Origin of the sequence: Cryobacterium shii, assembly GCF_004402595.1 — a bacterium.
GTDB lineage: Bacteria > Actinomycetota > Actinomycetes > Actinomycetales > Microbacteriaceae > Cryobacterium > Cryobacterium shii.
Genome location: NZ_SOFY01000064.1, coordinates 1 through 112,429, shown reverse-complemented (window position 1 = coordinate 112,429; position 112,429 = coordinate 1). Strand labels below are relative to the sequence as shown.

Here is a 112,429-nt window from a genome sequence, read left to right as displayed (position 1 = left end):
TCGCCATGCTCAGCCTCGGCGGCCACAAACCAGTGCTCCCCGGCCGGGTTTAACCCACGGTTACGACAGGAGAGCCAAAATCTCCGTCGAATTGGTTCGCGAGGGGGGTGGGAGCGGGGTGGTCAGGTCGGCGGGCGCAGCCAGCGGAGGTTCTCGGCGTCGCCGAGCAGTTCCAGCCGGCGCCACAACACGCTTCCGGGCACGGCCTGGCTGGCGTGAGCCTGGATCGCGGCGTGCTGCCTCTCCCGGTCGACGCTGATCCGCAGATCGATCTCGGCGTCGGGGTGCCCCGTGAAGGCGGCTCCGTATTCCCGGTTCAGGTCCAGCGCCACGCTGCCCGGAAGGGTCCAGCCCAGGACCGGGAGGTTCAGGGTCTCTGCCGCGGCCAGGGCGACCGCCGTGGCCGCAACGTGGTCGGGGTGACCGGTCACGCCGGAGTCGTCGAAGACCAGAAGCCCGTCGGGACGCGCGGATTCGGCCGCGGCGACCACCTCCGCCGCCAGAGTGTCCAGATTCACGGCGTCGAGCGCACCGTCCGCGTAGTCGCGGAGCGTGGTCCGCTGCACGCCCAGGGCCGACGCCGCGGCATCCAGCTCGGCCTTGCGCACCTGGGCGAGGTCCCCGGGGACTCCGTGCAGCGTGGACGCCTCCCCCTGGGTGAAGCAGAGCAGGTCGACTCCGGCTCCGGCACCGGAGAAGGCGTTGAGGATCGCGCCCAGCCCGAATGACTCGTCATCGGGGTGCGCGACGACCACGAGCACGGAGGACCAGGTGGGGAGAGAGCTGGCAGTGGGATGCGGCATGGTCTCGACAGTACCGCCCACCCTGGCCCAGTGCGTGAGCCAGTGCGTGAGCCAGTGCGTGAGCCAGTGCGTGAGTCAGTGCGTGAGGGGCACGACCGTCGGGAAGCCCAGGGCCGCCCACTCGAGCATGCCGCCGGCCATCGTATACGCGTCGAACCCCACCTGGGACAGCTGATCGGCCGCGCTGGCACTCCGGCGGCCGCTGCGGCAGACCACGATGACCGGCCGGGCCCTGTCCAACTCGCCGTGGCGTTCGGGAACGGTACTGAGCGGGATGTGGATGGCGCCGTCGATCATGCCGTCGGCGAGCTCCGCCGTTTCCCGAACGTCGACGATCTGGGCGTCGGCGAGTGGGGTGTCGGCCAGCCGGGCGAAGACCTGCTGCGGGGTGATTTCCATCATGGGTGCCTTTCGGGTGAAGGGGCGGAGCGGAATCTCCACCACAGGGTCGCGGAGAGCCAGGCCAGCGCGAAGGCGCCGATCAGGATCACGCCGAAGAATTCAAGGTCGACCGCCGCGAACAGGTCCGCGGTTCCGCCGCCGATTCCGAGGTCCGCGAGCATGGACATCAGGCCCATCCCGCCGACGAAAAAGGCGACGAACACGGACACGCCGGTCACGATCAGGTTGTAGTACACCTTCCGCAGCGGGTCGACGGATGCCCACTGGTAGACGTGGTTCATCAGGATTCCGTCCGCGCTGTCGAACAGGGTCATCCCGGCCATGAACACGACCGGGAGGACCACGGCCGCATACCAGGGCAGCTCCGGCGTGAGGGCGCCGGCGAAGACGAACAGGCTGACGGATGCCGCCGTGTCCAGGCCGAGGCCGAAAAGCACCCCGATCGGGAACATCTTCCAGGGGGCATCCACGAGCCGTGACATCGGTCGGAGCAGCCGGTTGACCAGGCCGCGGTTGTCCAGGTGCCTGTCGAGTTCGCTCGGCACGAACCGCCCGGCGCGGATGTCCCGCAGCACCTGTCGCAGACCTTTCAGGGAAGACAGGTTGAGGGCCCCCATCAGGATGAGGAACCCGCCGGAGACGGCGGCGCCCCACACGCCGGTGACCTGGCGGAGCGCGGAACCCTCGTCCGCGAGGCTGCCGGCGAAGGCGTTGATGCCGACGACCAGCAGCACCACGGAGACCAGGACGACGGTGGAGTGCCCCAGCGCGAACCAGAACCCCACCGAGACGGGACGGCGCCCGGCGGCGACCAGCCGGCGGGTGGTGTTGTCGATCGCGACGATGTGGTCGGCGTCGAAGGCGTGCCGAACCCCCAGCAGGTAGGCGCTGACCGCCAGCCCGAGCAGGACGGCGGTGTTGCCGCCGGACCGCGCCAGGTGCGGCAGCACCAACAGGAACAGGGTGCCCCAGCCGATGACGTGGAGGGCCAGAACGGCCGCCCCCATGCCGAGGAGGCTTCGCTTCTCGGCCGGGAGGGCGGCCGTTCGGAGCACCGTCACGGGATCAGGCGGCCTGCGCGGCCATCGTGACTCCGGCAGCCTCGGCGTCGCCGAAGTTCGCGTCGACGTGGACGACGTCCCGTCCGGCGCGCTGCAACAGGCTGGCAGCGACGCCAGCCCGGTAGCCGGAACCGCAGTGCACCCAGACCTTGCCCGCGGGGATCTCGTCCATCCGGGACAGGATCTCGTGCAGGGGAACATTAACGGCGCCGAGCAGGTGGGACGCGGCGAACTCGTCGATTCGACGCGTGTCCAGGAGCACGTCTTCGGCCGCACGGCCCTGCAGCATCCCGTCCCAGCCCACGCGGTCGTAGGAGGCGAGCGGGGCGTCCGGGGCCAGGGCGTGCGGGTCGGTGCCGATGGCGGCATCCGGGGAATCGATGCCGATCCTGGACAGGTCACGGATCGCGTCTTCGACGTCGGCGTGGGCGCCGACGAGGGTGAGCTGCTCGTTCCAGGGCAGAACCCAGCCGAGATAGGTGGTGAAGTTGGATCCGTTGCCGTATTCGAAGCTCACGGCGCCCTGCAGGTGGTTGCTGGAGAACGCGACCCGGTTGCGCAGGTCGATCACCCATTCCCCGTCGGCGAGCCGGCGGGTGAGTTCGGCGGCGTCCAGGGACTCGGGCACCTGCAGGTTCGCCGGGCCCGGACCCTGGGTGTTGGCGGGCGCCATGTGCGCGTAGTACGACGGGTAGGCGGTGAGGTTGGCGATGAGGTCGCGCACGAAGTGCTCCTCATCGGCATCGGTCAGGGCGTGGTTGGCCGTGAGCTGTTCTCCGATGGTGGAGGAGCCTGCGCCGGTCGCCGGGCCGCTGGAGCAGAACGAGCCGAACCCGTGGGTCGGGAAGAGGGCGGCGTCATGCTCGGCCTCGTGCACGAGCTTGCGCACCGAGGCGTACTGGTCGTGGGTGAGTCCGACCGTGTCGGTGGCCGCGACCAGGTCGGTGCGCCCGACGGATCCGAACAGCAGGCTGCCGCCGGAGAACACGGCCTCGGTGGTGCCGTCGCTGACGATGTAGGAGACGTGCGTGTGGGTGTGACCCGGGGTGGCGACAACGGTGACCGTCAGGTTTCCGACCGCGATGACCTGGCCGTCCGTCACGGGCTCCCGCTCGAACTTCACCGGGTCGGCGGCGTTGACCAGGTACTTCGCATCGTGCGAGCGAGCCAGCTCGAAACCCCCGGTCACGTAGTCGTTGTGCAAGTGAGTCTCGGCGACGTGGGTGATGCTGACTCCGGCTTCACGGGCCGCGTTCTCCACGCGGTCGGTGTCCCGCTGGGGGTCGATGACCAGCGCGACAGCGCCGTCATGGACCAGATAGCTGCGGTCCCCCAACTGCGGGGTTTCGATAACGATGACGTCCATGGTTCGAAGTCCTCCAGGTCTGAATGCGGATCGGGTTTCAGGCCAACATACCCCCCGGGGTATCTGGAAGCAAGTCCTTGCACAAAATACCCCAGGGGGTATATTCTGGATGCATGGCAACCATTGACATCACCGAGAAGACGTTCGACGAGACCATCACGACCAACAGCATTGTGCTGGTGGATTTCTGGGCCGGCTGGTGCGGCCCGTGCCGCATGTTCGCGCCCACCTTCACCGCGGCATCCGAGAAGCACCCGGACATCGCCTTCGCCAAGGTCGACACCGAGGCAGAGCAGAGCCTGGCCGCCGCCGCCGGCATCCGCTCGATTCCAACCCTGATGGCCTTCCGTGACAAGGTGCTCGTGTTCTCCCAGCCCGGCGCGCTGAATGCGTCTTCCCTGGACGAGCTCATCGCGGGTGTGCGGAACCTGGACATGGACGAGGTGCGCACCACCATCGCCGCCCAGCAGGCCGCCGCCCAGGCCCAACCGGCCTCCGCCTAACCGGCAGTCTCGGCAGCCGACCGCCGTGAGCGCCCGCAATACCCCCGCGACGGAACGAGTACCGATGCTGGGAACAGTCGCGCTCGGCCTGCGGCAGAACCTGCCCCAATTCATGCTGCTGGTGGCCGTCAACGCCCTCGTCGGCGGCACCCTCGGCCAGGAACGCACGGTCCTGCCGCTCCTGGCGGACCAGGTCTTCCACCTCGACCGCTACACGAGCGCGCTGACCTACATCGTCGCGTTCGGCCTGGCCAAGGCCGGCACCAACTACTTCGCCGGCACCCTCTCCGACCGGTTCGGGCGCAAGCCCGTGCTCGTCGCCGGCTGGTTGATTGCGCTGCCCGTGCCGTTGCTGCTGATCTTCGGCCCGACCTGGGGCTGGATCGTGGCCGCCAACGTCATCCTCGGCATCAGCCAGGGACTGACCTGGTCCACCACGGTGATGATGAAGATGGACCTCGTCGGCCCGAACCGGCGAGGCCTGGCCATGGGGTTCAACGAGGCGGCCGGCTACCTGGGCCTGGCCAGCACGGCCCTGGCCACCGGGTACATCGCCGCCGAGTACGGGCTGCGTCCCGGCCCCTTCCTGCTCGGCGCCGTCTACATCGCCCTGGGCACCGGGCTCTCGGTGGTCTTCGTGCGCGAAACACACCAGCACGCGAAAGCGGAGGCGGCCGGCCATGTGTCCGTGCACGCCCATGCCGGCGGCGACCTGAGCAACCGGCAGGTGTTCACCCTCACCAGTTTCCGGGACCGGTCGCTGTCCTCGGTCAGCCAGGCCGGCCTGGTCAACAATCTCAACGACGGCCTGGCCTGGGGGTTGTTCCCGATCCTGTTCGCCGCAGGCGGCCTGAGCATCGCGCGCATCGGCATCCTGGCGGCCGTCTACCCGGCCGTCTGGGGAGCCGGCCAGCTCATCACCGGCGGCCTGTCCGACCGGATCGGCCGCAAGTGGTTGATCGTCGGCGGGATGATCGTGCAGGCACTCGCCCTCGGCCTGGTCGCCGGCGGCCACAGCTTCGACATCTGGCTGGTCGCCGCCGTGCTGCTCGGCGCCGGAACGGCCATGGTCTACCCGACCCTGCTGGCCGCGATCGGGGACGTCGCCCACCCGGAGTGGCGAGCCCGATCCGTGGGCATCTACCGCCTGTGGCGTGACGGCGGATTCGCCGTGGGCGCGCTGCTCTCCGGCCTGCTGGCCGACGCCTTCGGAATCCCCGCCGCGGTCGCCGTCGTCGCGGTCCTCACCGCCGCCTCTGGGCTGATCGTCGCCGTCCGAATGCGCGGCAGCGACCACGTCCCACGGACCGCCTGAATAGGTGACCGTATACCCCATGGGGTATCTTGGTTTTAACGAGTTCAACGAACAGGAGAAACATATGTGCCGAGCGGTTACGTGCAAGAAGTGCGGGAAAACGACATGGGCGGGGTGCGGTCAGCACGTCGACCAGGTGATGCGCGGCGTCCCCGGCGCCGAGCGGTGCCGCGGACACGAGAATGACGCCCCGACCAAGGGCTTCTTCGCCCGGCTGTTCTCCGGCAGCTGATCAGTTCAAAGAAAGACAGAAGTCGCCCCTGAGTATCTTCAGGGGCGATTTTTTTGATTGCCCTGTCGCCGACCCCGGGCAACACTGGGGAACGCGGTCTGTTGCTCTTCACTTCCGACAAGGAGGCCGGTTATGGGCAAGAAGAAGAAGAAAAATTCCGACCGCAGGACGGGGCGAAGCTCCGCCGCAAGCAGTACGAGGCAGAACTGGCCCCGCTGCAGGGCGAGTTGGTCGCCATGCAGGAGTGGGTGAAATCCACCGGGGCCAAGATCTGCATCGTCTTCGAGGGACGCGACACGGCCGGCAAGGGCGGCACGATCAAGCGCATCGTCGAGCGGGTCAGCCCCCGGGTGTTCCGGGTGGTGGCGCTCCCCACCCCGACCGAGCGGGAAAAGTCCCAGATGCACATCCAGCGCTACATGGAGCACTTCCCGGCCGCGGGCGAGGTGGTCATCTTCGACCGCAGCTGGTACAACCGCGCGGGCGTCGAGCCCGTGATGGGCTTCTGCACGCCGGAACAGACCGAGCATTTCCTGAGCATGACGCCGCTGGTCGAGAAGGCGATGGAAGACTCCGGGATCATCCTGCTCACGTACTGGCTGGAGGTCAGCGCGGACGAGCAGACCCGGCGACTCGAGAGCCGCATCAACGATCCCCGCAAGACCTGGAAACTCTCGCCGATGGACCTCAAGTCCTACGGCCGCTGGTACGACTACTCGCGCGCCAGGGACGCCATGTTCGAGGCGACCGACACCGCCTGGGCGCCCTGGTACGTCGCACACACCGACGACAAGAAGCGCGGCCGGCCCAATATTATCAGCCACCTGCTCAGCCAGGTGCCGTACGAACCGTTCCCCGGGCTCGACGTCGAGCTGCCGAAACGGCAGAAGGCCGGCCACTACCGCGAACCGACACTGATGATGCGGCAGATCCCAACCCCGTACTGAGCGATGCCCCGCGTTGGACAGCGGTGCCCGAAGAAGTCACTGCTGGGAGAAAACACGGGGGAACAGGTGATCAGGAGAAGCTCATGAAGCACAGTTACGAAGTCCCCGCAGGGCCCGCGGCTGCCGCCTCGGCGGCGAGCTGGTACGCACTCACACCCGAGGAGGTGGCGAGCCGGCTGGGGGTGGACCCGGCCACGGGGCTGAGCGCCGACACGGCCCGGCAGCGGATGCAGGAGAAGGGCCCGAACGCGCTGGTCGCCGCCAAGCCGGAGCCGGTCTGGAAGCGGTTCTTCAAGCACTATCGCGACTACATGCAGATCGTGCTCGTCGCCGCCGTGCTGGTCAGCCTGCTGATCAATGAGTACGGGACCGCTGTGGGGCTGGCCGTGCTGACGCTGTTCAACGCCTGGCTGGGATACCACCAGGAGGGCAAGGCTGAAGCGGCCGCGGCCTCCCTGGGGAAGATGATGAAGTCGGTGGCCAAGGTGCGCCGCGACGGCGACATCGCCGAGATCCCCGCCGACCAGATCGTGCCGGGCGACATCGTGGTCGTCGATGCGGGCGACCGCGTGCCCGCCGACGGCCGCGTGATCCTGGCGGCGACCCTGCAGGTGGAGGAAGGCGCCCTGACCGGCGAGAGCGTGGCGGTCGAGAAGAACACCGAGGCCATCGGGCGTTCCGACGTGCCGCTCGGCGACCGCCTCAACATGGCGTTCATGAACACCAACGTGACCCGCGGCCACGGTGAAATCCTCGTCACCACGACGGGCATGGGCTCAGAGGTCGGCCACATCGCCAACATGCTGGCCAGCCAGAAGGTGGAGAAGAGCCCGCTCACCAGGCAGGTGGACCGGCTCACCATCTTCATCATCATCGCGGCACTCTTCGCCTTCGTGGCGATCGTGGTGATGGGCCTGATCCAGGGCGAATCCTTCACGGTGCTCTTCGGCATCGGCGTGGCCCTGGCCGTCGGCTCCATCCCCGACGCGCTGCCTGCCGTCGTGACGACGATCCTGTCCGTGGGCTCGGTCAACATGGCCCGGAAGAACGCCATCATGAAGGTCCTGCCCGCGGCCCCGACGCTGGGCTCCACGTCGGCCATCAACTCCGACAAGGCCGGAACCCTGACCCTGAACCAGATGACGGCGCGAGAGATCACAACCGTGCAGCACCACTACACCGTGAGTGGGGAGGGCTACAGCTTCGACGGTCAGGTGCAGCGCACGACCGGCGACGCCGAGCGCAACCTGGACTACGTGATGTTCTCGTGCGCACTGTGCAACGACTCCGACATCTAGGACGGCCAGGTGGTCGGTGACCCCACCGAGGGTGCCCTGTACGTGCTCGCCCAGAAGGGCGGCATGGACGTGCGGGAGTTCCGCCGGAGTCATCCGCGCGTGGCGTCGGTGCCGTTCGACTCCGACTACAAGTTCATGGCCACCTTCCACCTGATGACCGGGGCCGACGGCCGGCCGGTGATCCGGGCCTATGTAAAGGGCGCCCCCGACGTGCTCCTCTCCCGGTCTTCGTCGGGACGGATGCCGGGCGGCCGAGCGGAACCCCTCAGCGCGGAGACGCGCAAGAAGGTGCTGGCCGAGAACGACCGGATCGCGGCCAGGGCCGACGGGTGCTCGCCCTGGTCCAGCGCGAGTTCGACCCGTCGACGTTCGACCCGGCCGGCGGCCTGATGGCGTTGATGCAGGATCTGGAACTGTCGGCGCTGATCGGCGAGGTCGACCCGCCGCGCGCCGAGGCGGTGGCCGCGATCGCCACGGCGAAGCGGGCCGGCATCCGGGTGCGGATGATCACCGGCGACCAAGCCGTCACCGCGGCCGCGATTGCGGCGGAGCTGGGCATCGAGGGCCGCGCGGTGACCGGTGCGGAGTTCGCAGCCATGAGCGACGCGGAGGCCGACAGCCAGGTGGACGAGATCGGCGTGATCGCCCGGGTAGCCCCGGAGCACAAGGTCAGGCTCGTGCAGGTGCTCAAACGCAAGGGCCACATCGTCGCGATGACCGGCGACGGCGTGAACGACGCGCCGGCCATCGCTGCGGCCGACATCGGGATCGCGATGGGCATCACGGGCACCGACGTCGCCAAGCAAGCGGCCAAGATGATCCTGGCCGACGACAACTTCGCCACCATCGTGGCCGCGGTCGAGCAGGGCCGGCTGGTCTATGACAACCTGCAGAAGTTCATTCGCGTCCAGGTTGCCAACCTGTTCATGTTCATCCTGGCGTTCCTCGGCTCGTCGGCCTTCGCCATCGCGGGGACGGCGCTGCTCGACCCGGCCCAGGTGCTCTGGATCCACATGGCGATCGTCGCACCCATCGGCGCCGTGATGGGCCTGGACCTGTCGACGCCGGGCATCATGGACCGAAGGCCCCGGCCGTTCAACGAACCGATCATCGTGCGCGCGATGATGATCCGGCTGCTCCTGGTGGGGCTGTTCATGGCCGCCGCGACGCTGGTCCTCGTGCAGATCGGCAAGACCAGCTATGACTCGCTCGAGGTCGAACAGACCATGGCCATCGTCGGCCTCGGGTTGATGAACATCAGCGTCGCGCTCAACCTGCGCTACCCCACCGAGAGCGCCTTCGGGCCGTCCACGTTGTCCAACTCGAGACTGCTCTGGGCCTTCGCCCGGGCCGTCATCGGCTCGATGCTGATCACGCAGATCCGGCTGCTGCAGGACGTGTTCGGCACCGTTCCCCTCACCGGCGCCCAGTGGGCGATCTGCCTGGTGCCGGCCGTGGCACTGCTGCTGCTCGGCGAACTGGGCAAGTTCTTCATCCGGGCCCGGACCCGGACCCGATACGCCGAGCCGGCCACGGCCCAGGTGGCTCTGCCCGTGGCCGCCGACCGGGTGGACTTGTAGTCAGAACAGACCGCGGCGTTCAGGGGCGCGGAGGCCGCGCCCCGGTCGTGTCGGCGGGATCGCGCTGTCGTCGGCTGGCGAACAGAATCGGGATCCCGATGAGTTCCACGAGGCCGCCGATCACCAGCGAGGTCCCGTATCCCCAGAGGTCGGCGGAGCGACCGAGGCCCGGCTGGATGAATACCCCACCGAAGCTTCCGAACAGCGAGTCAAAGGACAGCACGGTCGCGCGCTGCTTCGACGGGATCATGTCGTTGAGGTAACCCTGCCGCACCGGTGCGGCGACGGCGACCACGAACCCCCAGACCGCCAGGAATACGACCGCGAGGGAGAACAGACTGTTCAGGCCGAGCACGACGAGCGCGGCGACGCTGGTGAGGGAAGCCCCGATCACCATGGTGGTGCGCCGGGCGAACAGGCCGCGGATCCGGGGCGCAAGAATGCCGCCGGCCACCTGCGCCACGGAGAGGATCGCAGCGGCCAGCCCGGCGATGGAATACGCCGACGGGTCGCCGTAGAGGTCGAGCAGGTAGGGCTGCAGCGCATAGAAGGCATAGATCCCGACTCCGGAGGCGAACGGCGCGGACAGAATCACGTAGCGCACGGAGCGCTTCCCGAGCCCGTGCTCGATCGACTGGGTCAGCACGTTCCGGGTCGCCTTGAGCGGACCCGTCCCGCGATCAGGGGTGAAACCGAGGTCCTTCATCACGACGGACGCGAACAGGAACATCAGGATCAGCACCCCGGCGCGCAGCAGGAACGGAACCCCGAGATCGGTCGCCTGCGCGATCACGCCGCCGAGCACCGAGCCGGCGAACATCGCGATGCCCGTCACTGCGAGCCCGCGGCCGAACACGGCCTCCCAGCTGCCGGTGTACCCGGTCCACGTCAGCGCGTCGAACAGCCAGGCGTCCACCGCGCCGGAAAAGAAGGTGAAGCCGAGCCCCAGCAACACGGACACGACCGCCCACCAGACGAACGAAGCATGCCAGAGCCACAGCATCCAGTACAGCCCGGTGGTGACGGACAGGGTGACCGTCCCGAGCAGATAGGAGACCTTCCTCCCCGCCGTATCGGCGACCACCCCGGTCGGGATCTCGAAAATCACCATGCCCACGGTGAAGAACGCGTTCGCGGCGAAGGCTTCGAAGTTCGACAGCCCCGCGTCGAGCAGGAACAGGGTGTTGATGCCCCAGATGAACGACGCCGCCAGCGTGTTGCCGAGCAGCAGGACCAGGTAGATTCGCTGCACCCGCAGCGCCGCGGGGTTCACACCCCACGACCCATCGGCACGCTCCAGCCCGTCACACCTGCAATCATCGACCCGGTCGGCGTGGATGGCTACGCCTCGGAAGCCACGAAGAGCGGATGATCGCGGCCGGACGGCGACGATGACCGGCGGTCACGTCGCCGCCCGAGCGGCGCCCCGGGTAACCCCCGGCGTTACTTCAGGATGCGGATGAGCTTCTTGTTGGCGAACTCCGCGATGCCGAAGCGGCCCAGTTCCCGTCCGAAGCCGGACCGCTTCACTCCGCCGAAGGGAAGTTCCGGACCGTCGAGGAGCGAGCCGTTGATGAAGACCATCCCGGCGTCGATCTGATCGGCGATGCGCAGGGCCTGCTCCGGATCCGTCGTGAAGAGGTAGGACCCCAGGCCGTAGGGGATGTCGTTGGCCACCTGCACGGCCTCGGCCTCGTCCTGCACGCGGTAGACGGCCGCGACCGGGCCGAAGAACTCTTCCCGGTAGGCGTCGCTCTGCGGGGAGACTCCGGTGAGTACCGTGGGCGAGAAGAAGGCGCCGTCGCGGCGCCCGCGGGCGTGAACGGTGGCGCCCTGGGTCTCGGCGCGCTGGAGCTGCTCCTCGAGGCCCTCGGCGGCACCGAGGGACGAGAGCGGGCCCAGCGTCGTGTCCGGAGACAGGGGGTCTGCAGGGATCTTGCCGGTCATCTTCGCCGTGAAGCTCTCCACGAAGGCGTCGTACAGGCCGTCGATCACGATGAACCGCTTGGCCGCGTTGCAGGACTGGCCGGAGTTGTCCATGCGAGCCTCGACGGCGGCGTCGACGGCTTCCTCGAGGTCGTCCGTGCTGAGCAGAATGAACGGGTCGGATCCGCCGAGTTCGAGCACGACCTTCTTGAGGTTGCGGCCTGCGACCTCGGCGACGGCGGCTCCCGCCCCCTCAGAACCGGTCAGGGACACGCCGCAGACGCGGGGATCCGGGATGATGATGTCGGCGATCTGGGCGCTGGACGCGTAGAGGTTGCGGTACGCGCCCTCCGGGAAGCCGGCATCCGTGAATATCTGCTCGATGGCGGCGGCCGATTCGGGGCACTGCGAGGCGTGCTTGAGCAGGATCGTGTTGCCGAGCACCAGGTTCGGGCCGGCGAAGCGGGCGACCTGGTAGTAGGGGAAGTTCCACGGCATGATCCCGAGGAGCACGCCGAGGGAGGCGTTGCGGATGAAGGCGGAGCCTTCCCCGCCGAGGAGCTCGATCGGTTCGTCGGCGAGGAACGCCTCGCCGTGGGTCGCGTAGTAGGAGTAGATGTCGGCGGAGAAGTCGACCTCGCCGAGCGCCTGCTCGACGGGCTTGCCCATCTCGCGCACGATGAGTTCGGCGAGGTGCTCGCGGCGCTCGGTGTGCAAGTCGGCGACGCGCTGCATCAGGGCGGCACGCTCGGCCACCGACGTGCGGCGGGAGAAGTCGCTGTGGGCACGGTCCGCGGTGCCGACGGCGTCGGTCACCTCCGTGTCCGTTGCCAGGGCAAAGCTGGTTCCGCTGGCCCCGGTGGCGGGGTTCGTGACTACGTATTTGTTCATGTTTTCTCCACAGGTTTCTTCGCTGACGCCGATTGAGAATGGGCCCGTTGCTGCCGGAGCAGGCCGGGTTCGTGTCGTTACAGTCTGCCGCAATCAGAGCTTTTAGGGAGCATTTGCGCCGACCGATCTCGGGCCCGCCGGCTCTCACACCCGGCCCCGGCGCTCAACGGAGGTTGTAGTACTCCCGGTGCACGTTCGCCGCCCTGACGCCTGACCGCTGCAGGCCCTTCTGGAAGGCGTTCACCATCACCTCGGGCCCGCAGATGAACGCTGACAGTTCCCGGGGCGGGCACTCGGCCGCCCCGAGGACGCCCGCCAGGCTCAGCCGCGGCTCGGTTGAGGTGTCGATCAGGTGCAGGTGGATGGAATCGTGGCGGGCCGCCAGCTCGCGGATCTCCGCGCCGTACGGTGCGGGCCCTCGGGAACTGAAGTAGAGGTCGACGCGGGTGGGCAGAGTGCCGGGTGTGGCGTCCCGGAGCCAGCTGAGGATCGGCGCGACGCCGATGCCGCCGGCGATCCACACCTGCCGCTCGGTGCCCCGACGGTAGTCGAAGTGACCGTGCGGGCTGTTGATCACCGCCGGCATGCCCGGGGCGACCAGGTTCGCGATGTCGGAGGTGAAGTCCCCGAGCGCCCCGACCGCGACCCGCACGTTGGCGTCCGCGGGTGCGCTGGCGATGCTGAACGGATGCCGGTGCCAGCCGTCCCTGGCCTCGAGGTGCAGGATGGCGAACTGGCCGGCCCGGTACTCGAAGCGTCGGCCCAGCGGCTTCAGCGCAATCTCGACCAGCTTGTCGGAGATCGGCTGCACGGACTCCACCTGGTAGTCGTAGGTGCGGGCGAAGCGACGGGCGAGCAGTTCCCGGTAGAGGTAGAAGGCCAGCCCCGTGCCGCCGATGACGAGGTAGGTCCACCGGAGCACGGCCGAGCCGAACATGCTTCCGTCGAGCAGGCCGTGCACGAAGCCGAAGGCGACGAACACCCCGGTGAAGCGGTGGACGAAGCGCCAGAGGGCGTAACTGCGGAACGGGATGCCGGCCAGGCGCACCACTCTCGAGCCCGTCACTCTGGGGAGACTCCCCAGCACCTGCAGCCGCAGCCGTTTCGGCACGAACGAGAGCCAGCGCGGCGCGATCGCCCAGACGGTGAGCAGGGCGAGGCCGATGAGCCCGATCTGGCCGAGCTTCGGGCCGATGTCCGTTGCCTGCACGTCCGCGGTCACCAGGGCGTGCAGGGAGATCGCGACCATCCCGGCGATGTTGACCCTGCGGTGCCACAGCGCGGCGTGGTCGATCCCGTTGAACCATTGCTCGACCGAGCGGAGGGTGCTGATCAGAACCAGGCCGATGGAGAGCAGGAGCACGCCCTCGGCGCCGAGGAATTCCCCGAGAAGCTGGGGAAGACCTTCGCCGGCCGGCCGGAACACGACCCACAGCACGGCGAGGGCGCCCACGAGCGCGGCGATGCTGAGCGGCCCGATCAGCTTGGCGTCGAGCCAGGCCCTGCGATAGTGCGGTCTCTGCGGGGCAAGCTCGGTATCCGGGGTCATCGGCATACGTTACCCCGGAGCAGAGCACTTCTCCCCCGATTTCCGTTCAGCTGTCGGGTTCGACGACCCGGTCGCGGTCCCACGGCGTCGCCCAGCGGAGCTCTTCGAACATGCGCGAGAGGACGATGGCGGTGAACCCCCAAACCAGTTTGCCGTCGACGGTGAACGCCGGGGCGCGGTAGCTGCGGTTGCCGTAGGTGTGCGTCGTGCTCACCCGGTTGGCCGGGTCGAGCAGGTCCGCCACGGGCATCCGGAACACGTCGACGGTTTCGTCGTGGTCGATCGCGGCCACCTGGGACGGGCGCGTCCACCACGCCGGCACGGGCGTGACGAGATGGTTGCTCACGGGCACCGCCAGCGCCGGAAGGGTGCCGAGCGGTTCGAGCCCGTGCGGGTCGAGTCCCGTCTCCTCGACGGCCTCCCGCAGCGCCGCCGCGATCGGGCCGGCGTCGGCGGCCTCGAGTCGGCCGCCCGGGAAGGCGATCTGCCCCGGGTGACTCCCGAGGGTGGCCGCCCGCCGCAGCAGGAGCACATCCAGATCTCGTCCGACGTGCCCGTTCCCCTGCCCCGGCGTCCGCGCCGGCCCACTGGCGGGCGCACTCGCGGGCGCGGAGTCGAGAACACCGAACAGCACGAGCACGGCGGCGTGGCGGGCGCGGGACGAGTCCGGCAGCACCCGCGACAGGTCGGTGCGCCAGTCGAGACCGCGCTCGCAGAGCGCCGCCAGCTCGGCACTGGGGTGGTCGGCACTGGGGTGGTCGGCACTGGGGTGGTCGGCGCGCGGGTGGTCAGGCACGTCGGGTGGTCAGGCACGTCGGGTGGTCAGGCACGACGGGCATGCTACCAGCCATCCTGCAGCACCTCGTCGAGCCGGTCCACGAAGAAGTCGGCGCTCTCCCGGCTCAGGCACAGGGGCGGTTTGATCTTGAGCACGTTCTGCCGCTCCGAGGTGGGCTGCACGATCACGCCGAGCTCCAGCATCCGTTCGCAGATCGCTGTCGTCTCACTGGTCGCCGGTTCCAGGGAGTCCCGATCGCGCACGAGCTCCACTCCCAGATACAGGCCCATGCCGTGCACCATCCCGATCAGAGGATGCCGCTCCGCGAGGAGCGCGAGCCGGCCCGCCAGGTGCCGGCCGACGGCATCCGCATTCTCCTGCAGGGATTCGTCCCGGATGACGTCGAGCACGGCCAGGCCCGCGACGCAGCTGACCGGGCTGCCGCCGGCCGAGGAAAAGAAGTTGCCCTCGCGGGCCAGGGATTCGGCGATGTCGCGGCGGGTGAGCACCGCGCCGAGCGGATAGCCGTTGCCCATGGCCTTGGCCACGGTGATGATGTCCGGGACGACGCCCTGCTGCGCCGAGCCCCAGAAGTGGCTGCCGAGGCGGCCGTAGCCGACCTGCACCTCGTCGGCGATGCACAGCCCGCCGTGGGCACGGATCTGTTCGTAGACGAGGCCGAGGTAGCCCTCCGGGGGCACGACGCCGCCGGCGTTGCCCAGCACGGGCTCGGAGATGAAGGCGGCCAGGTCGCCTCCGGGGCCGTCCGGGTCGGCCAGGAGGTGCGCCAGATCGGCCGCGTAGTCCGCCGCCGCCGCGGCGCCTCGGTGCCGACCCCGATAGGAGTTCGGTGCATCGATGATGTGCACCCAGTCGGGCCGCGAGGCCACGGCGTGCGGGTTGTCGAAGGCGGAGGTCGACACGGCGTCGGACGCCATCGTCCAGCCGTGGTAGCCCTCCCGGAGGGCGACGACGCCGCCCCGGCCGGTGTGGATCCGGGCCAGGCGCAGGGCCAGGTCTACGGCCTCGCTCCCGCTGTTGACCAGCAGCACGGTGTCGAGGCCGGGGTCGGGCGATTTGGCCACGATCCGCTCGCAGAGGTCGGCCAGCGCCGAGTAGAGGAACCGGGAATTCGTGTTCAGCAGCCGCAGCTGGTCGCCCACGGCCCGGCTGAACCGGGGGTGGCTGTGTCCGATCACGGCGACGTTGTTGACCATGTCGACGTAGGAGCGGCCCCGGGTGTCGATGAGCAGTTCGCGCCACCCCCGTTCGATCTGCGGCGGCTGCTCGTAGTACTTCTCCTGCGCGGCGGCCATGACGGCGGCGCGCCGGGCCAGCTCCCCCGCGGGGTCGACGACGGATGCCTGCGGCGCCATCCCGAGCCACCGCGCCGGGTCCGGGGCGAGTCGGGCCCAGGCGGCGGCGCGGGAGGGCTGCGCGAAGTGCGGGGCCGGCAGGCCCGGGCGGGTGAGCTCCTGCACGGTCACCCGGCCGGCCGGGCTCGAAACGCCCAGGGTCTCCCCCGCGGCGACCGCTGCCCCGGGTGTGAGACCCGACGTGACGCCGCCGATGCGCAGCTCGATCCCGGCCAGGGCCAGGACCAGGCTGTCCCCGTCACCCTCCTCTGTGACCTCGACGGCGGTGACCACGGCGTCCGCGGGCGCGATGAGCTCCGATCCGGCGGGCAGGAAGACCTCGGTGAACAGGGCGAACGTGTGCGGTTCCCGCCGCGACAGCGACTGGGTCCGGGTGAGCCGGAACTGGCCGTAGGGGGCGACGGCGACGCGGCGACGGGTGAGGGCTGCGCGCGCGAGCTGCCCCTCGGCATCCGTTTGCTGCCAGAGGCCGTCGGCCAGGGCCGGGCTGGTCACCGTGAAGTCGAGCAGTTCGCAGTCGCCACCGGCGAGCGCGGGGATCAGCGGCACGATCCTGTCGGGGGCGATCGTTTCGGGCTCGGCACCGGCCCGGGACGGCCGGCCCAGCGCCTGCCGGATGGCCGCCTCCGCCTCCTCCCAGCCGATCGCGCTGGCCGCGGCGAACACGTGCCATTCCGCGTCCATCCGGTGGCGGGCGTAGTCGTTGTCCTCGTCGATGCGCACCTGCTGCTCGCCGCTGGCCACCAGCACCGCCCCGCGGAGCACGATCAGCGGCCAGAGCGCTACGATCTCGTCGTCGGTCAGGGGAACCACCTCGTCGAAGGCGACGATCGCCTCGAGGGCCGCGAACGGATTGTCCGGAACGTGGTGCAGCACGGATGCGGTGGTGACCGCGAGCTCCGCGACCAGCCACCCGGTTCCGAGGTCGCCGAAGTCGATGACCCCCTCGGGCAGGTGGTGGCCGTTCGGCAGCACCCGGCAGATCACGTTGTCATCGGTGATGTCCCCGTGGATGGTCTGCAGCCGGAGGCCGGACACCACCCCCGCGAGGCGCGCGGCGGCGCTGTCGGCGATGGCGCTCAGCCGCGCCCGGGTCTCCTCCTCGGGCACCCAGTGCACCAGCAGGTCGATCACGGCTTTCGCGTTGCGCAGGTCCCACTGCAACGTGCGGTCGAGCCCGTCCGCCGCGAAGTCCCGCAGGTGCATTGCCGTCGTGCCCGAGAGCCGGCCCAGCGCCCTGACCACCGGCGGGGCCAGATAGCCCTGCGCCTCGAGCGAGGGCCCTTCGATGAACGTCAGCAGCCGCACGGGGAGGGTGGCCTCCGCGGCCGGCCAGTGCTGACGGATGCTGCCGTTCAGTCCGTGCACCGGCCGCGGCACCCGCATCCCGCGTGCGGACAGGTACTCCATCACCGCGTCCTGCGCGGCCAGCTCCGTGGCGGAGAAGGCGGGGTTGTCGACCTTGAGCACGTACCGCTGGGCGCCTGGAGCCGCGTCATGGCGCGTGATCAGGAAGTTGCGGTCCTGCTGGCTGCCGAGTTCGCGGGCCGTGCCCAGGACCCCGAAAAGCGACGCCGCCATGGACTCGGCGTCCGTCGTGGTGATGTCCGGGCGGACGAGTCCCTCGCCACTGAAGAAATCAAAATCGGACACGTCGACGCTCCTCGCAGTTCGCGCACTGAATCCCGGCCGCCTGCCTGCGCGACCACGGAATGCGGATTCCGTACTTTTTGGACTTGTTTTGGTTGTTTACGTCCGTTATTTTGGGTGACAATGACGGATAGCCTAATATAGCTTCAGAGAATGAAAATTCTTCTAGTTGGAGCCGGCGGCGTCGGCGACGCTTTCGCCAAGATCATCGTTCGCCGTTCCTTCTATGAACTGATCGTGGTCAGCGACTACGACCTCCGCCGCGCGGAGCGCACCGTCGCTTCGATCTCAGCCAAGCACGGAGAAGACGTCTCCGCCCGGTTCAAGGCCGTGCAGATCGACGCATCAGACCCCGAGCGGGTGGCAGCAGTTGCCCTCGAGCACGGGGCCACCCACGTGATGAATGCCGTCGAACCGAAGTTCGTTTCCAGCATATTCGCGGGATCCCTCGCTGCCGGTGCCGACTACGTCGACATGGCGATGAGCATGTCAAAGCCGCATCCCACCGACCCGCTCGCCCAGACCGGGGTCAAACTCGGCGACGAGCAGTTCGCGCAGGCCGCCGATTGGGAGAACACCGGACGCCTGGCCCTGGTCGGGATGGGCGTGGAGCCGGGGCTCTCTGACGTGTTCGCGCGGTACGCTTCCGACCACCTGTTCAGCGAGATCGACGAACTCGGCACCCGTGATGGCGCGAACCTGATCGTCCGGGACGAGAACGGCAATGAGATCTTCGCACCGTCGTTCAGCATCTGGACCACAATCGAAGAGTGCCTCAACCCTCCGGTGATCTTCGAAAGGGACCGCGGCTGGTTCACGACGGCCCCGTTCAGCGAGCCCGAGATGTTCGACTTCCCCGAGGGGATCGGCCCGGTCGAGTGCGTGAACGTTGAGCACGAAGAGGTGCTCCTAATGCCGCGCTGGCTAGAAGCGAAGCGGGTCACCTTCAAATACGGGCTCGGTGAGGAATTCATCGGCGTTCTGAAGACCCTGCACCTGCTCGGCCTCGACAGCGTCGAACCGGTGCGAGTGCGAGCCGCGGCCGGTTCCGCGATGGTCGCTCCCCGCGACGTCGTCGCGGCCTGCCTGCCTGACCCGGCGTCAATCGGACCCCGAATGACGGGAAAGACCTGCGCCGGCGTATGGGTCACCGGCTTGGGGCTGGACGGTGCCCCCCGAGAGGTCTACCTGTACCACGTCAGCGACAACGAGTGGACGATGAAGGAATACGACGCCCAGTGCGTGGTGTGGCAGACCGCACTCAATCCGGTGATTGCGTTGGAATTGCTCGCCGGAGGCGAGTGGGGCGGCGTCGGAGTACTGGGCCCGGAAGCCTTTGATGCAAAGCCTTTCCTCGAGTTGATGCAGGCACCCGAGCCCGCCGGCTACGGCCAGTCGTGGGGTTTCCAGGACCGCTTGCGCGGCTGAATGCGAGGAATCAGACCACAGGACGGTCGGTCGACTCGCGGGCACGCAGCACGTTCTTGACGGACGGCGGGCCGCTCCGCGAGTCACCATCGAGCCGGCTGAGCAGGAAATTGACCGCCGCTGTGGCCGTTTCCTCCGGGCTCAGGTCTACGGAGGTGATCGCCGGAGTGCTACTGCGGGTCTGCTCGGAATCAGACCCGGCAACGATCATCACGTCTCCGGGGATGGTGATGCCCGATTCCCAGAGACGCGCCTGCAGTCCGGAGGCATGCCGCCCCGTCAAACAGTAGATTCCGTCGGGTACCGGCTCCCCCGACTGCAGCATCGCCTCGGCGACGATTCGACCACCGCTCTCCCCGGAACGCTCGTCCTCCCGGTAGACGATCGCCTTCTGGCCCCGTCCGGCGCACCAGGAGCGATAGGCAATCTCGCTGTCCGCATTCCAGGCATTGGCATCCGTACCGGCGACGAGTGCGACACGCCGCGCGCCGCGGTCGAGCAGGTGGGCGAAGACCTCCGCCGCATCGGCCACGGTGCCCGTTCCGATCCAGTCAGTAAAGTCAGGCCGTTCCACGTCTCGGCCCACCGACACCAGAGGGATGCCGTTGCGCTTCAGCAATCCGATCACGGGATCGTTGCCGACCGGATCGGAAATGATGAAGCCGTCCACGGCGAGCGCGATCCCCGGCACGCTTCCGGTTGTCGGGTCACGCACCAGCATCAACCCGAACCCGCGGTCAAGCGCGGCCACGGCGGCGGCCCCGGCGAACCGCACGAAGTAGTCCACACCGACCGGCAGGTAGGAATCCAGGGTGTCGAGAGGGCGGATCACCAGCCCGAGAATGCCGAGACGATTGCTGCGGAGCCCCCGCGCGATCGCATCCGCGCTGTAGCCGAGGCTCGAGGCGGCATCGAGGACTCTCTGCCGCGTGGCCTCCGCCACCACACCCTTGCCGTTCAGGGCATGAGAAACAGTTGTGATCGAAACCCCGGCATTGCGCGCGACATCGTGAATGGTGACTCGCCGACCTGAAGTGCTCACGAGGAGCACTCTACTCCGTCAAATCAATTCACAAATCGTTTTGCATATTTCTCGACCAAAACGTTTTGTTCCGCTAGGTTCCTAAACACTGCACGGTCCGCCATCTCCCTCTCCAAGAAAATTAGGGGCTCCATATGAAGAAGAAAGCAGTCACCGCTCTGGCGGTACTCACCCTGGCTCTGACCGGCTGCGCCGGTGCGCCCCAGAGTTCCGAGGGCCCGAGCCTCGCCACCGACGATCTCCTGGTCACCACGCCAGAGGCCGCTGGCGAGCTCGACCTCGCCACCTGGAACCTACCCTTCGGCGAGCCTGCATCGCTCGACCCGATCAAGGCCTTCAACTACCCCGAGAACACTGTCGTCGCAAACCTCTGCGAAGGTCTGATGCAGCTGCAGCCCGACTACAGCATCACACCCAACCTGGCCGAGAAGGTGGAAAGCCCCGACGCGTCGACGTACATCTACACCGTGCGTCAGGGTGTCACCTTCTGGGACGGCCAGCCGATGACCACCGAGGACGTTCTCTTCAGCCTGGGTCGTCAGCTCGACCCGAACGAGGGCAGCTACTGGGCCGGGGGCATTGTCGACAACATCGCTTCCATCAACCAGACCGGTGATTGGGAGGTCACCGTCAAGCTCAAGGCACCGGATGCGACCTTCAACTCCTACATGGTCACCCCCGTGGGCACTGTGGTGGAAAAGGCACACCGCGAAGCCGCCGGCGAAGGCTACGGAACCCCCGCCGGCCTGGTCATGTGCACGGGCCCCTTCTCCGTCGGCGCTTGGAACGAGGGCCAGTCCATCTCCCTCCAGCGCAATGACAGCTATTGGAACGAGGACAGGGCAGCCAAGACCGCGCAGGTCGACATCAATTTCATCGTCGACTCCGCAGCCATCGCCAGCGCCCTGTCCACCGGTGCCATCGACGGCTCCTACGACGTGCCGTTGGGTGCGCTGAGCACCCTTCAGGACTCCACCGAGGGCACTCTCAACCTCGGACGTTCGCTGCAGCTGGTCGCCATCATCGGCACCGGCAAGGGCGCGTTCGCTGACCCTGCCGTGCGCAAGGCCCTCATGATGGCCACCGATCGGGAAGCCATCGCATCTACGGTGTTTGAAGGAACGGCCCAGGCCTCCCGATCGCTGATCCCCGACAACGGCTGGGCTTACGGCACGACAAAGTTCGAATCCGGCCGGGCCAAGCTCGCGCCGACCGGCGTCGACATCGACGGAGCTAAGGAAGCGCTCAAGGCTGCCACGGTCGACCTGACTCAGCCGATCAAGATCGTTTACCCCTCCGAGCGCACGTACTACGCCGACATCATCTCGGAGATCGCCAACGGCGCTGCTGCCATCGGGCTGACGGTGGAGCCGGAAGGAATCCCGAGCGCCCAGTTCGGTGCGTTCTTCTCAGACCCGAAGGCACGCGAGGGCCACGACGCGTTTGTGACCAACAACTACATGGACGTGCCGGACCCGCTCGCCTTCCTCCGGACCATTATGGGCACCGGCGGATCTCAGAACTACAACGAGTACAGCAACCCGGAGGTCGACGACCTGCTCGCCGAGGCCGCCGCCACGACCGACGAAGACAAGCGCGCTGCGCTCGTGAATCAGATCCAGGACATCGCCATGACAGACCTGCCCTGGATCCCGATCGCCGACCCCTCGGTGCGACTGTTCCTCAACAAGCGGGTTACGGGCGTCCCGGCATCCTTCGTCTACCTCTACTACCCCTGGGCCGCTGACCTCGGGGCCGCGGCCAAGTAGTTGATCGGGATCGAGAAGGGGTTATCTCAGTGATGTTCATGACGCGAAGGCTGCTCGCTCTGGCCGGGGTGCTCGTTGTGTCGAGCTTCCTGGTGTTCGCCGCCATGTACGCGGCACCCGGCAGCCCGGAGAACTTCCTGGTTCAGGGGCGCACCGTTTCGCCGGACGTGTTGGCCGCGATCCGCGAACAGTACTCACTGGATGACCCCTTCTTCGTCCGCTTCTGGAACTGGCTCACCAACGTTCTACAGGGCGACTTCGGGCAGTCCCTTGCCAACCGTCAAGAAGTGGGCGATCTGCTCGCCAACCGCCTGCCCACCACGCTGATGCTCGTGCTGCTCGCAGCCATCGTGATCGTGGTGCTAGGTGTCGGACTCGGCATCGGGGCCGGCGTCCGCGATGGAATCGTCGACAAGGTCGTGCTCCTGGGTTCCAACCTGGGATTCGCTGTTCCGACCTTCTTCGCGGCTCTGCTCCTGATGAGCATCTTCAGCGTCGGCCTGGGCTGGTTCCCCGTCTTCGGTTCCGGGACGGGCCTTCTCGATCGCATCTGGCACCTCACGCTCCCGGCGCTCGCCCTTGCCCTGCCGTCCGCTGCCGTGGTCGCCCGCATCACCCGCACCGCCATTCGGGAGGAGCGAGACTCCGAGCACTCCGTCATGGCGAGTGCCCGCGGAGTTCCTGCCATGCTCGTCCTGCGCCGCCACGTCATACGCAATTCCATGCTCCCGGTGAGCACCATTGTCGGCGTTCACATCGCAGGGCTGATCGCCGGATCCTTCGTCGTGGAATACGCCTTCACCCTCGACGGGCTCGGCACTCTGCTGGTGGGAGCGGTTCAGCGAAAAGACTTCGCAGTCGTGCAGGCAATCGCGATCATCCTGGTCGCGGCATTCGGCATCATCAACCTGCTCGTCGACGTGCTGTACGCAGCCATCGACCCGCGGGTAGGAACGAGGCGCAGCAAGTGAGCAGGTTCTTTCAACGAATGGGCCCCCTCGGCTCCATCGCCGTCGGCTTCGTCGCCCTGGTTGTGCTCGGCGCCCTGCTGGCACCGATCATCGCCCCTTACGACCCGACCATCGGCTCCGTCACCCAGCGCTACCAAGGCCCCAGCATGGCCCACCTGCTCGGCACGGACCAGGCAGGTAGAGACATCTTCTCCCGGCTGCTCTGGGGAGCGCGCTCCAGCCTGACCGGCCCATTGATCGTGGTCGTCATCACGGCGGTCTTCGGCACGACGCTGGCACTGACCAGCGTCTGGTGGGGTGGAATCGTGGACTCGTTCATGAGTCGGGTGCTCGACCTTCTGTTCGCATTCCCCAACCTCCTGCTCGCGATGCTCGCCATCGCCGTCTTCGGACCCAGCCTCACCACAGCCGCGCTCGCTCTGTCGATCGCGTACATCCCGTACACGGCCCGAGTCATCCGCAGCACGGCCATGCGCGAACGTAACCTGCCCTACACACGATCGCCACAGCTGCAGGGTATCTCCGGTGTCACCATCACGACCCGGCACCTGCTGCCCAACGTGGCTCCACTCATCGTGACCGGGGCGACGATCAACTTTGGCTTCGCGATGATCGAACTCGCCGCCCTGTCCTTCCTGGGTCTTGGTGTGCAGCCACCCCAGGCCGACTGGGGCCTCATGGTCTCCAACGGGCAGCAATCCCTGCTCAAGGGATACCCGGCCGAGAGTGTCCTTGCCGGGTTGTGCATCGTGCTGACCGTGGCCGCCCTCGGCTACATCGGCGAACGACTGGGCGGCCGCGCGGCCGCCGGAAGGAAGGCCTGATGCTGGACATTCGTGGTCTCAACCTAGCCATCGCCGGTGAGCACTCGTCGCGCCAGATCCTCAATAACGTGTCGATCACCGTCGATTCCGGCGAGGCCGTCGGGTTGGTCGGCGAATCGGGCAGTGGAAAGTCGATGACCCTGCGGTCGATTCTCCGCACTGAACCAAGAAATGCTAGGGTCACCGGCAGCATCACCCTCGACGGGATCGACGTGCTCGCGCTGCGGGGTGAGCCGCTACGCCTGATGCGCGCAAGGGACGTCTCGATGATCGCCCAAAACCCGCACGCGGTGCTCAACCCAGTGCTTCCCATCCGGCAGTACCTCGTCGAGGGCATGCACGATGCCCAGGGGCTCTCCGTTCGATCAGCCCGGCTCCGCGCCGGCGAGCTCCTCGAGCAGGTCGGCATCGACCACGTGGACCGCGTCCTCGGTTCGTACCCACACCAGCTCTCAGGGGGAATGCTCCAGCGGGTCGTGATCGCGGGGGCGATCGCCGGGAGACCGCGACTCATGCTCGCGGACGAGCCGACGACTGCCCTTGACGTCACCACCCAGGCGGAGGTAATGGCGATCCTTGACGATTGCAGGCGTGAACTCGGCATGGCCATGCTGTTCGTCACCCATGATCTCGACCTTGCCGCCGCGATCTGCGACCGGATCAACGTCATGAAGGACGGCGTCGTAGTGGAGACCGGCGCGCCGGAACAGCTCCGCGACGATCCGCAGCATCACTACACACGGGAGTTGATGGACTCCCGCCCGGCCGGCGTGATCTGGACCCGCACAGCAGGAGGCGCCGAATGACCACGCCCGCGATTACCGTCGAGTCGCTCACCAAGACGTTTCACACCGGTCACTCCAGCGGGGCAGTGACGGCGCTCGATGCGGTCACGCTGACGGTCGAGTCCGGGTCTTGTCTGGCCGTGGTCGGCGAGTCAGGGTCAGGCAAGACCACGCTGGCACGCATCATCGTCGGGCTGGAGACCTCAGACTCGGGCACCGTCAGGGTTGCGGGCCACCCGGTCGCAGCCAAGGCGAACCGGCGCGAATTGCGCCGCCGGGCGCGTCAGATCCAGATGGTTTTCCAGGACCCGCAGAGTTCACTCAACCGCCGCCTGCCGGTGCAGACCGCCGTAGACGAGGTCCTGCGCGCCCACACCTCCCTCGATCGTGCGGCCAGACGGGCGCGCTGCATCGAGTTGTTCGCACAGGTGGGCTTGGAACCGCACCAGCTGGGAGCGCTTCCGGGCGAGCTCTCCGGCGGCCAAAGGCAGCGCGTGGCCATTGCCCGCGCCCTCGCCGCTGATCCTGCCGTCATCGTGTTGGACGAGTCTGTGGCGGCGCTCGATGTCACCGTCCAGGCACAAATCCTTGCCCTCCTGACCGAGCTGCGCCAGTCCAGGGGGCTGACCTATCTCTTCATCACACACGATTTGTCGGTCGTACAGATGATCGCCGATCAGGTCGTCGTGATGCGCCGCGGAAGCATTGTGGAGCGCGGCTCCACCGCCGAAGTATTGACCAACCCGCAGCATCCGTACACTCAACTGCTTCTCGAGTGTGCACCTCGCCCCGGCTGGAAACCCCAGCGCGGCGTTATCCGTGCCCTTCGGGAGGAAATCACCTCATGATCACTGACCCTCCGATCACAATCCAAGTCGACTCAACGGATCCCTTCGGGCGCGGTCTGCAACGCGGCCGCGCGATCCGCGATGTGCTGGCCGAGAGCCTCTCCATCTACCTCGCTCTCTTCGCCACTGCCGGCATCAGCCCGGAGACGGTGCAGTTGAACGCGGAACTCGCGCTGCGGGCCACCAGGGAATGGTGCATGGACCTGGCCTCGGAGATGGAGGGAACCGCCGAGGGTTCCGGACTCGCCGTCTGGCAGGTGGCTGCCCTAAACGCACGCACCGAAATCCTCTCTGGAGGCCTCGGTGCGAAGCCGGGTGAATGCTCGACAATCGTGAACGCGCGGAACAATCCCATCGGCGCCCAAACGTGGGACTGGCATGACGAGTTGTCGGACCACTGGCACCTGCAGGAGGTACGCGGGAACGCCCGCGACTTCGTCGGCCTGACCGAGTACGGCATCATCAGCAAAATCGGCATCAACGATGCCGGCGTCGGCATTCTGCTCAATATCCTGGGCCACCGGGCCGACCGGGCCGACGGGGTTCCCGTGCACCTGGTCGGAGCCCGGGTGCTGGCTCAGGCGTCAACCCTTGCAGAGGCGGTCGACATTCTGCTCAGCGCACCCGTCAGCACATCCAGCGCCATTACCGTCGTGAGTCCGGAAGGCGCCGTGATCGTTGAGTTGAGCCCGGTGGGTGCAGCGGTTGTCCAGCCGCAGAACGACGTGCTGCTCCACACGAACCATTTCCTCGATGACCGGCTGGCCCAGGGCGAAAAGCCGGGCCTGTACGACCCGGACTCTCAGTTGCGCCTCGCAACGCTGACAGACCGGGTACGTCTTTCGCCGCTTCCGCCTGATGCGTCAGGCCTCTTGCCGTTCCTCGTATCCCAACCCGGTGACCCGGCCCAGCTCTGCTGCGTTCCCGCGGATGGTGCCGTTCTAGGCGACCGCTGGGCAACCTTGGCAACGATAACCCTGGACTCCGCCGCGCGAGGGATGACGGTGTCGGCGGGCTCTCCTGCGGACACAATCGACACCGAGACGGTGCGATTGGTAGCTGAACACCGAACCGGCGGTGTGGGGCGCTGATCCTGGAGGTGACATCATCAGGAGAGACAGCGTCGTCGCCACCTTCCGAGGAACGCGAGCAAACACTCGGGGATTCCCAGGGAATCAACAACGACCGAAAGCCGCCGCAGTGTCCTACCCCGCAGAGCTTGCCGACATCCGTCTCATCGTCTCGGACATGGACGGCACCCTGCTCGACGACGACGGCCACGTGCCGGACGCGTTCTGGCCTCTCCTCGATGACCTCCTGCGGGCCGGAATCGTCTTCGTTCCCGCCAGCGGCCGGCAGTACCAGACCCTCCACGGCATGTTCGGCGAGCGCGACGGACTGATCTACATCGCGGAAAACGGCACCAGCGTGATGCAGGGCGGCTCCAGCCTGCACCGCGAACCCGTCGAGGACGCGGCCATCGCCCCGCTCGTGGAGTGGGTGCGCACCACCGTGGCCGACGGAGCCGACCTGGGCATCGTCGTCTGCGGCGCCCGGACCGCCTACATCGAGCGCACCGATGCGGCCTTCGTCGACCACGTCCGCCGCTATTACGCCGCCGTCGAGATCGTTGCGGACGTGCACGCCGCCTGCCTCGATGACGATGTGCTGAAGCTGGCAATCTACGACGCAGGCCGGGCCGAGACGCGCAGCGGCCCGGCCATCCGGGGCCTGGGGCTGCCGGCCGATGTCGTGGTCTCGGGCCCGAACTGGGTCGATGTGATGCACCGGGGCGCGAACAAGGGCCGGGCGCTGGTGCGGCTGCAGCGACATCTGGGGGTCAGCCGGGAGCAGACGATGGCATTCGGCGACTACCTCAACGACGCCGAGATGCTCGACGCCGCCGGGCACTCCTACGCGATGGCCAACGCGCACGCAAGCATCCGTGCGCGTGCCCGCCACACCGCGGCGTCGAACGCGGAGGCGGGCGTGGTCAGCAGCATCCGTGAGGCCCTGCCGAACCTGAAGCCGGTGCTTGTCCCCTAGCGCTTGTCTCCTGGCGCGGGCAGCCATATGATATATCATTAGTGAAGCGATAATCGAACTCTGCGTTCTATTATCGAACGCGCGCTTTACCCGCAACAGCCAGCACGCAACGACAGTGACGTCCGTTTCGCCCGCAGATCCGCCCACAAAGAAGTGAGGAAGCCGTGCAGTTCCACCACCACGGATACGTGTCCACAGACCCGCGCATTCAGGACGCCGCGGGGGTCGGCATCGATCGCCCCGACGAGCTCCCCGAGAACGTCGACGTTCTCATCGTCGGAACGGGTCCCGCCGGCATGATCACCGCCGCCCAGCTCTCCCACTTCCCCGGCATCACGACTCGCATCGTGGAGCGTCGCGGCGAGCGCCTGGCGATCGGCCAGGCCGACGGCATCCAGGCCCGCAGCGTCGAGACCTTCCAGGCGTTCGGTTTCGCGGAGCGCATCATCGCGGAGGCGTACCGCATCACCGAGATGGCCTTCTGGACGCCGGACCCCACGGATGCGTCCCGCATCGTCCGCTCCGCCCGCGCGGTCGACGACCCGGCCGGCATCAGCGAGTTTCCGCACCTCATCGTCAACCAGGCCCGCGTGCTGGACTACTTCGCAGAGGTGATGGCCAATTCGCCGACGCGGATGGAGCCGGATTACGGCTTCGACTTCCGCAGCCTGGTGAACACCGACGAGGGCGACTACCCCGTGACGGTGACGCTGGTGCACACCGACGGTGAACGGGCGGGCCAGGAGCGTATCGTCCATGCCAGGTACGTTGTCGGCGCGGACGGCGCCCGCAGCGCCGTGCGCGATTCCATCGGCTGCACGCTCGCCGGCGACCAGGCGTTCCACGCCTGGGGAGTGATGGACGTTCTCGCGGTCACCGACTTCCCGGACATCCGGATGAAGTGCGCGATCCAGTCCGGGACCGGCGGCAACATCCTGCTCATCCCTCGTGAGGGCGGCTATCTGTTCCGCATGTACGTCGACCTGGGCGAGGTGTCCGCCGACGACAACGGAGCGGTGCGCAAGACGACGATCGACGAGATCATCGCGAAGGCCAACGCCATCATCCACCCCTACACGCTGGACGTGAAGAACGTCTCCTGGCACAGCGTCTACGAGGTCGCCCACCGTCTCACCGACCGATTCGACGACGTGCTGCCGGCCGAGGTCGGCACCCGCACACCGCGGGTCTTCATCACCGGCGACGCCTGCCACACGCACAGTGCGAAGGCCGGTCAGGGCATGAACGTGTCGATGCAGGACGGCTTCAACCTGGCCTGGAAGCTCGCCTATGTACTCGAAGGCCGCAGCCCAGAATCCCTGCTCGGCACGTACTCGGCCGAGCGTCAGGTCATCGCCAGGAACCTGATCGACTTCGACAAGCAGTGGTCGACCCTGATGGCGACCAGGCCGGAGGACCTCGAGGTGCCGCTGGAGGACTTCTACACTCGGACGGCGGAGTTCCCGTCCGGGTTCATGACGGAATACCCGCCGTCGATGCTGATCGGTGCGGCGGCCGACCAGCCGCTGGCCGCAGGGTTCCCGCTCGGCAAGCGCTTCAAGTCCGCCTCGGTGGTGCGCGTCGGAGACGCCAACCCCGTGCAGCTCGGACACCACCACCGAGCGGATGGCCGCTGGCGTCTGTACGCGTTCGCGGATGCCGCGGCATCCGGTGAGGCCTCGGCGCTCTCGGACTGGGCCGAATGGTTGCAGACGTCGCCGGAGTCCCCGCTGATCCTGCACACTCCCGGCGGGACCGACATCGACAGTGTCTTCGACGTCAAAGTGATCTACCAGCAGGACCACACCGGCGTGGACATCGGCAGCGTTCCGGCCGCGTTCCTGCCGAAGATCGGCCCGTTCGAGCTGATCGACTACGAGAAGGTGTACTCCACCGACCCGGAGCACGACATCTTCGAACTTCGCGGGATCGACCGCGGCGGCGCCGTCGTGGTGGTTCGACCGGACCAGTACGTGGCGAACGTGCTGCCCCTGGCCGAGACCGAGGAACTGGCGGCGTTCTTCCGGCAGGTGCTGCTCGTTCGGTAGACGCCCCCGCGGGGCGCCCCCTTTGGGGCGCCCCCGCGGCTACTCGGCGGTCGGCCGCTGGCGTTGACGTTTGGTTGCCGACCGCTGCTGCTTCGCGGCGAGGTGCCGACGGCCCGAACCCCGGGTGGGTTTCGTCGGCCGGCGGGGCGCCGCGGCGGGAGCCAGGCATCCGGCCACGAGGTCGGCGAGCTTGGCCCGGGCGATTTCTCGATTGCGCAACTGGGAGCGCCGCTCCGACGCTGTCACGGTGATCACCCCGTCGACGAGACGTTTGGCGAGGCGGGAGAGCAGCAGCATCCGCTGTTCATCGGAGAGCGCCGCCGACTCGGCGACGTTCCAGAAAAGCTCGACCCGGCTGTCGGACGTGTTGACGTGCTGACCGCCCGGACCGGAGGACCGCGAGAACCGCCAGCCGAGTTCGCGCTCGGGAACGGTCAACGCGGGCGTTACCTCCAGGTCCATGCACCCAGCGTCGCACGATCTGCGGCATTCGGCCTGAGGGGAGGCCGCATGGTAGCCTTTCCCCCTATTTGAGGAGTGCTGTGAACACGGCTTTGACTAACCCCGCGCCCATCGGCGCTTCTCGTTTCAGCACGCCGATGATGAGAGTTTCCGTCCTCGCCGCGGCGCTCCTCCTCTCGGTTCTGGGCCTGACGTTCGCCCCCTCCGGCGGACCCGCGTCGGCTGCGGAGACGATCGCCCAGTGCAACAATGTGGACAACACCCCCGGTCTGGGCCTGAACTGCGACGTGACCGTGGTCAACAACCTCAACGTCGCCACCGGAGTGGCCAATTCCACCGTCACCGTCAAGGAATGCCACGGCCCCGCGAACACGGAGCCGACCTGCACGACCTCGACGAAGAGCTATGACGCGCTCACCACATCGGTCAGCCAGTGCAACTATGCCGCGAACGGCGGCGGCGCCAGCGTCATCTGCAACGTAGACGTCACCAACAACATCACCGGGGCGGCGTCCACGGGCGTCACCGGCGCAACCGTCAACCAGTGCAACGGATCCGGGGCGGAAGGCACCGCGCCGACCCTGAACTGCGATCCGTTCCCCGCCAACGTATCCGGCGCGACGATCACTCAGTGCAACGGATCAGTGAACGGCGGCGGCGCTTCCGATCGCGTCACCTGCACGGTGACCCCCTCGACCATGAGCGCGCAGCTGCCGGTCTCGATCAACCAGTGCAACAACACGGCCAACGGCGGCGGATCCGTCGTCACCTGCGCCGCCTCGCTGAAGAACATCAGCCTTGCCTCCTCGACGACGCCCACACCGAAGGCGTCGCCGGTCGCCAAGAACAAACTGCACGACTCCAAGACCGACGGCTTCACGCACGTCTCAGCCGGCGGTAACGACTCCCCCGTCTTCCTCGGGGCCGGAGCGCTGCTGCTGGCCGGGCTGCTGACCGCAGCCTTCGCCGCACGCCGGATTGGTGCCCGTCGCTAAACCGGCGCTGCTCGGCGGAGTAGCGGCGCTTCTCTTAGTGATGTCGGTCGGGTGGATCCTTCTCCACCCGACCGGCCCGGAGACAGCCCCGACGGCCCTGCCGACACCCTCGATTCACCGCGTCACACCGGCGACACCGGCCGCGCCCCTGCCCGTTGCCCCGGACGTTCCCTCGGCTACACCTGCGCCTGATGTCGTGATCAACGCATCCGTGCCGCTGCGTCTCACGGTCCCCTCGATCGGGATCGACGGAGCCGTCTCCAAATACACGCAGTCGATGATCGACAGCCGTGGCGGCTTCGATCCGACCGAACTCACCACCATCGCCTGGGACACGACCATTGCCGGCGGTCTGGCCGGCACGGACTCGACCAATACGGTCTACCTGTACGGACACTCCTGGGTTGACACCGCGGTCTTCAACGACCTGAAGGATCTGCGTCCCGGAGCCGTCGCGAGCATCGACACGGCAAACGGGAGGCTATGCTACGTCGAGCAGAAGTCCCTCAAGCTGGACAAAGCGCAGTACAAGAACAACGACGAACTCACCGACGCCATCCCCAACCGTCTGGTTCTCGTCAGCTGCTACCGCCCCGTGGGCTACGACCCGAACTCCGCCACCGTGCAGAACATCGTCGCGGTGCTGCAACTGGACCAGGACAAGACAAACGTCGGTTGCTGATCACTCGGCCCGCGCGGCCTCGGCAGGCAACGGAAGTGTTCGCACGCTCTCGAACCGGCGCAGCTCCCCGTCGATGGGATCGGTGAACGTCACCTCACTCGCCAGGAGCTGCAGCGGCCGGGTGAAATCGTCGATCGCGACATCCTGAACGACGGGGTACACCGGGTCATCGATGATCGGGATCCCCAGGCCCAGCATGTGCATCCGCAGCTGATGGGTGCGGCCGGTGCGCGGCGTCAGCCGATAGACGCCGATGTCCTGCACGCCGTCCTGCAGGACGGTCTCCAGCTCGATCAGCGACTCGGCGTTGGCCGGATCGTCGGTCACCTCGGCCTGCCAGTGGCCTCGCCTGGTGGCGAGGTGGTTGCGGACGGTGACGGGGAGATCAAGTTCCGGCCGCAGGGGGGCCAGCGCACGATACGTCTTGCCGACCTCGCCGCGTTGGAACATCGTTTGATACGCCCCGCGCCACCGTCGCTCGGTCGCGAGGACCAGAAGGCCCGACGTCACCCGGTCCAGGCGATGCAACGGCGAGAGCTCGGGCAGCCCCAACTCGGCGCGCAGGCGCACCACCACACTCTGCAGGACGTGCCGACCACGCGGAATCGTCGACAGAAAGGCCGGCTTGTCGATCACGACGAGTCGGGCGTCCCGATGGACTACGTGGATGATACCGGGCACGAAGGCCTCATCGGCGAGGTCGCGATGAAACCAGACGAAGGTATGGGGCTGGTAGGGGTCGCTGCCGACGACCGGCTCGCCCGACTGATAGGCGAAGCGCTCCCCGGCCAGAAAAGCGGCGACATCGACGAACTCGGCGAGACGCTCGAGCAACCAGGCGCCCATGGTCGGCCACGGATGCGGCCGGGCGCGGTCCCGATCGGGCGTGCTCACCCAGGCGGCATCGAGCCCGTGGCGTTGCGGCAACGGTGAGGGCGGGGGCATTCACTGATCGTACGTCGCCCGGTATCCGTCTCACCAACTCGGTGGCGGCCGCGGCGAGCCGAAGCGAATCGCCGCCAACCCCTACAGGTAGTATGGAGATCACACCCCAACCACTACATATGGTTCCTTCGCCCGGCTCAACCCCCCGCCCGATTGTCGTGGGTGCTGACCCCAAGGAGATGGCACAGAGTGTTGAAAATGGAAAACCCCGGCGCAGGAACCGTCCCGACGGGGAACACTCCGAGCACGCTCATGGTGGCCAAACGGGATGGACGCCGGCTCGCCTTCGATGACGCCCGCATCTACGCGGCACTCGCCAAGAGCTTCACGGAGGTCAACGGTGAGCTGACCCCGCTCACGCACCGCACCATCCGTGATCTGGTCGCTCGCGTCAATCGCGAGATAGCCTCCCGCTTCGCGGTGGACATAAAAATCTACGAGGTGCAGAACATCGTGGAACATGCCCTGCTGGACAGCAAGGAATACGACGCAGCCGAGGCATACATTAATTACCGCATCCAGCGGGACTTCGCACGCAGCAAAGCCACCGACATCAACCACTCGATCGTCAAACTGATCAGCAAAGACCAATCGGTCGTCAACGAGAACGCCAACAAGGACAGCGACGTCTTCAACACCCAGCGCGACCTGACCGCCGGAGCCGTGGGCAAGGCCATCGGCCTGAAAATGCTGCCCCCGCACGTCGCGAACGCCCACCAGAAGGGCGACCTGCACTACCACGACCTCGACTACCACCCCTATGCGCCGATGACGAACTGCTGCCTCATCGACTTCAAGACCATGCTGAGTCAGGGCTTCCGGATCGGCAACGCCGACGTCGATCCGCCCCGGTCGGTTCAGACGGCCACGGCCCAAATCTCCCAGATCATCGCTAACGTCTCATCGACCCAGTACGGCGGATGCTCCGGCAACCGCATCGACGAGGTGCTCGCCCCCTACGCCGAGAAGAACCTCGAGAAGCACCTGGCCGACGCCCGGAAGTGGATAACGGACGAGTCGCAGCACCAGCCGTACGCCGAGGAGAAAACCCTCAAGGACATCTACGACGCGATGCAGAGCCTCGAGTACGAGATCAACACCCTGTTCACCTCGAACGGGCAGACACCGTTCACTTCCCTCGGCTTCGGCCTCGGCACCAGCTGGTTCGAGCGCGAGATCCAGAAGGCGATCCTGCAGATCCGGATCGAGGGGCTGGGCAGCGAAAAGCGCACGGCGATCTTCCCGAAGCTGATCTTCACCGTCAAGCGGGGCCTCAACCTCGAACCGGCCGACCCGAACTACGACATCAAGCAGCTGGCGCTGGAGTGTTCCACCAAGCGCATGTACCCGGACATCCTCAACTACGACAAGATCGTCGAACTCACCGGCAGCTTCAAGGTGCCGATGGGCTGCCGCTCGTTCCTGCAGGGCTGGACCGACGAGGACGGCAACGACGTCTCCGAAGGCCGGATGAACCTCGGAGTCGTGACGCTCAATCTGCCCCGGATCGCCCTTGAGGCCGCCGGCAACAAGGGAAAGTTCTGGAGCATTCTCGCCGAGCGGGTGAGCACGGCGCGCGACGCTCTGCTCTTTCGAATCGAGCGGTGCAAGGAAGCGACCCCGCAGAACGCCCCGATTCTTTACGTCTACGGCGCCTTCGGCCAGCACCTGTCGGCCGGCCAGCCGGTCGACACCCTCTTCAAGAACAAGCGGGCCACGGTGTCCCTCGGCTACATCGGCCTCTACGAGGTGGCCGCGTCCTTCTACGGCGGCGACTGGGAAACCAACACCGAAGCCCGTGACTTCACCATCGACATCCTGCGCACGCTGCACGAGCGCACCACTGCGTGGAGCAACGAGTACGGCTACCAGTTCAGTGTGTACTCGACGCCGAGCGAGAGTCTGACCGACCGGTTCTGCCGACTCGACACCGAGAAATTCGGCTCCGTGCCGAACATCACCGACAAGGACTACTACACCAACAGCTTCCACTACGACGTGCGCAAGAACCCGACGCCGTTCGAGAAGCTGGACTTCGAGAAGATCTACCCGACGTATTCCTCCGGCGGGTTCATCCACTACTGCGAGTACCCGATCCTGCAGCAGAACCCCAAGGCACTCGAGGCCGTGTGGGACTACTCCTACGATCGGGTCGGCTACCTGGGCACCAACACCCCGATCGACCACTGTTACGCCTGTGGTTTCTCGGGCGACTTCGACGCCACCGAGCGCGGATTCGAATGCCCCGAGTGCGGAAACGCCGACCCGATGACCTGCGACGTCGTCAAGCGCACCTGCGGCTACCTCGGCAACCCGCAGGCCCGCCCGATGGTGCACGGCCGGCACACGGAGATCACCTCCCGGGTCAAGCACATGGCCGGCGCCACCGGCATCCGTGGGGCGGATGCCGCCGCATCCGTGGCCGCGGATGCGTAACCCCCAGCCCGGCGAGTGGCTGTCGGAGAAGCTGAGCCAGCAGCACGTCGGCGACTACAAACCCTTCGTCTTCGTCGACGGCGAGGGGGTGCGGTGCAGCCTGTACCTGTCCGGGTGCCTGTTCGCCTGTGAGGGCTGCTTCAACGAGGCCACCTGGAGTTTTCGCTACGGACAGCCGTACACCGGTGAACTCGAGGACCAGATCCTGGCAGACCTCGGCCAGGAGTATGTGCAGGGCCTCACCCTGCTCGGCGGCGAGCCGTTCCTCAACACCGGGGTGTGCCTGTCGCTCCTCGACCGGGTTCGCCGGGAACTCGGCTCGTCGAAGGACGTGTGGTGCTGGACCGGCTACACGTTCGAAGAGCTGCTGCTGGAAAGTGCGGACAAGCTCGCCCTGCTCGGCGCGATCGACGTTCTGGTCGACGGCCGGTTCGAACTGGGCAAGCGCGACCCGGGCCTGCAGTTCCGGGGCAGCAGCAACCAGCGGATCATCGACGTCAAGGCTTCCCTCGCCAGTGGCCAGGTGACGCTGTGGGGCGAACTAAAGGATGCGACCAGCAGCTATGAACAGATCGAGAAACGCAACCTGATCTAGAAGTTCTGGAAGTCAGAACAGTGGCCAGGGCACCGCGGGCATGTCGCCCCGCGGTGCCGGGAACCGGCCCTCAGTGCGGAGCCGATCGCAGCGCGCGGCCAGGGCGGCGATCTCGACGTCGCTGAGCAGCTCGGCGAGGGTGTCGCCGAGCTCGCCGGTCAGCCGGGACGTGACCCGGTCGATGCCGGCGAGTTCGTCGGCGCTGAGCTCTTCGCCCAGCCAGCCCCAGAGCACGGTGCGCAGCTTGTGGTCGGCGTGGAACGTGAGTCCGTGGTCGACGCCGTGCCGGTGCCCGCCCGGCATGGCGAGGATGTGGTCTCCCTTGCGATCGGCGTTGTTCACGACGATGTCGAACACGGCCATCCGTCGCAGCGCGGCCGAGTCTTCATGGATCAGCGTCACCGCCCGATTGTGCTCGTCCCGGCCGTCGAAGACCCGGCGCCAGCCCGGGGCCGGGGCGGCTTCCCACGGGACCAGATCGACGGCATCCTGTTCGGGATCCGGCTCCTGCCACAGCTGCACCATCCCGGGGCCCATCGGGCCGCCCCGCAGCCAGGTGCGGGGCACGACGTTCCAGTCGAAGGCCTGCGAGACCCGGTAGGCCGCGACCTCCCGGCCGGCCAGGTTGCCGTCCGGGAAATCCCACAGGGGATGCTCTCCGGCGATCGGCTTGTAGACCACTACCACGCCGCCGATGCTGCCGAGAAAGGTCGCGTTCGAGGCCGTCGTGATGCGGCCGGTGAGTTCGAGCTCGCCGTCGGCGAAGTCGGCGGCCATCGTCAGGGGCCGTCGGGGAAGCTGCAGACGTGCCCGTCCGGGTCGATGGGGCTGCCGCAGAGCGGGCAGAGGGGTCGACCGGCCCCGACCACCTCGTGCGTGCGCTTCGCGAATGCCCGGGCGGTGCCGACAGGCATCCGTACCAACAGCAATCCCTGCGGCTCCTTGGGGCCGGTCAGGATTTCGGCGAAGCTCTCGATCTCACCCGGGGCCTGGTGCGCCTCGATCACGATCTGCACGGTGGAGGGGTCCCAGACCAGGCTCATCGCGCCGGTTGTGAATTCTTCCGTGAGGGGCTGCTCCAGCGGCTCGTTGTCGACGAGCTCGATCGGAGTGTCGGTCGGGATGCCGAACGGATTGCCCTCGCGGGCCCGCAACTCGTCGAGCATCTCATCGACGGCATCCGCGAGCACAGCCGCGTGTTGCTTGTCCAGGCCGATGCTGATCAGGTGAGCCCCGGTGCGCGCCTGCAGGTAGAACCTGCGTGACCCGGGGAGGCCGACGGTGCCGACGACGACCCGATCCGGCCAGGCGAACTCATGGACGATAGTTGGCATGTGGGTATTTTAGGGGCCGGATGTGTGCGGCGCCTGACCGGCTCCGCCACCGACCTGCGCGTCGGCCGAGGGGGTGGCTGCGCCGAGCCAGGAGAGGTCGCCGGCGTCGGTGTTGATGGCGTGCACACTCGGGCGATTGACGCCGTATCGAAGGATCGACACGGATGCCGGACCGACGTTGATGCGCTGGAACAGGTCAAGATGCATGCCGAGGGCGTCGGCCAGAACGGACTTGATGATGTCGCCGTGGCTCACCGCCACCCACACCGCACCCGGGCCGTGCTGAGCCTCGAACGCCGCGTCGTGACGGCGGATCGTGGCGACCGACCTGGCCTGCATGGCGGCCAGCGACTCGCCGCCGGGGAACACGGCGGCGGACGGCTGGGTCTGCACCACCGACCACAGCGCCTCCTTGGCGAGATCGCCGAGGGCCCGGCCCTGCCATTCTCCGTAGTCGCACTCGGTGATGCCCTCCTCCTCCACCAGGGTGCCCGGCGAGCGAGGCGAGCCCTCCGAGCCCGGCGTTGCCGACGTGATGGGCCCCACCAGCGAGCCGGCCTGGTGGTCGAGGATCAGTTGCGAGGTCTGCCGGCAGCGCTCGAGGGGGCTGGAGACCACGCCGACCAGGTTCACCGCCGCCAGGCGCTGGCCCGTGAGGGCTGCCTGTTCCTGCCCGATCTGGTCGAGCCTGACGCCGGGGGCGCGTCCGGCTAACATTCCGTCGGCATTCGCGGTGGTGCGTCCGTGCCGCACGAGGATGACTGTGGCCATGGGTACAGCCTAGGCATTGGTTCAGGGCAGACTCCCTCTCAGCCACTGGGCCAGTCCGACGCCCGGGGCCCGGCCTCCACCCGTCTGCGACAGTTCCTGTCCCAAGCGCGTCGAACCAATTCGACGGAACCAATTCGACGGAGATTTTGCGGAAAAACGCCCGTTCAGGCCTGTTGCAGCCCGTTTTGGGCAAAATCTCCGTCGAATTGGTTAGGGCACGGATCGCCCTGCACCGCTCGTCTTTCGATCGCGCCGGACCCTCTAGCATTGCCTGATGGACGCGCAGATGAACCCAGAAGTTGCAGCGAAGCCGCGCGCCAAGCGCGTCACGCACTGGTGGCCGCTGGTGAGCGGGCTGATGGCCCTCGGACTGGCCTTCATCCTCGGCGCTCTCATCGTGGTGCGCGACCAGGGCCTGCCCCTCTCCATCGACACCGAGTGGATGAAAGAGCTGATCGAGAATCGGGCGCCCATCTGGCAAACCCTCGCCCTGGCGATGGACACCCTGGGCGGCGGACTGGTCGCGATCATCATCCTGCCCGTTGTGATCGCCGTCGCCCTGCTGCTGGCGAAACGCCCCTGGGCCGCCGGTTACTTTCTCGCCGCAACGGTGGTGACCGGTGGAGTCGTGCAGCTGCTCAAGAATCTCTTCGGTCGGGCCCGCCCGGAGAACCTGATGACGAACCTCGATTTCGGATCGTTCCCCTCCGGGCACGTCGCCAACGCCGCGACCATGGCCGTGGTTCTGGGCATCCTCTTTCCGCGGGTCTGGGTCTGGGTGGCCGGTTCGGTATACACGATCGTCATGATGATGAGCCGCACCTACCTGGGTGCGCACTGGCTCACCGACACCATCGGTGCGCTGCTGCTCGGAATCGGCGTCGCCGTCGTCATCTGGGCGCCACTGGCCGCGAAACTCGACGGTGAGCACGAGCTCGCCAGAAGCCGGCCACCCGGACGGTTCTCCTGGTCGGTCCTTCACGACAAGCTCATGGTCGAACCACGGATGCTCGAAGCCGCCTCCCGCCGCCGGCTCTACCTGACCTCGATCGTACTGGCCGGCCTCGGTGCCGTGTTCTTCACGGTCATCCTCCTGTCCGTGCTGAACAAAAACGGCTTGACCGTCATCGACGAACCAGTGCAGGCGTGGCTGGCCACGTGGCGCTCGCCCGCTCTGACGTCGGTCATGATCGGTCTGGCCATTCTCTTCGGGCCCATCGCGCTACCGATCACCCTGCTCGTCCTGACGCTCGCCTGGGGTGTCATCGGCAAGCACGCGCGGCGACCCGTGATCCTGGCTGCGGCCATGCTGGTCGGCGTCGTGCTGGGCCAGATCATCGGGCATTCGGTCAACCGCCACCGTCCGCCGACGGAACTCATGCTCTTCGGCCCCGATCCCTCGTTCTCCTTCCCGTCCGGGCACGTCCTCGGCGCGACAGACTTCGTGCTGCTCACGGCCTACCTCGTCTTCTCACGTCGCGCGAGCATCCGTGGAACGGTCGCCGGGTTCGGCTTCGCCGTGGTCTGCATCGTTGCCGCGGCCGTCAGCCGCGTCTATCTGGGTTACCACTGGGCCACGGATGCGCTGGCATCCGTTTCGCTGTCCCTGATCATTGTCGGCGGCGTGATCGCCTTCGACACCTGGCGCACCGCGCGCGTTCCCGAGGAGACGCGAGGTCTCGAGGGCACGAAAGAGGAGACGAAAGAGGAGACGAAAGAGGAGACGAAAGAGGAGACGAAAGAGGAGACGAGGGGCGTCTAGTAGAGCCGGGCGCGCCACGCCCGACCGAAACAGTACGCCCCGTAGGCGATGAGCCCGATGGCGATCGCCGTCAGGATGATCTCGCCGGACGGCAGCGCGGCCAGGCTTTTCAGCGCCCCGTCGAGGCCGGTCGACTTGCTCGGGTCCAGCGTGAGCGCGGCGACACCGATCAGAACCGCCATCACACCCAGCGCGATGCCCTTGGCGATGTAGCCCACCATCCCCAGAGCGATGATGGCCGATCCGGCGGGGCCGCTCGGCACCGAGATGTCCGCGGTGAATTTCTTGAGCGCACCCTTGCGCACGAAGTAGCCGCCGATGGCGAGCACGACCAGAGCCACAGCCAGCAGCACGAACACACCGCCCGGGGCCGACATGAGACGGGCACTGGTGTCACGGGTGCTGCCGGCCGAATTCGTCGTTCCTCCGAGCGCGAACGTGGCAGCCGTCCCCGCGAGAACGAGGTAAACCGTCGCCTTACTCGTTTCGACCACTCGGTGCGACCATTTGCGCTTGGGATCGGCTCCCTGAATCAGGAACGCGCCCAGGAGCAGCCACAACCCGAGGGCGAACAGGCCGACCACGACGGCCCACAGCACAAAGACCCCGCCCGGGCTCGCCGCCAGCTGCCCGAACGCACCGGACTGATCGGCGGTGCCACCTCCGCCGACCGCAATGGCGATGGCGAGCCCGGCGATGAGAAGGTGCAACAAACCGTTCACGGCGAAGCCCAGCCGGGCCAGGATCTGCAGACTGTCGCTGCGCTTGGCCGTACGGGCGACTTTGGCCGCTAAATCACTGATCATGGGCTCAGCTTAGGACAGACCTCCGTCACTCCCCCGGAGCAGGTCGTGGGCGCTTGATTCTATGACGTCGTTGCCGCGCCGTGACCACGCAGGCGCCCCTTGGCACCACGTTCAACCAGCACAGGAACATACTCTCTGACCGGCCGCCCATCCAGGGCTTTGTGCTCTTCGAGGACCGCTCGCTCGATGCTCGACCGTGGAATGTGAGGGAATCTCTCGGCGAGTCGATCGACCACCTTCGCGATGGCCCTCAGTTCCTCATCAGTGCTCACGAGGCCATAGTCCTGCCGAACGGCTCGATCGTCAATCCGCTGCGCCGCGGGTGGCCGGCCCGATTGTTCCAGCCGCGGTTACGAAAGATCCTTCGGGGCGACAGGCCGGGAAATGAGGTAGCCCTGCACCGTGTCACAACCCAGATCCCGCAGGAGCCGGCGTTGGCTTTCCCGTTCGACACCTTCCGCAGTGACCTTGAGGCCGAGGGCGTGGGCGGTGTCGATGATCCCGCCCACGAGCAGGGCGTCGGAGGGCGCCGAATCGATGTTGTCGATAAAGGTCTTGTCGATCTTGACCGTGGTCAGGGGCAGGCTGCGCAGCAGGGACAGGGAGGAGAAGCCGGTGCCATAGTCGTCCAGGGCAATGCTGATCCCCGCATCCCGGAGCTGTTGGAGTTGACCGACCGCCCGCGGCAGGTCGGTGATCGCCGCGCCCTCTGTGATTTCGACCTGGATGAGGTACGCGGGAACGCCGTGCCTGTGGAGTGCCTCGACCAGTTCAGGGACGATGGTTCGGGCCGCGAGTTGGAGCGGAGACACGTTGACGGCGATACGGCGCGGGGTTCCCGAATCCAGCCAGCGCCTGGCCTGGGCGCACACCTCGTTGATGACCCTTTCTCCGATCCGGTGGATGTCGCCGGACAGTTCCATGATCGGAATGAATTCCGCGGGCGACACCGCGCCCAGAACCGGGTCGGTCCAGCGCAGCAGCGCCTCCACCGCCGAGCAGTCGCCACTGGCCAGATCCATCTGCGGCTGGTAGCGCAAACTGAACGCGCGGGTCTCGAACGCCTCCGGCAGTCGCCTTCGGATGAGGGCATTCCGCACGATCGGCGCGGCCTCACCGTGCCCGTCAAGACGGGCAACCTGGCGTTTGCCGGACTGCTTGGCCTTGAGCATGGCCCCGTCCGCGTGGCGGAGCAGCGCGTCAAGCTGGGTCAGCTCTCGTTCCGCTGCGACATCGCCGGCCATCGCGACGCCGACGGACGCGGTCACGTGCAGAAGATGGCCGTCGCAGACGAACGGGACCGACGCGCCGAGCACGACCAGATCCGCGATGGCGAGGAGCTCTCCTTCATCCACGTCGATCAACAACACCGCGAATTCGTCGCCGCCCTGGCGGGCCAGGACATCGGTGGGGCGGACAATGTGGCGCAGCCGTTCAGCGAAACCGATCAGGATCTCATCCCCGGCCTGGTGACCGAATGTGTCGTTGATGGCCTTGAAACCGTCGAGGTCGATATAGAGAACCGCAACGCGGGCCATATCCCCGGTACCCCCGATCGCCGCGGCACCACTCTCTTCCAAGTGCCGACGGTTGGGCAGACCGGTCAGGGAATCGTGCAGCGACGCGTAGCGAAAATCCGCGGATAGCCGTTCGAAAATCTGTGACACCGACACGACTCGTGGACCGTCGTCGGTCAGGACGAGCACGTCCCGGTACCGGTTGCCCTCGGGCAGCTCCAGGATGCGCTGGGCCGCGTTCGCCAGGATCATCCGACCGGGAAGCGCGAAGGAATTCTCAGACACCATCTGGATGGCCGTCGAGCGGGCATGCAGGCCGCGACCGTACCCCAGCCGTCCGGTCAGGGTGAACTCCACCTGTTCACGTGTCAACAGGAAGTATGCTCCGCCTTCCTGCACAACGAGCGAACGAAGCTGCTGGTCCGCTCGAAATACCCGGTCGATCTCCGTCATCGGCGTTGTGGCGGACACCTGTTCGACGCTGGTGGCCAGGTCCGCCAAACACACGACCCGGTCGACCCGGCCCGCAGGGTCGAGAACGGCGTCAAGAATGGTGCTCATCCTTCATCAGTATCCGATCGCGACCTCCGGCCCAACTCAACCCGCCGAAGTTTGCCGGCTGTTCAGCCGCCTGTCATCTCTCGTCACAGCCGACAGCAGAACCGGAAGTCTGAACGTCTCCGGGACCCCAGGCCGCGCCGCCACAAGGAGTTCGGCAAACCGTCTGTGCAATAATCTGCGTATGGATGCAGATTCTCACGTGTGTGGCCGCACACCCGACAGCCAGTTCGTCGAGCTGGCCGTTGAAGTGTTCGGCATGCTGGCCGATGCGAGCAGGGTGCGGATCATTCTTGCCCTGCGAGACGGGGAGCTATCCGTGAATCAGCTGGCGGAGGCAGTCGACAAGTCACCGGCGGCCGTCTCCCAACACCTGGCCAAGCTGCGTCTGGCTCGCATGGTGACCACGCGCCATGAAGGGACCCGGGTGTTCTACCGCCTGGAAAACGAGCATGCGAGTCAACTCGTGTCGGATGCGATCTTTCAGGCGGAGCACTCCCTCGGCGGCACTCCGCGCCATCACCACACCCGGAATGAGGCCAGCGCATGAGCGCCCCACACGTGCACTCCCCCGCAGACGGTCTTCCCGGCCACGCCCACACGCACGATCACGAGCACGAGCACGATCATGGACGCGATCACGATCACGATCATGGCGACGGCCATTCCCACGCGCACCCGACCGGGGTCAAGGGGTTCTTCTATGGCCTGTTCGTGCCGCACAGCCACGATGCCGCCGACTCGATCGATGACGCGTTGGAGGCCAGCACCCAGGGCATCCGTGCGGTCAAAATCAGCCTGCTGATCCTCCTCGCAACCACCATCCTGCAGTTCGCGGTCGTACTCGTCAGCGGCTCGGTGGCCCTGCTCGCCGATACCATCCACAATTTCTCCGACGCCCTGACCGCGATTCCCCTGTGGATCGCGTTCATCCTCGGCCGGCGCATCGCGACCCGCCGGTACACCTACGGTTATGGGCGGGCCGAGGACCTCGCCGGGCTCTTCATCGTCGGTGTCGTCGCCCTGTCTGCCGTCGTGGCGGCCTGGCAGTCGATTGACCGGTTCTTCAACCCTCAGCCGCTGCACAACCTGGGCTGGGTGATCGCCGCCGGCCTGATCGGTTTCGCCGGCAACGAGCTGGTGGCTATCTATCGAATCCGGGTCGGCCAGAAAATCGGATCGGCGGCCCTCGTCGCTGACGGCGTTCACGCACGGATGGACGGCTTCACTTCGCTTGCAGTGGTCGCCGGCGCGGTCGGCGTCATGCTGGGATTCCCGTTGGCCGACCCGCTCGTCGGTCTCCTGATCTCCGCGGCGATCATCGTTTTGCTGTGGGGAACGGTGCGGAGCATCGGTCGGCGCCTCATGGACGGGATCGAACCGGAGCTCGTGGACCGGGCGCGGTCGGCGCTGGCCCACAGCCCGGGGGTCCTGGACGTTTCCACCGTCCGGTTGAGATGGGTCGGGCACCGACTTCGCGGTGAGGCACGAATCGTCGTCGCCGACACTTCACTGTCCGTGGCAGAACTGGTGGCCGCCGACGCCGAGCGTCAGGTTCAGCGGGCATTGCCGAATCTCGATCACTTTACGATCCAAACCGTCGCCCCGGAGCCGCCGACGTTGGGACGGTAGGCCATCCGGTCGATTTCCGCTCACTGACGTCCTCGGGAGCGCCTGGCAGCACCCGTGGGCTACGGGATCTTCGCGAGGACCGCGTTGACGACCGCAGCGCCCTCGGCGGCGGCGGCCGCGGCGTCCAGGGTCGGGGCGCTGTCGCCGGACACGTCCTGCGTGTAGATCACGTCGATGCCACCCTTGCTGCCCCCGACCCAAACCTTGTCGGCCCGAGGCTCGGTGTCGCTCAGTTGCGAGACGGAGAAGGACTGCGGGGAATCGACGACGTTGGGCAATTGGGCGACCACTGTGCCTGAGCCCGCCCTCCTGCCGGCATACACGCGGATTTCCTGGACCGAGTCGCAGGATGCGTAGGCCGCGAGCCTCTGCTGGAACTCCGTCTTCGCGGTCGCTCCCTGCGACGCCTGAACAACGCTGATATTCCGATAGTGACGAGACATCGCGTGCTCCATGCCCGCGCGGCCCGGGCGGGACCCGGCCACTGTGCCTGGATCGTAGCGCAGCGTGGCATCCGTGGCGGGCGAAGATTCCTAGGGCAGAGGGCCGCGCCGCGCCAGCATCCCTGCGAAGAGGGCGTGCAGCAGCGGGAGCAAGGAAACGGCCATCAGCACCGTTCCGAACACGACATCGTCGGCACGGAGCAGGACGCCGCCGATCAGCAGGGCGGCGAAGAGGACAGCCGAGATGATCTGCCGTCCGGTTCGCTCGAGACTGCCCAGGCGACGCTCGATCCGAGGGGTCTGCACCGAGACGGTGCCCTCCTCGAACCGCGTCGCGAGGGTGTCGAGCCGCTGGGGCAACCGAGCAATGGTGCCCGCAACCGACATCGCCTGCTTCGCGACCCCCTGCACCAGGTTTCCGCCCTCGGCCCGGATCAGCTGGGCTGAATACGGCTCGACCGAGTTCCAGATATTGAAGGCGGGGTCGAGCGAACTGCACATTCCCGAGGTCAGCGACATCGCCCGCACGATGAGGAGAAAGTTCTCCGGAAGCTGAAACGGCAGCGAGCGCACCACATCACCGAACTCGAGGGCGAAGGCGCGAAACTCGCGCGGGTCGACGTCCTGCAGCTCGGCGAAACCCATCCCGCCGAACCGGGCGAACAGCTTCGTCATCGCCCGTTCGAGTTCGGCGGTGTCGGCGGAGGGCAGGAGTACACCCACCCCACGGATGCCGTCCACCATCCCCTTGCCGTCGCGTGACGCGGCGGCGATCAGCAGCTTGCGCAGACCCTGACGCAGGGCATCGGGCACATCCCCCATCATCCCGAAGTCGATGAAGGTGAACTTCCACGCCCGGCGGCCGTCCGCTGCCCCCGCTCCCCCGACACCTGCGCCGACCAGCGGCGTGACGAAGATGTTGCCGGGGTGCGGGTCGGCGTGGAAGTAGCCGTGCACGAAGAGCTGGTCAAACATGACGGCCGCGAAGTCGGTGGCGACTTCGGACGGGTCGATGCCGGCCGCCCTCAACCCGTCGACATCGTTGATTTTGATGGCGGTCACATCCTGCAGGGTCAGCACGCGCCGGGTGGTGCGCTCCCACACCAGGTCGGGAACGCTGACCCGGGCATCCTCCGCGAAGTCCTGAGCAAACCGCTCGGCGCTCGCGGCCTCGTGCAGATAGTCGATCTCCTCGAGGCTCGTGAACGCGAACTCCTCGACCAGGGCCGGCATGTCGACGCGGTCGGAGACGAGACGGATGTGGCTGAGCCAGCGGGCGACCCGGCGGAGAGCACTGAGGTCGACATCGACGATCGTGCCGATGCCGGGCCGCTGAATCTTGACGACGACGTCGAGCAGGCCTGTGTCGGCCGCATCCAATTGCGACAGCCGGGCGCGGTGCACCTGGCCGAGAGATGCCGCGGCCAGCGGGGTCGGATCGATGAAGGAGAACGCCCGCTCGAGCGTCACACCCAGCTCGGCTTCGGCGAGGGCCCGGATCGCCGGGAACGGCACCGGCGGAACCTCGTCCTGCAGGCCCTCCAGCTCTTTGGTGATCTCCGGCGGGAGCACGTCGAGGCGGGACGACATGAACTGGCCGACCTTGATCATGAGGCCGCCCAGGTCGACGGCGAGCACGTGGAAGCGCTGCGCAATGCGCTGAAGGCGGGCCGACCTGTTGCGGGCGGCTACCCGCGCGAGTCCGACCCGTGGGAGGAACAATTCGTACCACCAGGTCTGCACCAGATAGCGGGCGGCGAAAATCAGGATCCGGCGGGTGCGGGCGCGCATGTTCCCGACGTCGGTCATCTAATCTCCTTGATGCCGACGTGCTGTGGGCACTCGGTCAGTCCTGGGCGAGGATCAGGTAGAGCTTACGACGCGCTTCTTCCAGAACGGCGACGGCCTGCTTCACGTGCTCCGGGTTGCCGGAGCGCCCGACCTGGGCGGCGGCCTGAGCGAGGTCGATGCCGGCCTTGGGCAGTGCGCCCGCCCGACCGCTATCCCGAGCACCCTGGGTTTCCCAGGGCGCCGGCTGATCGGCCGCGGCATCCGCTACCCCTCGCCCCTCGTCCGTGAGCGAGTACGTCTTGCGACCGTTGGACTCCTCCGCGCCGATGAGCCCCTCGTCGGCCAGCAGCTGAAGCGTGGGATACACCGAGCCGGGGCTCGGCTTCCAGGCCCCGTTGCTGCGTTCATCGATCTCGTGGATGATCTGGTAGCCGTGCATCGGCTGCTCGGCGAGCAGCGCCAGCACCGCCGCACGCACGTCGCCGCGCCCCATCCTGGGCCCGACCTTGCGGTCGAACTGTCCGCGAAGTTGCTCCATCGCTTCCCACACGCCGGTCGGCCAGCCCTCGCCGCTGCCGCCGCGGCGCCCCTTGAACCCGTCGCCCATAAATGAACCGCTCATGATGTCCTCCTCAGCGCCGACGCCATCCGGCTCGACGATACCTAACGATATATCGCCCAGACAGATGACGAAACAATGTTCCCATATTCATTCGATCGTCTGGGAAGCTCCTGTGCCCTCATTCACCCGACACACTGGGGGGGGTCATTTTTTGACCAGCCTGCCGCAGGCCGCATCCGCGTCATAGGCTGAATCACACATGCGATGGACGGGAGACTGAGTTGGCCCAGACGACGACAGCCGGGACGACGGTGGCCGAGGTACTGGCCGAGCTGGCAGCGTTGGAGGACCCGCGGTCTCGCGAGGTGAGCGCCAGGCACGGCGACGACCACGGGGTGAACCGCAGCAAGCTGCGCGCGCTAGCCAAACGACTGAGGACCCAACAGGAGCTTGCCTGCCAACTGTGGGAGACCTCGGACACGGCAGCCCGACTGTTGGCGATCCTGATTTGCCGTCCGGCGGCGTTCGGGCGGGATGAGTTGACCGTAATGTCGCGGCAGTCGAGCACTCCCAAGGTGCAGGACTGGCTCGTGAACTATGTGGTGAAGAAGAACCCGCACGCCGAGGAACTGCGCGTGACCTGATTCGCCGATCCGGACCCGACGGTCGCGAGTGCCGGCTGGGCCCTGACCACCGATCGGGTGGCGAAGAAGCCCGAGGGCCTCGACCTTGCGGGGCTGCTCGACCACATCGAGACGGAGATGAAGGATGCCCCGGGTCGCCTGCAGTGGGCGATGAACCATTGCCTGGCCCAGATAGGAATCGAGCATGCCGGGTATCGAGCTCGTGCCATCGATATCGGCCAGCGCCTGGAGGTGCTGAAGGACTACCCGACTCCCCCGAACTGCACTTCTCCGTTCGCACCCATCTGGATCACCGAGATGGTGAGCCGACAGCGCGATCAACGGCAGGGCTGAGGAGCAAACGGAACGAAACTAGGATGGTCCGATGCAGTTCTCTCTGTGGTTGGCCCTTGTCGGCGCGGGCACCCTGATCAGTTTCACGCCGGGCGCGGGGGCGATAAACACCATGAGCAACGCCCTGAACGCCGGCTTCCGCCGCTCGATCTGGGGAATCCTCGGCCAGCAGGCCGCGCTGCTCATCCACATCGTGATCGTGGCACTCGGTGTCGGCCTGCTCGTGGCCAGTTCCCCGGTCGCCTTCAACGTCATTCGCTACGCCGGGGCCGCCTACCTCGTCTACCTCGGCATCCGTCAGTTCCTGGCCAAACCGGAACTCGATGCCGGGCGTGCCAGTGCCCTCCGCGACGAGCCCCGCTGGTCGATGTTCCAGCGCGGACTGTGGGTGAACATTCTGAACCCCAAGGCGATTGTGTTCTTCCTGGCGTTCCTGCCCCAGTTCATCCGGGTCGACCGGCCGATGCCGACCCAGTATCTGATCGTCGCCGCCACCGTCGTCGCGATCGACGTTCTGGTGATGTGGTTCTTCTTCGCCGGCACAGCGCGTTCGTTCCAGCGATTCACCCGCGACGCTCACGGTCAGCGCGTGCTGAACCGCACCTTCGGCGTGCTCTTCGTGGGCGTCGGAGTGCTGCTCGCGGTCATCCGCTGAGGGCCTGGGACTCATCACCGACCGAAGGAACGAGGTCGGTGATGACGCCCGGCGAGTAGGTTTAGGAGCATGGAAAGCGGATTCGTCACGTTGTCGCCGCTTCAGGCGCTTGGCATCCCCGTTGCGCTCGTCGGCTCCGTGTTCCTGGCGTTCGGTGCAGAGTTCCAGCACCGCGGCGTGAACAAAGTCGACGCTGCCAGCCACTACAGTGCGAAGACCGGCCTCGGCATCGGGCAGCTGCTGGCCCTGGCCCGCCGCCCCTCCTGGTTGCTCGGAACCCTGATGCTGGGCATCGCGATTGTCCTGCAGCTCATCAGTCTGTTTCTTGCCCCGCTGACTGTCGTGCAGCCGCTGGGCGCCCTGGCACTCGTCATCACCGCCGTCCTCAACGCCCGGTTGACCCGGACCCGACTCACCCGGAGGGCGATCCGAGCGATCTTGTTGTGCGTCGGCGGGATCGCGGTGTTCGTCGGGGTGGCCGCCGTGACGACAACATCCGTGCCCATCCAGACAGAGCAGCTGGTCATCGTGCTGATCATCCTGGCCTTCGTGCTCGCGATCCTTGCCGTTGGCTTCGTCTTCCTCCGGAAGCGGTCGCCGACGGTGTTCTACATCCTCGCCGGCGGCGTTCTCTTCGGTTTCGTCGCGACCCTGGCCAAGGTCGTCATCGCCCGCGTCCAAACCATCGTCTTGCACGGGTTCCAACTCGAGCCGGGAGACGGACTCACGATCGTCGCCCTCGTCGGGATCATTGTCACGGCGTTGGCCGGCACGTACCTCGTGCAGACCGCCTACTCGAGCGGACCGCCGGAGCTGGTCGTCGCCGGCCTGACCGTGATCGACCCGATGGTCGGAGTCACCATCGGCATCGTCGTTCTCGGTGAAGCCACCGCCGCCCCCTGGTGGGCCGGCGTCGTCTTCGTTCTCGCGGGAGCGGTTGCTGTCTTCGGGGTGTTCCAGCTGTCCCGCCGGAGCTCAGCTCCCGGAGGGGCCGTCTGAGGGTGCTTCTGCCGCGACCCGGGCTGCGAACTCCTCCATGCCCGTGGCGATGCTTTCCTGCCGCAGGTCGTCATCTTCGGGGTCCTCGGGTGCTTCGTACGACCAGGACATGTACACGTTGGGGTCGATCATGAGGAACGCGGACAGCGAGCTGCGCGGGATCGCTTCATAGTCGCGCACCTGATCGTCCGAGTCGTCCATGCCCATCCACGCGATGCCCGTGTTCTCTGGCAGGACAACCCAGCCTTGACCTCGGAACACGTCGGCGAGGTCCGGCGGGACGCTGGCATGCACCTGAGCGAAACCACGGGTGGTGAGGGCCGGCGCGAGAGTGTTGAGAAGCTCCCGGCACACCTCCGCGGATCCACCGGTGATCAGCAGCTCGACGACGGCGGTGCCGTGGTCGAGCACTATCGCATCGTCAATGTCCTCGTCGGTGGAGTCTTCGTCGAGCTGGTCTTCGTCAACATAGCTGTCGGGTTCGGTGACGATGGCGCCGAGAAGCCGGCCGTCATCGGTTTCGGCGACCAGGGCGAATGCCTCGGACACACCCTGAAGCTCGACAGTGTCGTCGAAGTAGATCTCGGGTGCGTCATCGATGTCGGCCTGCGGGTGCTCAACGAGCAACGCGACAAACGCTGCCCGATGCTGCTTCCCCAGACGTCGGACTCGGAAGCTCGGTTGCTCGCTCATGCTTGAGCCTTTCGACGATGTTCTGCGTGCTGTCACGCTCCGGTTCCGGAACACTCGAGCCTACTCGGTCGGGTCGGTGAAGAAACCCTCCTCGACCATCCAGGCGTAGGCCACATCGGCGGGTTCCGCGCCGTCGACGTCGATCTGTCGGTTCAGGCCGCGCAGCACCTCGTCGGTGAGCCGGGGTGAAATCTCGGCGAAGATCTCCTCCAGGCCGGGGTTGGCCTCGATCGTCTCAGTGAAGAAGACCGGCGCCACGTTGTATGCAGGGAAAAACGCGAGGTCGTCGGTCAGAACGACGAGGTCGAGTGCGTCGAGGCGGCCGTCCGTCGTGAAGACCTCGCCGAAGTTGCAGGCTCCGTCGTCGTCGTCGGTCGCGCTGTAGATCGCACCGGTGTCTTAGATGCCGATGTTGCCGTCGGGCACGCCGTCGGCGGCCCCGCGTTCCAGTCCGTAGCGCTTGAGAATGGGATTCATGCCGTCCGGCCGGGAGTTGAATTCGGACTCGACGCAGAACGTGCGGTCTTCGACCGGCAACGCCGCCAGTTGGGACATGGTCGTGATACCGCCCAGCTCGGCGACCGCCTCACTGCGCACAGCCAGGGCGAAAGTGTTGTTCATGGGTGCCGGCGTGCCCCAGGTGAGGCCGTTCTCGATGTCCCGGTCGTGCACGGCCTGCCACATTTCGCCCTGATCGGCGATCGCCTCGGCCTGACCGAGGTAGGTCAGCCACGCGGTCCCGGTGTATTCCCAGAGCACGTCGGCCTGACCGGAGAGGATTAGTTCGCGGGTCGGCTGGCTGCCGGGCAGATTGCTCAGGTCGGTGACGTCGAATCCCGCCGCGGTCCCGGCGAGCACCGCAATCTTGCCGAGCAGCAGCTGCTCCGTGAAGCTCTTGGACGTGACCGTGAGTTCGACGCCCTCGGCACCGTCGAGCGGGGTGATCGATCCGGGACCAACCGCGGGCACGTACGAGGTCGACGGTTTCAGGCCGCAGCCGGTCAGGGCGACGGCGGACAGGGCGAGCACACCGGCTGCCAGACCCCAGCGGCCGAGGGGCATGCGGCGGGCGCGAGGAGAGGAACGGTACATCTAGAGTCCCCTTCGGGCGGGCAACGTGTTCGACAACGCGGCCGACCCAGTCGATGAGCAGGGCGAGGAGAGCCACGAGCAGGGCTCCGGTGACGAGCACGGGGGTGAGGCTGAGATTGACGCCCGTGATGATGAGGATGCCGAGCCCACCGCCGTTGACGAACGTGGCCGGGGCTGCGGTGCCCACCAACAGAACGAGGGCGGTGCGCACTCCCGACAGCATGACCGGAACGGCGAGCGGGAGTTCCACGCGAAACAGCACGGCTGCGGAGCTCATGCCCATGCCACGTCCGGCCTCGACCAGGCGGGCATCGACCTGCTGCAGCCCGACCATGGTGTTGCGCAGCACGGGGAGCACCGCGTAGAGCACGAGGCTCAACGTCGCGGCCCAGAAGCCGAAACCGACCCAGAACGCGAGCAGCACGACGACTCCGATCGCGGGGGCGGCCTGCCCGACGTTGGCGATCGCGAGCACCGGAGCGGTCAGAAACCGCAGGGGCCTGCGGGTCAGGGCGATCCCCAGAGGAATCGCGATGACCAACACGATCACCGCGGCGAGCAGGGTGAGCTGGATGTGCCCCACGGTGTAGACCCAGAGCGCGGCCGGGGCGAGGGTGGTGAGCTCGATCGGCGAGAGGTTGGCCGTCAGCAGCCAGATCAGGAGCGTGAGGAACGCGAGCAGGATGCCGGCCAGCTGGTAGACCAGTCCCCGCCAGGAATGCCACACGGCGCGGGCACGGCTGACCGGTGCAGCCTGCGCGGACGCGTCGTCGGGCGTGACGGCGAAGTCGTCGCCGACACTGTCGGCATCCGTCTTCAGGGTTGTGGTACTCACTGAGCGGCCCGCGCGTCAGCGCCGCTGCTTTCGGAATCGCTGCTGTCGGTCTCGCTCAGGTCGGCCTCCGCGGCAGCCGCCTGCGCCTGGAACAGTCCCGTGTTCAGGCCGATGGGCGCCTGATCTGACTCGAGCACCGCAGCGGTCTGTGACCGGGTGATGGCGTCCATCACGGTCTGCACGTCGATAACGCCCTTGAACATCTCGCGGCGGCCGGTGACGAGCGCGGCCCCGGCGCTGGAGACGAGCATCGTGTCGAGCGCGTCATTGAGCGTGGCACGGTAGCCGACGACCGGGAGTTTCGGGTCGGGAACGTTGCCGATGACCTCGAGGCGGCCGAGCTTGCGCCGGGAGAGCCTTTGGACGGGACGGCGACGCTCATCGACGATGACCGCGTGCCCCTGGCCGGCCTCGACGACGCGGGTCAGGACATCCGCTGCCCGTTCGCCGGGAGTTCCCACGACGGCGTCGCTGAGGCCGACCTCCGCCACCCGGGTCAGGGTGAGCTGTTTGAGGCCGGCGCCAGACCCGATGAAGTTTTCGACGAACTCGCTGGCCGGGTCACCGAGGATGCGTTCCGGGGTGTCGTACTGCTCCAGCTGGGCGCCCTCGTTGAAGGTGGCGATCCAGTCGCCGAGCTTGACGGCCTCGTCAAAGTCGTGGGTGACGCAGACGATGGTCTTCTGCAGTTCTTCCTGGATGTTGATCAGCTCGTCCTGCAGGCGAAGGCGGGTGATCGGGTCGACGGCGCCGAAGGGCTCGTCCATGAGGAGCACGGGCGGGTCTGCCGCGAGGGCGCGCGCCACGCCGACGCGTTGCTGCTGGCCACCGGAGAGCTCCTTGGGGTACCGGTCGCGGTAGAGCGCGGGGTCGAGGGAGACGAGCTCGAGGAGTTCGTCGACGCGGGCCGTCATCGGCGCCTTCATCCCCTTCATCAACTACGGCTCGGGCCTCCTCGCGCTCGTCGGCGCTGTCCTCGGCCTCGTCGCTGTGCTTCAGAAGCGCGCGCGGACCACCGCGATCGCCGGGCTCGTCATTTCCGTCGTCGCCATCATCCTTTCTGTCATCATGGCCGTCGTGTACATCGCCGGGTTCGCGGCCGCGGTCGCGGACTCCGTCAGCACCAAACCGGTCGCCGAGGCGCCCGCCGCGGACGCGCCCGCTGCGGACGCGCCCGCTGCCGACAGCGCGGCGGTCGGCACCCGGGAGAACCCGGCACCCCTTGGCACAACGGTTGTCGTCAAGAACGCGGGCGTCCCCGCATGGGAGGTGACGTTGAACGCGTCGACCCTCGACGCGAACGCGGCGATGGCAGCGGAGAACCAGTTTAACGACGCGCCTGCCGCCGGTAGCCAGTGGGCGATGGTCCCGGTCACCGTCAAATACGTCGGCACGGAGACCGGCAACCCGGCCTTCGACCTCACATTCAGCTTCGTCAGCGCCGCGGGCACGACCCACCAGGTGTTCGACCACATTGCTATGGGCCCGAACGAGCTGAGCGCGACCAACGACCTGTACCCGGGAGCCACGGCCACCGGCAACGTCGTCATCGAGGTCCCGTCCGCCGATGTGGCGATAGGCACATGGACGGTGAAGCCGATCTTCGGCGAGGACTTCTTCTACGCCGCCCAGTAAGAACCGAGCACGATTGAACGCCGTTCACACCGTCGTGTGGGCGGCGTTCCTCATTTCTGCTTGCGCTCCCCGCCGAGCGCGGCTCGTGCAGCTCGTCCGTGGCACAGCCCGAATTATTTGCGTTCGAGTGTGACTGTCTTGGTTACGCCCATCGCTGAGACGTCGTAGCTGATGACCTTGTCGTTATACGAGAACGTTTTGATCGGGTCGCTTGAGGCGAGCATCGCGCCCGAAGTCTTCTCTGTGTCATTCTGCGAGTCCCAGGAGTAAACACCTGACTCGGTCGGAGCCTCGTAACTGCCAGCCCAATAGAGGGCCTTTGTATTGCCACCGTCGCTGACCCAGTTGATTTTGATCGAGCCCGAATCAATCGTGGCGGACTGATAGCTGTCCTCGGACCCTGAATTGGTCGACATCCACTCGCCGGTGAGGTCGGCAGGCATCTCCGGAGCAGGAGCTTCCGAGACCTTTGGCGACTGTGAAGAGCTGGCGGCCTCTGAGTCAGGAACTGCAGCGCACCCGGCAAGGCTGCCTCCGAGGAGCGCAAGAGCTGCTGCAGCTGTGAACAGGACTTTTGCCTGGGTTCGGTTCAATGCGATCTCCTTCGTTGCTGAGCGACCCAACCATATCAGCGCGACTCCGACACGATCGCGGCAGCTCTCCGCTGCCGATCTAGCGCCACCGAAGGGAAGCCCACAACTCTGCGGGCGGCCCAGTCCACACGCCCAATCCCGGGGAGGTGCTCGAAACCAGTCAACGTGGCTAATGTGAAAACGAGTTCGGCAGGTCAGAGCAGCGCATCGGAGTTTTGAAACGAGAGGAAGGCGATGACCCGACCAGTGCGAACCTGGAGGAGGGCGTCGATCCCGGCGGTCGCTGGAGGCCTGGCATTCTGGGCCGCCAACTTCGCGATCTCGCTGACCCCCATCGCCGCGGAGTACAGGGCCGCGCTTTCGATTGCCTACGTGCCGATGCTGCTGGAAGCCATGTTCGGTGGCATGGTTCTGGGATTCGGTGTCAGCTATTCCCTGGTTCGCTTCTACGACCGGCTGCCCACGCAGAGTCCTGTTCTCAAGTCATTGCTGCTGAGCCTCACCGCCCTGGTCGCCGTCACCGCACTCGTCGAAGTCCCCGCCAAGCTACTCACCCCGACGCCTGACGCCTGGCGGTACTTCCTGATCGCGGCGCTGTTCAACGTGATCAGGATCGCGGCTCTCGGAGTTGTCATCGGCCTTCTCTACGGCAGGCTCTACGGGCCCGCGAGGGAGTGACCTCGAGTTCTTCCGGTTCCCCAGCAGAGGGACGGCTGCTACCCTGCCGATCAGCAACGCGACTCGGTCGAAACAGGAGATGAGTGGGATGCCAGCGGGAAAAGTCAATGACATGGCGCCGCGCACCGTAGCCCGCCTCACGGGTGCCTTCTACCTGGCGTTCGTGCTGGCCTCGCTGCTTGCCGGGTTGGTCGGCCACATCGGCATGGGCGGGGCCGAGCAGGTCAACGAGTCGATCGCCACGAACCCCTTGTCCTTTCGGCTCGCCCTTGTCATCGCGTATTTGTCGGCCGTCTTCTTCCTCGCGGCCGCCTGGGGCTTGTACGTTCTGCTCCGACCTGTCAACGGGCATCTGGCGCTGCTCTTCCTCCTGCTCAACGCGGTGGGCGTCGGCATCCAATGCGCCAGCATGATTCCACTCATTTCCGCTCTCCTGCAGCAGGATGGGGCCGGTCACCTTCAGGCCTACTCAGCTGCGCAACTGGAGGCGTCGGCGTATTTGTCGATCGACGTCTACAAGACGGCCTTCGCTACGGCCCAGCTGTTCTTCGGCACATGGCTGTTCCCGCTTGGCTATCTCGTGTTCAAGTCGGGGTTCCTTCCGAAATTCCTCGGGGTCATTCTGATCGTCGATGGGGTCGGTGTCATCATCTGGTTCCTTCAGGCACTGCTGCTGCCGGACTACCCCGCGATCAGCTACCCGTCGTTCGCCGTGGGGTTCATCGCCGAGGTCGGACTGGCGCTGTGGCTGCTCATCATGGCCGTGAAGGTCGTCGACGCCGAGGAGGATCTGCCCGACTGACGATGCAGGACGACGACGACGGATGGCCTGCGGCTCACACCGTCGTTCCTTGGTCGCATTCCTTGTCGCTGCGTTGCTGCGCGATATCGTCAGCCTCGTCGACAGTGACCGCGCCTCAGCGCAGGATGATCGGTATCAGCATGTCGATCTGCGTGAACGGTGATAGCCGTGACCCAGCCGCTGAGAAGTTCCGCCCAGAAGCGCAAATCTCTACTCACCGGCACGAGGACAACATGGAAGAGGGAATTGGGTTGTCGCCCGGCTCGTGTCACCGCCGGCTGAAGTGGTGATTGATTCCCAAGAGCTTCAAACGCTGGCGGGGCGTTCGTTGCTTATATGAGCTACTAACGCGAATCCCGCGGTGAGGAATGCAAACCAAATGAATGGGTTCCGCGGACCGCGGCTAAGCAGGTACAGCTGGTATGGGTCTCCGAGGGTGTACGTCTCCGGGTTGCCGAAAAGAAGCCCGAGCCCCACGAGAAAACATGCCATCATTCCGATCGTCACTCCAACGGCGAAGGCACGCGGAAGCATCAGACCGCCCAGAAGTAGGACACCAAATACGAGGATCGTAAGGGCCATTCGCGGCAGCACACTGAGCAGCGCGGCTCCGGAGAACAGTCCCGCCCACCCTCCTTCCGAGAAACCAAGTAGCGCGTAGAAGAGAGCACCCGAGAGGATGCCGGCGACAGACAACACAACGGTTTTCATCGCACGCCGTGGGACGCGTGCGAGAGTCGTTCCGTACGTTCGGACACCATCGTCCTCCTTACGCGCAAGTCACCGCCTGGTCGCTCAACGGCGTGAACGGACACTACCGACTTCGGTTCACCTCCACAAGGGTTGAAGGGTGACCCAGTACCCCTGACGGCGGTAGCGTGTGAGGCACGGACGCACCGGCGCGCAGGCCCGGCAGGGTGCTCGCTCACATCACCTGGACCCGGCAGAATTGAACCATGACCCCGCTCCCCCGCAGCACCCCTGAAGCCGAGGGAATGTCTTCCCAGGCCATTCTCGATTTCGTCGCCGCGGCGGAGCAGCTCGAGAGCCTGCACAGCCTCATGGTCGTTCGACACGGCCGCGTCGTGGCCGAGGGCTGGTGGCATCCCTACGCGGCGCAGCATCCGCACCTTATGTTCTCGGTGAGCAAGAGCTTCACCTCGACCGCCATCGGGCTCGCCATCGGCGAGGGCCGGCTGACGCTCGACGACCTCGTCGTCGACCTGCTCCCCGATGACCTGCCCGCGCAGATCGACCCGCACCTGGCCGCGCTGAGCGTGCGCCACCTGCTCACCATGACCACGGGGCATCCGACCGACACTGTGTCGCTCGCCGACGACTCTCACGGCGACAACTGGGCCCGCACCATCCTCACCCAGCCCCTCGAGTTCGCGCCGGGCAGCCACTACGTCTACAACAGCGGGGCGAGCTACCTGCTCTCGGCGATCCTCCAGCGACTCACCGGTGAGCGCCTGTTCGACTACCTCACCCCTCGGTTGTTCGACCCGCTCGGCATCGTCAGCGCCACCTGGCAGACCTGCCCGCGCGGAATCGACGCCGGCGGTTGGGGGCTCTCCATCACGACCGAGCAGCTCGCGACCTTCGGCCAGCTGCTTCTGCAGCGAGGCGAGTGGAACGGCACGCGACTCGTCGCGGCGGAGTGGATCGACGAGGCCACCTCCACGCAGGTGGACACGTCGGGCACCGAGCACGATGTCGACGGACGGGAGGGCTACGGCTACCAGTTCTGGCGGAACCGGCCGACGGGCTACCGCGCCGACGGGGCCTTCGGCCAGTTCTGCCTCGTGCTTCCAGAAACGGATGCCGTGATCACGCTGACCTCGGCGCTCCCGACCGCGCAACGCGCCCTCGATCTCGTCTGGGAACACCTGCTGCCCGCCTTCACCGACCACCCGATCCCCGAACTGAAGACCGGTCTCGCCGGAACGCTGGCGTCCCTCACCCTGCCGACCGTCATCGGGGAGCGCACGTCACCGACGGCTGCCCGGGTGGCGGGCATCCGCTTCAACTTCGATGATGCGGAAGTGACCGCGGCCACTCTCGAGCCGGGTCTGCTCACGATCATCCGTGGCGGCACGGCGCGACCGATAGCATTCGGTCACGGCGAGTGGGTGGCATCCGGTGATGCCCGGGTGCTGGCCAGCGGCGCGTGGGTCTCCCCCAAAACCCTGGTCGTGCGGGCGCACAACGTGGGCACACCGTTCTCGCGCACGTACACACTCGACTTCGGGACTGACGCGTTAACCCTCGACATCGAACAGAACGTTGCGTTCGGGGACCTGCCCCACACTCGCCTGGTCAGCCGCTAGCCGATTGCTGGGCCGCAGCCTCCCGACGCGGAGCTAGCGCTGGGCCTCTTGCGGGCGCTTTCCGACGGCGCTGGAAGACAATCTTTAATGACGGGATTTCTCCCATTTCGTCACGCATTCTGGCAAGATTCGCGAGTTTTCTCAGCTTGCTTGCGCTGCCTCCCGGCGCCGAATCATGATGAATGCCACCCGGGAATGCCGTCGGTCATCGTCGACGGGCCCGTCCACATTTCGAAGGAGAGCCATGTCCAACGCCGATCCAACATTTGCCCCCGGTGCCGCCGGATTTGACTTCAACACGGCCAGAGAGAGCACCTTCAACACGGACACCGTAGAGTCCAGCCGCCTCGACAGCAACGTCGCCCCCGTCACAGCGGACCAGAGCCCCACCGTCGGAGACCGGGCCGCCGATGTCAAGGACACATCGGTCGCCGCCGGTCAGCACGTCGCCGGCGTCACCAAGGAAGAGATTCATAAGGTCGGCTCTGAGACCAAGAAGCAGGCCAAGGACCTCTACCGCGAAACCCAGTCGGAACTCGCCGACCAGGCCGCAGCCCAGCAGAAGCGGGTAGCCTCAGGCATCCGTTCACTCGGCGACGAGTTCGGCGCGATGGCCGGGAAATCCGAAACCCAGGGAGTGGCCAGCGACCTCGCCCAGCAGGCCGCCACGCGAGCCGCCGGGATCGCAGACTGGCTGGACCAGCGCGACCCGGGCTCCCTCCTCGGCGAGGTGAAGAACTACGCCCGGCGCAAGCCCGGAACCTTTATTGCCATCGCCGCCGTAGCGGGTGTCCTCGCCGGACGGCTGACGCGCGGGGTGATCGAGGAGTCCAAGGACTCTGCCGAGGAGCCCACCCGCGAGTCCAAGGTCACGCCCGGTTACGCCGCCGCGACCCCCGGATACGCCGTCACCAACCCCGACTACACCGCCACTCCCGCGTACGGATCCAACTCCGAGTACTCCACCAACCCCGACCTCGGTGGGATGCCGCGATGACCGACCTGCACACCCCGTCCGAGGTCAAGGCCGCCGAAACCTCCCTGGGTGACCTGCTCACCGAGGTCACCCGTGACGTGTCCACACTCATGCGCCAGGAGGTCGCGCTCGCGAAGGCGGAAGTGCGCCAGTCCGCCACCCGCGCGGGCAAGGGAGCCGGCCTGCTCGGGGGCGCGGGCTATGCCGGCCATCTCACCGTTCTCTTCCTCTCGCTCGCGGCCTGGTGGGGACTCGGCCAGGTCATGGACATCGCCTGGGCGGCGTTCATCGTCGCCCTGGTCTGGGGAATCGTGGCCGCCGTGCTATATGTCCTGGGCCGCAAAGAACTCAATACCGTTCAGGGCGCGCCACGCACCGTCGATTCTTTGAAGCACATTCCAGACGCACTCAAACGAAATGAGGAAAACCGATGAGCACCGACATTTCTCCCAGCACCAGCACCAGCACCGACCCGGACGTCCTCCGCGCCGAGATCGAAATCACGCGCCGCGAACTCGGCAGCGACGTCGACGCCCTGGCCGACAAGGTCACGCCGGGCAAAATCATGCAACGCCAGACCGACAAAGTGAAAGGAGCCGTGGGCTCTGTGAAAGACAAGTTGATGGGTTCCGCCTCCGACGCGGGCGATTCGCTGAGCGGCCTCGCCGACGACGCCTCCGACGCAGCACACCACGCCGCACAGAAAGCGAAGGGCAACCCCCTGGCCATCGGCCTGATCGCCTTCGGGGTCGGCTGGCTGGCGTCGTCGATGGTCCCCGCGAGCACCACGGAGAAGCGAATCGCCGGCAAGGTCACCGAAGCCGCTGAGCCGCTGGTGCAGGAAGTGACCGACGCCGCAAAGCAGGTCGGCGAGCACCTCAAGCAGCCGCTCACCGATGCCGCGGATGCCGTGAAGGACACGGCCACGGATGCGGCAGCCACCGTCAAATCCGAGACCACCGACGCCGTCAGCGAGGTGCGCGACGAAGCAAAGCACGCGGGGCAGACCCCGGGCCATTAGCGCCGGCTCCCGGCGGCACGGTCGACCCGCTCACGCAGTTGGGTCTGACCGGCCGCCGGGTTTCACCTCGTTTGCACCTCGTGCTGTCCCTGGAAAGGAACCGATGACCCCCTCTCTCCTGGCCACGACGCTCACTCGGCAGGACGGCGACGCCGACGTCAACGACCGCCACGACCTGATGCACCGTAACCTGATGGCCACAATGCTGTTCTCGGCGGGCCTGCCCATGATCCTCGGCGGCGACGAACCAGGCCGCAGCCAGGGCGACGACAACAACGACTGCTGCCAGGACAACGAAATCTCCTGGTTCGACTGGGATGCGGTCGACCACGAGATGCTTGCCTTCACGCGTGACCTCCTCACGCTGCGCCAAGAAAATCCGGCCCTGCGCCCCAACTGGTTCCGGCAGTCCCCCGATGCCGGCACGGGCGACACAGTGCGGGTCTTGCAAGCGGATGCCGAAAAGTTCAGTGACGCGGACTGGGATGACGTGGACGCCCAGGCGATGGCCTTCATTCTGGAGCACGTCGGCGCGGACGCGTTTGCGTCCCTGCTTAACGCCGGCCCGAAGGAGGTGGAGTTCACCATTCCCTCCTCTCCCAACCAGGAATGGGAACTCGCCACCTCCAGCGATCCAGGTCAGAGGGTGTCATCCTCCGGGAGCACGCTCCCCGTGAGAGATGGGTCCTTCACCCTGCTTCGTTCCCGGGCCTGGAGATCGGGCCTTACGGGAGGGCGTGTCCCGCGGCCGTGAAGAGGCGGTACCACTCCTCACGGCTGAGCGGGATATCGGACCCGGCGGCGGACTCCACCACTCGCGCGGGCTTGGTCGTGCCCAGGACCACCTGAATGTTGGCCGGGTGCCTGGTGATCCAGGCGACAGCGATCCCCGTGGGCGTGACGCCGTGGGCGGCGGCGATTTCCTCGAGCGCGTCATTGAGCGGGCCGTAATGCTCCCGGTCGCCCACGAACACACCGTCGAAGCTGCCGCTCTGGAACGGCGACCAGGCCTGCAGGGTGATGTCGTTCAGTCTGCTGTACTCGAGGAGCCCGTTGTCCCGAACAACGGACTGTTCCAGCCCTGCCATGTTGGCGGCGACTCCCTGGGAGATCAACGGCGCGTGGGTGATGCTCAGCTGCACCTGGTTGAAGGCGAGCGGCTGGTTGACTGATCGCTTCAGAAGTTCGATCACCCCAGGCGTCTGGTTGGAGACGCCGAAGTTGCGCACCTTCCCCGCGGCGTGCAGGGCGTCGAACGCCGAAGCGACCTCCTCGGGCTCGACCAGGGTGTCCGGACGGTGCAGCAGCAGGATGTCCAGGTAGTCGAGGTTCAGCGCCGCGAGGGACTCGTCGACCGAGCGGAGGATGTGTTCCCTGGAGAAATCGAAGAAGCCCTGCCGGATGCCGACCTTGGACTGGATGATGACCGACTCACGCTCTGCGTCCGTGAACGTGACCGCGTCACCGAACCGCTTTTCACACCCGTGGGCCCCACCGTAAATATCGGCGTGGTCGAAGAAGTTGATGCCGGCATCCCGAGCGGTGCCGACGAGAGTGCGGATCTCCTCATCCCCCAGTTCCGAGATCCTCATCAAGCCGAGAATGACATTGGATGCTTGCAGGTTCGTGCGTGGAGGGTTGTAGATCTTCATCAATCCATCCTGCCTTACTTCGAATTCCCGCGGCGCGGACGCTTTGAGGGTCCCCAAGCCCAGCGTCGCTTAGACCGGTTCCGGAGGCGCGCGGCCCCTCCACAAATAGCGTTTGATCAGGTTCTCCACAGGGCACTGGTGGGTGCCCGTTTGGGCCGTTGAATGTCGGTGGGTGCCCGTATCGTGTGTCTCATGAAGCCCTCAGTTGTGGAGCAGATGGAGACCCTGGGTCGTCATTTCGACGCGATCCGGGAGACGCAGGCGGAGGCCGCCCGGGTGGACGCTCGCCTCGCCGAGCAGGTCGATCAGGCACGGCGGTTCGCCGAGGCGGTGGTGCGGGACGCCGCCCGGGACCCGGCGGCACTCTCGCTGGCCGCGCGGGTGCCCCGCGCCGGGTGGGACGCCGCGATGATCGCCGAGCGGGAGTTCGTGACCGAGCTGGCCTGCACGCTGCGGTTGCCGGTGCGGTCGGCGGAGACCCTGATCGCCGAGAGCCACACCCTCATGAACGAACTGCCGGGCACCCGGGCAGCCCTGCAGAACGGGGCGATCACCTACCGGCACGCGCAGGCGCTGATCAATCAGGCCTGGTCCCTCCCAGCCGAGGCGCTGGCCGGGTTCGAGCAGGCCCTGCTGAAGTCGGCACCCCACCTGACCGTCTCGAACCTCAAACACCGGGCCCGGGTGCTGCGGGAACGGCTGCACCCGGAATCGATCAGGGCCCGGCATCAGAAGTCCGTGGCCGACCGCAGAGTCTTCTTCGAGCCGGAGCCCGATGGGATGGCCTCGCTGCACTGGTACGACTCCGCGGAGAAGGTGAAGGCCGGGTACGACCGGCTCACGGTGACTGCGTTGAGTTCGCAGGGCCCGGGCGAGAAACGCACGTTGACTCAGCTGCGCGCGGACACGTTCGCGGACCTCATCCTCGACGGGGTCACCGCGTCGGGCGTCGGCAGGGGAATCCGCGGCACCGTGCATGTCACCGTCCCGGTGATGACGCTCCTCGGCCACTCCGAGGAGCCCGGCGAGCTCGAGGGGTACGGGCCGATCGACCCGGATACGGCCAGGGAGATCGCGGCGCGGGCCCCGAGTTTCATCCGCATCCTGACCCATCCCGAGACCGGGGCGGTGCTGTCGGTGGGCCGCACCCGGTACAAGGTGCCGAAAGACCTGAAACGGTATTTGAGGGTGCGAGATGCGACCTGCCGGTGGCCGGGTTGCCGGCGGGCGGCAGCGCACTGCGACCTCGACCATACCCTGGACTGGCAGTTCGAGGGGCTGACCGCGCACGACAATCTCGCGCACCTGTGTCCGGCCGACCACGCGCTGAAGTCGGAGACGCGATGGAGCTACGTGCACCTACCGGACGGCACACTCGAGTGGACATCCCCGACCGGGCGCAGGTTCATCAGCGAACCGGTCACGATCATCCGCCCGCCGGAAAGGTGGCGAAGATCGAAGGCTGGGCCACCACCGGAGCAGGTGCGGCCGGCCGACGCGAAGACGCGGCCGCCGGAGTCGGACGAACCCCCACCGTTCTGAGGGGCACGCCGAGCTCTATTGGGCACACCGAGATGGACACCGAGACAGTGAAGCGACAGCACATCAGTAGCGCTGTCGCGCTGATTCACTCTCGGGCCCAGCACCGGAGTAGCGCTGTCGCGCTGATTCACTCTCGGGCCCAGCACCGGGCCCGACGGATGTCCCATCGGGCCCGGTGCTCACTGGCGATCAGTGATCGGCGGCCAGCCGATCGAGCATTATCAGTGGTCGTCGTTCTCGTTGGTCGAGCCCGCCGGGATACCGGGGACATCGTCAGGCCCGTAGATCTTCGCGTCCCCAGGGTACGGAGACGTCCAGTGGTGGGTCTGGTACCAGGTCCAGCGGTTCATCAGGTCCGGGTTGTTGAAGTCCGCCACCGCGTCGTGGTGAGCGGTTCCGGTGAAGTGCTGCTTCTCGGCCCACCTCTGCCACTTGGCAGCGACGGTTTTCTCAGCCGCAGGGATCTCAGCGGCCTTGGCGGCGGCGGCGTTCACCGCGTCCGCCTCTGCGCCGGTCGTGCCGAGCGTGTCGTAGCCGCAGGCGGGCGCGGTCACCACGCCCTCGGTCAGCGGCACCTGGTTGAGCACCGCGTCATACGGAGTCAGGTCGGCTTTGTTGGTGAACGCATCCGTCATCGGCGTCGCCGCGGCGAGCTTCTGGTTCAGCGGTTGGGCGCCGAGGATCTGCTCGATGGTGCGGACCATGCTGATCTGCGAGTAATACGTGCTGACGGTCTTGCCGTGCACCGCATACGGGCTGATCACCTGAACGGGAGCGCGGTGGCCGTCGACGTGGTCGGCGCCGTCCTGGGTGTCGTCCTCGGCAATGAAGATCGCCGAGTCTTTCCAGTAGGGAGAGTGGGAGATCTCTTCGACGATCTTGCCGACCGCGAGGTCGTTGTCAGCGACCTGGGCCTCCGGGTCTGCGGTGCCGCCGGTGTGGTCGCTCGACAGCCACATCATGTTGAGGTTGGCCGGACCGTTCTTCTCGAAGTTCTGCTTCCAGGTCTGGTAGCGGTAGATGTCGGGTATCGCGAGGTCGAACGGCGCGGCGTTCGGGTCCGTGATCGCGTTGAGAGACGGAATGACGGAGCTGGCGTGAAGCTGAAGCGACGGGGTGAACAGCTGGGCGGGGTCACCGCCGGCCGTGACATCCTTCGCCGCGCAGTAGTACTGCTGCCAGGTCGCACCGGCCGGCTTGCCCTCGCCGTATTCGAACTCACCGAAGTTCCTGGCGGTCTTGCCGGCGGCCTGGATCGAGTTCCAGAGGAAGCCGGAGCGCTGGTGGCCCAGCACGTCCTCCTCCGTGTCGTACGAGCGGGCGTACTCGCCCGCGCTGGTCTCGCTGTATGCCGGGTTGTCGCCCTGCATGAGCCAGTTGTGGCCCTCAGCCGAGTTCGTCCCGATGTCGTACGTGTTGTCGTACAGGCCGAACTGGGTCGCAAGCGCGTGCTGGTTCGGGGTGACTTTCTGGCCGAACTGCGTGAGCGAGGGGTCGCCGTTGCCTTGCTTCATGTCGCCGAAGAGCTGGTCGTAGCTGCGGTTCTCCTTGACGATGAGGAACACGTGCTTGATGGCCGACGGATCCCCGATGCGTTTCGGGATGGCCTGGACTGACTCGTTCTCGCCCTGGGCCTGCTTGAGCGAGGTGGCATCCCAGCCGTTCTGGGCAAATACCGTCGCGGTGTATTTCTTGATTTCCTGGTCACTCGGCAGGGTGAACCGGGTGAGCGAGGCGGTCGTCGAGTGACTGCCGTGACCGGTCGCGGGGGTGGTGCCCTGCCCCTTGTCGTAGGTCAGCGCCGGGCCGCGCGCGTCGATGCCACGCGTGTTGGTGACCACGATCTGGCCGTTGACCGAGCTGACGTTCTCCGGGAAGTAGTCCGTCGGTAGCAGGCCGATGGAACTGGCCGGGTCGCGCGGGTCCTTCCTGTTGACCGTGTACACCGCGATGGCGTTGGCGCGGCCGAGAGACACCAGCAGGTGGTTGTCCTGCATGGTGATCGCGGTCGGCTCGTAGCCGGTCGTCGAGGAGGCCCACGGCTGGGTGGCGATGGTCTGCATGACCGTGTTGGTCTTCGTATCGATGACCGAGATGGTGTCGCTGTTCGTGTTGGCCACGTACAGGGTGGTGCCGTCGAGGTACATCGCTGTCGGGTGCAGTTCAACCGGGATCGACGAGACCGGCGTCGACGGGTTCGCCGTGTCGATGACGCTGACCGTGCCCGTCGTGGAGGTGCCCAGAGTGGTGTCGGCGGGCACCTGCGTGCCGTAGGAGTCCATTGTCGTGTCACCCGCGACGGCCTGGCGACCGCCCTCGTTCGTGACGTAGAGCATGCTGTCGATGAGCTTCAGCTGGCGCGGAGCGATGCCCACGGCAAAGGTCTGCTTGATCGTGCCCGTGGCCGGGTCGATTGCGACCGCCGAGTTCTGACCGTTGACGGCAGCGTAGAGGGTCGAGCCGTCGGCAGAGAAGGCCATGCCGGCGGTCAGCGCCTTGTGGCCACCGACGGTCGGGATGCTGATCTTGGTGCCGGCCCCGAGCGAGCCGTCCGCGTTGAACGGATACCGGACGATGCCGGTGGCGACTGACACGAAGAGGAACTTCCCGTCTGGGGAGAAAATCGGTCCCTCCTGACCGACGGTGCCGTCGGAAATCTTGAGGTAGGCCATGTTCCCGAACCCGGCGTCAGTCGCCGCGGTCGCGAACTTCGCGGCAGCAAGGGTGCCCGCTGCTGCGACCGGCTTGTACGTCTTGAGGTCGAAGACCTGCAGGTCGACCGAACGGTCGGCGCTGGTTCCGGCGAGGAAGCGGCCGTCGGGGCTGACGACCGAGCCCATGAGCTTGCCGAACGGCGTCATCAGTCGGTCACCGATGGGCTGAAGCGTCTGATCTGATGAGATCTGTTCCGCGCCGCTGTACAGGCTTCCGACCTGCTGGTCGCCGAACCCGAGCGTCGACGCGGTGGCGATGCCCCCGCCGAGTAGAGCAAGGGCGCAGCCTCCGGCGGTGACAGCGAGAATTCGATGGCCAGCAGCCAGGGAACAGAGATGGCGCAGGCGGGAATGCCCGCTCCGCGGTGATTTGCTGTTCATTTACATACCCATTTTCCGGAGTCCGTTGTGCCGATGTAGCCTCGTCAGAGGCGCAAAACAGACACTTACAGAACCCCAGGGTGTGCAGCCAAACAACCGATGAATGGGCGGTTACCGCTGACCAACGGCAGGAAGCGCGATCAGCGCAGGGGCGCCCGCCGGATTGAAGCAGTGCTCTGCAGCGCTTCAACCCGGCGGACTCCAATCACTGGGACTGGAGCTTCTTCGCCCTCCGCACCTGGTGCAGGATCGGCTCGGTGTATCCGTTGGGCGAGGATGCGCCCTCAAGGATGAGCCGACGGGCAGCCATGAATGCGAGCCCGGGTCCGGTCGACCCGATCAGTGCTTCGTAGGTCGGGTCACCGGCATTCTGCGCATCGACGACCGCAGCCAGTTGCCCGAGGCTCGCGTCGACATCCGTCTTGCTGATCACGCCGTGGGTGAGCCAGTTCGCGAGGAGCTGACTGGAGATGCGCAGGGTCGCGCGGTCCTCCATGAGCCCGACGCCGTGAATGTCGGGAACCTTGGAACAGCCGACCCCCTGATCGACCCATCGAACGACATAGCCGAGGATCGACTGTACGTTGTCGTCGAGCTCGGTCTGGCGCTCTTCGTCGCTGAGCTCTCGTTCGGCGAGCGGGAGGACCAGAATCGGGTCGAGCGCCTGACGAGTGCGCCCGGCCAGTTCGCGCTGACGGACGGCCACGTCGACCTCGTGATAGTGGGTCGCGTGCAGTGTCGCCGCCGTGGGAGACGGGACCCAGGCGGTGGTGGCGCCGGACAGGGGGTGCGCGATCTTCTTCTCGAGCATGTCGTGCATGAGATCGGGCATGGCCCACATGCCCTTGCCGATCTGGGCCCGGCCGGGGAAACCCGCCGCGAGGCCGGCGTCGACGTTCGCGTTCTCGTAGGCCGCCATGAAGGGCATGGAACGGATCTCGCTCTTGGTGGCCATCGGCCCGGCGTGCATGGAGGTGTGAATCTCGTCGCCGGTACGGTCGAGGAATCCCGTGTTGATGAAGACGATGCGCTCCGCGGCGACGGCGATGCACGCCCGCAGATTCAGCGTCGTTCGCCGTTCTTCGTCCATGATCCCCACCTTCACGGTGAGCGGGGGCAGGCCCAGGAGCTTCTCCACCCGCGCGAACAGGTCGACGGTGAACGCCACCTCGTCGGGGCCGTGCATCTTCGGCTTGACGATGTACACCGAACCGGTGCGGGAGTTGCCGCCGCGGGTCTCGCCGACGAGATCGGGGAACGAACCGAGCACGGTCAGCACCGCGTCGAGAATTCCTTCGAAGACCTCGACGCCGGACGCATCCCGCACGGTTTCGGTCTGCATCAGGTGCCCGACGTTGCGCACCAGCAGCAGGCTCCGGCCGGGCAGCGTCAGCTCGCCGCCGTCGGGTGCCGTGTAAACGCGGTCGCCGTTCATGGTGCGCGTGAAGACGCCGGCACCCTTCCGGACGGTCTCGCTCAGGGTGCCGCGCATGAGCTCGCGCCAGTTGCGGTAGCCGAGCACCTTGTCCTCGGCGTCGACGGCTGCAACCGAGTCTTCGAGGTCCATGATCGTGGTGACCGCGGACTCGAGCACGATGTCCTGAATGCCCGCGGCATCCGTGGCCCCGATGAGTGCGGCCCGGTCGATGATCACGTCGAGGTGCACTCCGTGGTGCAGGAAGAGCAGAGACGACGGTTGCGACGGCTCGCCTCGATAACCGACCAGCGCCGACGGGTCGGCCAGGGCGACGGATGATCCGTCCCCCAGAGCCACGACCAGCTCACCGTTCTCGACGCGGTACGCGACGGCATCCGTGTGCGAGCCCTTTTCGAGTGGAATGGCCTGGTCGAGGAGAGCGCGTCCGCGCGCGATGACCTGTGCGCCCCGGACAGCGTTGTAGGAGTCTCCGCGGGCCGCGCCGCCGTCATCCGCGATCGCGTCGGTGCCGTAGAGCGCGTCATAGAGCGAACCCCAGCGGGCGTTCGCCGCGTTGACAGCGAACCGCGCGTTAAGCAGCGGAACAACAAGCTGCGGCCCCGCCTGCGACGCGATCTCCGCATCAACGTTCGAGGTGGTGATGGTGAAGTTCCCGGGTTCGGGCGCGAGGTAGCCGATCTCGGTCAGGAAAGCGCGGTACTCGGCCGGGTCAGGCTGGCCGGGGTGAGCCTGATGAAAGGCATCGATTTGGGCCTGCAGGTCATCCCTGATGCCGAGCAGCTCAATGTTTTTGGGTGTGAGGTCGCTGATCAGCGTGCTCAACCCCTGCCAGAAAGCGTCCACGGCGATGCCGGTGCCCTGCAGGGCTTCATTCTCGACGAACGCGGCGAATGAAGCGGCGACATCGAGATCTGCTCGCTGTTCGCGTGGCGCGAGGCCGGCGACAGGCAGTGATACGGATGCTTCGACGGGCATGTTCATCGTTGAACTCCTTGGTAAGAACAGCTAGTGCGGGTGCGCCCGCTGGGCCGACTGTGTCTGGCCAGTCTCTCACCCGCCACCGCCCCTTCGTGACGAACTCACGTCGGGGCGGACTCGCCAGCCCTCACCGAAAACAGCGAATGAATCCGCGTCACCACTGACGACGACCACGTCATTATCCAGACGAAAGCCCCACCGGAATTCTCCGGCGGGGCTCTTTCATTCGCGAGCATCGTCAACGACGATGACGCCGCCACCATCAAATAACGCGACGGGCGACCAGTGGGACCGCATGGTTGACCCCGGCGCCGGCCTGCCCAAGCAGCAACGGCAGGAACCAGGACCAGCCTTGCATCGTGGCTTCGGCTGGGTTCACGCGTCCGTTACACGCCTCGGCGACCCGACATCGAGCGCACCAAGAATGCAATCACAGCAATCACCAGCAGGACCACGCCCACCCACAAGAGGAAGTTCAGCGACTGCACGAAACCGCCCGTCAGCAAGAGGACGACCGCGATGATGGCCACGACGATCAGCAGAATGTTCATGGTGTTTCCTTTCCAATGTTTTCGAAACCTTCGGGCGACCGTCCTCGTTCGCTATTTCTCGAACACGTCTTTCACATGTTCGCCGGCCTGCTTCAGACTCGCCTTGGCCTGGTCGGTCTTGCCCTCAGTCTCGAGCGACTCGTCCCCAGCGATCTTGCCTGCGCTCTCCTTGAGCCTTCCCGAGGCCTTGTCAGCCGCGTTCTTGATCTTGTCAGCCTCACTCATTGTTTACACCTCTCAGCAATCAAAGACAGCGAGGCGGCGCCGGCCGATCGGATCCTCAGCGTTCTGGACGAGCCCCGTTCCGACCAACCTACTCTTGCGGTCGGGCTTCAACAATGGACTAGACACCGGCTCCCGCCTCATCCACCCGTAATTCCGGCCCGAGACCTGCGGGGTTGCGGAGCAGCGACACCCGTTTTGTCCGAACCCCGCACTGCGCTCGTACCACCCCCGGAACAACAAACCGGAAGGAGCCCCGGCCTCCCCGAATGACCCACCGCTACTATTGTGTGAATCACGCCCCGAAATGGCAGATGAGCGACGATACTCGGAAATGGCAGGCGCAAAATGAGCACACGCGGAACAGGCAGGCGAGGTATAGGTCTGATTGGGATCGTATATCTGGTCATCGGAGTCGTGGTCGCCGCCACCCACGGCTATCTCGTGGCATGGAACGTTCCCGCTAACATTCTTGAAGGTCTGGCGGTGATTGTGCTCTGGCCTCTCGTGGTCCCCTTCGGGGTCGATCTGCACTCCTTGATCGCATAGGGACCCGAGTATTACAACCGGATGCCCGCAGCGAGATTACGGTGCTGGCCTTGATCCCGGAGAGTGGACACGGGTTTCACCCACGAATCTCGGGTAATGCGTGCTGGCGCGGCTATAGACCACACTCCAAATCACTCCGGTTAGCTGGAGTGCCCAGAACGCTTCGGCTCTCTCGGTGAAGCATGCCTGTTCCTGAGCCGTTTCGTTGAGGGCTGCAACCATACCCACCACCACACCGGCATCGGCTTGAACTCACGCCCGCAGACGTTCACCACGGCCTTGCTGCCGGCCGCGCCGTCGAACGCGCCAAGTTTCTGGCCGCGGCCCGGGCGCAGTCAAACTATGCCGCCCGCTCTTCGCTGTACCGCGGCGCCATCGACTCCATCTGCTCCATCACGAGCTTGATGGCGACCGGCTGGCGGTCCGGCGGATAGCCGTACTTCACGAGCAACCGTTTGATGGAGGAGCGCAGCTTGGCGCGCACATCGTCGCGCACGGTCCAGTCGGTGCGCACGTCGCGGCGCATCACGGCCACCAGTTCGCGGGCGATGTCCGCCAGCACGGTCTCGCCCTGCACCTCGACGGCGGACTCGTTCTGCGCCACCGCGTCGAAGAACGCGAGCTCGTCGTGATTCAGCGGCGGCTTGAAGCCGGCCCCGCGGTTCGCCTCCGCGGCGACCTCGCGGGCCAGGGCCACGAGCTCCGCGATCACCTCGGCCGAGGTGAGCTGCTGGTTCGTGTACTTGTTCATCAGCTCGAAGATCCGGTCCGAGAAGGCGCGCTGGCGCACCAGGTTGTTGCGCGTCGTGCGCACCGCCTCATCGGTGAGCAGCTTGCGCAGCGCCTCGATCGCGAGCTGCGGGTTGCGCGCGTGCTGCGTCTTGGCCATGAACGCCGGGCTGAGATCATCGAGCGACGGCTTCGGCATCCCGGCAGCCTCGTAGATGTCGAGCACCCCGCCCGCGCTCGTCGCCGATGCGATCAGCTCGCCCAGCAGACGCTGCACGTCCTCGGGCACCGGCTCACCGCGGGCCTGACGGTCCGAGGCATCGAACTTGGCCATCCACACCCGAGCCTCTTCGTACAGCTGGATCTCCGGCCGGCGCTCCTCAAGCTCTTGCGACCCGGCACCCGAGCACAGCGCCCACGCCCGCGACAGCTGCCCCGAGTAGCGGCGATACGCGGCCGCCAGGGTCTCTTCGCCCTCGGCAACCTGGTTGCCGGGTGTCGCCGGATCCCGCAGGTAGTTGACCGAGCCGGTCACGGCGTTCAGGTAGCGTTTCGGCCCGCCCTTGGCGAGCTCTGCCTTCCAGTCGTACCCGGCAAGCATCGCGCGCAGCATGTCGACGAGCGACAACGTCAGCACGATGGCGTCGTCGACGTCGCGCCCGATGGGCTTCAAGACCTGGTCGGTCTTCGTGTATTCGCCGAGTGCCTTGGCCAGGTTGTCGGCGAGCGGCGCATACGCCACGAGCAGGCCGTCTTCCTTGCCGCGGAACGTGCGGTTCACGCGCGCGAGCGTCTGCATGAGCAGCGCACCCTTGAGCGGTCGGTCCAGGTAGAGCGTGTGCAACGGCGGCGAGTCGTAACCGGTGAGCATCATGTCTTTCACGATCACCAGCTGCAGTTCGTCGTCGACGTCCTTGAGCCGGGCCTTAACCACGGCGTTGGCCGAATCGCGGCGCACGTGGTCGATGACGGGCGGCGTGTCCGATGCGGTGCCCGAGTAGACGACCTTGATGACGCCCTTGTCGAGGTCGCCCGAGTGCCATTTCGGGCGCAGCGCCACGATCGCCGAATACAGGTTCGCGCAGATCTCGCGCGTGCCGCCAACGATCATGGCCTTGCCGGGTGACTCGATGAACTTCGTCATCTGGCCGCTCCGGTTCTCCCAGTGCGCCACGATGTCCTCGGCGAGGGCGGCGATGCGGTCGGGTGCGCCGTAGACGGCGTTGACCACGGCGACGGATGCCTCGATCCGCGCCCGCTCGGTGTCGTCGAGTCCCACGGTGGCTTCGTCCGCGGCCTCGTCCAGGGTGTCTTCCGTGACATCCGTCGCCAGGTTCACCTTGATCAGGCGCGGCTCGAAGTAGACCGGCACCGTGGCACCGTCGTCGACCGCGCGGGACAGGTCGTAGATGTCGATGTACTCGCCGAACACGTCGCGGGTGTTGCGGTCATCGAACGAGATGGGCGTGCCGGTGAACGCGATCAGGGTGGCGTGCGGCAGGGCGTCGCGCAGGTGGCGGGCATAGCCGTCGAGGTCGTCGTAGTGGCTGCGGTGCGCTTCATCGACGACCACGATGATGTTGCGCCGATCGGAGAGCAGCGGATGCTCCGCACCGGCCTGCTTCTCGGCCTCGCTGCGCCCGAACTTCTGCAGCGTGGTGAAGTAGATGCCGCCCGTGGCGCGGTTGCTGAGTTCGTCGCGCAGCTCGCTGCGGCGCTTGATCTGCCGGGGCTTATCCGGCAGCAGCAGGCTCGCCGCGAACGTCTCGTAGAGCTGCCCGTCGAGCTCGTTGCGGTCGGTGATCACCACGACCGTGGGGTTCTTCAGCTTCGGATGCCGTGACACCAGGTTGGTGTAGAGCTCCATCTCCATCGACTTGCCCGAGCCCTGGGTGTGCCAGACCACGCCGGCCTTGCCGTTACTCTCCACCGCCTGCGCCGTGCTGCCGACGGCCTTGGTTACGGCGAAGTACTGGTGCGGTTTGGCGATGCGCTTGGCGAGGCCGTCGGCCCCCTCGTCAAAGGCGGTGAAGGAGCGCATCAGCTGCAGGAACCGCTCCTGGTTGTAGAGGCCGAGCAGCGCGATCTCCATCCCGGTGGTCGCGTTCCAGTCGTTCGTGTCGCCGGGCTTGACCGGGGTGCCGTCGTCGTCGACGTTCCACGGCGAGAAGTGGTTGAGCGGGGTGAATGGGGTGCCGTACTTGGCGAGGATCCCGTCGCTGGCGAGCGTGAACACGCAGAACCGGAACGCCATCGGGAACTCGCGCAGGTACGTCTGCAGCTGGGCGTGCGCGGCGGCGACATCCGCCGTCTCGCTGCCGGCCTTCTTCAACTCGATGACGCTCACCGGCATGCCGTTGCAGTACAGCACGAGGTCGAAGCGCCGCTTGTAGTCGCCGCGGATGAGCGTGACCTGGTTCACCGCGAGCCAGTCGTTCTCCGACGGTTCGGCACTAACCAGACGGATGCTCGGATTCACCTCGGTGCCGTCGTCGCCGATGTAGCTGAGGCGAAACCCGTCGATCAGGTAGTCGTGGATGCGCTGGTTCTCGGTGATCGCGTCCTGCGACTTCGGCGAGGCGATCTCGGCGAGCGCCTGCACCAGGTACTCCCCCGGAACCGTCGGGTTCAGCCGCCGCAGCGCGTCGAGCAGCCGCGGACGGATGAGCAGCTCATCCCAGCTGTCCCGCTCCCCGCTACCCGGCGCGATCTGCTCCCCCGCCATCGGCTGCCAGCCGAGCGGTTCGCTGAGCAGGTCGAGCGCCACCTGCTCCCACTCCGCTTCCGAAAATCCCGCCATCAGAGCACCCCCTCAAGTACTTTCTCTGCATCCCCCACCCGAAGCTTGCCAGACATGAGCTGCGGGAGGAGCGCGTCGCGGATGGCGGCGAGACTCACCGATTCTCGTTCGGCCTGCGCTGCGAGATCAGTCAGCGGCATGGCAGCCAGGGTGAACCGTCGAATCAGTTCCGCATCCGGAAGCCGAACCTCCATGGCATGCGCACCATTGCGATTTAGGCCCGGAACAGCAGAGTCCGAGTTCTGCTCCCTTAAGCCCAAGGAGCCAAGAAGAAAATAGCAGAAGATCAGGCTGTTCACTTGGGCATTCTTGGGAACGACATAGAAAGTTGTGTCGATTGGGTAGAAGTGTCTGGCAGCCCAGTGGACAGCCCCGGCCGTGCCCTTACGTCCGACGACGACGCCCGGTCCTGCTGCGAACGCCTCATTGTGCGAGCCAACGATCCCACCGCTGCCAAACACATCTACTGGGCCTGGAACCCGGCTCGTTGCTGGCAGTGGCTTTCCGTACTCCAGGGTGAGCAATTCCCCGAGAGTCGTTGTGTCTCCTGTGGAGTTCATGAGGCTCGCGTATTCCGCTTTGGCTAGCGCGTGGGCCGAATCCGCGATGCGAGAATTGATAGCAATCTTGTCGTCTAGCGCCCCCAGCACGTCCGCAATTGCACTCTGCTGCGCCAGATCCGGGGTCAGAAAGGCAAGCCGCTTAATCGTAGTTCCGCTGAGATTCTGTTGCGCTGCGCCGTTGGCTCGGGAAACGATTCGACTTCGGTCATTGCGCAATGCGTAGAAGAGCCAGCGAGGATCACACAGGTCCGGATTCGCGACCATCGCGCATGCTGCCTGGTTGCAGGCGGCTGGCTCGGCAAGCATGCCAAGCATGCCAACCGTGGCGCCGTACATCGCCATCAGAACGGTTCCCTCGGGCAGTACCTTGGCTGAGGAATTTTGAATTGCGGATTCAGTTACGTATTCGTCGTATTCAATGACATACCCGTCATGCAGATCACCGGTCTTCACCCAGGGGATAGTTCCCTGCGAATAGAAGTCAGGATTCGACCTGCTGGGGGTACCACCGCTCGTGACGAGCTTGCACAACTCTGCAACAGTCCTGGCCGACCACGAGCTTCGCGTCTGCGTCATTCCACTCTCCTGAGCTGTTTGCGCACAACCGCCGCCAGCTGCTCCGATTTTTCGAACTGGCAGAACAACTCCTCGCTGAGCCGGGCAATCTTCTCCTCGATCGGCTCACTGTCCCCCTTGACGTCGGCAGAACCGACGTACCGGCCCGGGGTGAGCGCGTAGTCCTCGGCCTTGATCTCGCCCAGCGACGCGGAGTAGGCGAAACCGGGCTCGTCTGCGTAGGCGCGTGCAGCCACCGTGGCTTCGACAGGCTCGCCCACCGGTGGGGTGCCACGCCACGCGTGATAGGTGCCAGCGATCTTCGCGATGTCCTCGTCAGAGAGGGCGCGCTCGGCGCGGTCGACCATATGGCCGAGGTTGCGGGCGTCGATGAAGAGCACCTGGCCGGTGCGGTCGATGCTGCCGTGCTCGCCGGCAGTCTTGTCCTTGGCGAAGAACCAGGTGCACACCGGGATGGCCGTGCTACGGAACAATTGGGTGGGCAGCGCGATCATGCAGGAGACAAGGTCCGCCTCTATGAGCTGGGCGCGGATTTCGCCCTCGCCACTCGAATTCGACGACATTGAACCGTTGGCCATAACCACCCCGGCACTGCCGCCGGGTGCCAGCTTCGAGATGATGTGCTGGATCCAGGCATAGTTGGCGTTGCCGGCCGGGGGCACACCGTACTTCCAGCGGGGGTCGTTTTCGCTGCGGGCCCAGTCCTTGATGTTGAAGGGCGGGTTGGCGAGCACGTAGTCGGCCTGCAGCTCGGGGTGCTGGTCGCGGGCGAAGGTGTCGCCCCAGCGGCTGGCGAGGTTGCCGTTCAGTCCGTGGATGGCGAGGTTCATCTTGGCCATCCGCCAAGTGCGCTCGTTCATCTCCTGCCCGTAGACCGAAATGTTCGAGCCCTCCTTGTGGTGCGACTCGAGGAACTTCTCGGTCTGCACGAACATGCCGCCCGACCCGCAGCAGGGGTCGTAGACGCGGCCGTGGGTGGGTTCGAGCACCTCGACCAGCACCCGCACCACGCCGGCGGGCGTGTAGAACTCGCCGCCGCGTTTGCCCTCTGCGGCCGCGAACTTCTCCAGGAAGTACTCGTAGACCTCGCCGAGGATGTCGCGGGCCTTCGTGGCGCCGTGACCGGTGAAGCGGGCCGAGTTGAGCAGGTCGAGCAGCTCGCCGAGGCGGCGCTGGTCGACGCCGTCGCGGTTGTAGATGCGCGGCAGCGAACCGGCGAGGGCGGCGTTGTCGGCGGAGAGCAGGTCCATCGCCTCGTCGATGAGCAGGCCGATCGACTTCGGAGCCTCCCCCGGCGCGGCCGGCAGACCCTTCGCGTTCTCGGCGAGGTAGGTCCAGCGGGCGCGGGCGCCCACCCAGAACACGCCGCGGCCGGTGTACTCGTCGACGTCGTCGATCAGCTGGGCGATCTGGTCCTCGTTGAGGCCGTCCTCCTCCAGCTCGGTGCGGATCTGCTCACGGCGCTCGTCGAAGGCGTCGGACACGTACTTGAGGAAGACCAGGCCGAGGATGACGTCTTTGTACTGCGAGGCATCCATCGAGCCGCGCAGCTTGTCGGCGGCCTTCCAGAGGGTGTCTTTCAGCTCTTTCATGGTCGACGGCAGGGCCGCGACTTTGATCTTGGGTGCCACTAGTTGGTTCCTTCCAATGGAGCGAATGCGTGGGAAATTTGTGGGCCTGCGGTCTGGGAGACCGTGAGGCTGCCGGCGGTGACGCCGGCCATGAGCAGGGCGGCGAGCTCGTCGAGGTGGGCGAGGCGCTCGTGCGCGCGCTCCTGCTCCAACCGTACCGAGGCGAGGGCGTCGGCGAGCGCACGACTCTGCCGGTGATGCACCTGGCGCAGCGGCCAGCGCTGCCAGCGCCGGTGCCCGGGCGGAAGCGCCGCGATATCCGCGGCGACGACCTCGCCGAGTAGGCCGTTCGGGTCCTCGGGATTGATGCGCAAGATTCGGGCGGGGAAGAGCACCACCGAGGTGCCCTCCCGGTCGACGATGGCGGCGGGGTGCGGGGCCGTGGTGAAGACCAAGTCTCCGGGTTCCGTCACGCGGCCAGCGGGGTAGTCGGCGGCGAAGCGGAGGCGGTCGATGCGTCGGCGGCCGAGCGGGTTCTCGCCGAGCACCTCGGCGGGGCCGATGAGACGGATGCCGGCGGCATCCGTCTCGCCCCGGGCGATGTCCTCGGGGTCGAGGCGGTTGCCCTGGACGTACCGCAGGTGCTTGGCGGCCAGGAGCTGTTCCACGGTCTGAGTCCCGGCCGAGCCGGCCTGAGCGGGAAGGGTTGAGTCTCGCTGGTCGGTTGGGACGGTCGGCTCGGCGACGAGCCCGGCCAGGCCGGAGGCGGCATCCGTTTCGGTGTTCAGCATGGTGAGGAGGTCGTCTACCCGCACGGCGAGCGCGGCGCCCTGGGTCGTGCGCCCAGGTTCGGCGCGGCGTGCGCCGGCCACAAGGGAGTCTCGGCTGGCGAGCAGGGTGCGGGTGAGAACGAAGCGGGCGAAGCGGAAGGCGTGGGCGCGAACGGTGCCGCGGTCGCCCAGGGTGGCGATGAGGTCGCTGACCAGGTCGGCGATCACCGTCGGTTCGAGGGCCGTCGCGGTGAGGTCGGCGACCATGGTCCAGCGTTCGGCGAGTTGCACGTGCGCGTGGGCGGCGCCGAGCACCCAGAGGGCCTGGGACTGCTGAGGCTTGTGACGGATGACGCCGGCCGGCAGGCGCACGATGGCTCGCACCCGACCCGAACGCAGGATCGTGGAGCGCAGGCCGTCGGTGTCGCGCGGGAGGCCGGCATCCGTGAGCACCGACGCGGGCGCCAGGATCACGCCCAGCTGGTCGTTGTCCATCTGCAGCACGATCTGGTCGATCGCCGTCAGGATTGCGGTCGCGCTCATCGCCGGGTGATTTGCGGAGGGGAACTGCGCGAGGTGCACCGCAGTGCCCGTCACGGTGAACGCCCCCGATTCGTGCACCTCGAGGCCCGCGCGGGTTATGCGGTGCACGAGGAGGCGCCGGCGCAGGAGCCGGGCGGCTTCGTTGTCGGCATTGGCCGTGATCACCGTCACGTCACCGGAGGTGCTTTCGGCGCGGGCGATGGCCAGGATGGTGTCGCTCGCGCTGCCCATCGCATCGACGAAGACCGGATCGCCGGGCTGGGTTGCGGCGAGCGCGGCCGCCGTCTCGGCTATCAGGTCGAGAGCCGGGTTGCTGAGCGCTGTGTCGCTGAGGTCACGCAGGTCACGCTTGAAACGGTCGGCCATGAGGCGTTCGAAGGCCGCGGCCTCGCCGTAGGACGCCTCGACGAGGTCGTCCACGTAGCCCGCCAGCGACACCAGGCCGTCGCCGAGGCCTTCCACCTCACGGTAGAACAGGGCGTCGTCGGGATCGTGCTCGTCGGCGGCGTCGAGTAGGTCCCGGGCAGAGAGGGCGCCGAGCGGGCCGCCGGTGACGCTGCGCAGCGCGAGCAGGGCCGTCACCGCGCTAAAGGACTGCTCCGCTGCACGGGTCTCGTCGTTGAGAACGGCGTGGGCTGCGGCATCCGCTGACGCCTCGGGGTTGTTGCCGCGGTGCGTCTCGGCCAGCCATTGGCCCACCTGGCGGGCGTCGAACAGCTCCCGCCCGCGCAGCCGAGTGACGGGCGCCGGGAACGGGGAGTCACTGTCGGCGGCACGGGAGCGCCAGACCGAGACAACCGGGCGCTGCACACGGGCCAGGGCGGCGACGTCGGACATCGTCAGCAGGAGGGCCGGGGCTTGCTCGGTCATCTGCGCTCCCCCCTCATCGTCGTGTGAGTTCAGGCTAGGGCACGTGGGATGTTTTCAGGTCGCGATGCTGATAACCCCTGTTATCAAATTGTTTAGGTTCTTGGCCATCTGCTGGGCCCTAGCGTGACGTTGTGCCTGATTCACCCGAAGTTTCAGGCACCGGCAGGCGGTGCCGGCTCCGGGGGGAACAACCGGTGCCGCCTGCTCCAGCTACTCGACACACACAGCCCGCAGTTTCAGCGACAAGTTTCAGCGACAAAGGAGTTCATTGACATGACCACAGACGACCACGGCGTTTCGGGGGTTCACGCGATAGTCGCGGAGGCCGGGCCGGCACCAGACCCGGTGGCCGCTTCCGCTGGGGCATCGGCCCCCGCACCGGCATCCGCTCGGGCATTCTCGACCCGGGAGCTCCGAATCGGCGGGGCGGCTCTGGGCCTCGGGGCGGTCGTCGGCGTGATCGCATCGCTGCTCGTCGCATCCGTCGCCGGCAGTATCGGCTCTCTCGTGGCTGCGAACCCCATGGCCGACGCGGCCGCGGCCTGTGACGTCGAAGGTGGCCTGTGGATCACCGTCGGCGACGAGGGCCGCAGCATCACGATGGATGGCGAGGGCGAGGAGTCGGTGGGCGCCGATTACGCGGATATGGCCTGCATCCTCAACGAGCTCGGCACCCCGGACAGCGTGATCAGCCGGATCGACACCACCCGGGCACTGGACGGTCGCCAGACCGGCACCTGGGACGGCTACTCCGCGTCGTGGGGCTACCACCCCGACAACGGCCTCGACATCGTGATCGACGTCACGAAATAACGACCTCTCTACCTCTTCTTTTGTACTCACGAACGACCATCCGAACTGGAGACCACCACAATGACTGACACCACCAATCGTTCCCCGATCGCCGGGGTTCCGGCATCACGGCAGGAGCAGGCCATCCCGTTCACTCCCCCGGGCCTGCCGCAGAACGTGCCGCTCACCCCGGGCCCTGCGTCCGTCTCGAACAAGTCGTTCGTGATCACCTGGCTGTTCGCCCTGCTCCTCGGCCTCTTCGCCGTCGACCGCTTTTACCTGGGCAAGATCGGCACCGGCCTGCTCAAACTGTTCACCTTCGGCGGTCTGGGTGTGTGGGTGCTCGTCGACCTGATCCTGGTTCTCACCGGATCCCAGCGCGACAAGCAGGGACGGATGCTGGCCGACTACGACCAGAACAAGAAGATCGCCTGGATCGTCTCCGGCGCGGTGATCGCCCTCTCGATGCTCATCTCGGGCGTGAACGCAGCCACGAACCCGCAGGATGCAACGCCTGCAGCGGTGGCGCCGGTCGCGACCGCCGACTCGGTTGAGGCGGCGGAACCGACGCCGGTCGAGACTGTGGCACCAGTTGAGGAAACGCGGGCTCCCGAGCCTCCGGCCCCAGCCGTGCCTGCCGAGTTCGCGTCCGCGCTCGTCAAGGCCGCGAGCTACTCGAAGACCATGCACATGAGCAAAGTGGGACTCTTTGGTCAGCTCACATCGGAGTACGGCGAAAGATTCTCGCCGGAGGCCGCTCAGTACGCGGTGGACAACGTTCAGTCTGACTGGAACGCCAACGCCCTCGCCAAGGCTAAGTCCTACCAAGAAAGTATGGCCATGTCACCCGAGTCGATTCGTGAACAGCTCACCAGCGAGTACGGGGAGCAGTTCACCCCAGAGGAAGCCGACTACGCGATTCAGCATCTGAACGACTAGTCGGTCGTCACAGCGAGGATCCTGCCTGCCCTTGGGCAAACAACGAACCCCCTGCTCAGCAGGGGGTTCGTTGTGCACTCGGCTCGGCATTTCGGACTAGGAAGACGGTCCCTGCGCCGGCAGTGCGATTCCTTGTTCCTGCGCAAACTTCATGACGTTCGGCATGATCACCGCGGCTTGCTCCTTTGCGTCCTGGGTGGGAGTGAAGGCCACATACTCGCAGCCAGCGAACACGATCGGCGTGTGCCCGGGCTCGATTATGAACGCGTCCCCGGCCTCGAAGAATTCCTCGACCCCTTCGCCTGTCCGCACACCGAATTTGCCCTTGAGCACGTATCCGAAGTGGTTCGCCTGGCACTGATCATTGAGCGCACCTTTGAAGAAGATCGCCTGATCCATGTCGATGAGGTTGCTTTCAATGGTGACGGTCCAGCCACCGATCTCCTGCTCGTAGGCGTCTACATAGCCTGGGAACCCGGTGTGAGACGAAGCAGTGTCCTTCGATACCTTCGGCATCTTCTTCTCCTTCCAACGCGGTGATTCGCGCCGAGTCTGTGCCCCGGCCATCCGTCACTGCGCACGCCAGGCATCTTTGTACGGCGCGACCAGAAGGTATAGGCCTGTTCGGTGAGCAGAGCCTCGAGCGGCTGCGGCTTGGGAAGAACGCGCCGTCTACGCGTGGGCGATCACCCAGCAGCCTCAACTGACGCCGCACGTGGTGGTCAGAGGGGTTCAACCAAGGCTATGTGGATTCTAACCTCGGCCTCCGTTTAGGCATTTGAACGCCGACCCTCTGTGCCGGGCGCGTGAGTGCGCTTACGGTCAGCGTGAGGACCCGCCACCCGTGCGCCAATGCCCTGACAAAGGACCGAAGATGAACTTCTTGCCCGCTCCCGCCGCCCGCCACCTGGTTTCCTCTGCGCCCTCACGGCCGCATCCGAGCCCGGATTGGCGTCGTCTGTGGGTGAGTCTGGTCACTGTTTTGGCCGTGGTGCTGGGCGGGCTGACCGCACCGGCCGCGTTCGCCTCGTCCGCAAACGGCGCCACCTTCTCGGGCGGCGCAGGCACCGTGACAGTCGGTGGCGCGCTGTTCGCCACGAGCGGGGCTGGCGTGACCCTCACCGTGAGCACGTCCAACGATACGAAGTGCGTCGACGTCACCGGGGCCTTCACCGCTCACCAGATGTCCACGATCGGCAAGACGACGTGGACATTCACCACTACGGCGAGCACGGGCGACGGGGCCCGCGCCGTGACCGCGACGGCCTCCCCGAGTGAAAATTCGCAGGGGAAATGCACCGGGTCGTCAAGTTCGGCGCAGGCTTCCTACACCGTGGACAACACCGGTCCCGTCCTGCAGTCGACCCTCACCCCTGCCGCTAACGCCGCCGGGTGGAACAAGACCGACACTGTGGTCGCCTGGACCGCCACCGACGCAGGTTCCGGCGTGGGAACCGGCCCGACGCCCGCGTCATCCACCGTGAACGCCAACGGAACCACCAACATCACGTCGACGGCGCGAGACAGGCTGAACAACCTTGCATCGGCATCCGTCACCGTGCGGATCGACAAGGGCTCCCCCACCATTACCGCGACCCAGGTCACGAACCCCGCCGGCACTACAACGGTGACCTTCACCTGCAGCGACCCGACCTCCGGCATCGCCAGCTGCCTGGCCCAGGGCAGCACCACCAACGCAGTCACCGTGCAGCCGGGCAGCACCGTCATTGGCACCGCCACCGACGCTGCCGGTAACAGCAGCACGAAAACGGTCTCTGTAGCCGCCGGCGATACCAGCGCCCCCACACTCAGCGGCACCCCCACCACCCCTGCGAACGCCTCCGGCTGGTACGCGAACGACGTCACGGTTCGCTGGACCGCCGCAGACCCCGAGTCTGGAATCCCGACCGCACCGGTAGACACCACTATCTCCGGTGAGGGAACCGGCCTGACCAGCTCAACGTCCGTTCTGAACGGTGCCGGGCTGTCGACCACCGCGACCAGCCCTGCCGTGAAGATCGACCGTACCGCGCCCACGACCGGCATCAGCGGCAGCTCCAACACCTGGACCAACAACGCCGTGACTGTTTCCCTCTCGGCCGCCGACAATCTGTCCGGCGTCGCCCGCACCGAATACACGATTGACGGTGGCCCGACCCAGACGGGAACCGGCTTCACGCTCTCCTCCGAAGGCGATCACACGGTGACCTTCCGCAGCATCGATGCAGCCGGAAATGCCGAAGCCGTGCGGACCGCCCAGGTCCGCATCGACAGGACCGCTCCCACCATCGGCCACGTCTTCACGCCGCTGAGCTACGCCGATGGCACCTGGACCAATGCCAACGTGACGGTGACCTTCAGCTGCGCCGACCAGGGCGGATCCGGCGTCGCTGGCTGCACCGCGCCGTCGACCATCACCACTGAGGGCACCTCCGCCGTGGTCGGAACGGCAACTGACGGCGCCGGCAACAGCGCAACGGATTCCGCCAGCGTCCGCGTCGACAAGACGGTGCCCACAATCAGCGCCGTCGCGTCGGGCGTGCAGAACGACTCCGGTTGGTACCGCGACGACGTCACAATGAGCTACACCGCCAACGACGAGCTGTCCGGCGTCGCCGGAACACCGGCGAACGTCGTTCTCAGCGAAGGTTCCGAACAGTCCGCATTCGCGACGGTGACCGACGCGGCCGGCAACAGCAACAGCGCCGGAGTGACGGGCATCAACATCGACAAGACGCCGCCGGTGCTCACCGCCGAGTACTCCGCTGCCGCCTGGAACACCGACGACGTGACGGTGACCTGGACGTGCACGGACGCCCTGTCCGGTCCGGCCGGCCAGCCGAATAACACCAGCGTCACCGGCGAAGGCATCAACTTGTCATCGACTGCGAGCTGCTCCGACGTGGCCGGAAACGTCACCACCAAGACAGTCACCGGCATCAAGATCGACCGCTCGGCGCCCGCCACCGTGGCCGATGTTCCTGACCCGCTGGCCAGCGGCTGGTACGGCGACGCCGTGCTGGTCACCCTCACCGGCAGCGACAATCTATCGGATGTGGTGGCCACCAGCTACACCGTCGACGGCGGTGCGGTACAGGCCTACACCGAAGCTTTCAGCCTCGACAGCACGGGTGAGCACACCGTCCTGTTCTGGAGCACCGACGGTGCCGGCAACGTTGAGAAGGCCGGCGCACCGCTCACGCTGAAGGTCGACACCATCGCACCGACGACGACGGTGGTGAACCCGATCTCGCCGGCCAGCGGTTGGTTCGTGACCAGTGGCATCCCGGTGGCATTCGAGGCGAGCGACACCGGCTCCGGAATCTCCGCCACGCATTACACGATCGACGGCGGTGAGACGCAAACCTATGGTGCACCGTTCACCGCGAATCTCTCCACCGGCACCCACACCATCACCTATTGGAGTGTCGACCTCGCCGACAACACCGAGGAACACGCGACAACGAACACCGTCAACGTCAACGTCGACACAGATGCCCCGACGATCGTCGGCGCCGCCAGCCCCAAGGCCAACGCCGCGGGCTGGAACAACACCGACGTCGACGTAACCTTCAGCTGCAACGACCTCGCCTCAGGACTGCAGACCGGAGTCGCCGGTTGTGCGGGAGACACCACACTGACCAACGACGGTGCCGGCCAAACGGTAGTCGGCGATGCGGTCGATGTGGCCGGAAACACGCGCACCACGACCTTCGGCCCCGTCAACATCGACACGGTCAAGCCCACCCTGATGGGCGTTCCGGCCGACGGTAACGCGGCGGGCTGGCACACGGATGACGTGCTGGTCAAATGGATCGGAGATGATGCGCTCTCTGGCATCGACCCGACCACCCAGCCGGGCGACTCCTACGTCACCGGAGAGGGCGCCGATCTGGGCGCCGGTCCGGTAACCATCGCCGACAAGGCCGGCAATCTCAGCGACCCCGCATCGGTGACGGGTGTGAAGATCGACCGGACCGCGCCGCACATCGACGGCTCCCCCACCACGTCGGCGAACGCCGCCGGCTGGTACTCAAGCGACGTTACTGTCGACTACACCTGCACCGACGCCCTCTCTGGCATCGCAAAATGCCCGACAAGCAAGCTGATCACCGGCAACGGTGCTGACCAGAAGGTGACCGGCGACCCGGCAACGGATGTCGCGGGCAACCAGGCGGCCGGAGTCACGGTTTCCGGCATCAACATCGACGGCAGTGCCCCCAGCACGGTCAGCAACAACACCTGCACGGCGGTCAACGACTACTGCAAGGGTGACTTTGCCAACGTGGTGCTGACGGCGACCGACCAGGCCGGCCTCTCCGGCGTGAAGGAGATCCGCTACAGCGTTGACGGCGGCACCGAACAGGTGACGGCGGGAGCGACCGCAACGGTCCGTGTTCCGCTGACGGGTAGCGGAAGCGGCTCTGTGCAGTACTACGCGGTCGACAAGGCCGGCAACGTGGAAGCCTCGAACGGGGTTTCTCTCAAGTGGGACAACATCGCCCCGACCGTGACCCACACCGTCTCACCCACGCCCAACGCCGACGGGTGGAATAAGGGTGACGTCACCGTCACCTTCACCGCGAAGGACGACGACAGGGGCTCCGGTGTCACCGGCATCAGTGCTCCGGTCACGGTTTCCACCGAGACCGCCGGGCGGGTCGTCACCGGCTCGGCCACGGACACCGCCGGCAATGTCGGTACCGACTCGGTCACGGTCAAGCTCGACAGGACCGCACCGACCATCACTGGCACCATCACGGCCGGCACCCGGACGGCCAGCGGCTGGTACACGGGCCCTGTTACCGTAACGTTCACCTGCACGGATGCCCTGTCGGGCATAGTCACCTGCCCCGACCCGGTGGTGCTCTCCGCCAACGGTGCCAACGCCGCGTCGGGTACCGCCACCGACAAGGCCGGCAACAGCACCACGGCCAGCGTTCCCGGCATCAACATCGACCAGGAGAAGCCGACACTCACCACCGCGAATGTCAATGTGCAGGATGGCACCTTCACCGTCGGCTCCGTGCCCGCGCCGACCTGCACGGCCACTGACAGCTTTTCCGGGGTGGCGTCCTGCCGGGTGACCGTCACCGGTGGCAACGCGAACGGCGTCGGCACCTTCACCTACACGGCGACGGCCACGGACAAGGCGGGGAACTCGACGACCATCACGGGCACCTTCCGGGTGGTCTACCGGTTCGACGGGTTCCTGCAGCCGATCAATGACACCGCCCACCAGATCGGCGTCGCGACCAGCGTGTTCAAAGCCGGCAGCACTGTGCCGGTCAAATTTCAGCTGCGGGACGCCGCAGGCAACCTCGTGCAGGCTGCCTCCGCCCCGATCTGGCTGACGCCGGTGAAGGGCGTTGCGATGAACGTTCCGGTGGATGAGACGGTGTACACGGCAGTCTCCGACAGCGGCAGCGTCTTCAAGTACGACGCGACAAGCAAGCAGTACATCTACAACTGGAAAACCGGAAGTGCCAGCGGAAACTACTGGCGCATCGGCGTGATTTTGGATGACGGGCAGACGCACTTCGTCAACATCGGACTTCGCTAGCCGTTGATCAGGCACAAGGCCTCGCACCCTCTCGGGCGCGGGGCCTTGTGCCGCCCGCTACATGAAGCAAAGAGAGGACAAGCACATGCACTGCCCATCCTGGTGCACGACCCGTCATAGCCCCGGTCTTGGTGAAGAGAATTGGCTGCACGTGAGCGAACCGCTGGCCCTCGACGATGGCGCGCTTGCCCGGTTGTGCCTGTCGGTCGACCCTGACACCGGCACTGCGGATGGGCCCTACGTACTCATCGGCAGCACGGAGTACACGCTGAAGGAAGCCGAAGGGCTGGGCGCCGCGCTGGTCGCCCTGGCGGGTAGTGGGGGCGACATCGGCACTGCTGAGGTCGGCGCTCCCTAGTCGTTGCGGAGTAGCTTGAAAGCTGAATCGCGGTCAGGAACGACGAGTTTGCGCAGCACCGAGGAAACGTGCACCCGCACGGTCGTTGGCGACACGAACAGTCGTTTCGCCACCTGATCGGTGGACTCGCCCTGGCCGAGCAACTCCATGACCTCCCATTCGCGGGCGCTGAGCCTCGCGGCGGCAGCAGACCGCCTGAGATGGCGCCGGGCCGGGCCTCGGAACTCCGCGAGGATGCGGGTCACCAGACCCGGGCTGATCGCCGAATCGCCCGCCAGCACGCTGCGCAGGGCATCGGGCAGTTTCGCCGGATCGGTGTCCTTGAGAAGATAACCGGATGCCCCGGCCCGCAAGGAATCGAACAGGTCGTCATCCTCTTTGGACTGGGTGAGCATGACGACGGCAGTGTCCCCCAGCTCGAGATTGATCCGGCCCGCGGCGTAGATCCCGTTGCCGGGCATGTGGATGTCGAGCAGCACCACGTCGGGCCGGTGCTCGAGCGCCAACACGATAGCTTCGTCCGCGCTCGCGCCCTCAGCGCAAACCTCGCAGCCGCCGTCCTCAAGCGCCGCCCGAATCTGACCGCGCACCCGAGCGTGATCGTCCGCGATGATTACCCGAATCCGCTCACCTACCATGTGACCTTCACCACCATGCCGTGACCGAAGGCCCGGTCCACCTCGAACGAACCGGGAAGAGCCTGAGCCCGTTCCCGCATGCTGAGCAGCCCATAACCGGCATTCTGCCCGAGGGTTTCGGCCACGTTGAATCCCAAGCCGTTATCCCGGATCAGCAGCTGTCGCTCACCGCCGACAGAGCCCAGGTGCAACAGCACTCTTTGCGCTCTGCCGTGATGCACCGCATTCGCGACGGCTTCCTGGGCAATGCGCATGAGCGAGTGTTTCTGGTCCCAGTTAGCGACGATGGACTCGTCGATGTCGACGTCCAGGGTTACGGAATAGCGCATGGCCAGTTCTCGCGCTGTGCGACGCAGCACGATGCCCAACGGCTCGTCGTTTGGTCGTCCGAGTGCCTGCACGGCAGCGCGTATTTCGTCGAGGGCCCGGTCGCAGGCGGCCAGGATGCGGGCTGCGGCGTTGCCTGGAGCAATGGTATTACCGGGTGCGCCACCGGCGACAACGACTTCCGCCGGGATCGCGTGGCTTGCGGAGCGGATGTAGATCAGCTCCTGGACGACGCCGTCGTGCAGTTCCCGCGCGACGCGGTGCCGATCATCCTCTACTGCGGCCAAAGACTGCGCGCTCCAGTACTGCCTGAGCTCTCGCGCGGCGCCCACCAGCAGCAGCACGTAGCATCCGGCGCGGAGCAGGTCGCCTGCGTAGAGCCAGTCACTGTAACGGGACGGAAACATCGTGTAGTCCAGGCGCGAGAACCCCGCGAGGGCGCACGCGGGCCCCAGCCAGCGAAGCAGTTCGTCTGTGTACCGTCGTGACTGAACGGCGAAGGCGACGGATGCGGTGAAGAAACATACCGCCGCGACGCCCTGCGCAATCGGAACCAGAGGGTGCCACTCGGTGATGCCGTCCTGACCCTGCGCCGGAAGGCCGCCCCGGTCGAGTGTGACCGGAAGGCTCAGCCGGGCCGCCCAGAGAGCCAGACAGGTCACCACGAGCAGCATGATCACCGCCATCGGCACGAACTGGGACCGGCGGATGTCGGCGAGCTTTCTGGGACGTCCGAAGTTTGCCATCGCCGCCGCGGCGATGACGGCGGCCCCCATCACTCTGATCGTCAGCGGCAGCCACACATCGAGAGCGCCGGGGAGCGGACCGCTCAGCGCTTCGGCCGCCGCAGAGAGACCCAGTCCCGGCACGGCCAGGAGAACGAGGCCGTTGGCCAGAAGCAGGTCCGACAGCCGGCGCCGGCGCGCATACTTGCCGAACACGAGATAGGCCACCAGGAGTGCCACACAGGAGTACACGGTATCAAGCGCCAAATGCGCATTCGGGCTCCGGAATCCCGAATCCAGCCAGGGGCTCCACAGGATCAGGCCGGTGACTGTGGCCCCAAACATCCACGCTGCAGTGGTCAGGCTGACGCTGGATACGCGATGTTCACGCACGGGCGGCCATCCAACGACAGTGTGCAGCGGGCAAATCTAGTGTGCTGTGCGAACGACCGCACCGTCGGTGTCGGGCAAGACCCATGGGGCGCCTCGGTTCAGCTAACAGCGGCTGTCGGGTCAGCTGCTCGGGTGAAGTGAGTGTAGCGCCGCACCTGAAATGCGGCGCGCCCCCAATCCAAGGGCCTGAATGTGACTGGAACGCCAATGCCCTCGCCAAGGCGAAGTCGTACCAGGAGACTATGGCCATGTCGCCAGAGTCGATTCGTGAGCAGCTCACCAGCGAGCATGGGGAGCAGTTCACCGCAGAGGAAGCCGACTTCGCAATCCAGCACTTGAACGGCTGACCAGTCGTCGAGCGCAACCAGCGCATAGCGGCAGACGTGCTCGCCGCGTATCGAGCGGGACGGAACTGCCTCGTTCTCTCGACCCGAGTTGAACATGTCGCTCGGCTCGCGGCGCTCCTGGGAACGGAAGCCGCCACGGTCGTTGTCCTGCACGGGAAGCTGGCCCCCAAGGAACGGCGCCGGATCCGGACCGAAATGTCCGACCGGGACCCCTCCGATCCGTTCATTCTCGTGGCGATCGACAAGATCGCCGGCGAAGGTTTTGACCTGCCCAGCCTCGACGCTCTCTTCCTCGCCGTTCCGATGGCGTTCAAAGGCCGGATCGTGCAACAAATCGGCCGCATCTCCCGCGCCTCCCGCCCCGCGACCGCAAAGCCCGGCCCTACCACGTCACAGGTGCACGACTACTGGGACGCCGAGGTACCGGTGTTTGATCGAATGTTCCGCAAGCGCCAGCGTGTCATCGCGAAGTTCGGCTTCACCGCGTCGGGCGAGGCCGACGCTAGGCCCCTGCCATCGGCCTCGCGACAAGTGCCCTGATGAGCGCAGCCAGTCTGTCCGCAGGGACGCCCGCGTTGGCCACGACAAGGCCCTGGCGCGCCGAGTCCGCCAGGGTATGCAGGATTCGAGCGGCGTCGAGCCTCGTCCCGGATACGGGAGCGGTTCCGATCTTCCAGCCACCGAGCTCGACCGGGGGCACGCGGACCACGAAACCAAGTGGAGTTCCGTCCGTCAGAATCACGCCAACATGGAGGACGATCGGATCAACAGAGAATGCAAGCCTGAGGCCTGGAACGGCATCAAATCCGCGGCCGCCGACGGTAGCCGTCTCGAATCGCGCACCATACGAAGGCACCAGAATGTCAATTTCGAGATCGCCCTTCACATAGTGATTGCCAGTCGTGTCCGTGTAACCCGCATCGACCAGGGCGCGGTGGATCGGTTGCGTCCCGTGGATCGGCGGTGAGGGTTGAACTCCATTTCCTCCGCAGCCCTCATTCTTTTCCTCCAGGAAGGCCAGCGCCTGACCACTGACTCCCGATCTGACCCAGCGCGAGGCGCGAATTCATTCGCTGCTCGGCCTCAGACGAAGGCGACCGCGCGCACCGGCGCCCCGTCGCCGCCGAGTCGCAGGGGGAAGAAGCCAATCCGCACCTGTGAGGGCAGGTCATCCAGGCCGCAGAGGTTCTCGACGATCAGCCCGCCGCGGCCCAGCACGACCTCGTGCACGGGGAAGGCGGCCGACGACGTACCGGTCGGGTCGGGACTCAGCGTGTCGACCGCGAGGATCCGCATCCCGCGAGCGACGAGCTCGCTGGCAGCACCGGCATCGAGGGCCGGATGTCGCACTGCGCGTGCGTCGCCGAACCACCGCGCCCAGCCCGTGTCGATCACGACTATCGGGGGCAGTCGATCCGGTAGCGGATGCTCCGCATTCAGCCGGTCCCACCCGTATACCTCGCCCTCGGCGAGCGCTCGCACCCGCACCACCAGCGCATCGCCGAGGAGCTCGTCGAGGGCCACATCGGCCATTGTCCGGCCACCGGCGACGGTATGGGACGGCGCATCTATGTGCGTCCCGGTATGAGACCCCATTCGCAGCCCCGTCACGGCCACCCCGTCGCGGTCGAGGTCCAGGGCGGCGTCGACGTGGACCGCCGGGTCGCCGGGATACACCGGCATCCCGTCGGTGATCGGGTGGCTGAGGTCCCGGAGCGCCGTGCGCGGCGGCGCTCCAAGGCCGTCAGCGAGAGGTGTCGGCATCGGCGAGGTGCCGGCTGGGCTCGAAAGGAGTCTTGCTGCGGCGCGCGAGCGAGAAGGCCAAGTACACGGCGAAGGTCAGGAGGAATGCGGGAACGGTCGCACCGAACGGAAGCGGCCACACGTACGCCCACACGTAGGCGGACGCCGCACCGGCCACCCACGACGCGACAGCGAGCCAATTGATGCCGCCGGTGTACCAGTAGCGACCGCCCTGGGCCTTCAGGATGTCGGCGCTGTAGCTGCCGCGCGCGACGATGTAGTAGTCGACGATCATGATCGCGAAGATCGGTGCGAACAGGGCGCCGATCGTGACCAGGAACGTCGTGAACTGGGCCAGCAGCCCGAAGAAGGTCGAACCGATGATCGAGATGAGCCCGAGGACGATCGCGGTGGACAGGAACTTCACCCGGCGGCCTGGGAGCGCGTTGACCACACTCGTGACCATGCCGTAGACGACCATCGTGTTCGTCGCCATCACGGACAGGAAGATCGCGACCGCGAACAGGGCACCGAAGGGTTCGATGATCGTCACAGGGTCGAACGGCATCGCGTCGCCGCCCCCCAGGACGACGTAGCCGATCGCGCTCGCTCCGAGCGACATCGAGATCACCGTCGACAGGGTGTAACCGATTCCCGAGCCGACCACGCCCGCGCGAGTCGTCGATGCGAAGCGGTTGAAGTCGGCCGAGAGCACCGTCCACGATATGGCGGTCGCGACCACGACATCGAACGCCAGTCCCGGGGAGTAGAACGGCTCGAGCGGCGCCGGGATGGCCGCGAAGTCTGCCGGCGAGAAAGTAGTGAACGCCACGACGAAGATGTAGGCGGCGATCGCGAGGATGACCACGGCGAACCACGGTTCCACCCGAGCGACTCCGGCGTGGCCGAAGATCGCGAGGATCACGACGATCGTCTGGCAGAGCACCGCGAAGATGACGGGGTTCGAGAACCCGGTCATCGACGCGACGATGTAGTTGAGGGCGATCCCGGCGAGCATCGCCTGCACCCAGCTCCAGCCCATGAGGATGACCACGTTGGCGGCCACCGGCAGCAGGCTCCCGCGCGTCCCGAACGGTCCGCGCGTGATTGCCATCGTCGGCAGGCCGGTGCGCGTTCCGATCGCGCCGACCGTCACGAGCACTGCTGCTCCGACGATCGTTCCGCCCACGATCAGAGCGATGACGAGACCGAACGGCACATCCGGCACGAAGAGCGTGCCGGTCAGAAGGGTGGTGACCACAAGGTTCGCGGCCAGCCAGATCATGAGCACGCGGCCGAGCGAGTAGGTTCCGCGAACCGGGCCCGCGTCATCTGAGTTGGTGTCCAGTCGGCGGTCGAGACGGGTGTAGAGCGACATCTTTGGGCTCCTCGATGAAAGGGGTCGGGTCAGGGCTGGGGTGAGAGGTGTTCGTGGATGGCGATGAGGCCGCCAGAATCAGACCGGAAGACGATCGTTTCGCGCTCCCGGTAGGACATGGGTCCGTCCGCGGTGCTCACGCTCGTGCTGACGGAGTGGGTGAAGACGGCTCCGCCGGGAAACGCCTGCACCGCGGCCGCGCTCGATGCGCAGGATTCCACGCTCCAGCCGCCGCCCACCCATTCCTTCCACATGGCTTCGTAGGCAGCCCGGTCCTCGATGCGCGCAGGTTCGGTGTGGAAGACGAAGGTTGCGTCGGGTGCGAACAGTGAGAAGTAGCGCGGGCCGTCGGTGGCGGCGAACGCCTCGACGATGGCGGATGCCGCGGCACGGACTGCTTCGTCCGTCGGGGTGGGCAGTGTCATGGGTGTCTCCTGTGTCGGGCTTGTCGGTCGGGTTCGGCACTTCTACGTCGGGTCGGGGCTTTGTCCGTCGGGGTGGGTCACCTCAGGCGCCATCGCGCTCAGCAGCTCGTAGACGACGTGGCTGGCCGCGACCGCGGTCAGTTGGGCATGGTCGTACGCAGGGGCGACTTCGACCACGTCGGCGCCGATGATGCGCAGGTCGGCCAGGGCACGCAGCATCCGGAGCAGTTCTCGACTCGTGAGCCCGCCTGCCTCCGGTGTTCCTGTTCCCGGCGCGTGGGCGGGGTCGAGTACGTCGATGTCGATCGAGATGTAGAGCGGCGCGTCTCCGACTCTGGCGCGGATGCGTTCGACGGCGGCCGCGACGCCGTGCTCTTCGACGAATTCGCTCGTGACGATCGCAAAGCCGAGCCGGGCGTCGTCCTCGAGGTCGTCCTTCGAGTACAGGGGGCCGCGGATTCCGACGTGCATGCTCGCGGTCAGGTCGATGAGGCCTTCTTCGGACGCCCGCCGGAAGGGGGTCCCGTGAGTCATCGGCGCCCCGAAGTACGTGTCCCACGTGTCGAGGTGGGCATCGAAGTGCAATACCGCGACGGGCCCGTGCTGGGCGTGCGCGACGCGAAGCAGCGGCAGAGCGATCGTGTGGTCTCCGCCGATGGCGATTAGTCGGTCGGCGTGCTCGCTGAGCTGGCGCGCGCCTGCCTCGATCTCGGCTACGGCAGCAGCGATGTCGAACGGGTTCGCGGCGATGTCGCCGGCGTCGGCGACCTGCTGGGCGCCGAACGGGAAGACGTCCTGAGCAGGGTTGTACGGTCGCAGTAGGCGCGAGGCCTCGCGCACATGCGCGGGGCCGAACCGAGCACCGGGTCGGTAGCTCACTCCGCTGTCGAAGGGAATCCCGACGATCGCGATGTCTGCCCGCTCGACCTCGTCGAGCCGCGGGAGTCGCGCAAAGGTCGCGATTCCGGCGAACCGGGGCACGACACTCGCGTCCACCGGCCCGCGGGGCTCATCCGTCGCATCTTTGCTGAACGGTTGCATATTTGACAACTTTCGGTACGCTATAGACAACTACAGCGCTCACGGTACGCTGCCCCGGGCAGATCGTCAAGGACGAATGTGTGAGCAGCTTCGAGGAGGAACTGTGCGCGCCATCCACCCCACCGCGGAAGGCACCGCGACACCCATCGGCGCCAAGCTGCGCTCCGCTCGCACCGCTCAGGGCATGTCACTCGCCCAGGTCGCTCAGACGACGGGCCTCAGCAAGGGCTTCCTCAGCCGGGTCGAGCGCGACGAGACGTCACCGAGCGTGGCAACGCTTGTTCAGTTGTGTCAGGTGCTCTCGTTGCCCGTCGGAGCGCTCTTCGCCGAGCCCGATGTTCACCATGTCGCGTACGCCGACGCTCCGCGGATCAACTTGGGCGGAGTGCACGCCGACGAGCGACTGATGTCGCCGCGCGGCGAGGAGCGGGTTCAGCTGCTGCGATCAGAACTCGAGCCCGACGCGCACGGCGGGTCCGATCTCTACACAATCAACTGCGACGTCGAAGCGCTCCACGTCGTCTCGGGATCACTCACCGTGCGATTCGCCGGTCGCACCGTGGCCGTCCACGCCGGCGACGCGCTGACCTTCCCCGGTCGAGAGCCGCACACCTGGCAGGTCGAGGGCGGCGAGCCGGCCGTCGTGCTGTGGGTCATCGTGCCCGCGCCGTGGAGCGGCTCGGCCTGACCGAGACCGCGTCGTATTCGAACCCCAGCGTCCAGTTCAGCGCAGGCAGGGGCGCGGCCGCCCCGAAATCGTTGAGGAATCCGCGGATGGCATTCAGGAGCCCGGCAGATAGAACCCTCTCCAGGTCGGGACCGAGGCCGGTCATCCACTTCGTCCCTTCCGCAGCGAGGTGGTCCGCCACAGCTTCGTCGACGCGTTCGAGGGCGACGCTCGGGCCGTCGAACTCGGCCGCCCGCAGCGCATCCGGGTCCACGTCGACCGCTTCACGCTAAACCCTGTCCGCGTCTCACTCTGAACGTTAGGCTGGCCAACAGAACCCTTGAGATCGGAGGACCAGCATGAATGGTGACGGCACACAGAGTGAACCGATCCAAGACCAGCATTCTCAATCGGACGAGGACAAGGTGGCGGGGATTCTCGCACAGGAGGAAGCAGACCTCGCCGGCCACAGTGAGCCCCAAGTCCTCGACGCGCTGCGTGAACGATTCGCAGATGCTGGACACACCGTGAGCGAAGAAGCACTCCAAGACCATGCGCGTCGAATCGCCGGCCTCGACCCGAACGATTTCTCCAGCAAAACACGGTGACTTCCTAACGACGATGCAGCGCCACCATCGCGGATTCCGACAGGGTTCTGCGTGGGCATTCAGGAACGGCGTAGGAACCGGATCAGAACCGCGGACCCAGGCCAGCGACAAACAGTAGCGTCGCCGCTGCCGGCCGAGCACCCCTCGACATGTGCGAGTCCTCATCGCGTCGGCGGAATCTGGACGGGGCGGCCTGGGTGCGAGCCTCTTCGGTCACCCCACTCTCGGCGAGCGGATCGGCGTTACTGCCCATCAAGGCGGCCACCCGTTCTCCACCGCGTCGACGCGGTCGGATGCCAGAAGCGGGAGCGAGTGAACTCTAACTCTCTCCCGGCTTCATCAGCAAGGGGGTCGCCCCGTCCCCTTCCGAGTATCGCCAAGAACACGGATCTCAATAAGAATCGCTCAACGATGGTTCGGCGACCGCAAGGTGGTGCGCGAGGGAGAACGCTCCGCACGGTCCCGGATGCCCCGGAGCATCCGCTCGGTCATGAGGAAGCTCACCATCTCGATCGGCTCCACGAGCACCTTGGCCCAGTCGGTGAGGTGCCGTACCGCTCGTGAACGACAAGCCGCGTCGACCCCTCGGTTCGAGGTTGAAGGACAAACGCCCACGTGAAGTCGTAGGGTGCTCCGGCGCCCGTGCCGTCGAGGGCGACCGCTCCGCCCAACACGAGATGGTGCTCATCCTCGAGATGGACAACCGACAACACGACCTCGGGAGCAAGATTCACATCGTCGCCGACGGAGCGGATCTGTAGTTCGGGCTCGACAGTGTCGACGCTGTGAATCTCGACGCCGGCGAGGTTCTCGACCCAGTCGTAGGTGTAGAAGCCGCCGCGGTTCTGGCCGAGCTGCGCAAGCCAAGGCCACACCTCGGAAGGTGTCGCAGAAATCGATATACCGCGGGTCGCTGTGAGGTCGGGGTTGGGCAACGGAGCTGCGGTCCAGCATTGAGGGTGCTTCCTCCTTGTCTCTGATCTTGACCGGGATCAGCCATTGGTCCCACACGTCCGGGGTCAAGAACACGAGCATGCGGTCGTGGATCTCACCTGACGCATCACGCGCTGCACGCGTGATGATCGTGAACGTGATCTTCCACATGTCGTCCTTTTGGCGGGCCGCGTAGAGGCCGGCCGCAGCCAGCACATCGCCATCTCCGTGGATGAAGTAGGGCTGCTTGCCGTCTTCCAGCCAGAGGAGCGCCCACAGAACGTTCCGTTGGTGGCGGATTATAGTCAGGCCTCGACGGCCGAGCCTGTCGTGCCAGACGGGGCCAAATAGCCGTCGTCTCGGTCGTGATCGGTCGACGTCTCGGCCAGTGGTCGGCGAGTCAGGCGTACGAGCGCGCTCGCTCGTTTGCTCGCTTGCTCGCTGCTCGCTGAGGGCGCAGTCACCGTCTCACTTTGCTGAGATCGACGAGGGCGACAGGCTCACCTGGCGAGCTCTGCTAGCTCCTCGGCGAGCAGATCCTGCAGCGTGGCTAAGTCGGGGCAGGCATCGGGGTCGGCGATGAGAGTGATCGTGAGATCGCCTGCGTATGAGAGCACGGTGAATGAGACGGTCACGTTTCCCGTCGAGGCGCTCAGCGGGACAATCGCGGTGACCGGGCAGCCAAAGATTGACAGGCGCTGTTCTGGCCCGCGCAGACTGCTTACAAAGGTGTGGATTAGACGCTGCCGGTCGACGAACCATTGGAATAGTCCCAGCTGGGCGAGTATCCGAAAGAACGGGCCGAGCAGGGCGGTCGTCGCACCGGGCGACGATCGTTTGGCCTTCCGGGTCCCCTCTGCTACGAATCGCAATCGACTCACCGCGGCGCCGACTCCAGGCACCCGGATCGGGATCACCCCGCTGCGATTGCCCAAGTCTCCGTGCGTCGCGGCGCGCCGCTCGGAGAACGGCACCGAGACGATGAACCGGTCGACAGCCTCGCCGCGCAACGCGAGGAGCCGGTGCAGCGCGCCACCGATCGCGGTAAGCACGACGTCGTTGACCGTGGCTTTCTGGGCGTGACCGGCGTTGCGGATCCCGACCAGCGCCACCGTGACCGTAACGAGGCTTCGTCGCGGGCCGGTCGGCCGGTTGAGCGAGGTTGGCCTCAGGCGCGTCCACCGCACCGACCGCAATTCCCGGGCCGCGTCCTGGAGGCGGCGCAGCAAAACGGGGAGACCTCGCAGCGAACCTAGCCGACGGGTCCAGGCGTCGATGGCGAGCTGGCGAATGGACGCTTGCCGCCGCGGAAAATCGGATTCACGCGTCTTCGGGCCCACGGCCCGGGGCTTCCCGGTGGCTTCCGACTGGTCTACGAGCCCGCCCAGCACAGCCAGGCCAGCCACGCCATCGGCGAGCACGTGGTGAAAGACGACGATCAACGCGGCTTGGTCCCGCGCTACTCCGGTGACAAGTGTGGCTGCCCAGAGCGCACGGGTGCGCGGCAGCGGAGTGACCAGCAGCACTGCGGCTAGATCAAGTACCGCCTGCTCGTCCCTGGGGGACGGGCAGGGGATGACGCTCACATGCTCGGTCACGTCGAAATCGGCATCGTCTACCCAGATCGGCCGCCCACAGCCGAACGGCGCAGGCACGAGCCTCTTCCGTAGCCGCGGCACGCCCGGAAGACGCTGGGCGAGAAGGTCGACAGCCCGCTCGACATCGAGCCCAGTCCCCGAACCGAGCACGTCAACCGTGTCGATCATCAGCACGGCACCCACCTGCAACGGCGAAGCTCCGTGCTCGGTTGCCAGCGACATCAGATCGTCGGTACTCACCCGGTCGATCGAAGACGACACCCCCATATCTCCAAACTATACCCACGGCAATCGGGTATGTCGCGCCTGTGATTGAGCCTGGCAAAAACACGGACAATCTCGACCATCGGCGGTGTGGCGAACCCCGACAAAAGCCGGTCTCTCGGTGCGTGGATTTGGTGACGGATGTCCCATCACTGGTGCCACCGGATGTGCGGCCTTAGGATCCTTCGGCTCCGATCCATCCGAACAGCACGTTGGCAATACGGCCAAGAGCGCGGGCCACTTATCAAGAGTGCCCGCACAACGTTCGCTATCCGATTGGTCCTCGTCCGGGCGGCTTGACGGCCTGACCATTAGTCCGATCGCTCGAGGCTCACACCGACGGCAGCCGGCAGGGGTGCGCGGCACCCGAGCCGCGGGAGTACGCTGCGACGAATGACGGGACGCTGACGACCCGAGGAGGTGCCGGTGGGCCATGCACGGACGGGGAGACTCGTCGCATTCGAGTGGCTGGTCATCCTCGGTCTCGTCACTGGTGGGGTCGTCTTCGGGGTCCTGGGAACGGGCTCTGCGGACATTGACCTGCCGGAGAACCCGCTCGATATCAAGGTCGGGCAGAGCGTCGCAGAAGGGGCGCCAGAGGCGTCAGTAGATCCACTGGATAGGGATGTCATCGTGCGGCTCCAATGGATGATGTCGTCAAGCGGTGAAGTGGAGATAAATGCGTTCGCCACGAGTCACGCAGAGGCTCCCGATCCTCCTTTCACGATCGTCCTTTACTGTGGCGCCCGGTTGAACGACCTCGAAGGGATTGCGAAGAACCTCGATGGCACCGGCATCCAAGACATCTTCGCGGCCGCCGCGATGGACCATGTCGAGCGGGGAAAACCGAGGGGCGAGCCCGCCAAATTATCCACGTCGTAGGATCGGCGCAATTCACCGGATTTCTGGAAGGCAACTGGACAGACGCAAAGGCAGGCCAACGAGTCGCGCGAACACCGTCAGTCGGGTACTCGGGAGCGGAGCCCGACCTCCTTGAGGTCTCGGCGGAGTCGAAGTTTTTGGCGATTCTCACCGCACCAGCAACCGCCCTGTTCGAGAGTGCGACACCTGGTCAACTGGATGAAGGTGACGTGGTGTACGGCTCACCGAACGCAATGATCGACCGGAATGACAATTATGAGCTCGCTGCCGTGCAGTGGGAGACCGAACCAAAGCCGCTCAACACCCAGACCATGCTGCTTGGAAGCGGCATCGCCCGGTGGACTCTCCTGGGAGGGCAGGCGAGGGTTCCGTCCGTCAGAATCACGCCAACATCGAGGACGATCGGATAAACAGAAAAGGCGAGCCTGAGTCCTGGAGCGGCATCAAATCCGCGTCCGCCGACGGTAGCCGTCTCGAACCGCGCACCATCACTCCCGCGGGCGTTCGAAGTGGGTGGGGGCACGGGCATCCCAGCAATCACGCGGCTACGGCCGTTCATGGTGAGCGCAGACGGCTCGGAAAGCGAAGAGATGCTCGCCCCCAGGAACCCCGGATGCCGCTCGCGACATGGACGTACTCCCCTCCCCACCCGGATGTGAGTTACGGCCCTGCCCGTCGCGGCCCTGCCCGTCGCGGCCGGTCTAGAGGTCTACGAGGTCGCGCCACTGTGCGGCAACGGACCGCAGCTCATGAGGGTGGTTTCGACTTCGCTGCCGGGCCACGCCGTGTTCATGTGAACATCTCCCGCGTCCACGGCGATCGTTCTGGGTAGGCGTTCGCCGGGTCGGATGACGAATGTCGGCTCGACGGGTTCGGCGATAAGTCGATTCGTTGGCCTCACGGGGGGCACGGCAAGACGACTCAGATGTTTATCGGGCCGGGCGACGGCGGTGCCGGCGTTGGTTCGCCGTTGAGGATGGCGTTCACGATCTTTTCCGCACGTGGAACTAGGGCATCACCGGGGTAAAACTCTTCATAGAGTTCCTCCGCGTCCTCGAGCGTGTGCACCTGACAGAGAGCGAGCAGAAGCCGGATATCGCGAGTGTCGCGTCCGGGGCGGTTCGCGCGAAGCTTCATTGCAAGCATCCCCTGTTTGGATGCCACTTGAATGACGATGCCGTCCTGATCGTAAATTGTCTCCCACTCGACGACGCGGCCGAGGGTCGGGACGGCATCGGCCTTCGTGACCTCGAAGTTTAGCCACTTCGCGTCCCACCCATGCTTCAGTGCGACTCGTTCGGCGGCGGCAGCGACGGAATCGTCCGAGCCGGGGCGGACGTGAAGGACGTCCAGGTCCTGCGTGGTCCCCCGATCGAAGTAGCACAGGGCGAGCGCCGCACCGCCCACGAGACGGATGCCGGCCACCTCACCCGAATTACGAAGCTCGGCGACGAGATCACGGAGGCCGATGATGATCGCGTTGCGGTCCAGCGCGGTGCCGGACATCAGACGCTCGCGAAGGTATCTGCCCATGCAAGAACGCCGCGTTCGGCGAACTCGTTCGGCACGTCATCACGTTCGGGCGCGGGGTCGGCCGGGTCGACCCGGAACACGACAGGTTCGGTCAGTGCGCGATCGGGGTTGTTGACCCATCCAGGCAGCGGGATGTTCTCTTGATTGAGCCGCCATGCCACGAGAGCCGCGATGGCGGCATCCCACATATGATCGCCGGTGGGTTCCGGCTCTGTCAGCCCAAGGATTCCTCGAACGAGTCCGTGTTCGGCGATGAGATTATCGTTCAACTGAAGCAAAGCCCGGAGCGCGCGGTCTGTATCCTTCGCTCGAAGATACTCTCTGATCGCCTCTGCGGCGCTGGCAGCGTCATCACGACGCGTGGGAGCGGCATACAGGCGGTGTCCGGCGCCGGCAAGCAGCCGATCGATCGTACTGTAGGCAGCATCCCGTCCACGCTCATGATGGGAGACGCTGGCCTGGTCAATGCCGGTTAGCTCTGCGAGTCTCGCCTGAGTGAGGCGTTTGCTCCGGCGAGCGGCGCGGACGAGAGTAGATGAAGCTGCCACAATCGCCTCCTCCTTATTTCCAATATGACTTTCACATCATATTCTAGCGCGCACTCGATGCAACCCGTGCCTGAGGGTCTGGCCTGCACCGGCAGGATTGGCCTGCAGGGACGCCACTGCCCCGAGGTTTCGATACTCAGGTCTCGACGGGTTCCGGGTCAGGGCTTCGGGTCAGAGCCAGCCTCGGTGAGTGACCAGGCCGTGACGGGGACTTCGCCGCCCGCGACGTTGCGAAGCTCGTCGACGAACCGGCCCTGTAGGCGTTATTGCGCCGCCAGAGTGTCTCAGTTAAAAAAGCGAGCATGGATAATCTTCGGTTCAGCGTCGATGTCGACGCTCCCGCGCAGCACGTCTGGACGTGAATGGACGGGCGCCTTCCACGAGGGATCGACCTACGAGGGCGGCTGGAACGAGGGTGACGAGATCCGCTTTCTTGGCCCGAACGACGACGGCAGCGTTGCGACGGTTGCTTTCCAATGGGCGGCTGATTTCTTGCCACTTTCGGTCACCCTCGCAAGCCAGCGAGTTTTTCACTTGGTCAGGGTTTGTTTCTGACCTGGCCGGTGCGATTCCCACCGCGCGGCATACGTTAATCAAACGATCGAATCTCGTTGCGCGTGCGACCTACGGATCTCAGCACCACCGGCAGAGGAGTAGAAATGTCATTCCAAGCGTACCTCGACAACATCGAAGACAAGACGGGACTGACCCCGCGCCAGTTCATCGCGCTGGCCCAGGCGAAGGGTTTCGACGATCCGTCCACGAAAGCCGGGGTGATCGTCGATTGGCTAAAAGCGGACTTCGACTTGGGCCGCGGCCATGCCATGGCGCTGGTGCACGTCATCAAGAACGGCGAAAAGATCGACACCAAGCATGTGGGTACCGGTACGGCGCACAGCGACCCATCCGACACGCTGTGGCTCGACGGGAAGCAGAACCGCCCCGCGTGAGCCATTCGCACCTGGCCGCCGCTGTTCGTTTGGACGGCTCTCAGCTCCCGCTGACCGTTCGGTTTGGGGGCACTACGCCTCACGCTTCGTGCGGGGCCAGGTGGCGGGGTTCCTCTCCCAAGACCGGGAAGGCCCTGTTAGGATCGCCTGCCAGCAGGGCGGCGCCGCGATTTCGATTCCACGCTCATCCGACGGATCGGAGAAACGTCAGCGTGCGGTGCAGTAGCAGCGCGGCCGCGGCCGCGTCGTACGACGGCAACGAGCTGTCGGCGAAATAGTGTTTGTCGCCGGGATAGAGGAAAAGCTCAGCGGAACCAGTCGACTCCACGAGCACCCGTGCTGCGTTGATATCGCCCTCGCCGACGAAGATCGGATCGGCGTTCATGCCGTGCACTTGTACCGGCACGCCGTCGGGCCAGGCGGAGCCGAACTCCGAGACTGGGACGCAGCTACCTCCCACCCATCGCAGCCGAGAGCAACTACTACTCACAAACGCCCACCATCACCGTGATGGAAAGGACCTACCCGAGCCTCCACAAAACCCGGGGCGAGACACTTGAGCAAGGACTGAGCCGGCCATCCGGCCACCGGCGGCCATGCTACGCGTTCAGCGCGATGGTCAGCCGTTCGATTCCAAGGTCAGCCCCGTCGATGGCGGGGACGATTGTCCCATCCATTCGGATGGCCCCGATCGCGTTACCGAGCAGCTGGCGGTCCCGCTTGCTCATCTGCACGGCCAGCTGGTCTCCACGGGTGACCAGGGTGCTGAGGACGGCGAAGTCTATGAGATGCCGTTTGACGCCTTGGTCAAGCGGCACGGTGAATGCGGCAGCTTTGAGGACGAGTGCTCCGAGCAGGTTCGGCCGCCAGATCTGGGCCTGGCGCCCGTCATGGTTGACGGTGACCAGCTCGGCTCGGTCGATTGCTTGGTTGGATCCTCGGGCTTCCAGGGTGGTGCCGCCTGTGACTCCTCGTCGTGCTGCGGCCTTCTCACCGACGTGCTCGGCGATGAGGACGTCGATGGTGGCATCGCCACGGGTCCACCGGTGCTGATGGCCTTCTGGGCTTTCACCGGCGGACTCGAAGCCGATGTCAACGAGGGCCTTGGTGACCTGATGGAGGATGGTCGGCTGCGCGCGCACATCCAGGACAGCATCCGCGTCGTCGGTCGGCCGGTTCGGCGTGGTGTCGCGTTCGACGCACCAGATGTGCACCATCTGGCCGCCAACCAGGCACCAGTTATTCGGCACCTTCTCGGATAGGTCGAAAAGGGCGTGCCAAGCCAGCGAGGACCTCGGACCGAGTACCGGCATGTCGATGACGGTCATCGGTTGCTCAGCAGTTCCTTGATCCGCTGGCTTTCGCGTGGCCCGGCGTGGTCGGCGAGGTCAGCGAGGACAAGGCCCAGCGGCCCTCGCCCGTCGGCGTCAGCTTGGACGCGAGCCAGGTGGAGCCAGACATTCGCGTTCTTCGCCTTCACCAACAGGTACTCGTTGATGAGCTGCTGGGCGATCTCGGGGTCAACATACGCTTCAACCTCATGTTCGCTGCTGAGCCCCGCGCGGTCGTCACTGATTCCGGAGAGGACTATTCGCTTGTCGCTGCGGAGGTCACCGAGATCATCGGCGTTCGCGTGCAAGGCACGGACCGGTGCGCGATTCCGGAGCCAACTGGCAAGGAGGAGGGCCGGCGCATTGCTTTCTGCGAGGGCAGCGCACTTGCGATTCAGGAGCCAGCGAGCCTTCGCCTCCATGTTCTCGGGTTCGACGCCCGACAGCAGAGCGATGAGCGACCATGAGTTGGCCGGGCTCAGCGGGCGGGAGAGCGGAGGCTGCCGCCGGAGCTCCGACTCGTCGATTCCCCAGCTTGAGCCGATCTTCTCGGCATCGACCTTGCCCTCGCGGATCAGCTGGTGCACGCGCGCGACAGAGATGTCCTGGCGGGCGGCGTACTCTTTCACACTCAACATGTCACAAGGGTACAACCGCTGAAACCCTTGTGACAAGCGACAGCACCAATGAATGTGTCAGGCTCGTCCAGATGAGGGACGGCCCAACTCCCGGCCCGCAGCGCGACCACCTCCGTCGCGCCCTGGTCCGCCAAGCCCCTGTGCAGTCCTGTCACACGAGGTTTCTGGGTCATGACGGGGGGAGCCGGCGCACAGTCGTGGAATGACCGCGGACCCGACGCGGTCCTGACCGGCGCACCGCGCGTCACCTCGGCAGCCGCGTCGCAAAGCTCGGGCAACTCGCCAACTAAACTGGTCGTTTGCCCACGGAAGGAACCTCAATGAGCATGGAAGGCGCGGCCTGGAGCTCGCTGCACAAGATCTCGACCGCCAGGGACGGCAAGCACGGCTTCTCCCGTGAGTCCGTGCGGCGGATCATGACGTTCGCGGTGCCCTACCGGTCCAAGCTGCTGATCTTCATCGCCCTCTCCATCGTGGGAGCTTTCCTCGCGGTCGCGACGCCGGTACTCGCCGGCCAGGTGGTCGACGTCATCGTCGCCCAGGGCGAGGTCACCACGATCGTTTGGCTCGCCGTCGTCATCGCCCTCGTGGCCGTGGCCGACGCCGCCGTGTCACTCGTGACGCGCTGGTACTCGGCGCGGATCGGCGAGGGCGTGATTTTGGACCTCCGCACCTCCGTCTTCAACCACGTGCAGAAGATGCCGATCGCGTTCTTCACCCGCACGCGGACGGGCGCCCTCGTGAGCCGCCTCAACAACGATGTGATCGGCGCCCAGCAGGCCTTCAGCGGCACGCTGTCCGGCGTGGTCACGAACCTCGTGGCGCTGACGCTCACCCTGATCGTCATGCTCAGCACGTCCTGGCTCGTGACGGTTCTCGCCATGATCATGCTCCCCATCTTCCTGGTACCCGCGCGCCGCATGGGCAGCCGCCTCGCCGCGCTGCGCCGCGAGGCCGCCGATCACAATTCCGCCATGAGCACGCAGATGACCGAGCGCTTCTCCGCGCCCGGCGCCACCCTCGTCAAGCTGTTCGGCCGGCCCGACGAGGAGGCCGAGGAGTTCCGCGTCCGCGCCGCCCGCGTCCGCGACATCGGGGTCCGGACCGCGATGCTGCAGTTCGTCTTCTTCACCGCACTGATGCTCGTCTCCGCACTCGCCCTCGCCCTCGTGTACGGGCTCGGCGGCTCCCTCGCACTCGCCGGCCAGCTGAATACCGGTGACGTGGTCACCCTGGCGCTCCTCCTCACCCGCCTCTACGCGCCGCTCACCAGCCTCGCAAACGCACGGGTGGAGATCATGAGCGCGGTGGTCAGCTTCGAGCGCGTCTTCGAGGTGCTGGACCTCGACCCGCTCATCAAGGAGAAGCCCGACGCCGTCGCCGTCCCCGAAGGCCCAGTGGCCGTCGAGTTCGACAACGTCCGCTTCGCCTACCCGTCCGCGGACAAAGTGTCCCTCGCCTCTCTCGAGGAGGTTGCCACGCTAGACACCCGCGGCGGCGAGGAGGTGCTGCACGGCGTGTCCTTCAGGATTGAGCCGGGGCAGACCGTTGCCCTCGTTGGTACGTCCGGTGCCGGCAAGTCCACAATTGCGCAGCTCCTCTCGCGCCTGTATGACGTCGACAGCGGCGCCGTGCGCCTCGCGGGGACGGATGTCCGCGATGTCACTTTCGTCTCCATGCGGCACAGCCTGGGCATGGTGACGCAAGACGGCCACCTGTTCCACGAGACCATCCTCTCCAATCTGCGCCTCGCGAGGCCGGAGGCGTCCGACGACGAGGTGTGGGACGCCGTCCGCCGTGCGCGGCTCGAGCCGCTCATCCGGTCCCTGCCGGACCAGCTGGACACCATGGTCGGAGAGCGTGGCTACCGGCTGTCCGGGGGTGAGCGCCAGCGGATGACCATCGCGAGGCTCCTGCTCGCCCAGCCGCGCGTCGTCATCCTCGACGAGGCGACGGCGGCGCTGGACTCGACGTCTGAGGCCGCCGTGCAGGCGGCGCTCAGCGAGGCGCTCGAGGGACGGACGGCGATGGTGATCGCACACCGCCTCTCCACCATCCGCAGCGCGGACCTGATCCTCGTGGTTGAGGACGGCTCGATCGTGGAGCGCGGTACGCACGAGGAACTGCTGGCTGTGGGTGGGCGGTACGAGGAATTGCACCGGACCCAATTCGCCGTGCAGAAGAATGATGCGGCCGATGAGGAAGCGCTGAGCCGGACCTAGTCGCTGAGCTCGGTGCCCCTGCCCCGAGCGTCTCGGAAAGTCGTCTCATCACGTTTCGTTTGATGGGGACTGATGACGACTGGCCTGACAGTACGCTGGGGTCACCAGGCCCCAGAGGCGCTGAGTCGCTGAGGAGGCACCATGTTCAAGCCATCTCGATCAATCACCACGGCGATGCCGTCGGATCTCGCTATCTCGCGCGCTGCGGCCCGTCGCCCGCTTGAAGAGGTTGCAGCCGACATGGGCATCGGTCCACACCTGCTGGAACCGCACGGAAGTGCGGCGTCGAAGATCTCCCTCGATGCGATCGATGAGCTCCGTGACCGTCCACGGGCCAAGTATGTCGTCGTCACCGCAATCACGCCGACTCCACTCGGGTCGGGCAAGACGACCACCGCGGTCGGGCTCGGTCAGGGCTTCCGGCACATCGACAAGCTCGGGATCGTCGCGATACGGCAGCCGTCGATGGGGCCGACGTTCGGCATCAAGGGCGGAGCCGCTGGTGGCGGCTACGCTCAGGTGGTCCCGATGGAGGCACTGAACCTGCACCTGACCGGCGACACGCACGCCGTTACCGCGGCCCACAATCTATTGTCGGCGATGATCGGCAACCACATCCACAAGGGAAACCGTCTCGGGTTCGACCCCCATGAGATCACCTGGCGACGTGTCCTCGACGTCAACGATCGCGAGCTGCGCACCATCATCACCGGGCTCGGCGGTCCTGACGACGGCAATCCGTTCCAATCCGGTTTCGACATCACCGCAGCCAGCGAGGTGATGGCGTTGTTGTCGCTGTGCACGTCGTTGCGGGATCTCCGTGAACGGATGGGAAGAATCGTCGTCGGCTACAACCGCGGCGGCGAACCGGTGACCGCCGAGATGCTCAAGGCGGCCGGCGCCATGACCGCGATACTCAAGGACGCCATCAAGCCGAACCTGATGCAGACCGTGGAGCAGACGCCAGTGCTCGTCCACAGCGGTCCGTTCGGGAACATCGCCACCGGTAACTCCTCGGTCGTCGCCGATCTGATCGGCATCCATGCCGGCGACTACCTCATCACCGAGGCGGGGTTCGGTGCAGACATCGGCGCGGAAAAGTTCTTCAATATCAAGTGCCGTGCCTCCGGGCTGGCGCCGGATGCCGCCGTCATCGTCGCGACCGTGCGTGATCTGAAAACTCACTCAAACAAGTACCGGGTCGTCGCCGGCCGACCGCTGCCACCGGAGATGCTCGCCGAGAATCCCGACGACGTCATCGCCGGGGCAGCGAACCTGCGCCGGCAGATCGCCAACATCCGACGGCACGGAGTGACGCCGGTCATTGCGGTGAACGCATTTCCCACCGACTACGACAGTGAGCATCAAGCGATCATGGACGTCGCGGCAGAGGAAGGTGTGCGCGCGGCGATCAGCTACCACTTCACCGAAGGCGGCAGGGGTGCGGTCGAGCTGGCCGAGGCGGTTGCGGAGGCCTGCGCTGAACCGTCGAGCTTCCACCGGCTCTATCCCGACGAACTTCCCTTGGTCGACAAGATCGATGTGATCGCGCGCGAGATGTACGGCGCCGACGGCTTGGACCTCTCGCCTCTGGCAGCTCGGCAACTCGACAAGTACGAGCGGGCAGGCTTCGGCAGCCTGCCGGTGTGCATCGCCAAGACACACCTGTCCCTGTCGGCCGACCCCAAAATCAAGGGAGCACCCACCGGGTGGCGACTGCCGGTGCGTGAGGTGCGTGCGTCGATCGGGGCCGGGTTCATCTATCCCATCTGCGGCGACATGCGCACCATGCCTGGTCTCTCGTCCGCACCGGCAGCCGAACGCATCGACATCGACGACAACGGCGAGATCGTCGGGTTGTCCTGATCGGCGGACCCGGCCGGGCACGTCGGGCTTCTCGATGAAGCCTTCCCCGCCCACGAACCGGCAGTGAACGATGGTCTAAAAAGCCCGGAAGTCGAGCATCGATTCCTCGACGGCGAGAACCGACCAGGTGCCGCCCTCGGCATCCGTGAACGCGTACGCGGGGACCACCAGGACGCTCCCGTCCGGCTGCCACTGGCTGGCGAGACCGAGCTGTGCGCTGACGATCTCAACCTTGTTCACGGGCCATGAGACCGAGGTACCGGCGACTGGTGTCGCGGGTGGCTCCATCGGCGCCACCCACTCCTCGGTCGTCAACGCCTGATCACGGAGGGCCATCGGCAGAACCGTCGGTGCTCCGCTGAACCGCGGGTCTGAGAGTCGTTCGAAGCCCTCTTGCTCACTTACCACCGGGTACATCCCCAGAGCAACGACGTCGGCGAGGGCACCGTTGGCGGAGACGACACCATCTTCTGCCATCTCCAATGACCAACCTTGGTCGAGCTGCTGCCCGTCGATGACCGGTTTTGCCTCGGCGGCTCGCGTGGGAGAGCCTTCCCACACCTGAGAGGTAAATTCGAACGTGGCGGGGTCCCGGCCGGCGGCGACGAGGAGCGCGCGAAGTGCTCCGATCGCAGCGTCTTCGCTGGGCGGCTCGCTGGTCGGCTCGCAGACCTGATCACCCTCGCACTGCCACGGGTTCACCTCCGGGTTCTGGAAGTAGAAGGACAGCATGCCGTCGAGACTCACTGACAGGCTCGGGGCGCTGCCGTCCTGCGGGCCGGCGACCCAGCGGCCGTCTCGCAGTTCGACTGGTAACCCGATGCCGAGCGCCGCGGCGAGCGCGGTGACCTTGTCTGAGCTGGATGCCGAACGGGGGTCGTAGGCGTAGGACTGAGCTGTGCCCGTCTGGGTGCCAAGACTGGACGCGCTGAAGGCGTTCCGGCCGGATCCGTAGGGGTAGGTCAAGGGAGACATCTTCTGGTCGGTAGCGGCGCCAGAGCCCACGGCTGGCTCTATTCCGCCTTGCGTAACGCTTTCGGGGCCCCCGTTGGACTGCAGAGTGATGGGCGGTGCAGCGCCGTCGGCGAGGCTCATTGGCCCGCCTGTGGTCGCTCCGATCCCGTATCCCGCGCCACCCACGATCGCAATCGACGCCGCGACCGCGACGAACGGGAGCCAGCGTGGCCGTCGGCTTGCTCGTGCCTGGGCCAGGTCGGCCGCGGGTGCCGATCCGGCCATCGGTTCAGCCTCAGAACCGGTCATCCGAGCGACGACCTCGTCGGCGAACCCGGCACGCGCCTCGACATCCCCCGCTGGGTCGGCGGCACGCAGCCGGGCAACCAGGTCTCGTTGTTTGTCGTCGTCGTTCATATCGATCAGCCTCCGGAATTTTCGGTTCACCTGTTATATGTGCGGGGCGTGCCGAATCTTGCAGAAGCCCTAGAACGACATCCGCTCGCCCCAGGCTTCTCGCAATCGCTTACGCGCGCGCGACAGCGCGGCGTCCGCCCCGGATCGGGAGATACCGAGCACGCCGGCGAGCTCGGCCCCGTCGAGACCTTCCCACGCGTGCAGGAGAAGGATCTGCCGGTCTCGCTCCCCCACGCTTGCAAGCGCACCGCGGAGTTCCGCATCGAATAGGAGGTTCAATTCCGGATCGCCGTCGATTCGAACCGCACCCGACTCGGGCACCGCGTCGACGGGAAGATCGATGTGCTTCCTGCGCGAATTCGCGAGGGTGAATCCCGCCGTGCGATACAGCCACGGCAGCACCGCCTCCCGTGGCAGGTCATTGCGCCGTCGCCAAGCTGTCGCGAAGACCTCAGCGGCCAGATCCTCGGCATCCTGACGCGGTCCGCGGCGGGCGAAGTAGCGCACGAGCGCAGTCGAGTGCTCCCGGACGATCACGGTGAACCAGTCGACATCGGCCGCCGTCTCGGCCGGGCCCGCGCTCTCAGGCATCGCCGCTCCCTCGCTCATGTCGGCGGTGGCTGGGGTGTTGGCGATCCTCACATACTGAATATGTCGCTTCCGCCGTAAGTCTTGCACGCAGCGCCCCGAATTTTCGGAGGTCGCGTCACCATCCTGCTGACGAACTTCAACCCCCGCAAAAATCCCGCTCGCAATTCAAGAATTGCGACCGAAACCGGACGCGAGAACTCTTTAAACCAGAAATCGCTCCTGAGAAGCCTCAGGAGCGATTTCTTTTTGTTTCGACCGGACCGTTTCGTGAAGAGTTTCGCGAACGCCCCCTTTGGTGGGCTGTTCACGGAAGGCAGCATGGCGGGGAAGTTAGCGCTATCGGAATAGCGTTTTCCTCGGCCAGCTGACATTTTTTCCTCCACAAGAACACAACCGACGACCACCGAGAAGTAGGGCTACTCTCACCAGCATGACCGAGCCAAGAGAACTCCGCGTGTTGCTTGTGATGTATGACCTTCCAAAGTGGCTGCACAAATATCTCCACTCCCTATTCGATGGCAAGAAGGATGCCCCGCGAAGCCTTGCTTACTTCGACGATTGGATCAGAGTTCAACAATCCGTGTTACTCGTGCTGACTCACCTCAGGCCCGATGCGTTGAAGGAGAACATCTTCGGGATCATGGCTCTCAACGCCCGCCTCCTGAATGATCTAAACCAAGGCATCCAGGACGTGGTGAGCGCCCCGCGCATGTTCGTCCTCGATGTGACAGAGGCTGACTACGCAGGCACCGGCCTGAAGGATGGATGGGAATGGTATGAACTGGCGCGGCGGAAGGCTTTGAGCTCCCGACTGCCAGCCCAGCATATGGAAGGCTAGGAGCAAGTTGCTCGGTCCGTTGATTGAGATAGATGCGATCGGAGCGGCCCTCAACCCAAAGAACGGCATTGTCTGCACGAGGTCTGAGGTCGGTAGCAACCGGCGCAGGATCAAACAACTCCGCCGCACTCGTATCGGCGCTCGTCGAGGACCTCGTCGAGACCGCCCGGCGTATCGCCGCGCGAAGCGCGGGTGCGCGACTCGACCCGCCTCTACTGCTCGCGCTCGACGAGATCGGAAACCTCGCACCACTCCCCTCCCTCCCCACTCTCATGGCTGAGGGCGGTGGCACCGGCATCACAACCATGCCCGTGCTGCAGTCACTCGCGCAGGCACGCACGAAGTGGAGCGACAACGCAGCCGGCACCCGCCGACCAATCGCCGTCGGCTCAAGAGAGGAACATTCACGTGCGCACTGCCCACTCGATCGCCGCCCTAGCCCTTGCTCTGACTCTTGGCCTGGTCGGCTGCGCCTCTGCGCCGGCGACTCGCGTAACTCCCGAGAGCAACGCTCCCGCGACCAGCGCCCCAAAGCGCGACCAGAGCTCCGAGCAAAATGTCACTGAGTACCCCGCCACTGTTCGGACGAACTTCGTGACGTCGTGCGAAACGCAACCTGGCGCAACTACGTCCATGTGCGATGTTTGTTTCGACTCCGTCGAAGAGGCGTTCACGTATGACGAATTCGTGAAGCTCGACACCGCGATTCGGATGGGAACGGCATCACGTGCCGACAGCGACAAACTTGCCGAAATCGTCGCCGATTGCGCTTGATGACCTTCGCGACCCCCGTCGAGNAGTGTTAGCGGCCATGCCAAACTGCCCATAGGCGGCCACGGAACTGCCCGCTGACGGCCAGTAGAACTGCCCGTTGGTGGCCATGAGATCTGCCCACTTCTTGTTCTGAACCCTGCTGCTTAAGCGGCGGGAGCCTCTCCCTGGGGTTTGATTGCGGTGTCTAAGACGCATCAAAGTCGCCCAGGAAGAGGCCCTGAATGAAGCATGACGGAGAAATCATGGAAATACTTGCTGCCTACGATCTGACCAGATCGTTGCGCGCCACAGCCGAGCTCACCGGCTGCTCGCACCACACCGTTGCCCGCCACGTCGAGGCCCGCGATGCGGGCAAGCCGATCGCGGAGCCGGCGTATCGGGGCCGGGTCACGGACCCGTTCCTGCCCAAGATTGAGGAATGGGTCGAGGCGTCTAAGGGCAAGATCCGCGCCGACCGGGCCCACGACAAGCTCCTCGCCCTCGGTTACACGGGGTCTGAGCGTTCGACCCGGCGGGCGGTATCGCAGGTCCGGACGGCCTACCGGTTTGGTCGGGTCCGGGTGCACCGGCCCTGGATCACGGAGCCGGGGATGTGGTTGCAGTATGACTTCGGCGATGGCCCCGTCATCAACGGCCGCAAAACGGTGTTGTTCGTCGCCTGGCTGGCCTGGTCGAGGTTCCGGGTCGTGATCGCCCTCCGGGATCGGACGGCCCCGACCGTGTTCGCTGCCCTTGATCGCACGCTCCGCATTCTTGGAGGAGCTCCGACCTATGTCCTCACGGACAACGAGAAAACGGTCACCGTTTCCCACATCGCCGGCGTCCCGGTGCGCAACCAGCAGACCGTGGACTTCGCCCGCCACTACGGCATCACCGTGTTGACCTGCCAGCCGGCGGACCCGGCGACGAAGGGCGGATCGGAGTCCTCAGTCAAGGTCGCCAAGGCCGACATCGTGCCCCGGGACACCAACCTGCGCCCGGAATACGCGTCGTTCGCGGAGGTTGAAGCGGCCTGTGAGGCGTTCATGGACGAGGTCAACAACCGTGAGCACCGGGTCACGCGGCGCAAGCCCGCCGCGATGCTCGAGGAGGAACAGCCGCGGCTGCACCGGATCCCCGACACCGCCCACACCGTCTCCTTCGGCCTCTCACGGAGCGTCCCGGACAACACCCCGATGGTGACGTTCGAGAACGGCCAGTACTCGGTTCCCGCGCATCTGCTCGGCGCGCGGGTCTTCGTCCGCAGCCACGGGGTCGGCGAGGGCGAGCAGGTCATCGTCGTGCACCACGGCGCCGACGGGCCCGTCGAGGTTGCCCGGCACCCGCGGGCTCGGCCGGGCAGCCCGTCGATCGATGACGCGCACTTCCCCGACCACCGCGAGAGAGTCCCGGGCGACTACGCGGTCAAGGCCCGCAGCGCTGCGGAGGCGGAGTTCCTGCGCATTGGCGCGGGCGCGAAGGCGTGGTTGCTTGAGGCCGCGGCGGCGGGCACGACGCGGATGAACGTGAAGATGGCCGACGCGGTTGCGTTGGCCAAGATCAGCGGCCTGACCGCAGTCGACGAGGCCCTGGGCGAGGCGGCGACCTATGGCCGCTTCGCGACCGGCGACCTCGCCTCGATCCTCGGCTCGAACAGCTCCCGAACCCTGACCCATCGCGCTGACGAGGGGCAGTCGCTCGCG

At 66.1% G+C, this 112,429-nt stretch carries 100 protein-coding genes and 6 pseudogenes; 51 read left to right on the top strand and 55 right to left on the bottom strand.

Features of this window, described 5'->3' with window-relative positions; translation table 11 throughout:
- Nucleotides 1-122: 122 nt before the first annotated feature.
- The 4 genes from E3O49_RS12210 to E3O49_RS12195 all read right to left on the bottom strand — a co-directional run bounded on the left by E3O49_RS12210 (nt 123) and on the right by E3O49_RS12195 (nt 3,632).
- Nucleotides 123-803: a PIG-L deacetylase family protein gene (locus E3O49_RS12210; protein WP_134368010.1), complete on the bottom strand. Its 681-nt coding sequence runs from the start codon at nt 801-803 to the stop codon at nt 123-125.
- Between the two features lie 75 nt (nt 804-878).
- Complete coding sequence (locus E3O49_RS12205) at nt 879-1,205, bottom strand: rhodanese-like domain-containing protein (protein ID WP_370263904.1); 327 nt, start codon at nt 1,203-1,205, stop codon at nt 879-881.
- A complete protein-coding gene (locus E3O49_RS12200; RefSeq protein WP_198416051.1) occupies nt 1,202-2,266 on the bottom strand; it encodes a HoxN/HupN/NixA family nickel/cobalt transporter in 1,065 nt (354 codons plus the stop codon). Before E3O49_RS12200 ends, E3O49_RS12205 begins: the two co-directional genes overlap by 4 nt.
- A gap of 4 nt (nt 2,267-2,270) precedes the next feature.
- On the bottom strand, nt 2,271-3,632 hold the full coding sequence (locus tag E3O49_RS12195; protein ID WP_134368012.1) for an MBL fold metallo-hydrolase: 1,362 nt from the start codon (nt 3,630-3,632) through the stop codon (nt 2,271-2,273).
- A 113-nt stretch (nt 3,633-3,745) separates the two neighbouring features.
- On the opposite strand from E3O49_RS12195, the gene trxA reads away from it, so the two are divergent.
- The 6 genes from trxA (at nt 3,746) to E3O49_RS17190 (ending at nt 9,507) form a co-directional block, all read left to right on the top strand.
- Nucleotides 3,746-4,135 carry a thioredoxin gene (gene trxA / locus E3O49_RS12190; RefSeq protein WP_134368013.1) on the top strand — a complete coding sequence of 130 codons (390 nt, stop codon included), beginning with the start codon at nt 3,746-3,748 and terminating at the stop codon, nt 4,133-4,135.
- Between the two features lie 64 nt (nt 4,136-4,199).
- Nucleotides 4,200-5,450, top strand: a complete 1,251-nt coding sequence (locus E3O49_RS12185; RefSeq protein WP_244285302.1) for an MFS transporter — start codon at nt 4,200-4,202, stop codon at nt 5,448-5,450.
- Nucleotides 5,451-5,783: 333 nt separating this feature from the next.
- Nucleotides 5,784-6,629, top strand: coding sequence for a polyphosphate kinase 2 (ppk2, locus tag E3O49_RS12175; protein WP_198416052.1), 846 nt, complete (start codon nt 5,784-5,786; stop codon nt 6,627-6,629).
- An 83-nt stretch (nt 6,630-6,712) separates the two neighbouring features.
- Nucleotides 6,713-7,927 carry an HAD-IC family P-type ATPase gene (locus E3O49_RS17200; RefSeq protein WP_241975754.1) on the top strand — a complete coding sequence of 405 codons (1,215 nt, stop codon included), beginning with the start codon at nt 6,713-6,715 and terminating at the stop codon, nt 7,925-7,927.
- A gap of 9 nt (nt 7,928-7,936) precedes the next feature.
- The gene (locus E3O49_RS17195; protein ID WP_241978600.1) at nt 7,937-8,317 is read left to right on the top strand and encodes a hypothetical protein; all 381 of its coding nucleotides are present in this window, start codon (nt 7,937-7,939) and stop codon (nt 8,315-8,317) included.
- Complete coding sequence (locus E3O49_RS17190) at nt 8,257-9,507, top strand: HAD-IC family P-type ATPase (protein WP_244285301.1); 1,251 nt, start codon at nt 8,257-8,259, stop codon at nt 9,505-9,507. The genes E3O49_RS17195 and E3O49_RS17190 overlap by 61 nt, the downstream gene beginning before the upstream one ends.
- A gap of 19 nt (nt 9,508-9,526) precedes the next feature.
- Here the strand turns inward: E3O49_RS17190 and E3O49_RS12165 are convergent, their stop codons facing one another.
- The 5 genes from E3O49_RS12165 to E3O49_RS12145 form a co-directional block, all read right to left on the bottom strand.
- Nucleotides 9,527-10,780: an MFS transporter gene (locus E3O49_RS12165; RefSeq protein WP_134368015.1), complete on the bottom strand. Its 1,254-nt coding sequence runs from the start codon at nt 10,778-10,780 to the stop codon at nt 9,527-9,529.
- A 170-nt stretch (nt 10,781-10,950) separates the two neighbouring features.
- Entirely contained in the window at nt 10,951-12,324 is a 1,374-nt protein-coding gene (locus tag E3O49_RS12160; RefSeq protein ID WP_134368016.1) for an NAD-dependent succinate-semialdehyde dehydrogenase, read from the bottom strand.
- 163 nt (nt 12,325-12,487) lie between these two features.
- On the bottom strand, nt 12,488-13,873 hold the full coding sequence (locus tag E3O49_RS12155; protein ID WP_160141111.1) for a ferredoxin reductase family protein: 1,386 nt from the start codon (nt 13,871-13,873) through the stop codon (nt 12,488-12,490).
- A 46-nt stretch (nt 13,874-13,919) separates the two neighbouring features.
- Nucleotides 13,920-14,600, bottom strand: coding sequence for an NUDIX hydrolase (locus E3O49_RS12150; RefSeq protein ID WP_134434278.1), 681 nt, complete (start codon nt 14,598-14,600; stop codon nt 13,920-13,922).
- 113 nt (nt 14,601-14,713) lie between these two features.
- Nucleotides 14,714-17,680, bottom strand: a complete 2,967-nt coding sequence (locus E3O49_RS12145) for an aminotransferase (RefSeq protein WP_134368018.1) — start codon at nt 17,678-17,680, stop codon at nt 14,714-14,716.
- 150 nt (nt 17,681-17,830) lie between these two features.
- On the opposite strand from E3O49_RS12145, the gene E3O49_RS12140 reads away from it, so the two are divergent.
- Nucleotides 17,831-19,105, top strand: coding sequence for a saccharopine dehydrogenase family protein (locus tag E3O49_RS12140; RefSeq protein WP_134451693.1), 1,275 nt, complete (start codon nt 17,831-17,833; stop codon nt 19,103-19,105).
- A gap of 10 nt (nt 19,106-19,115) precedes the next feature.
- On the opposite strand, the gene E3O49_RS12135 is transcribed toward E3O49_RS12140, so the two are convergent.
- Nucleotides 19,116-20,147, bottom strand: a complete 1,032-nt coding sequence (locus E3O49_RS12135) for a LacI family DNA-binding transcriptional regulator (RefSeq protein ID WP_134368020.1) — start codon at nt 20,145-20,147, stop codon at nt 19,116-19,118.
- Between the two features lie 134 nt (nt 20,148-20,281).
- Here E3O49_RS12135 and E3O49_RS12130 point away from each other — a divergent pair, with 134 nt between their 5' ends.
- From E3O49_RS12130 to E3O49_RS12095, 8 genes are all read left to right on the top strand, one after another.
- Nucleotides 20,282-21,916, top strand: coding sequence for an ABC transporter substrate-binding protein (locus tag E3O49_RS12130; RefSeq protein WP_134368021.1), 1,635 nt, complete (start codon nt 20,282-20,284; stop codon nt 21,914-21,916).
- A 32-nt stretch (nt 21,917-21,948) separates the two neighbouring features.
- Nucleotides 21,949-22,887, top strand: a complete 939-nt coding sequence (locus E3O49_RS12125; protein WP_244285303.1) for an ABC transporter permease — start codon at nt 21,949-21,951, stop codon at nt 22,885-22,887.
- Nucleotides 22,884-23,711 (top strand): ABC transporter permease, encoded by an 828-nt coding sequence (locus E3O49_RS12120; protein ID WP_134368023.1) that lies wholly within the window; start codon nt 22,884-22,886, stop codon nt 23,709-23,711. Before E3O49_RS12125 ends, E3O49_RS12120 begins: the two co-directional genes overlap by 4 nt.
- Complete coding sequence (locus tag E3O49_RS12115) at nt 23,711-24,517, top strand: ABC transporter ATP-binding protein (RefSeq protein WP_134368024.1); 807 nt, start codon at nt 23,711-23,713, stop codon at nt 24,515-24,517. The genes E3O49_RS12120 and E3O49_RS12115 overlap by 1 nt, the downstream gene beginning before the upstream one ends.
- Complete coding sequence (locus tag E3O49_RS12110) at nt 24,514-25,344, top strand: ABC transporter ATP-binding protein (protein WP_134368025.1); 831 nt, start codon at nt 24,514-24,516, stop codon at nt 25,342-25,344. The genes E3O49_RS12115 and E3O49_RS12110 overlap by 4 nt, the downstream gene beginning before the upstream one ends.
- Nucleotides 25,341-26,435, top strand: coding sequence for a C45 family autoproteolytic acyltransferase/hydrolase (locus E3O49_RS12105; RefSeq protein ID WP_134402329.1), 1,095 nt, complete (start codon nt 25,341-25,343; stop codon nt 26,433-26,435). Before E3O49_RS12110 ends, E3O49_RS12105 begins: the two co-directional genes overlap by 4 nt.
- 109 nt (nt 26,436-26,544) lie before the next feature.
- Complete coding sequence (locus E3O49_RS12100; protein ID WP_241975750.1) at nt 26,545-27,390, top strand: Cof-type HAD-IIB family hydrolase; 846 nt, start codon at nt 26,545-26,547, stop codon at nt 27,388-27,390.
- A gap of 164 nt (nt 27,391-27,554) precedes the next feature.
- Nucleotides 27,555-29,438, top strand: a complete 1,884-nt coding sequence (locus E3O49_RS12095; protein WP_134451691.1) for an FAD-binding monooxygenase — start codon at nt 27,555-27,557, stop codon at nt 29,436-29,438.
- Between the two features lie 39 nt (nt 29,439-29,477).
- Here the strand turns inward: E3O49_RS12095 and arfB are convergent, their stop codons facing one another.
- Nucleotides 29,478-29,900, bottom strand: a complete 423-nt coding sequence (gene arfB, locus E3O49_RS12090) for an alternative ribosome rescue aminoacyl-tRNA hydrolase ArfB (protein WP_134368029.1) — start codon at nt 29,898-29,900, stop codon at nt 29,478-29,480.
- Between the two features lie 137 nt (nt 29,901-30,037).
- On the opposite strand from arfB, the gene E3O49_RS12085 reads away from it, so the two are divergent.
- Both E3O49_RS12085 and E3O49_RS12080 read left to right on the top strand, forming a co-directional pair.
- Complete coding sequence (locus E3O49_RS12085) at nt 30,038-30,895, top strand: hypothetical protein (RefSeq protein ID WP_134409848.1); 858 nt, start codon at nt 30,038-30,040, stop codon at nt 30,893-30,895.
- 196 nt (nt 30,896-31,091) lie between these two features.
- Entirely contained in the window at nt 31,092-31,577 is a 486-nt protein-coding gene (locus tag E3O49_RS12080; RefSeq protein WP_160141109.1) for a class F sortase, read from the top strand.
- On the opposite strand, the gene E3O49_RS12075 is transcribed toward E3O49_RS12080, so the two are convergent.
- Complete coding sequence (locus E3O49_RS12075; protein ID WP_244285300.1) at nt 31,578-32,471, bottom strand: pseudouridine synthase; 894 nt, start codon at nt 32,469-32,471, stop codon at nt 31,578-31,580.
- Nucleotides 32,472-32,720: 249 nt separating this feature from the next.
- On the opposite strand from E3O49_RS12075, the gene nrdD reads away from it, so the two are divergent.
- Both nrdD and nrdG read left to right on the top strand, forming a co-directional pair.
- Nucleotides 32,721-34,958: an anaerobic ribonucleoside-triphosphate reductase gene (gene nrdD / locus E3O49_RS12070; protein WP_134451689.1), complete on the top strand. Its 2,238-nt coding sequence runs from the start codon at nt 32,721-32,723 to the stop codon at nt 34,956-34,958.
- On the top strand, nt 34,951-35,553 hold the full coding sequence (nrdG, locus tag E3O49_RS12065; RefSeq protein WP_134368034.1) for an anaerobic ribonucleoside-triphosphate reductase activating protein: 603 nt from the start codon (nt 34,951-34,953) through the stop codon (nt 35,551-35,553). Before nrdD ends, nrdG begins: the two co-directional genes overlap by 8 nt.
- Nucleotides 35,554-35,565: 12 nt before the next feature.
- On the opposite strand, the gene E3O49_RS12060 is transcribed toward nrdG, so the two are convergent.
- The 3 genes from E3O49_RS12060 to E3O49_RS12050 are packed head-to-tail and all read right to left on the bottom strand — an operon-like array spanning nt 35,566 to nt 37,658.
- Nucleotides 35,566-36,330, bottom strand: a complete 765-nt coding sequence (locus E3O49_RS12060) for an SCO1664 family protein (protein ID WP_134368035.1) — start codon at nt 36,328-36,330, stop codon at nt 35,566-35,568.
- Between the two features lie 2 nt (nt 36,331-36,332).
- A complete protein-coding gene (locus E3O49_RS12055) occupies nt 36,333-36,887 on the bottom strand; it encodes a DUF3090 family protein (RefSeq protein WP_134368036.1) in 555 nt (184 codons plus the stop codon).
- A gap of 9 nt (nt 36,888-36,896) precedes the next feature.
- On the bottom strand, nt 36,897-37,658 hold the full coding sequence (locus E3O49_RS12050; protein WP_134451688.1) for a histidine phosphatase family protein: 762 nt from the start codon (nt 37,656-37,658) through the stop codon (nt 36,897-36,899).
- 274 nt (nt 37,659-37,932) lie between these two features.
- Here E3O49_RS12050 and E3O49_RS17185 point away from each other — a divergent pair, with 274 nt between their 5' ends.
- Nucleotides 37,933-39,420, top strand: a complete 1,488-nt coding sequence (locus tag E3O49_RS17185) for a phosphatase PAP2 family protein (protein WP_244285299.1) — start codon at nt 37,933-37,935, stop codon at nt 39,418-39,420.
- On the opposite strand, the gene E3O49_RS12035 is transcribed toward E3O49_RS17185, so the two are convergent.
- The 3 genes from E3O49_RS12035 to E3O49_RS12025 form a co-directional block, all read right to left on the bottom strand.
- Nucleotides 39,417-40,226 (bottom strand): DUF1206 domain-containing protein, encoded by an 810-nt coding sequence (locus tag E3O49_RS12035; RefSeq protein ID WP_134451686.1) that lies wholly within the window; start codon nt 40,224-40,226, stop codon nt 39,417-39,419. The two genes, E3O49_RS17185 and E3O49_RS12035, sit on opposite strands and share 4 nt — an antisense overlap.
- A 59-nt stretch (nt 40,227-40,285) precedes the next feature.
- Entirely contained in the window at nt 40,286-40,498 is a 213-nt protein-coding gene (locus E3O49_RS19050; protein ID WP_134368039.1) for a three-helix bundle dimerization domain-containing protein, read from the bottom strand.
- A gap of 78 nt (nt 40,499-40,576) precedes the next feature.
- Complete coding sequence (locus tag E3O49_RS12025) at nt 40,577-42,304, bottom strand: putative bifunctional diguanylate cyclase/phosphodiesterase (RefSeq protein ID WP_134368040.1); 1,728 nt, start codon at nt 42,302-42,304, stop codon at nt 40,577-40,579.
- A gap of 181 nt (nt 42,305-42,485) precedes the next feature.
- Between E3O49_RS12025 and E3O49_RS12020 the strand changes: the two genes are divergently transcribed.
- A complete protein-coding gene (locus E3O49_RS12020; protein WP_166787164.1) occupies nt 42,486-42,851 on the top strand; it encodes an ArsR/SmtB family transcription factor in 366 nt (121 codons plus the stop codon).
- On the opposite strand, the gene E3O49_RS17175 is transcribed toward E3O49_RS12020, so the two are convergent.
- Nucleotides 42,821-42,979 (bottom strand): hypothetical protein, encoded by a 159-nt coding sequence (locus E3O49_RS17175; RefSeq protein WP_241978597.1) that lies wholly within the window; start codon nt 42,977-42,979, stop codon nt 42,821-42,823. The genes E3O49_RS12020 and E3O49_RS17175 overlap by 31 nt on opposite strands.
- Nucleotides 42,980-43,015: 36 nt before the next feature.
- Between E3O49_RS17175 and E3O49_RS12015 the strand changes: the two genes are divergently transcribed.
- Nucleotides 43,016-43,933: a cation diffusion facilitator family transporter gene (locus tag E3O49_RS12015; protein WP_241975747.1), complete on the top strand. Its 918-nt coding sequence runs from the start codon at nt 43,016-43,018 to the stop codon at nt 43,931-43,933.
- Between the two features lie 59 nt (nt 43,934-43,992).
- On the opposite strand, the gene E3O49_RS12010 is transcribed toward E3O49_RS12015, so the two are convergent.
- The 3 genes from E3O49_RS12010 to E3O49_RS12000 all read right to left on the bottom strand — a co-directional run bounded on the left by E3O49_RS12010 (nt 43,993) and on the right by E3O49_RS12000 (nt 46,789).
- Nucleotides 43,993-44,376 carry a hypothetical protein gene (locus E3O49_RS12010; RefSeq protein ID WP_134368042.1) on the bottom strand — a complete coding sequence of 128 codons (384 nt, stop codon included), beginning with the start codon at nt 44,374-44,376 and terminating at the stop codon, nt 43,993-43,995.
- 90 nt (nt 44,377-44,466) lie between these two features.
- Entirely contained in the window at nt 44,467-46,185 is a 1,719-nt protein-coding gene (locus E3O49_RS12005) for an ABC1 kinase family protein (protein ID WP_134368043.1), read from the bottom strand.
- A gap of 37 nt (nt 46,186-46,222) precedes the next feature.
- Complete coding sequence (locus E3O49_RS12000; RefSeq protein ID WP_134368044.1) at nt 46,223-46,789, bottom strand: PadR family transcriptional regulator; 567 nt, start codon at nt 46,787-46,789, stop codon at nt 46,223-46,225.
- Between the two features lie 221 nt (nt 46,790-47,010).
- Between E3O49_RS12000 and E3O49_RS11995 the strand changes: the two are divergent.
- From E3O49_RS11995 to E3O49_RS11985, 3 genes and pseudogenes are all read left to right on the top strand, one after another.
- Nucleotides 47,011-47,706 (top strand): annotated as a pseudogene (locus E3O49_RS11995) (DNA alkylation repair protein).
- A 31-nt stretch (nt 47,707-47,737) separates the two neighbouring features.
- Nucleotides 47,738-48,361 carry a LysE family transporter gene (locus E3O49_RS11990; protein WP_134368045.1) on the top strand — a complete coding sequence of 208 codons (624 nt, stop codon included), beginning with the start codon at nt 47,738-47,740 and terminating at the stop codon, nt 48,359-48,361.
- Nucleotides 48,362-48,430: 69 nt separating this feature from the next.
- Nucleotides 48,431-49,360 carry a DMT family transporter gene (locus E3O49_RS11985; protein WP_134402324.1) on the top strand — a complete coding sequence of 310 codons (930 nt, stop codon included), beginning with the start codon at nt 48,431-48,433 and terminating at the stop codon, nt 49,358-49,360.
- Here E3O49_RS11985 and E3O49_RS11980 read toward each other — a convergent pair.
- From E3O49_RS11980 to E3O49_RS11965, 4 genes and pseudogenes are all read right to left on the bottom strand, one after another.
- Entirely contained in the window at nt 49,337-50,053 is a 717-nt protein-coding gene (locus tag E3O49_RS11980; protein WP_134368047.1) for a hypothetical protein, read from the bottom strand. The two genes, E3O49_RS11985 and E3O49_RS11980, sit on opposite strands and share 24 nt — an antisense overlap.
- A 60-nt stretch (nt 50,054-50,113) precedes the next feature.
- Nucleotides 50,114-51,115: pseudogene (locus E3O49_RS11975) on the bottom strand (glycine betaine ABC transporter substrate-binding protein).
- Nucleotides 51,116-51,152: 37 nt separating this feature from the next.
- A pseudogene (locus E3O49_RS11970) lies at nt 51,153-51,872 on the bottom strand (ABC transporter permease); the annotation flags it as partial.
- 104 nt (nt 51,873-51,976) lie between these two features.
- Nucleotides 51,977-52,903, bottom strand: a pseudogene (locus E3O49_RS11965) (ATP-binding cassette domain-containing protein); the annotation flags it as partial.
- Between the two features lie 67 nt (nt 52,904-52,970).
- Between E3O49_RS11965 and E3O49_RS11960 the strand changes: the two are divergent.
- Nucleotides 52,971-53,615, top strand: a complete 645-nt coding sequence (locus E3O49_RS11960) for a DUF4190 domain-containing protein (protein WP_134451684.1) — start codon at nt 52,971-52,973, stop codon at nt 53,613-53,615.
- Between the two features lie 113 nt (nt 53,616-53,728).
- On the opposite strand, the gene E3O49_RS11955 is transcribed toward E3O49_RS11960, so the two are convergent.
- The gene (locus tag E3O49_RS11955; RefSeq protein WP_198416902.1) at nt 53,729-54,208 is read right to left on the bottom strand and encodes a hypothetical protein; all 480 of its coding nucleotides are present in this window, start codon (nt 54,206-54,208) and stop codon (nt 53,729-53,731) included.
- Nucleotides 54,209-54,442: 234 nt separating this feature from the next.
- Between E3O49_RS11955 and E3O49_RS11950 the strand changes: the two genes are divergently transcribed.
- Nucleotides 54,443-54,886 carry a hypothetical protein gene (locus tag E3O49_RS11950; protein WP_134405401.1) on the top strand — a complete coding sequence of 148 codons (444 nt, stop codon included), beginning with the start codon at nt 54,443-54,445 and terminating at the stop codon, nt 54,884-54,886.
- A 112-nt stretch (nt 54,887-54,998) separates the two neighbouring features.
- Nucleotides 54,999-55,688, top strand: a complete 690-nt coding sequence (locus tag E3O49_RS11945) for a DUF4386 domain-containing protein (protein WP_160141108.1) — start codon at nt 54,999-55,001, stop codon at nt 55,686-55,688.
- Nucleotides 55,689-55,994: 306 nt separating this feature from the next.
- On the opposite strand, the gene E3O49_RS11940 is transcribed toward E3O49_RS11945, so the two are convergent.
- Nucleotides 55,995-56,399: a hypothetical protein gene (locus E3O49_RS11940; RefSeq protein WP_134368053.1), complete on the bottom strand. Its 405-nt coding sequence runs from the start codon at nt 56,397-56,399 to the stop codon at nt 55,995-55,997.
- A 245-nt stretch (nt 56,400-56,644) separates the two neighbouring features.
- On the opposite strand from E3O49_RS11940, the gene E3O49_RS11935 reads away from it, so the two are divergent.
- The 5 genes from E3O49_RS11935 (at nt 56,645) to E3O49_RS11915 (ending at nt 60,769) form a co-directional block, all read left to right on the top strand.
- Nucleotides 56,645-58,018: a serine hydrolase domain-containing protein gene (locus E3O49_RS11935; protein ID WP_134368054.1), complete on the top strand. Its 1,374-nt coding sequence runs from the start codon at nt 56,645-56,647 to the stop codon at nt 58,016-58,018.
- A gap of 244 nt (nt 58,019-58,262) precedes the next feature.
- Nucleotides 58,263-59,015 (top strand): hypothetical protein, encoded by a 753-nt coding sequence (locus E3O49_RS16610; protein WP_160141107.1) that lies wholly within the window; start codon nt 58,263-58,265, stop codon nt 59,013-59,015.
- Entirely contained in the window at nt 59,012-59,428 is a 417-nt protein-coding gene (locus E3O49_RS11925; protein ID WP_134405661.1) for a phage holin family protein, read from the top strand. The genes E3O49_RS16610 and E3O49_RS11925 overlap by 4 nt, the downstream gene beginning before the upstream one ends.
- Nucleotides 59,425-60,015, top strand: coding sequence for a DUF3618 domain-containing protein (locus E3O49_RS11920; protein WP_134368056.1), 591 nt, complete (start codon nt 59,425-59,427; stop codon nt 60,013-60,015). Before E3O49_RS11925 ends, E3O49_RS11920 begins: the two co-directional genes overlap by 4 nt.
- Nucleotides 60,016-60,118: 103 nt before the next feature.
- Entirely contained in the window at nt 60,119-60,769 is a 651-nt protein-coding gene (locus tag E3O49_RS11915) for a GlgX family protein (protein ID WP_134451682.1), read from the top strand.
- On the opposite strand, the gene E3O49_RS11910 is transcribed toward E3O49_RS11915, so the two are convergent.
- Nucleotides 60,741-61,667, bottom strand: a complete 927-nt coding sequence (locus tag E3O49_RS11910) for an aldo/keto reductase (protein ID WP_134451681.1) — start codon at nt 61,665-61,667, stop codon at nt 60,741-60,743. The two genes, E3O49_RS11915 and E3O49_RS11910, sit on opposite strands and share 29 nt — an antisense overlap.
- A gap of 192 nt (nt 61,668-61,859) precedes the next feature.
- Here E3O49_RS11910 and E3O49_RS11905 point away from each other — a divergent pair, with 192 nt between their 5' ends.
- Nucleotides 61,860-63,209, top strand: a complete 1,350-nt coding sequence (locus E3O49_RS11905) for an HNH endonuclease signature motif containing protein (protein ID WP_134451679.1) — start codon at nt 61,860-61,862, stop codon at nt 63,207-63,209.
- Between the two features lie 221 nt (nt 63,210-63,430).
- On the opposite strand, the gene E3O49_RS11900 is transcribed toward E3O49_RS11905, so the two are convergent.
- From E3O49_RS11900 to E3O49_RS11870, 8 genes are all read right to left on the bottom strand, one after another.
- Nucleotides 63,431-66,304 carry an alkaline phosphatase family protein gene (locus tag E3O49_RS11900; RefSeq protein ID WP_134368060.1) on the bottom strand — a complete coding sequence of 958 codons (2,874 nt, stop codon included), beginning with the start codon at nt 66,302-66,304 and terminating at the stop codon, nt 63,431-63,433.
- A 205-nt stretch (nt 66,305-66,509) separates the two neighbouring features.
- Nucleotides 66,510-68,723 (bottom strand): malate synthase G, encoded by a 2,214-nt coding sequence (locus tag E3O49_RS11895; protein WP_244285298.1) that lies wholly within the window; start codon nt 68,721-68,723, stop codon nt 66,510-66,512.
- 383 nt (nt 68,724-69,106) lie between these two features.
- Entirely contained in the window at nt 69,107-69,271 is a 165-nt protein-coding gene (locus E3O49_RS16710) for a hypothetical protein (RefSeq protein ID WP_166787179.1), read from the bottom strand.
- A gap of 51 nt (nt 69,272-69,322) precedes the next feature.
- Entirely contained in the window at nt 69,323-69,496 is a 174-nt protein-coding gene (locus tag E3O49_RS11890; RefSeq protein ID WP_134368061.1) for a CsbD family protein, read from the bottom strand.
- A gap of 886 nt (nt 69,497-70,382) precedes the next feature.
- Nucleotides 70,383-73,571 carry a type I restriction endonuclease subunit R gene (locus tag E3O49_RS11885; RefSeq protein ID WP_134451677.1) on the bottom strand — a complete coding sequence of 1,063 codons (3,189 nt, stop codon included), beginning with the start codon at nt 73,569-73,571 and terminating at the stop codon, nt 70,383-70,385.
- The gene (locus E3O49_RS11880; protein ID WP_134434265.1) at nt 73,571-74,710 is read right to left on the bottom strand and encodes a restriction endonuclease subunit S; all 1,140 of its coding nucleotides are present in this window, start codon (nt 74,708-74,710) and stop codon (nt 73,571-73,573) included. The genes E3O49_RS11885 and E3O49_RS11880 overlap by 1 nt, the downstream gene beginning before the upstream one ends.
- A complete protein-coding gene (locus tag E3O49_RS11875; RefSeq protein ID WP_134451675.1) occupies nt 74,707-76,341 on the bottom strand; it encodes a type I restriction-modification system subunit M in 1,635 nt (544 codons plus the stop codon). The genes E3O49_RS11880 and E3O49_RS11875 overlap by 4 nt, the downstream gene beginning before the upstream one ends.
- Entirely contained in the window at nt 76,341-78,464 is a 2,124-nt protein-coding gene (locus tag E3O49_RS11870) for a hypothetical protein (protein WP_134451674.1), read from the bottom strand. Before E3O49_RS11870 ends, E3O49_RS11875 begins: the two co-directional genes overlap by 1 nt.
- Before the next feature lie 273 nt (nt 78,465-78,737).
- Between E3O49_RS11870 and E3O49_RS11865 the strand changes: the two genes are divergently transcribed.
- Both E3O49_RS11865 and E3O49_RS17170 read left to right on the top strand, forming a co-directional pair.
- Nucleotides 78,738-79,277, top strand: coding sequence for a hypothetical protein (locus E3O49_RS11865; RefSeq protein ID WP_134368066.1), 540 nt, complete (start codon nt 78,738-78,740; stop codon nt 79,275-79,277).
- Between the two features lie 60 nt (nt 79,278-79,337).
- The gene (locus E3O49_RS17170) at nt 79,338-80,195 is read left to right on the top strand and encodes an Ltp family lipoprotein (RefSeq protein ID WP_134451672.1); all 858 of its coding nucleotides are present in this window, start codon (nt 79,338-79,340) and stop codon (nt 80,193-80,195) included.
- Between the two features lie 96 nt (nt 80,196-80,291).
- Here E3O49_RS17170 and E3O49_RS11855 read toward each other — a convergent pair whose 3' ends face one another.
- On the bottom strand, nt 80,292-80,711 hold the full coding sequence (locus E3O49_RS11855; protein WP_134368068.1) for a cupin domain-containing protein: 420 nt from the start codon (nt 80,709-80,711) through the stop codon (nt 80,292-80,294).
- Nucleotides 80,712-81,069: 358 nt separating this feature from the next.
- Here E3O49_RS11855 and E3O49_RS11850 point away from each other — a divergent pair, with 358 nt between their 5' ends.
- Together E3O49_RS11850 and E3O49_RS11845 are read left to right on the top strand one after the other, a co-directional pair.
- Nucleotides 81,070-85,758: an OmpL47-type beta-barrel domain-containing protein gene (locus E3O49_RS11850; protein WP_134451670.1), complete on the top strand. Its 4,689-nt coding sequence runs from the start codon at nt 81,070-81,072 to the stop codon at nt 85,756-85,758.
- Between the two features lie 85 nt (nt 85,759-85,843).
- Nucleotides 85,844-86,116: a DUF6907 domain-containing protein gene (locus E3O49_RS11845; protein WP_134368070.1), complete on the top strand. Its 273-nt coding sequence runs from the start codon at nt 85,844-85,846 to the stop codon at nt 86,114-86,116.
- Here the strand turns inward: E3O49_RS11845 and E3O49_RS11840 are convergent.
- Complete coding sequence (locus tag E3O49_RS11840) at nt 86,113-86,754, bottom strand: response regulator (protein ID WP_134368071.1); 642 nt, start codon at nt 86,752-86,754, stop codon at nt 86,113-86,115. The genes E3O49_RS11845 and E3O49_RS11840 overlap by 4 nt on opposite strands.
- Nucleotides 86,748-88,199, bottom strand: coding sequence for a sensor histidine kinase (locus tag E3O49_RS11835; RefSeq protein ID WP_134451668.1), 1,452 nt, complete (start codon nt 88,197-88,199; stop codon nt 86,748-86,750). The genes E3O49_RS11840 and E3O49_RS11835 overlap by 7 nt, the downstream gene beginning before the upstream one ends.
- Nucleotides 88,200-88,282: 83 nt before the next feature.
- Between E3O49_RS11835 and E3O49_RS18830 the strand changes: the two genes are divergently transcribed.
- The 3 genes from E3O49_RS18830 (at nt 88,283) to E3O49_RS11820 (ending at nt 89,513) form a co-directional block, all read left to right on the top strand.
- Nucleotides 88,283-88,546 carry an Ltp family lipoprotein gene (locus tag E3O49_RS18830; protein WP_134368073.1) on the top strand — a complete coding sequence of 88 codons (264 nt, stop codon included), beginning with the start codon at nt 88,283-88,285 and terminating at the stop codon, nt 88,544-88,546.
- A gap of 36 nt (nt 88,547-88,582) precedes the next feature.
- Entirely contained in the window at nt 88,583-89,086 is a 504-nt protein-coding gene (locus E3O49_RS11825; protein ID WP_160141106.1) for a DEAD/DEAH box helicase, read from the top strand.
- A gap of 76 nt (nt 89,087-89,162) precedes the next feature.
- A complete protein-coding gene (locus tag E3O49_RS11820) occupies nt 89,163-89,513 on the top strand; it encodes a hypothetical protein (protein ID WP_134451665.1) in 351 nt (116 codons plus the stop codon).
- Nucleotides 89,514-89,629: 116 nt separating this feature from the next.
- Here the strand turns inward: E3O49_RS11820 and E3O49_RS11815 are convergent, their stop codons facing one another.
- Genes E3O49_RS11815 through speB form a run of 4 tightly spaced genes read right to left on the bottom strand, consistent with a single transcriptional unit; the run spans nt 89,630 to nt 93,133 of the window.
- Nucleotides 89,630-90,310: a cyclase family protein gene (locus tag E3O49_RS11815; RefSeq protein ID WP_134368075.1), complete on the bottom strand. Its 681-nt coding sequence runs from the start codon at nt 90,308-90,310 to the stop codon at nt 89,630-89,632.
- Nucleotides 90,291-91,667 (bottom strand): purine-cytosine permease family protein, encoded by a 1,377-nt coding sequence (locus tag E3O49_RS11810; protein WP_134402306.1) that lies wholly within the window; start codon nt 91,665-91,667, stop codon nt 90,291-90,293. Before E3O49_RS11810 ends, E3O49_RS11815 begins: the two co-directional genes overlap by 20 nt.
- Nucleotides 91,668-91,696: 29 nt before the next feature.
- On the bottom strand, nt 91,697-92,092 hold the full coding sequence (locus tag E3O49_RS11805; RefSeq protein WP_134402305.1) for a YybH family protein: 396 nt from the start codon (nt 92,090-92,092) through the stop codon (nt 91,697-91,699).
- A 42-nt stretch (nt 92,093-92,134) separates the two neighbouring features.
- Entirely contained in the window at nt 92,135-93,133 is a 999-nt protein-coding gene (speB, locus tag E3O49_RS11800; RefSeq protein WP_134368078.1) for an agmatinase, read from the bottom strand.
- A gap of 103 nt (nt 93,134-93,236) precedes the next feature.
- On the opposite strand from speB, the gene E3O49_RS11795 reads away from it, so the two are divergent.
- Nucleotides 93,237-93,821, top strand: coding sequence for a helix-turn-helix domain-containing protein (locus tag E3O49_RS11795; RefSeq protein WP_134368079.1), 585 nt, complete (start codon nt 93,237-93,239; stop codon nt 93,819-93,821).
- Here the strand turns inward: E3O49_RS11795 and E3O49_RS11790 are convergent.
- On the bottom strand, nt 93,787-94,074 hold the full coding sequence (locus E3O49_RS11790; protein WP_134451663.1) for a hypothetical protein: 288 nt from the start codon (nt 94,072-94,074) through the stop codon (nt 93,787-93,789). The genes E3O49_RS11795 and E3O49_RS11790 overlap by 35 nt on opposite strands.
- A gap of 85 nt (nt 94,075-94,159) precedes the next feature.
- On the opposite strand from E3O49_RS11790, the gene E3O49_RS11785 reads away from it, so the two are divergent.
- The gene (locus E3O49_RS11785; RefSeq protein WP_134368081.1) at nt 94,160-94,408 is read left to right on the top strand and encodes a hypothetical protein; all 249 of its coding nucleotides are present in this window, start codon (nt 94,160-94,162) and stop codon (nt 94,406-94,408) included.
- A gap of 500 nt (nt 94,409-94,908) precedes the next feature.
- On the opposite strand, the gene E3O49_RS17160 is transcribed toward E3O49_RS11785, so the two are convergent.
- The 3 genes and pseudogenes from E3O49_RS17160 to E3O49_RS11775 all read right to left on the bottom strand — a co-directional run bounded on the left by E3O49_RS17160 (nt 94,909) and on the right by E3O49_RS11775 (nt 97,179).
- Entirely contained in the window at nt 94,909-95,343 is a 435-nt protein-coding gene (locus E3O49_RS17160) for a hypothetical protein (RefSeq protein ID WP_241978602.1), read from the bottom strand.
- Between the two features lie 19 nt (nt 95,344-95,362).
- Nucleotides 95,363-95,602, bottom strand: a pseudogene (locus tag E3O49_RS18825) (SOS response-associated peptidase family protein); the annotation flags it as partial.
- Nucleotides 95,603-95,841: 239 nt separating this feature from the next.
- The gene (locus tag E3O49_RS11775) at nt 95,842-97,179 is read right to left on the bottom strand and encodes a wax ester/triacylglycerol synthase domain-containing protein (RefSeq protein WP_160141105.1); all 1,338 of its coding nucleotides are present in this window, start codon (nt 97,177-97,179) and stop codon (nt 95,842-95,844) included.
- 450 nt (nt 97,180-97,629) lie between these two features.
- On the opposite strand from E3O49_RS11775, the gene E3O49_RS11770 reads away from it, so the two are divergent.
- Nucleotides 97,630-98,085, top strand: a complete 456-nt coding sequence (locus tag E3O49_RS11770; RefSeq protein WP_134368083.1) for a hypothetical protein — start codon at nt 97,630-97,632, stop codon at nt 98,083-98,085.
- Nucleotides 98,086-99,006: 921 nt separating this feature from the next.
- Here the strand turns inward: E3O49_RS11770 and E3O49_RS11765 are convergent.
- Nucleotides 99,007-99,618 (bottom strand): hypothetical protein, encoded by a 612-nt coding sequence (locus tag E3O49_RS11765; RefSeq protein ID WP_134451659.1) that lies wholly within the window; start codon nt 99,616-99,618, stop codon nt 99,007-99,009.
- Nucleotides 99,591-100,166 (bottom strand): helix-turn-helix domain-containing protein, encoded by a 576-nt coding sequence (locus E3O49_RS11760; RefSeq protein WP_134451657.1) that lies wholly within the window; start codon nt 100,164-100,166, stop codon nt 99,591-99,593. The genes E3O49_RS11765 and E3O49_RS11760 overlap by 28 nt, the downstream gene beginning before the upstream one ends.
- A 659-nt stretch (nt 100,167-100,825) precedes the next feature.
- Here E3O49_RS11760 and E3O49_RS11755 point away from each other — a divergent pair.
- A complete protein-coding gene (locus E3O49_RS11755) occupies nt 100,826-101,116 on the top strand; it encodes a DUF4287 domain-containing protein (protein ID WP_134368086.1) in 291 nt (96 codons plus the stop codon).
- A 184-nt stretch (nt 101,117-101,300) separates the two neighbouring features.
- Here E3O49_RS11755 and E3O49_RS11750 read toward each other — a convergent pair whose 3' ends face one another.
- The 3 genes from E3O49_RS11750 to E3O49_RS11740 all read right to left on the bottom strand — a co-directional run bounded on the left by E3O49_RS11750 (nt 101,301) and on the right by E3O49_RS11740 (nt 103,076).
- Nucleotides 101,301-101,510, bottom strand: coding sequence for a dienelactone hydrolase family protein (locus E3O49_RS11750; protein WP_255572884.1), 210 nt, complete (start codon nt 101,508-101,510; stop codon nt 101,301-101,303).
- Nucleotides 101,511-101,715: 205 nt separating this feature from the next.
- Entirely contained in the window at nt 101,716-102,444 is a 729-nt protein-coding gene (locus tag E3O49_RS11745) for a hypothetical protein (RefSeq protein ID WP_134451655.1), read from the bottom strand.
- Entirely contained in the window at nt 102,441-103,076 is a 636-nt protein-coding gene (locus E3O49_RS11740; protein ID WP_134368089.1) for a hypothetical protein, read from the bottom strand. Before E3O49_RS11740 ends, E3O49_RS11745 begins: the two co-directional genes overlap by 4 nt.
- Before the next feature lie 329 nt (nt 103,077-103,405).
- On the opposite strand from E3O49_RS11740, the gene E3O49_RS11735 reads away from it, so the two are divergent.
- Together E3O49_RS11735 and E3O49_RS11730 are read left to right on the top strand one after the other, a co-directional pair.
- Nucleotides 103,406-105,307 (top strand): ABC transporter ATP-binding protein, encoded by a 1,902-nt coding sequence (locus tag E3O49_RS11735; protein ID WP_134368090.1) that lies wholly within the window; start codon nt 103,406-103,408, stop codon nt 105,305-105,307.
- 141 nt (nt 105,308-105,448) lie between these two features.
- Nucleotides 105,449-107,173 carry a formate--tetrahydrofolate ligase gene (locus tag E3O49_RS11730; RefSeq protein WP_198416886.1) on the top strand — a complete coding sequence of 575 codons (1,725 nt, stop codon included), beginning with the start codon at nt 105,449-105,451 and terminating at the stop codon, nt 107,171-107,173.
- 75 nt (nt 107,174-107,248) lie between these two features.
- On the opposite strand, the gene E3O49_RS11725 is transcribed toward E3O49_RS11730, so the two are convergent.
- Nucleotides 107,249-108,544, bottom strand: coding sequence for a hypothetical protein (locus tag E3O49_RS11725; protein ID WP_134434255.1), 1,296 nt, complete (start codon nt 108,542-108,544; stop codon nt 107,249-107,251).
- A 69-nt stretch (nt 108,545-108,613) separates the two neighbouring features.
- The gene (locus tag E3O49_RS11720; RefSeq protein ID WP_244285297.1) at nt 108,614-109,186 is read right to left on the bottom strand and encodes an RNA polymerase sigma factor; all 573 of its coding nucleotides are present in this window, start codon (nt 109,184-109,186) and stop codon (nt 108,614-108,616) included.
- Between the two features lie 379 nt (nt 109,187-109,565).
- On the opposite strand from E3O49_RS11720, the gene E3O49_RS11715 reads away from it, so the two are divergent.
- The 4 genes and pseudogenes from E3O49_RS11715 to istA form a co-directional block, all read left to right on the top strand.
- Nucleotides 109,566-109,973 carry a hypothetical protein gene (locus E3O49_RS11715; protein WP_134451653.1) on the top strand — a complete coding sequence of 136 codons (408 nt, stop codon included), beginning with the start codon at nt 109,566-109,568 and terminating at the stop codon, nt 109,971-109,973.
- A 77-nt stretch (nt 109,974-110,050) separates the two neighbouring features.
- Nucleotides 110,051-110,338 (top strand): annotated as a pseudogene (locus tag E3O49_RS11710) (TraM recognition domain-containing protein); the annotation flags it as partial.
- A 43-nt stretch (nt 110,339-110,381) separates the two neighbouring features.
- On the top strand, nt 110,382-110,747 hold the full coding sequence (locus E3O49_RS11705) for a hypothetical protein (RefSeq protein WP_134451652.1): 366 nt from the start codon (nt 110,382-110,384) through the stop codon (nt 110,745-110,747).
- A gap of 221 nt (nt 110,748-110,968) precedes the next feature.
- Nucleotides 110,969-112,429: IS21 family transposase (istA, locus tag E3O49_RS11700; RefSeq protein ID WP_244285296.1), on the top strand; the 1,461-nt coding region annotated here is incomplete at its 3' end.

What these genes read in the sequence shown, in the direction of transcription:
- E3O49_RS12210 (WP_134368010.1), bottom strand. Translation starts at nt 803, where the DNA reads ATGCCGCATCCCACTGCCAGCTCTCTCCCCACCTGGTCCTCCGTGCTC.
- E3O49_RS12205 (WP_370263904.1), bottom strand. Translation starts at nt 1,205, where the DNA reads ATGATGGAAATCACCCCGCAGCAGGTCTTCGCCCGGCTGGCCGACACC.
- E3O49_RS12195 (WP_134368012.1), bottom strand. Translation starts at nt 3,632, where the DNA reads ATGGACGTCATCGTTATCGAAACCCCGCAGTTGGGGGACCGCAGCTAT.
- trxA (WP_134368013.1), top strand. Translation starts at nt 3,746, where the DNA reads ATGGCAACCATTGACATCACCGAGAAGACGTTCGACGAGACCATCACG.
- E3O49_RS12185 (WP_244285302.1), top strand. Translation starts at nt 4,200, where the DNA reads ATGCTGGGAACAGTCGCGCTCGGCCTGCGGCAGAACCTGCCCCAATTC.
- E3O49_RS17200 (WP_241975754.1), top strand. Translation starts at nt 6,713, where the DNA reads ATGAAGCACAGTTACGAAGTCCCCGCAGGGCCCGCGGCTGCCGCCTCG.
- E3O49_RS12160 (WP_134368016.1), bottom strand. Translation starts at nt 12,324, where the DNA reads ATGAACAAATACGTAGTCACGAACCCCGCCACCGGGGCCAGCGGAACC.
- E3O49_RS12155 (WP_160141111.1), bottom strand. Translation starts at nt 13,873, where the DNA reads ATGACCCCGGATACCGAGCTTGCCCCGCAGAGACCGCACTATCGCAGG.
- E3O49_RS12140 (WP_134451693.1), top strand. Translation starts at nt 17,831, where the DNA reads ATGAAAATTCTTCTAGTTGGAGCCGGCGGCGTCGGCGACGCTTTCGCC.
- E3O49_RS12130 (WP_134368021.1), top strand. Translation starts at nt 20,282, where the DNA reads ATGAAGAAGAAAGCAGTCACCGCTCTGGCGGTACTCACCCTGGCTCTG.
- E3O49_RS12125 (WP_244285303.1), top strand. Translation starts at nt 21,949, where the DNA reads ATGTTCATGACGCGAAGGCTGCTCGCTCTGGCCGGGGTGCTCGTTGTG.
- E3O49_RS12115 (WP_134368024.1), top strand. Translation starts at nt 23,711, where the DNA reads ATGCTGGACATTCGTGGTCTCAACCTAGCCATCGCCGGTGAGCACTCG.
- E3O49_RS12110 (WP_134368025.1), top strand. Translation starts at nt 24,514, where the DNA reads ATGACCACGCCCGCGATTACCGTCGAGTCGCTCACCAAGACGTTTCAC.
- E3O49_RS12105 (WP_134402329.1), top strand. Translation starts at nt 25,341, where the DNA reads ATGATCACTGACCCTCCGATCACAATCCAAGTCGACTCAACGGATCCC.
- arfB (WP_134368029.1), bottom strand. Translation starts at nt 29,900, where the DNA reads ATGGACCTGGAGGTAACGCCCGCGTTGACCGTTCCCGAGCGCGAACTC.
- E3O49_RS12085 (WP_134409848.1), top strand. Translation starts at nt 30,038, where the DNA reads ATGATGAGAGTTTCCGTCCTCGCCGCGGCGCTCCTCCTCTCGGTTCTG.
- nrdD (WP_134451689.1), top strand. Translation starts at nt 32,721, where the DNA reads ATGGAAAACCCCGGCGCAGGAACCGTCCCGACGGGGAACACTCCGAGC.
- nrdG (WP_134368034.1), top strand. Translation starts at nt 34,951, where the DNA reads ATGCGTAACCCCCAGCCCGGCGAGTGGCTGTCGGAGAAGCTGAGCCAG.
- E3O49_RS12060 (WP_134368035.1), bottom strand. Translation starts at nt 36,330, where the DNA reads ATGGCCGCCGACTTCGCCGACGGCGAGCTCGAACTCACCGGCCGCATC.
- E3O49_RS12055 (WP_134368036.1), bottom strand. Translation starts at nt 36,887, where the DNA reads ATGCCAACTATCGTCCATGAGTTCGCCTGGCCGGATCGGGTCGTCGTC.
- E3O49_RS12050 (WP_134451688.1), bottom strand. Translation starts at nt 37,658, where the DNA reads ATGGCCACAGTCATCCTCGTGCGGCACGGACGCACCACCGCGAATGCC.
- E3O49_RS17185 (WP_244285299.1), top strand. Translation starts at nt 37,933, where the DNA reads ATGGACGCGCAGATGAACCCAGAAGTTGCAGCGAAGCCGCGCGCCAAG.
- E3O49_RS12035 (WP_134451686.1), bottom strand. Translation starts at nt 40,226, where the DNA reads ATGATCAGTGATTTAGCGGCCAAAGTCGCCCGTACGGCCAAGCGCAGC.
- E3O49_RS12025 (WP_134368040.1), bottom strand. Translation starts at nt 42,304, where the DNA reads ATGAGCACCATTCTTGACGCCGTTCTCGACCCTGCGGGCCGGGTCGAC.
- E3O49_RS12020 (WP_166787164.1), top strand. Translation starts at nt 42,486, where the DNA reads ATGGATGCAGATTCTCACGTGTGTGGCCGCACACCCGACAGCCAGTTC.
- E3O49_RS12010 (WP_134368042.1), bottom strand. Translation starts at nt 44,376, where the DNA reads ATGTCTCGTCACTATCGGAATATCAGCGTTGTTCAGGCGTCGCAGGGA.
- E3O49_RS12005 (WP_134368043.1), bottom strand. Translation starts at nt 46,185, where the DNA reads ATGACCGACGTCGGGAACATGCGCGCCCGCACCCGCCGGATCCTGATT.
- E3O49_RS12000 (WP_134368044.1), bottom strand. Translation starts at nt 46,789, where the DNA reads ATGAGCGGTTCATTTATGGGCGACGGGTTCAAGGGGCGCCGCGGCGGC.
- E3O49_RS11990 (WP_134368045.1), top strand. Translation starts at nt 47,738, where the DNA reads ATGCAGTTCTCTCTGTGGTTGGCCCTTGTCGGCGCGGGCACCCTGATC.
- E3O49_RS11985 (WP_134402324.1), top strand. Translation starts at nt 48,431, where the DNA reads ATGGAAAGCGGATTCGTCACGTTGTCGCCGCTTCAGGCGCTTGGCATC.
- E3O49_RS11980 (WP_134368047.1), bottom strand. Translation starts at nt 50,053, where the DNA reads ATGAGCGAGCAACCGAGCTTCCGAGTCCGACGTCTGGGGAAGCAGCAT.
- E3O49_RS11950 (WP_134405401.1), top strand. Translation starts at nt 54,443, where the DNA reads ATGACCCGACCAGTGCGAACCTGGAGGAGGGCGTCGATCCCGGCGGTC.
- E3O49_RS11945 (WP_160141108.1), top strand. Translation starts at nt 54,999, where the DNA reads ATGGCGCCGCGCACCGTAGCCCGCCTCACGGGTGCCTTCTACCTGGCG.
- E3O49_RS11940 (WP_134368053.1), bottom strand. Translation starts at nt 56,399, where the DNA reads ATGAAAACCGTTGTGTTGTCTGTCGCCGGCATCCTCTCGGGTGCTCTC.
- E3O49_RS11935 (WP_134368054.1), top strand. Translation starts at nt 56,645, where the DNA reads ATGACCCCGCTCCCCCGCAGCACCCCTGAAGCCGAGGGAATGTCTTCC.
- E3O49_RS16610 (WP_160141107.1), top strand. Translation starts at nt 58,263, where the DNA reads ATGTCCAACGCCGATCCAACATTTGCCCCCGGTGCCGCCGGATTTGAC.
- E3O49_RS11925 (WP_134405661.1), top strand. Translation starts at nt 59,012, where the DNA reads ATGACCGACCTGCACACCCCGTCCGAGGTCAAGGCCGCCGAAACCTCC.
- E3O49_RS11920 (WP_134368056.1), top strand. Translation starts at nt 59,425, where the DNA reads ATGAGCACCGACATTTCTCCCAGCACCAGCACCAGCACCGACCCGGAC.
- E3O49_RS11915 (WP_134451682.1), top strand. Translation starts at nt 60,119, where the DNA reads ATGACCCCCTCTCTCCTGGCCACGACGCTCACTCGGCAGGACGGCGAC.
- E3O49_RS11910 (WP_134451681.1), bottom strand. Translation starts at nt 61,667, where the DNA reads ATGAAGATCTACAACCCTCCACGCACGAACCTGCAAGCATCCAATGTC.
- E3O49_RS11905 (WP_134451679.1), top strand. Translation starts at nt 61,860, where the DNA reads ATGAAGCCCTCAGTTGTGGAGCAGATGGAGACCCTGGGTCGTCATTTC.
- E3O49_RS11900 (WP_134368060.1), bottom strand. Translation starts at nt 66,304, where the DNA reads ATGAACAGCAAATCACCGCGGAGCGGGCATTCCCGCCTGCGCCATCTC.
- E3O49_RS11895 (WP_244285298.1), bottom strand. Translation starts at nt 68,723, where the DNA reads ATGAACATGCCCGTCGAAGCATCCGTATCACTGCCTGTCGCCGGCCTC.
- E3O49_RS16710 (WP_166787179.1), bottom strand. Translation starts at nt 69,271, where the DNA reads ATGAACATTCTGCTGATCGTCGTGGCCATCATCGCGGTCGTCCTCTTG.
- E3O49_RS11890 (WP_134368061.1), bottom strand. Translation starts at nt 69,496, where the DNA reads ATGAGTGAGGCTGACAAGATCAAGAACGCGGCTGACAAGGCCTCGGGA.
- E3O49_RS11885 (WP_134451677.1), bottom strand. Translation starts at nt 73,571, where the DNA reads ATGGCGGGATTTTCGGAAGCGGAGTGGGAGCAGGTGGCGCTCGACCTG.
- E3O49_RS11880 (WP_134434265.1), bottom strand. Translation starts at nt 74,710, where the DNA reads ATGACGCAGACGCGAAGCTCGTGGTCGGCCAGGACTGTTGCAGAGTTG.
- E3O49_RS11870 (WP_134451674.1), bottom strand. Translation starts at nt 78,464, where the DNA reads ATGACCGAGCAAGCCCCGGCCCTCCTGCTGACGATGTCCGACGTCGCC.
- E3O49_RS11865 (WP_134368066.1), top strand. Translation starts at nt 78,738, where the DNA reads ATGACCACAGACGACCACGGCGTTTCGGGGGTTCACGCGATAGTCGCG.
- E3O49_RS17170 (WP_134451672.1), top strand. Translation starts at nt 79,338, where the DNA reads ATGACTGACACCACCAATCGTTCCCCGATCGCCGGGGTTCCGGCATCA.
- E3O49_RS11855 (WP_134368068.1), bottom strand. Translation starts at nt 80,711, where the DNA reads ATGCCGAAGGTATCGAAGGACACTGCTTCGTCTCACACCGGGTTCCCA.
- E3O49_RS11850 (WP_134451670.1), top strand. Translation starts at nt 81,070, where the DNA reads ATGAACTTCTTGCCCGCTCCCGCCGCCCGCCACCTGGTTTCCTCTGCG.
- E3O49_RS11845 (WP_134368070.1), top strand. Translation starts at nt 85,844, where the DNA reads ATGCACTGCCCATCCTGGTGCACGACCCGTCATAGCCCCGGTCTTGGT.
- E3O49_RS11840 (WP_134368071.1), bottom strand. Translation starts at nt 86,754, where the DNA reads ATGGTAGGTGAGCGGATTCGGGTAATCATCGCGGACGATCACGCTCGG.
- E3O49_RS18830 (WP_134368073.1), top strand. Translation starts at nt 88,283, where the DNA reads ATGGGGCGCCTCGGTTCAGCTAACAGCGGCTGTCGGGTCAGCTGCTCG.
- E3O49_RS11820 (WP_134451665.1), top strand. Translation starts at nt 89,163, where the DNA reads ATGCAGGATTCGAGCGGCGTCGAGCCTCGTCCCGGATACGGGAGCGGT.
- E3O49_RS11815 (WP_134368075.1), bottom strand. Translation starts at nt 90,310, where the DNA reads ATGCCGACACCTCTCGCTGACGGCCTTGGAGCGCCGCCGCGCACGGCG.
- E3O49_RS11810 (WP_134402306.1), bottom strand. Translation starts at nt 91,667, where the DNA reads ATGTCGCTCTACACCCGTCTCGACCGCCGACTGGACACCAACTCAGAT.
- E3O49_RS11805 (WP_134402305.1), bottom strand. Translation starts at nt 92,092, where the DNA reads ATGACACTGCCCACCCCGACGGACGAAGCAGTCCGTGCCGCGGCATCC.
- speB (WP_134368078.1), bottom strand. Translation starts at nt 93,133, where the DNA reads ATGCAACCGTTCAGCAAAGATGCGACGGATGAGCCCCGCGGGCCGGTG.
- E3O49_RS11785 (WP_134368081.1), top strand. Translation starts at nt 94,160, where the DNA reads ATGAATGGTGACGGCACACAGAGTGAACCGATCCAAGACCAGCATTCT.
- E3O49_RS11765 (WP_134451659.1), bottom strand. Translation starts at nt 99,618, where the DNA reads ATGGGCAGATACCTTCGCGAGCGTCTGATGTCCGGCACCGCGCTGGAC.
- E3O49_RS11755 (WP_134368086.1), top strand. Translation starts at nt 100,826, where the DNA reads ATGTCATTCCAAGCGTACCTCGACAACATCGAAGACAAGACGGGACTG.
- E3O49_RS11745 (WP_134451655.1), bottom strand. Translation starts at nt 102,444, where the DNA reads ATGACCGTCATCGACATGCCGGTACTCGGTCCGAGGTCCTCGCTGGCT.
- E3O49_RS11735 (WP_134368090.1), top strand. Translation starts at nt 103,406, where the DNA reads ATGAGCATGGAAGGCGCGGCCTGGAGCTCGCTGCACAAGATCTCGACC.
- E3O49_RS11730 (WP_198416886.1), top strand. Translation starts at nt 105,449, where the DNA reads ATGTTCAAGCCATCTCGATCAATCACCACGGCGATGCCGTCGGATCTC.
- E3O49_RS11725 (WP_134434255.1), bottom strand. Translation starts at nt 108,544, where the DNA reads ATGAACGACGACGACAAACAACGAGACCTGGTTGCCCGGCTGCGTGCC.
- E3O49_RS11715 (WP_134451653.1), top strand. Translation starts at nt 109,566, where the DNA reads ATGACCGAGCCAAGAGAACTCCGCGTGTTGCTTGTGATGTATGACCTT.